The sequence below is a fragment of the Plesiocystis pacifica SIR-1 genome (genome assembly GCF_000170895.1).
GTDB lineage: Bacteria > Myxococcota_A > Polyangia > Nannocystales > Nannocystaceae > Plesiocystis > Plesiocystis pacifica.
Window position 1 is genome coordinate 1 of the sequence record NZ_ABCS01000002.1, and the last position, 115,343, is coordinate 115,343.

A 115,343-nucleotide genomic window follows, 5' to 3' on the forward strand; every position below is an offset into this window, starting at 1 on the left:
ACCCTCTGTCTACTTTAGCCGTCGTGGACGACGCCACGCCCTCCCTGCCCCACGTCCACGACTCAGGGACTGTGAAGTTTTCACAGTCCCTGTCTATTTTAGCCGTCGTGGACGACGCCACGCCCTCCCTGCCCCACGTCCACGACTCAGGGACTGTGAAGTTTTCACAGTCCCTGTCTATTTTAGCCGTCGTGGACGACGCCACGCCCTCCCTGCCCCACGTCCACGACTCAGCACTAGCTGGACTCGCCCGGTGAGCCCCAGCGCCGCGGCACGTCGACCTCGATGGCCTGGAGGCTGCGGCGACGCTCGGGCAGCACGGCCTCACCCACGACCCACTCCTCCTCGATCAGGGTGGGCACGTGCAAGTCGGCGAAGCGTCGGTGCTCGCCGAAGCGAACCCGCCACAGGGCCTCGCCCTTGGACTGGGCCGGGCTGCCGATGGCGGGGCGGTCATCGCTCTCGAAGGCGACGAGGTCACCGAGCTCATCGAATACGAACACCCCGGAGACCTCGAGCTCGCCGTCGCGGACTCGCGCCCGCGCGCGGACGTCGTCGATGGCCTCCCAGCGCAGGTGGTCGCCGGGCAAGAGCGCCGGCGGGAGCAGGGCGAGGTCGGCGAGGTAGGCGACGAGCACGGCCCGGCGCTGCACGGCCTCGGAGGAGTCCACGGTGCTCAGCGAGCTCATCAGCTTGGCGAGCACGTTGACCCGACCGCGCAGATAGAGCGTGCGCGCGTCGACCCACACCAAGGGGTAGGGGCGCAGGCGGGCGAAGCTCAGCAGCCCGGGGCGACCGGCGACGAGGTAGCTCTCGCCGGCGACCTCGGTCCACGGCTGCCCCGGCGCGTCGCAGACCGAGCCGATCTCGCGCACGCGCACGCACGAGGGGTGCGGCTGCCCCTCGCTGAGGTTGCGCTCGAGGTAGCGGCGCACGGGGCTGGGCAAGCCCTCGAGCTCGGACGCGACGAAGTAGGTCGGGAGGGTCTCGACCTCCGCGAACAGCTCGGCCACTTCGGCGTCGATCTGCCGCTCGAGGGCCGAGCGGTTGAGGACCACGCCCACGCCCAGGCCAGCCAGGAGCGCCGCGAAGGACAGGGTGATCAGCGCCAGCAGAGGCATCGCAGCCAGCGATAGCACCGATCGACCGCGGTCTACCAGGCTGGGCCGCTGCCCATCACTGAACACCAGGAGCGGTCGCTCGGAGCCGCTTGGGCTGGCGGGCGGCTCGGGCTATGTCCTCGGCGTGGGCACCCTCCGCCAGCTCGACCGCACCCTCGCCCAGCTCGACGGCAACAGCTACGGGGCCTACAAGCGCATCAAGGGCGCGTGGGTCGACGAGCAGGCCGGCCTGGAGCTCCACGTCGACCACGTCCAGGGTGACCCCTTCGCCAGCCCCTCGCGGCTCCGCGTGCGCCTCGAGGCCGACGCTCACGGCCTACCGGCGGCGCTGCGCTCGAACCCGACGCGGCGCAAGGCGGCGGCCGACTACATGCTGCGCCGCCTGGCCCGCCTGTTGGGTGGGGTCGGCTCCAAGCGAGGCAGCCAAGCCGCCCGTTCAGGCAGCGGCAAGTCGGGGCAGATGTGGGTCGACGCGGGCGGCGCGGAGGTGCTCGTGCGCTCGGCGGGGTGCTTTGACGGCGAGACCCTGCAGCTCGGCCTGCGCGTGGGCCTGCCCGCTCGGGGGCGGCGGGTCCTCGGTCGGGCCGCCGCCCTGCTGCTGACCCAGGCCCTGCCCGAGGCCCTCGCGGAGCTGGGCTGGTCGCGCTTCTCGTCGGCCCAGCGCGAGCGCGCCCAGGCCTTCGTCGACCTCGTCGAAGACCACGCCCACGTCCAAGCCCAGCTCGCCGAGCGCGGGCTCGTGGCTTTCGTCCGCGACGGCGCCGTGCTGCCCCGAGCTGCCGGCGACTCCGCGCGGCCGCTCCCCGGCGCCGTGCCCTTCGAGAGCCCCGCGAGCCTGCGCGTGTCCCTGCCGACCCTCCACCACGGCGCGGTCGAGGGCATGGGCCTGCCCGTCGGGGTCACGCTGATCACCGGGGCGGGCTTCCACGGCAAGACCACCTTGCTGTCCGCCATCGCCCGCGGCGTCGACCCGCACGTGCCCGGCGACGGCCGCGAGTGGGTCGTGAGCGCGCCGGGGGCCGTCAAGCTGCGCAGCGAGGACGGGCGCAGCGTGGTCGAGGTCGGGCTGAGCGGGCTCATCGACGACCTCCCCGGCGCGGCCGGAGCGGACACGCGGCGCTTTTCGACGACCAACGCCTCGGGCTCGACGAGCCTCGCCGCGGCCGTGGTCGAGTCCCTCGAGGCCAAGGCCACGGCCCTGCTCTTCGACGAGGACAGCTGCGCGACCAACCTGCTGATCCGCGACGCTCGCATGCAGGCGCTGATCGAGGCCGAGACCATCACCCCGCTCATCGACCACGTCCGCCCGCTCCACGCCGACGCTGGCGTGTCGACGGTGTTCGTGATCGGCGGCTGCGGCGACTACCTCGAGGTCGCGGACACGGTGATCCGCATGGACCGCTACCGGGCGACGGAGATCACCGCGCGAGCCCGCGAGATCGTCGCGCAGCACCCCACGGGTCGCGCCGTCCAGGAGCCCCGGCGCGCCCTCGCCCAGGCGCCCCACCCTCGCCGCCCCGCGCTGCGCTCCTTCGACCCCCGCCGAGGCCAACGCGAGCGCGTCCGCGCCCGGGGCCTGCGCGAGCTCCAGCTCGGCGAGTCGGTCCTCGATCTGGGTGCCCTCGAGCAGCTCGTCGACGACAGCCAAGCGCGGGCGATCGGGGCCATGCTCGCGTGGCTGCACGAGCGCGGGCGACCCGGGTCGAGCGTGGTCGAGCTCGCCGAGCAGGTGCTCGCGTTCGTGGATCGGCGAGGCCTCTACGCCCTCGCGCCGCTGCCCGAGCTCGCGGGCGTGCGCAGCTTCGAGCTCGTCGCCGCGATCAACCGACTGCGCAGCCTCAGCCTCGAGGCCGACGAAACAACTGACTAGGGCCGGCGCGGCCGCATGCGCAGCATGAAGTCCTTGGGCGCCGGCGGGAGCGTCCGCATGCGCAGCTTCTCGCCGCGTCGGGGCAGCTCGAAGTCCGTGGTGTGCAGCAGCACCGCCAGGTCGAGCATGGCCAGGCGCTCGCCCAGGCCCGCGCCAGGGCAAGTGTGCGGACCGACCCCGAAGGGCGCCAGGGTCCCGCCCGCCGCGCGCCCGCGCTCGACCTCGAAGTCGAGGGGCGCGTCGAAGTGCTCGGACAGAAAGTGGGTCAGGGTCTGGGCGATGAACACCTTGCGCCCGGCCTCGACGCGGTGCCCCGCGAACTCGAAGGTCTCCGCGGCCCGGCGGGTCAGCAGGGGCGCGACGGGGAAGCGGCGCAGGGTCTCGGCCACGATCCCGCGCAGGACCTTGGCGCCCTGGAGCTGCTTGGCGCTCGGCGTGCCCGCGGCGAACAGCGCGTCGGCCTCGGCCCGGGCGCGCTCGAGCAGCTGCGGCCGGGTCAGGACCGCGTGCAGCATGAAGGCCGTGGTCCCGGCGACGGTGTCCTGACCGGCGAGGAAGGGGCCGAGGGCCGCGGCATAGACCGCGTCCATGGGCATGGACTCGGGGTCCTTGGCGTGGGCGTCGAGGAAGTCGTCGATGAGGTCCCGGGCCCGGCCGTCCTCGCCCTCGACGCTCTCGTAGCTGTCCGTGGTCGGGGGGTTGTCCCGGTGGCCGTCGACGATCTCCTTGGCGAAGGCCAGCGCCCGCGCCTTGACCCGGCGAAAGCGCGGCATCCGGGTCACGGCCTTGGGCCACAGGCCGGCGAGGTAGACGAGCATCAGGGTGCGCATGAACACCACCAGGTCGTCGACGACCTCGTCGGCGGGGGTCTGGGTGGCGACCACGCCCAGCTGCAGGGACACCGCCCGCTGCAAGAACACGAAGGCGTCGACGCGCTGGCCGTTGGCGACCTCGGACAGCTCGCGCCGGAGGATGGCCACGGCCTCGCCGACGCTGCGGTTGAGCGCGCCCTTGGAGTAGCCCACGCGCCCCGCCCGGCGAAACAGCTCGTGCTGCTCGCCCTCGAGCACGATCATGTTGAGGTCCGAGCCCAGCTCGCGGACCAGCTCGAGGTAGGTCGAGCGGCTGGCGAACAGGGCCTTGCCCTCCTTGTTGGCGAAGCGGTTGGCCTCGACCCCGGCGAGCACGACCACCGGCTCCCCCGGCAAGCTGACCTCGAACACGGGCCCGTACTCGCGGTACTTCTCGACGAGGTAGGCCATGGGGTCGCGGCCAAAGGCGAGGCTGTCACCGAGCCAGGGCAGCCCGCCCGTCGACGGGGGCAGGGGGAGCTCGGCCAGATCGCGCGCCACGTCCATGGACGTGCAATGACCTCTCCCGACCCACTTGTCAACGCGGGCGAGCTACCATGAGCCGTGTTCTGCAGCCACGCACCCCGGCCCTGGCACGTCCTGACCCTCGCCGCTCTCGCGGTCGCCAGCGCGGCCTGTGCCGGACGCGAAGGCGAGCCCGAGCCTCGCGCGGCCGAACCCGCGAGCCGCAGCGACTCGGCGGACGCCCCCTCCCCCGCACGCGAAGACGGGCCCGACTACTTCCTGGCCGTCGTCGGACAAGCCGGCGTCGAGCACTGCCCGCCCGCGGCCGAGGGCGGCTTCGGTGGCGAGTCGAGCTGGCTGGCCGTGCACCCGACCCTCGGTTGGATCGGCAGCCACGGCGCGAACGAGGGCGTCGAAAACCAGCTCCTCGCCCTCGTCGACCAGCCCGTCCTCGCCCGCGGCGTGGCTGACGCTCCGCCCCCCGCCGAGCCCCTCGAGGTCGAGCCGCAGATGTGCCCGATGATGCAGATGCGCAGCGACTGGGTCTCGACCCCGGCGGGCATCCGCGTCGATCGAGGCACGCGGCCCGAGGGCGTCCAACACTTCACGGCGACCAGCGCCCGCGGCCTCGACACCCAGACCCTCGAGCTCGTTCTCGACGACGCCGGTGAGACCGTCGCGCTGCGCATGGTCAACCCCCTGCCCTTCGCCCTCCGCGACGTCGAGCTGCGCATGCACTACGAGGGCTGCTACGGCAAGCCGGGCTCGACCCGCGTCGACGGGCCCAAGCTCACCGAGCTCAAACCCGGCGAAGTGCTCGAGGCGACCTTCCCCGTCTACGCCGAGCACGACACCCCCGGGCCCCGCAAGGGCGGACCCGGGGCTCGAGACCACCTCGCCAACACCCTGGTGCTCGAGGTCGGCGGCGCCGATGCGCCCGAGGGCAGCCGAGTCTTCGTCGACTTCGCGCTGCGCCTGGGCTCCTCTGGGCTCGCCCTCGAGTGCTCCGAGGGCTGAGGGGTCAGTCGTCGGGCTCGGCGCCTGGGAACTCGAGCACCTCGGCCAACTTGGTCCCGCGCAGCAGCCTCGCCAGCACCTCGGACACGCTCTCGCCCCCGAGGATCGCCAGCGGGGCCATGGACTCGGCCATCTTCTCGGCCAGGGCTCGGTCGCCGAAGGCCTGCAGCGCCGCGATCAGCTCGGGGGAGACGGCCTTGGCCTTCTCGCGCACGGCCGCGACCTCGGCCTCGAGCTCGCGCAGGCGCTGGTTGAGCTCCTCGCTGGCGACGGCGAGGTGGTTGTCGCTGGTCTTGCGCGCCCGGGCCAGCTCGGCGCCGTGGACCGCGTCGAGGGTGGCCTGCTCGGCGCGCTTGCCCTCGAGGCGACGCGCGGCCTCGGCCAACCCAGCCTCGACCTTGGCGAGCTCGTAGGCGTGGACCACCGCGACCTCGGCCTGCTGCAGGGCCACGCGCTGGGTCCGGGTCTTGGACTCGATGGCCGCGATCTCCTGGCTGATGGCCTCGCGCTCGCGGGTCTGCTCGAGCCGGCGGCGCTCCCCCTCGAGGGTCAGGTTCTGCTCGACCACGGCGTGCTGCGCCCCGATCAGCAGGGACTCGATGGCCTGGTCGCCGATCTCGACGCCGAGCACCTCGACGTCGTAGATGCGCATGCCGTTCTCCTCGAAGCGCCGACCCGGGCGGCCGCCGTCCTCGCCCTGGGCCCCGAGCACGACGTCGCGCACGAAGCCGACGACCCGCGGGTGCAGGCGCTGGATCGGCTCGCCCTTGATCTTCCCGCGCAGCAGCGAGCGCAGGTGCTCGGTCAGGAATTTCACGTAGTTCTCGACGTTGAACCACGCCTGCGGGTCGCCCTCGAAGTTGACCCGATAGGACAGCCGGATGCGCACGGACACCAGGTCCCGGGTCTCGGCCTCGACCACGTCGGAGACCTTGTTGTAGAGCACGCGCAGGTAGGCGGTGCGCTCGATGGCGTCGTCGGTCTTGGGCGTGCCCGTGGACAGCTCGGCGGTCTGCAGCACCTCGTCGTACTCGAGCATGTAGGTCGAGGGGCCGACCACGACCTTGCGCTCCCCGGACTTCGAGACGACCTGGACGGCGTAGCCCGTCCACACGCCGATGCTCACCGCGCCGTCGTAGCGGGTGTCGAGCACGATGGTCCGCGGCGGCGTGTAGGTCTGCCCGCGGTTGAAGTCCTCGCCCGCGTAGGCCTCGCTGGTCGCCTCGGCCCGGGCCTCCTCGGCCTTGGGCTCCTTCGCCTTCTTGCGCTTGCGTTTTTTGGACTCGCCCTCCTCGACGGCCGCGTCCTCGATGAAGTCCCCGCGCCCGCCCGAGCCCTGCTCGCGCAGCGCCGCGAGCTTGCGGTTGTGCTCGAGGGCGTCTTGGTTGCCGGGGAACCACAGCCCGACCTGGCGCGGTTGGAGGATCCGGCGGACGATCACCTCCTTGCGCGGATCGGGCAGGAAGATGCACGGGCCCTGCTCCAGGCGGATCTGGCCGGTGTGGCGGTTGAGCACGTAGCGCGCCTCGCCGGCCGGGATCGCGATGGCGTAGTGGATGGTGTGGCCGCCGTACTTGATGATCGCGTGCTCGGTCCGCGGGAAGTAGATCATCTGCTCCTTCCCGGTGATGAACAGCTCGTCGCCGACCTGGTGCGCCTGCTCCCCGTCCGCTCCCTCACCTGGGCCGTCGCTGTAGGGCGCGATGACCTTGACGTAGATGCCGCTGTTCTCGTTGAGCTCGATGGCCCGGAACTTGCGCGCCCCGTCGCGCTCGACGAAGGTCTCGCTGGGCTTGGGGAACACGACCTGCGGCCCTTGCAGGTAGCTCTTGCGCCCGTCCTCGTCGAGGAGGATGCAGTACTCGAGGCGCTCGAGGGTCACGGCGTCGCGGACGTAGCCCCCGCTGCCCCGGCGGCTGCGATCGGGGACCACCTCGACGCCGGTGCTCGGGATGTAAAAGGACACGTCGGTCCCGCGGATGACCAGCTGCTGGCCCATGGTCAGGTCCGGCGGCGGCGCGCTGGCCTCCTCGCTCTCGCCCCCGTCCGTTCCCTGGCGCTTGATGACCGCGTTCTCCCAGTTGGCCTTGGCCGCCTCCTCGTCGTAGACGCGGACGATCAGGTACTGGTTGGAGCGCAGGTTGTGGCCCTGGATCACCCGGACCATCTGCCCCGGCCACAGCGCGAAGGCGGCCGGCCCTGGGATGTTGACCTTGCGCCCGACCTCGAGCTCGACGAGGTTGTTGATCGCCCCGGTCTTGGGGTGCGGGTTGAACTCCTTGAGCGCCGGGTTGTGCAGCGTGGGGTTCTTGAGCACCAGGTACCAGCCCACCGGCGCCACGGCGAAGCTGCGCGTCGCGTCCTCGAGCGAGCAGTTCTCGAAGCGCTTGGACTCTGCGTTGAAGGTGACCGGCTGATCGGTGTTGGCCAGGCTGGTCTTGTAGGGGCCGACGTAGGCGTTGATGTTGCCCTTGGTCTCGTCGGCGATGAAGGCGTACTCGTTGGGCGCGAGGATCAGGTCGCGCTCGCGGGATCGGTCGGGCATGGTCGACTCCTGGAGGGTGGGAGGACGCCGAGTATAGGCCACAACGCGGCAAGCCCGCGCCCTTCAGGGACTGTGAAGTTTCACAGTCCCTGTCCATTTTAGCCGTCGTGGACGACGCCACGCCCTCCCTGCCCCACGTCCACGACTCAACCCCTCAGCCGCGCTCGCGCACGGCCGTGACCAGCAAGTAGTGCTTGCCCGTGACCATGACCCGGCGGCGGTGCTGCTGCAGGTAGCGGCGATAAAAGGCCACGTCCTTGATCGACAGGCCGAGCTCGGCCTCGCGATAATTTCGCATCCGCGCCCCGTAGACCAGCTCGCCGTCGACGTAGCGGCAGTTGGGCACGCCGATGATCAGCACGCCGCGGTGGGCCAGGCGCTCGCGCACGAGGTGCTGCAGCAGGGGGCGGTCGGCGACGGTCGGGCTCTGCAGCGTCCCGATGATCACGACCAGATCGAAGGGCTCGGCGAGGACCCCGGCGGCCAGGTCGGGGTCGGTGCCCAGGGCGTCGAGGTCGGCGACGACGAAGTGCACGCCGGGCTCGGGGAAGCGCTCCCGCGCCAGGGCGATGGCCGAGGCCGAGTAGTCCACCCCGACGCAGGTCGCCGGCCGCTCGCCGCCGAACCACTGCGGCCGCAGGGCGCGGAGCAGCTCGAACTCGGCCCCGCTGTTGATGCCCAGCGCCAGCACGCGCAGGCCCTCGCCCCTGGCCGGCAAGCCGGCGCGATCGAGGGCCTCCTCGAGGTCGATGAGCAGGCCCGGCTGCTCGAGCTTGTGGATGCGCTGAAAGCCGCTATCGGCCCCGTAGCGCTCCCGCGCCCCGCCCTCGTCCTCGCTCAGCTCGCGCCGCCAGCCAGCCTCGGGGTTGATCCGCTCGAAGCTCAGCTCGACCACGGGCAGCGCCCCCGCGACGGGCCTGGGGGTCCGCAAGCGCGCGCCCAGGCGACCCGCGAGCTCCACCCAGGTCGCCATCGGTCGATGGACCCAGGCCCGACCGCCGTCCTCGGCCACGGCGACGCGCTCGCCTGCGTAGCGGCCCGCGCCCTGGTCCGGGTCGAGGACGCGGAGGCTGACCCGGCGCTGGCCAGCGGCCCAGCCCGCGCGCAGGTGGGCGACGATCGCCGGCATGGACTCGTCGACGAACACGCGCGCGCGCGCGTCTCCACTCACGATGCGCACCTCGGTCGGCTAGCGAGCGTCCTCGTCGAGGACCCGGTCGATGGCCTTGCGCAGGTCCGCGAGGCGGTAGGGCTTTTTGATGAAGCCCGCGGCGTCCTGGGGCGCCAGCCCCTTGCGCGAGAAGCCCGAGGAGAACAGCAGCCGGACCGCTGGATCGATGGACCGCAGCTCACGGGCGACATCGTGCCCGCTCATCTGCGGCATGACCAGGTCCAGGATCACCAGGTCGACGCTGGCGTGCGCCTCTCGGTAGCCCTCGATGGCGCTGCGCCCATCCTCGGCGAGGATCACCTCGTAGCCCAGCTTGGTCAGGAGCTGCTCGCCCACGGCGCGGACGATGGGCTCGTCGTCGACGAGCAAGATTCGACCCCGCCGCCGGGCCCCGACCTCGCTCTCCTTGCCCGCGTCGGCCCCCGCGACCGCGCCCTCGCTCAGCGGCAAGAGCAGGGCGAAGCGCGTGCCGACCCCGGGCTGGCTCTCGACCTCGATGCCGCCGCGGTGATCCGAGATGGCCCCGTGCACCGCCGCCAGCCCCAGCCCCGTGCCCTTGCCCTCGGCCTTGGTCGTGAAGAAGGGCTCGAAGATCTTGGTCGCGGTGTCCCCGTCCATGCCCTCGCCCGTGTCCTCGACGCTGATCTCGAGGTAGGCCCCGGCCGCGAGCATGCCCGTGCGCGTCGCCAGCCCGGCCTCGCCCACGACCACCGTGCGGGTCTGAAAGCGCAGCGTGCCGCCCTCGGGCATGGCGTCCCGGGAGTTGACGCCGAGGTTGAGCAGCGCGCTCTGGAGCTGGTGGGCGTCGCCGCGGACGGTGTGCGAGCTGGCCTCGAGCCGGCACTGGATCTCGACGCGGCGCTCCACGGCCCGCTCGAGCAGGCGCGCCGTGTCGCGGATCACCGCGTGGACGTCGACGGCCCGCTCGACCCGCTGGCCCTTGCGCGAGAAGTCGAGCAGGCGCTGGATCAGGCTCGCCGCCGTCTCGGCCCCCTCGACCACCGTCTCGGCCAGCTCCCGGGTGTTCCCCTCGCTCGTCGCGGTCAGCAAGTCCGCCGCGCCCATGATGCCCATCAAGATGTTGTTGAAGTCGTGGGCGACGCCGCTGGCGAGCAGGCCGACGGACTCCATCTTTTGGCTGTGGCGCAGCTGGACCTCGAGCTGGCGCTGGCGGGTCACGTCGCGCACGACCACGGTCACGCCTTCGAGGGTCCCCGAGGAGCCCGCGCGCACGGTCGAGCGCGCGTCGTAGTGGCGCTCGGTCCCGCACGCGACCGGGGCGATGGAGTGGAAGTCGACGCTGCGCGAGTTGTGCCCCTCGCCGGCCTCGAGCTGGGCCGCGACCACCTTGGCCAGGGTCACACCGAACACCGCCTCGATGGTCTGGCCGAGCACCGCCTGCGCGGGCGGGAAGGCGTCGCGCTGATCCGCGGGGACCTGGTAGTGACGGATGCGACCGCCGCGATCGGCCGTGAACACCAGATCGCCGATGGAGCCGAGCACGGCCCGCTGGCGCTCCTCGATCTCCCGCAGCGCCTCGGTCTTGCGCGCGATCTCGTCGGCCAGCGCCCGCTCCCGGACGCGCATCTGCTCGCGGCGCAGGGCCGACAGCTCGACCTCGATGGTCCGCGAGGAGGGGGTCACGGTGAACACCACCGCGCTGCGATCGCCGTCGCGCTCGATGGCCTCGTCCGCCCAGCAGTTGACCCCCAGGGCGTGGGTGAAGATGCCGATGAGCTTGCCCTGGAGGAAGGGGCAGCCCCAGCTCTCCCCGGGCCCTTGCATCTGCAGCTCCCACGGGTTGTCCACGCGGACTTGCGCGCGCTTGCTCTGGGGGTCGAACTCGACGAGCTCGAAGCGCCCCCAGCCGGCCGTGGACACCGCCCGACCCCAGGCCATGAACCCGCTGGGGAAGTCCGTGCCCAGCTCGGTGATCATCGCGTGGTAGTCCTCCTCGGTGCCCAGGCTGCTGTAGTGCGCGACCAGCAGGCGGTAGAGGGGGTCGCCCACCTCCCGGCGCAGCGGCCCGAGCAGGCGCTGGAGCGAGGGTCGGGTCCAAAACGCGACGGAGGGCAGGCCAAAGAGCTGGAGATCCCCCTGCTCCAGATCCCAAAACCAGGGCATGCCCGCGATGGTCTTCGCGTGCGTGGTGAGCTCTACAGTCTCGTCGTCAGCCATGGCGGCACGTCCACCCCTGCGAGCGCGCCTGGAACCGGCTTTAGTCCCGGGGCAGCGCGGCCTCGCCAGGCCACGAGTCTACCAGGCGATCCTCGCACTCGGGGCGCCGCGAGAGGCCCCGGTTAGCCCCCGATCCGCCCCGAATCGTCCAAACGGACACAAAAGCCGACCAGCCGCGAGCCCGCGAGGACGGCCTGACAGCCCTCGGATAGCCCGATCACGGTATCAATATAGTGATCACCACTGATGGCGACCTCGATCTGCCGGCCATCTGCGCTGGAGCGAACCACCACAGTCGGCGGTGAAATCCGCGCATTGATCGGGCCCCGACAAACCCGGAGGTCCCGCGCGCGGGCCCGCTCATCCCAGCTCCAGTGCAGCCCTCGCCGCCACGCGCTGCTCGGCACGAGCAGATCGACGCGCGCGATCAGCCCCCGCGCGTCGAGGTCCAAAACGATGCGCCGAGGCGCGTAAATGCTATTTGGGAGGACTTGAGCCGTCCCGGACTCCAGGCTCAAGACCCCGCTGCGCGGATCCTGGCGCGGAAACAAGCGGCCCCGAGCGGTCGCCGCTTCGGGCTCCACGAGGATGTCGCGGCGCGGCTGGATCAACCTTCCCACGCTAATGACCTACCAGACGCTTCGCGACGTCTCAATTCATTAATGCACGCAGTGACGAGCGAACTGCGCGCATTGCAATGACAGTGCAATCGTTTCAGTATCAGCAGAAATCGGCCCAGAGGCCGGCTCAGCTTGGACCCCAACACGCGAAAAAGGGCCCCACCTGGGGGCCCTTCTCCTGCGCAATCCCGCCCCGCTTCAAGCCGCCTTGGCCTTGGCGGCCTTGGCCGCGGCCTTCTCCGCCATGATCTTCTTTTGGTAGCGGCCCTGGACGATGTCCGTGATCACGAGGACCGCGATGACGAAGTAGAAGGTCGCCTTGCTCATGGCGTGAATCTCGCCTCCGAACAGGCTCATGTGGGCGAGGTGGCCGCCCTCGCTGAGCAGCATGACGCCGACGATGAGCAGGATGAACAGGCCGAGCACCTCGTACATCCGGTTCTTCTCGAGGAAGGTCGAGACCCGGTCGGCCATGAAGATCATCAGCAGGCCGCCGAGCACGATGGCCGAGGCCATGACCCAAAACACCTTGGTCAGCGCCATCGCCGAGAGGATCGAGTCGAAGCTGAACACCAGGTTCATGATCACGATCATCGCGATCACCGAGTTGACCGACTTGGGCTCGGCCTCCTCCTCGGCCTCGCTCTCGTCCTCGAAGCTGACCATGCGCCAGATCTCCTTGACCGCCGTGTACATGATGAACACGCCGCCGCCGAGGACGATGAGGCTGTGGACGTTGAAGTGCCCGGAGATGGGGTGGGTGTCGAAGCCGAAGATGGGCTCTTGGACGTACTCGATCAGCTTGACGAGGATGCCCAGCAGCGCGATGCGCATGAAGATGGCCAGGCCGATGCCGAGCTTGCGGACGCGCGCGCGCTGGTCCACGGGGGCGCGCTTGGACTCGAGCGAGATGTAGAGCAGGTTGTCGAAGCCGAGCACGACCTGCAGCAAGACCAGGAATCCAAGGGTGATGATGTTCTCGACCATGGGGGACCTCGGCCGGACGATAACAGCCCGGAGCACGCGGGGGCGAGCCAGGAGCGCAACGCAACACCCCTCGCTCGGCTCGAGCTCGGCTCGAGCTTGGGTCGAGTTCGCGCGCGGGCCTACTCGGCCGCGTCGTCCTTGGCGGCCTCGGGGTCGTCGGGGTGCTCCTCGAGGGCCAGGCCCCGGGTCTCGCGGGAGAACACGATCTCGCCCGAGCCCTCGATGACCAGCAGCTCGCCCTGGTGCTTCATGGCCAGGCGCGAGCCGTCGGCGGACCAGGCCATCTCCAGGCCCCAGCCCGCGGGAATCTCCCAGGCGAGCTCGTGGCTGTTGGGACCGATCTCCCAGACGCTCAGGGTCTTGGGCGGCGTATAATAGTAGTACTCGTAGCGGTAGTAGTCGTACTCGCTGGCCCGCTTGTGCTTGATGGCCACGCGCGCGCCGTTGGGTGAGGGCAGGAACTCGAGGAACTCGAGCTTGTCGTCCCCGACCCTGAGCTTGCGGACCGGCGGCTTGTCGTCCCCGACCTTGGGCCCCTGGATGTTGAACTGCCGGGTCTTGACGCGCGACAGGCTGTAGCGGTTGCCCAGGGCGTCGCGCCCGAGGGTCTTCTTGCTCGAGTCGAGGGCCGGCCAGTCCGCGCGCTGGGTCCGGGTCAGCTCCGCGAGCTCGTCCTCGGGCAGGGCGTTGCCCGTGAAGCTGAGCAGCTCGATGCTGACGGAGTCGTAGTCGTACTCCGTGCGCACGGCCAGCTCGCCCGCGCCCGGCCCGGAGATGCGGATGGTCTCGCCGTAGTGCTGGGGGAGCTCGCGCTGGCTGAGGGTCTTTTCTTCCCGCCACGCGCAGATGGCCGCCTCCTCCCGGGCGACCAGCAGCAGGTGCGCGTCGTCGGTGAAGGCCATCGCGTCCCACTTGCCCTCGCCCTCGGGCGCGCACCCGGTGATGACGTGGTGCGTGCCGCCGCCGATGTCCTCGACGATGACCTCGTCCTTGCTGACCGTCGCGACGAGCTCGCCATCGTTGGAGATGGCGACGGCTCGAGGAGCGAGGGACTGCTGGGTCAGGCGGTAGTGCTGGTCGGGCTCGGCCCCGGCCTCGATCACCGCGCCCCCCTCCCCGCCCTTGGTCGGCGCGCGCAGGGGGTCGAAGACCAGGGCGTTGCCGTTGGGCACGACGCGCAGCCCCTGGGTCACGCTCGCGCGCCGGCGCACGCTGCCCTCGGAGTCGGGCAGGTGCACGCGCAGGCCCTCGATGCGGGCCTCCGCCGGGAGCTCGGTCAGCTTCTTGGGCAGCTGGAAGCGGGCCTCGGGGCTGTCGGGCTCGGCCTCCGGGTCGGGCTCGAACTCGATCACCGCGCCCTGGTTGATGTCGATCCAGTCCCCGTTGCCGCCGCCGTACTCGAGCAGGATCCAGTCCTTGTCGACGACGTGCATGCGCGGGCGCAGCTTGATCTCGCCCTCGCCCCACATCACCCGGATCGCCCCGCTCTCGAGGTCGTGGATCTCCAGGCTCCACTCGACCCCGCGGGCCTTGGGGCGGCGCAGCACGGCGGCGTGGGTGCCCGTGGGCAGCAGCGCCAGATCGTTGTGGTTGGGGCCGCGGTCCAGGGTCACGGCGTACGGTTCGCCAATGAGCTCGACGCCGTCATCTTTGAGCGAAAAGCGCTGCAGCCGGGTCGGGCCGGCGAGCACCATGGCCATGTGCAGGTCCTCCGGCGGCCCACAAAAGCGCAGCTGCCAGGGCGCGAAGCCGTAGCGGCTGAAGCGGCTGAGCTCCTCGCCGTGGGCGTCGTAGATGCGCAGGCTGTGGTCCACGCCCAGGGCCAGCAGGCGCTCGCCCCCGTCGAGCACGTGGAGCTCGAGCATGGGGTCGTCCGGGGGCAGCACGAAGCGCTCGCGCATGCGGAAGCTGCCCGGCGCGTCGGGGTCGGCCTCGACGGCGATCACCCGGCTCGACTGGGCCGTGTCGACGCCCGCGACGATGAACTCGCCGTCGGCGGTCTTGGCCACGGACATCGACAGGGGCTCGAGGTAGGGCAGGCGCACGGGCTCGAGCTTGGCGAGCTCGCGCTGGGCCGGGGGCAGCTCGGGCCACAGGCGCACGCCGCCCACGGAGTCCAGGCTGACCGCCGCGCTCCCCCCGGGGTCGAGCCAGATCTCGATGATCCGGCCCCGGTGGACTTCGCCGCGGGGCAGCAGGGCGCCGCGCTCGACCGCCGCGGCCGTGGCCTCGCCGCCTTCGGCCCCTGCTTCGGCGCCTTCTTCCGTCGGCGCGTCCTCGCCCGCGCCCTCGCTGGTCGCCGAGCTGTCCTCGCCGTCGGTGCACCCCAGGGCGCAGCCGGCCGTGGCCGTCCACGCAGCCAGGGTCCGCAGCCAGGTCCAGGCCGCCGCCGATCCGGAGCCGCTCGGGGCCCACACGATCACGCCGTCTCGCTGTGTTCGCTTCGCAGTCATGGGCTCGTCCTCCTCCACGCTCACAGGGACCTCAGGTAGACGATCAGGTCGGCGCGCTGCTGGGCGCTCATGTCCGAGCTGTCGACCATGTCGTGGATGCTGCCGCGGTCGTCGAGCAGGGTCTGCAGATCGACGGCGCTGCCGTCGTGGTAGTAGGGGTTGGAGTGGGCCAGGCCGATGAGCGAGGGGGTGTCGACCTTGCGCATCGTCGTATCGAACTCGTGCTGGGACTGGTCCGTGGACTGCGCGCCCTCGTGGCACATCGAGCACGCGTCCTCGAACACGGCCTTGCCTCGGGCCAGGGCCTCGGCGTCGGTATTGTCCGGGGGCCGCGGCGGGGGCAAGCTGCGCAGGTAGGCCTCGATGGCCTCGAGCTCCGAGCGCTCGAGGTCCTCGGGCGCGCCGCCGATGCGCTCGATGGTGTGCATGAAGCTGGCGACGAGGTTCGGGTCCTCGCCGGTCCACTTGTAGGGTGAGGTCCCCTCGACGCGGCCGGCGAGCATGGGCGTCTGGAGGATCGAACGACCCAGGCGCCACGAGAGGCCGTCGTTGCGCCCCTCGGGGTGGCAGCTCGCGCAGGCCAGGGCGCCGCCCAGGGAGAAGTCCTCGCCGCGCCGGAACAGCTCCGCGCCCTCTTCGACCTTGGCGTCGCGCTTGGACTCGGCCAGCGCCGGGCCGCGGACCCACTTGCGCGAGGCGAGGGGCTTGGAGTGGATGCGCTCGGGGTTGGGGTCGAGGTCGATGCGCACGACGCTGCGGGTCAGCTCGCAGTGGGCCCACAGGGCCATGCCGGGCGCGCTGGGATCGACGACGGGGCCCTCGGGCTCGTCGGGCTCGCCGGCCTTCTCGTCCTTCGGATCTTTGCCGTCTTTCCCGTCTTTGCCGTCCTTGCCCGCCTCCTTCTCGCCTTCGGGGGCCTCGACCTCGTCCTCGAAGCGGACCTGCGCCGCCGTGCCCGGCTGGCCCTCGATGAGGGTCAAGCCGTCGATGCCACAGCCCGTGCCCAGGCCCAGGCTCGCGTGCCACAGCATGGTCGGGTGCTCCCGGGAGGCGTGGGCCAGCGCGACGATCTCGTCGTCCCCGTAGCCCCCGACGTAGAGCACGTCGCGGGTGCGGTCGTAGGCGAGGGAGCGGGGCTGGTGCAGGGTCAGGTGGTGCTGATCGATGGCCGCGTAGCCGTCCTCGCCCGGCTCGGCGATGCGGGCAAAGCGGTACTCGATGGGCGCGATCTCGGCCGCGCCGCCGCCGTAGGAGTCCTGGCGATCGGCGGTCGGGCGCAGCTCCATCTGCGAGGTCGCCACCTGGACGCCCGCGACCGCGGCCCCGTCGCCCACGAAGGTGATCGCAAACACCATCCGCGCCTGGCGACGGCCGGTGTCCTTGGGCACGTCGAAGCGGCTCTCGGCCTCGACCGGTCGGGCCGAGACCCCCTCGCCCCAGTGCTCCTCGAAGTCCTCCTCGATCTCGATGGGGTCCCGGGGCGAGAGCGCGTGCCAATGCACCGACTGGTCCTTCAGCGACACCCGGGCGATGGCCCCGCTGGTCAGGAAGCCGACCAGCACGGACTCGCCGTCGGGGGTCACGGCCACGGGCCGCGGCTCGGCGACCAGCTCCTTGCGCCACAGCATCTTCATGGTCGCGGTGTCCACGGCGACCAGCTCGTGGTTGGCGACGGAGGTCAAAAACAGCGTGCCGCCGTCGGGGCTCAGGGCCACGCCGTGGGGCTCGGTGACCTTCAGCTCGCCCGCGGGCGTGGCCGTGTCGCCGTCGACGGCGTAGCGCAGCAGGGTGTCGGCGCTGCGATCGGCGACGTAGAGGGAGCGCCCGCCCTCCCCCGCCGGCCCGAGCACGAGCTCGCCGAGGTTGGGGTGCAGCTCGATGGTCGCCTTGACCTCGCCCGCGTGGTCCGTGCGGATCAGGGCGCCGGCGGTGCGCTCGAGCACCCACAGCCCGGTCTCGTCGGCGGCCAGGGTCCCGCCGTGGGCGTGGCTCGAGCCGAAGCGCTTGGGCGCCGCGATGGCCCCGAGCTCCCCCTGTTCGCGGTCGAGGGTCGTCGGCTCGAACAGCGCGACCTTGGGCCGCTTGGCCTGGGCGGTCCACACCGAGCCGAGGCCAACGGCCAGTCCGAGGGCGAGCACCCCCGTGCCCACGAATACGCTGCGACTTCGCTGTACGCTCACCCGGCGATGATGCCAGAGCCTGCGCGCCGTGCGTGTTTCTTTTGCACCGCGCGCCAGGGCTAGCTTCGCCACACGTGGGCGGCGATGCCCAACACCAGGTTCGTCGCGTTGGCGAGGATCATGACCACGCCGACGCGCCAAAACAGAGCCTTGATCGCCGGTAGCTCCTCGGGCGTGGCGAAGGTCCGCCGGGGCCACAGCACCCAGGACACGTAGGCGAAGCAGCCCGCCGCGAGGCCAAACAGCGCCAGCTTCGCCGCGTAGATCCCCAGCCACAGCCCCGCGGTGGGGCCTTCGCTCACGATCCCGTGCCCCGGCCACAGGCTCAGCCCCACTCCCGAGGCCAGGATCCCCACCATCCCCGCGACCACCTTCCAGCGCGCGCCGTGGACCACCGTGAAGATGAAGTCCTCGAAGTCGGCGTCGCGCTTGAAATGCTGCTCGGCGCGGGGGTGGAGCACGAAGATCGAGAACACCATCACGCCCACCCAGATGCCGCCGCCGAGGACGTGCACGGCCAGCACGCTCGCCTCGCTCAGGCGCACGAGGTGGGTCTCGAGGGCGAGCACGTTCGGCGGCACGGAGCCACGCTAGCAGATCGGGCGAAGGCTCCGGGCGCTCCGGCCATGAAGGAGGGATGCGCCCCCAGCCCAGAGCCCTGCTCAGGGACTGTGAAGTTTTCACAGTCCCTGAGCACTTTAGCCGTCGTGGACGACGCCACGCCCGCCCTGCCCCACGTCCACGACTCAGCCTGAGCCTCGCGCTCGTTCCCGCCCTCGGCTGCGGCGATCGACTCGCCGCAGACTGCGAGCACGGCGAAGACGAGAGCGCGGCCGCCCTCGCCGAGCGGCCCTGGCTCCTCGCCATCGACGAGTCCGACCCGCCCGAAGGCGACGGCCAACCCGTCGACGCTCTGATCCGCGTCCGCCTCGACCCCGGGCACGAGGGCGAGCGCGAGGTCCTGTGCCCGAGCCTCGCCCTGCCCCCGGAGCTCCCGGCCGACACCAACTTCACCTCCCTCGTGGTCCAGGGCGAGCGCCTCTACGCCTCGGCCTTGCTCGAGACCTGGGGCGACACCCTGGTCGAGGTCGACCCCTGCACCTGCACGGCGAGCGTGGTCGGCAGCTACGGCTTCACGCAGGTCGCAGGGCTCGCGGCCGCCGACGAGCTCGGCGGTCTGTTTGGTCTGGCCGCCGAGGGCGACGCGCTGCTGACCATCGACGCCGCCAACGCCAACGCCGAGGCCCTCGTCGAGCTCGGGGCGGACTGGGGGTCCAACGCCTTGAGCCCCGCGCGAACTGACGGCGCGGTCGAGCTCTACGCCCTCGACGCGCGCTCCGACCGGCTCTACACCTTCCGCGCCAGCGACGGCCTGAGCATGGGCAGCGTGCCGCTGAGTCAGCCCCTGTTGACCGCGGGGCTCGAGCTGCACCCGGAGATCGAGCGGCTCTACGCGTGCGGGGTCGAGGGCCGCGAGACCGCGCTCTACGAGCTCACGCCGGACTCGGGGGCGCTGCGCATGATCGCCGACGGGGTGTTCGCCAGCGCCTGCGACAACCTGGCCGCGCCGAGCGGGCCGATCGCCTGCATTCCGGACGACTTCGAGTAGTCGAGGGCCTGATGAGCGCCGCGATCGCGCTCAGCACCCGGGCCGGTTCACGGCTCCAGCCGCTAGCTCCAGTGCGCTGCGATCTCGGCTTCCACGACGATCGGCACCGTGTGGACGAGCTCGCCCATGGCCGCGATCATGTGCGCCTCGACCATCGCCTTGCCCTCTTCGGCGCGCGCCTCCGGGACCTCCGCGAGGTACTCGTCGTGGACCACCAGCACGCCCCGCCCGCCGATGCTCGGGAGCTCGCGGTGCAGGCGGATCATCGCCGCCTTGAAGCCCTCGGCCGCGGTCCCCTGGACGGGGATGTTGAGGGCGGCGTTGAAGGAAAAGCGCCCGGCCGGGAAGGTCTTGCGCCGGCCCATGGCGGTGGTCACGGTGATCGCTTCGTGGTCGCCGCGCCGGGACAGGGCGCCGACGCGGCGGTGCCAGGCGGCGATGCCCGGGAAGGTGCGGAAGAAGGCCTCGCGGGCCTCGGCGGCCTGGCGCTCGTCGAGGTCGAGGCCGTAACCACTGGCGGCGTAGCTGCGAAAGCGGCGCGCGCCCATGCCAAACAAAAACCCAAAGTTGACGGCCTTGGCGAGCTTGCGCTCGTGGGACTCGACCTCGGGCTCGGGCTTGCCCGTCAAGGTCGCGGCGGTCGCCCGGTGCGGGTCGCGGCCCGCTCGAAACACGGCCCCCAGCGCGTCGCAGGGCGCGAGGTGGGCGGCCACGCGCAGCTCGATCTGGGCGTAGTCGGCGACGATCAAGCGGTGCCCCGGCGCGGGCACGAAGCAGGCCCGCAGGCCCGGGGCGGTGTACTCCGAGGGGACCTGCTGGAGGTTGGGCTCGGTGCACGAAAAGCGGCCCGAGTCGGCGGCCAGCGGGTGCAGGCGGCAGCGGATCCGGCGATCGGCGTCGACGAAGTCCCGGGCCCACCAGCGGTAGGTCGAGACGAGCTTGTCGAGGCGCGCGGCCCGGGCCGCGACCCGGGCCTCGAAGTCCTCCTCGCTCTCCCCGGGTTCGGCGCTCGCCGTGTCGAGGCTCCGACGCTCCCGCACCCAGCCCCCGGCGACGCGCTCGAAGCCCGGCGCGTCCAGGCCGATGCCCGCCCGCTCCATCGCGACCACGGGCGTGAGCAGGTCGCACTCGAACTGGTAGACCCCCGCGAGTCGACGCTCGCGCAGCTGGGGCGTGAACCGGCGCATCAGCGCCAAGATGGTCTCGGCCTCGGCGGCCAGGCGCTCGTGGAGGGTCTTGGCGCCCGCGCGTCCGAGCAGACCGGTCAGCGCCTGGTCCGGGAGCTCGTGGCCGAGGAACTCGCGCACGCTTCGCTCGAGGGGTCGGTGGTCGCGGTGGCGATCGGCCCCGGCGGCGAGCAGGGTCTCGGCGGTCTTGATGCAGCCGCGGCGTCGGGGCCAGGCGGCCTCGGGCAAGTGCTCGGCGAGGATGGTCAGGGCCCGCTGGGCGTCGTCGAAGACCACGTAGGGCGGGCGCGCGTCGGGCTCTCGGGCCTCGAAGAGCGGGCGCAGGGCCGCCACGCCCCCGAGCGCGCGCAGGGTCGCCGCGTCGAGGACGAGCACGTCGGGGCGCGCGGGTGACTCTTCCGCCTCGGCCTCGGCCGCGCCTTCGGGCCCCGGGTCTGCGGAGGCCGCAGCGGGCACGGCCACCGCGACCGCCTCGACGCAGGCGCCCCGAGCGTCGGCGCCGCTGCGCAGGCGCGAGCCCCGGGCGTCGCGGAGATCGAGGATCACGCCGAGCACCGCAGGCGCCCGGGCGGCGATGCGCTCGAGGGCCCTCCGGCCCCGCTCGACCTCGGACACGACGAAGACCCGCGGCGTCGGCCAGCGCGGCAAGGGCTCGGTCTGGGCGGGCGCGGCGATGGACCGAGTCTACCAGGCGCACCTTGGGCTCGACCCGTGCGCGGGCCCAGACCTCCGAGCCTGGCGCTCGCGGCTTTGATCGCCATGAGCGGCGCGAGCTCGTCCGCGGCCACGCCCTCGAGCTCGAAGCGCGGGTTGGTCGTAGACCGGACCCGCCGCGAACATCCACTTCGAGGCCGACGCCCTCGCCGTGTACGCCCACGCCATGGCGTGGCGTGACGCGACCGGCATGATTGAAGCGATTGGCAACGATTGATGGCTGCGCGGCGTCTGCGGGAGCTCCCGCGCGTCGGCCTCGCTTTGGCCCAACCCCTCGGGCGTGCGCGCGTGGATGAAGATTTCTGACCCGCCGAAGCAACCGGGCCCAGAACTTCGTTGCGTGCAACGGAGCGCACACCCCAAGGAGGGACCGCGCGCGAAAAATCACTCTGTCACCGCGCAGCCTTGCCGGCCGTTGCTGCGATTCGCTCCGCAGCCTGGAAAGTCCGAGCCGTGTTGCCTAATCAAGTTTCATGACTGACGCCGCGCCCACGAGCCTGCCGACGATCCAGCCCGCCAAGGCGCGAGCCCCGGAGCCGGAGCGCCGCGTCAAGCCGCCCGTCGACCCGGCGAGCCTGGTCCACCGCGACCTGCTCGGCGGCGAGTTTTGGCGCAAGATTCCCGCCTACAAAGACGTCGACGAGGCCACCTTCCTCGACTACCGCTGGCAGATGAAGCGCTCGGTCACCAAGGTCGACAAGCTGCTCGCGGGCCTCGCCGACCTGGCCAGCGAGGCGTTCGTCGCCGACCTGCGCGAGGGCTTCCGCCGGGCGCCCATGGCCGTGCGCGTCAGCCCCTACATGATCGCGCTGATCGACTGGTCCAAGCCCTACGCCGACCCGATCCGCCGCCAGTTCATCCCGACCGGCTCGGAGCTGCTCCCCGACCACCCCAAGCTCGACCTCGACTCCCTCCACGAGCAGGCCGACGCTCCGGTCCCCGGGCTGACCCACCGCTACCCCGACAAGGCCCTGTTCCTGGCCCTCGACACCTGCCCGGTCTACTGCCGGTTCTGCACGCGCAGCTACGCCGTCGGCCTCGACACCGAGGAGGTCGAGAAGGTCAGCCTCAAGCCGACCAACGACCGCTGGGAGGCCGCCTTCGAGTACATCGCCTCGCGCCCCGAGCTCGAGGACATCGTGATCTCGGGCGGCGACTCCTACAACCTGCGCGCCGATCACATCAAGACCATCGGCGAGCGCCTGCTCGCCATGCCCAACATCCGGCGCATGCGCTTTGCGACCAAGGGCCCGGCCGTGATGCCGCAGAAGATCCTGACCGACACGGCCTGGGTCGACGCGCTGACCAGCATCCACGAGCAGGGCCGCAAGCTTCACAAGGAAGTCTGCATCCACACCCACTTCAACCACCCCAACGAGATCACGCAGATCAGCCAGCGGGCCATGAACCTGCTGTTCGAGCGGGGCATCACCGTGCGCAACCAAAGCGTGCTGCAGCGCGGGGTCAACGACACGCCCGAGGCCATGGGTCAGCTAGTCAAGCGCCTGGCCCACGTCAACGTGCACCCCTACTACGTCTACGTGCACGACCTCGTGAGGGGCGTCGAGAACCTGCGCACCACGGTGCAGACGGCGACGGCGATCGAAAAGGAGATCCGCGGGATGACGGCGGGCTTCAACACGCCGGTGTTCGTGGTCGACGCCCCCGGGGGCGGCGGCAAGCGGGACGCCCACTCCTACGAGTGGTACGACCGGGTCACCGGCGTCAGCGTCTACCGCAGCCCCAACGTCGACGCCGACGCCTTCTACTGCTACTTCGACCCCGTCGACCTGCTGCCCGCCGAGGGCCAGGCGCGCTGGGCCGACCCCAGCCAGCACGAGGCGATCGTCGCCGAGGCGATCGACAACGCCAAGAACCGCCCGGCCTGAGCTCTGCTTTGCCCCCACAGCCGCCTGGGACCGGGGGCGCTTCGTCGCTGTCCGCTCCTCCGCTTTGGCTTGGTGGGCAATGGGGTTCGTGCCCTCGAGAGGGCATGTGGTCGCCCCCGCAAGCGGGGGCGTGGATTCCTTGACAGTCTCTGAGTCGTGGACGTGGGGCAGGGAGGGCGTGGCGTCGTCCACGACGGCTAAAATAGTCAGGGACTGTGAAAAGTTCACAGTCCCTCAGATCAGCCGTCACCGAAGCGAGGCTTCGGCCTACCAAGGATGAAACGGCGCCCCGCTGACTACTGATCGGTCAGTTTCGTATCAGAGGGGCAGGGAGGGCGTGGCGTCGTCCACGACGGCTAAAATAGACAGAGGGGCGGACAGGACTCGTTTTGGCCGACCCTCTGAGTCGTGGACGTGTCCAACTGGCTCGGGCTCCACTCCATCGCGGCCACGGATGGGGGCAGGCGCACAGACCGAGCATCATGTAGGGCCCCAACCAGACGCGAAGGGAAGCCATGCTCCAAACCATGGCCGCCCCCCGCGTTCCCGTCACCGGATTCACTCAGCCGGGGCTGGGCGCGCTCGGCTGCCACACGCCGAGCACGTTCCCGCTTGGATCGGCGAAGTGAAAGCGCCGACCCCCCGGGAAGCCGAAGATCGGCTCGACGATGGTCCCGCCCGCGCCTTCGACCGCCGCCAAGCTGGCCTCGAGGGCGCTCGAGCCGAGCACGACCAAGGGCGCGCCCGCGCTCGGGGCCGCGACCTCGCCCTGGGTCAGCCCGCCGATCTCGCCCTCGCCTCCGCTGCGCTGGATGCCCGAGTAGCCCGGCCCGTAGTCGTTGAAGGCCCAGCCGAAGGCGGCGGCGTAAAAGCGCTTGGACTCGGCCAGGTCGCGGACGGTGAATTCGATGTAGTCAATGGTGTGGTGGGTCGACATGGGTGCTTTCCTGAGTCTGAGCTCAGCTGGCGCCGACCAATTCGAAGTCGGCCATCGCCAGGCTCTTTCCGTTGATGAGTAGCTCGGCCCGGTGCGGGCCGTCGTGGTAGCGGCGGGTCGAGATCGGCCGAATGCCGTGCTGCTTGTCGAGGCGCAGGACCTCGCCCTTCTCGACGCGCCGGCGGGTCCACTTGAACACCTTGGCCCGGGTGCTGCCGTCGGCCTTGCGGTGGTGGATGGCGTAGTCGATGAGCAGGTCCTGGCTCGCCCGCGGGCGCAGCTCCACGCTCAGGCTCAGCGAGCCGCCAAACTGCAGGCGCTCGGGCCCGACCCGAAAGTGCGCCAGCCGGACCTTGGGCGGTCCGAAGCCCTGGAGCGCGAGGGCGCCGGGGTTGCCCGCCTTGACCAGCCCGCGCAGGGCGTGGCGGACCACCCACGCCAGCGCGTCCGAGTCGTCCTCGGCCTGCCAGCGCGTGGCGACCTCCACGGCGAGCTGAGGGTGGTCCTTGCTGATGTCGTTGAGGTGGTTGGCGACGGAGCGGCGCACGTAGAGCTCGGGGTCGCCGCGCAGCTGGTCGAGCAACGCCAACGAGGGCCCCGGGTCGGCCTGGAGCGCTCGCAAGCGGCGACCCCAGGGCAAGCGCGGCCGGGTCCCCTCGCTGACCAGCCGACGCACGTGCACGTTGGGGTCCGAGACCCAGCGCTCGAGCCGGGCCCAGACCCGCTCGGGCTCGGCCTCGATGTAGGGGCGGATCGCAAACTCGCAGCTGGCCAGCGCGGTCAGCCCGTGCATGGTGTCGAGGGCCAGCTCGGGGTGCTCGAGGCCCCAACCCTCGACGTAGGTGCACAGCGGCCAGAAGGTGAACATCGTGCCCTCGAGGTCCCCGGTGCCCGGCACGCCACGCCGCGCGTTGGCGCCGCGGATGCGCGCCGAAGCCTCGGGGAAGCCCTCCGGCAAGGTCGCCGCGAGGGCCTCGGCGATGTGTTGGATGCGCGCCTTGAGCTCGAGCGCCCCGAGACCCCTGCGAGCCCTCCGCACGAAGCGCTCGGCCGGAAAGCTCGGGTCCTCGGCGCGCAGATGCTCGGCGAGGGCGCGGATCGTCGCGGACGACACCCGGTGCTTGAACGGGGCGGGCTTGGGCTCGGTCATCGCAGGACCCAACCTACGACAGGGCTCCTGACAGCGTCCTGTCAGGAGTCGCGCACCAGCTCCGCCCGCTCGATGCGATGCATGCGGAACTGTCGCTTGGCGTCGAGCTCGAGGTCGCGGCAGTTGAGCAGGGTCATCGTGCGCTCGATCAGCACGGCCTCCAGGCGGACCTCTCGCTCGCTGACGCCCCGGGACCCGCGGTAGGTGATGCGCAGGGGCGTGTCGTGGAGCCAGGCCTGCTCCACGGCCGCGCGGACCTCGGGGGAGGCCGCCCGCGCCGGGACCCCGACCCACGCGAGCGTCGACACCAGGCGCCCGAGCTCCCGCTGACGCGCGGCCGGCAGCGCGCCCTGGACCTTGTCGATGGCCGAGCGCAGAGTCTCGACGAAGGGCATCTGCCGGGTCTGCTCGAGCCACCGACCGGTCGTCACCAAGATCACGGCCTCGCGGGCGCTGAAGTTGACCGGAGGCAGGGAGTAGGACCGGTCCAGGGCCAGGCCCCCGCCCCGTCCGCGCTCGCCGATCACGGGCAAGGCCGCGGCGCGCAGGCTGTCGAGGTCGCGGTAGATGGTCCGCACCGAGACCTCGAAGCGCTCCGCCAGGGCCTCGGCCGTGATCCCCGTCCGACGCGCGCGCAGCAGCTCGGTGATGGCAAACAAGCGCTCGGTCCGTCGCACGTCGACGAGCCTAGCAAAAAACCTGACATATAGATGACAGTCGGATCTGGCAGACACCCCCCATGCCGCACCTCGCGCTCAACCCCGCCGACCTCCACGACCCCACCGCCTTCGGCTACAGCCACACCGTCCGCATCCCCGCCGGCTCCGAGCTGGTGTTCGTCTCGGGCCAGTACGGCTCGAAGCGAGACGGCGCGGTGATCTCCGCCGCCTTCGCCGAGCAGGTCGACCGGGCCTTCGCCAACCTCGGCGTGGCCCTGGCCGCCCACGGCCTCGACTCGAGCCACGTCGTCCAGCTCCGCACCTACGTCGTGGGCCTCGACTTCGACAAGCTCGGCGTCATCGCCCGGACCATCGCCGCGCGCTGGCAGGCCGAGCCCCCGGCGCAGACCGTGCTCGGCGTGGCCAGCCTGGCGACCCCGGAGATCCACTTCGAGGTCGAGGCCATCGCCGCGCGCAGCTGAGGGCTACCCCCTGCGCCTCGCGCCGGCTTCACTCCGCCTGCAGGCGCATCGAGCCGTGGATCGTGCTCGCGCACGCGAAGCCGCCCTGGTTCATGGACACGAAGTCCAAACCGTCCGCCGCCGTCGGCTCGCGGTCGAGCTCGAGCTGCGCGACGATCGTAGCGAACCTTCGCCAGCGCGGCTGTTCGAAGCGGGGAAACACCTCGACATCATTCGGTTTTTGCAGAATTGCGTGGCGCCGAGACATTGGGTGATGAGTCGCCTGCGGGCCCGCTGCTCGTTCAGCCTTCCGGGCTCCGGCACGGGTCGTTACCCTCCCCCCCGATGCCGCGCACCCTCTCGAAACTTCGACTGCTGCCCGTGGTGGCCGCGCTGCTGATGCTCGTCAGCGTCGTTGCGAACCAGACCTGGGCCTCGCCCCCCCCCGAGCACGGCGACGACGCTCCCCCGCCCGCTGAAGGGGAGCACGGTGAGCCCGCCGCCGCGGCCAGGGGCGGTCACGAGGCCCCCGCAAAGGGAGGCTACGAGGCCAGCGCCGGGGGAGCCCACGCCGCCGGGGAGCACGGCTCCGGCCCGGTGTTCGTGACCCCGCCGCACACCCCGACCAAGGTCGAGGTCGGCATGTACCTCATCAGCCTCGTCGAGGTGTCCGCGCCCAGCGAGAGCTTCCCGACCTTCAAGGCCGAGATCTTCCTCGACCTCGAGTGGCACGACCCGCGCTTGGCCTTCTCCGAGGAGAGCATCGGCACCGAGCGCGAGGTCTTCCTCGAGCACGAGGCCGAGCTCGAGCTCGAGCGCATCTGGTGGCCCGACATCGAATTCGAGAACGAGCAGGGCGAGCGCCACACCGAGAGCCGCGAGCTGGTCATCCACCACGACGGCCACGTCGAGTACAGCGAGCGCTTCCAGGGCGTGTTCACCGTCGACATGGAGCTGATCAAGTTCCCCTTCGACCACCAGAACCTGACCATCCACGCCGAGTCCTTCTCCTGGGACGACCGCTACGTGGTGTTCGAGCCCCTGCCCGAGAAGACCGGCTTCAACGAAGACTTCAAGACCCTCGAGTGGACCCTCCACGACGTGCACACCGAGGTCCACGCGAAGAAGGAGGTCCGCTCGGACGAGGCCTTCTCCGAGTACGTCTACTCCGTCAACGTCGACCGCGACCCGGGCTACTACCTCTACAAGATCGTCATCCCCCTGCTGATCATCGTGGCCTTCAACTGGGCGACCTTCTGGATGCCCGGCGAGCCCGCCTCGGTCCGCATGGAGCGGACCGTCATCGCCCTGCTGACCGTCGTCGCCTTCCACCAGGTCGTCGCCACCAACCTCCCGCGCATCGGCTACCTGACCTTCATGGACGGCATCGTCTACGTGGCCTTCGCGTCCGTGGGCCTGACCATGCTGTCGACCATCTGGGCCCAGCGCCAGGAGTACCTCGGCAAGGAGGAGAACGTCGCCAAGCTCGACCAGATCGGCAAGGTCGCGTTCCCGGTCATCTTCCTGCTCGCGGTGCTGATCCTCTACCTCGTCTATCACACCTAGAGGCCCCCACGGGCGCCCTCTCACCGGGGGCGCTTCGTCGCTCCGCTCCTCCGCTTTGGCCGGTGGGCAATGGCGTTCGTGCCCGCGACAGGGCGTGTGGTCGCCCCCATTCTGGGGGCGTTTTGTTTGGTTGAGGCGTCCTTCGTCCGCGAGTATTCGCTGGTGGGTGAACGTCAGCGAGCGAGCGAACGGCGGTCCTCGCTCAGAGCAGGCCGTAGTCGTGGATGACGCGGTACACCGACTCGCACGGTCGGCACAGCGCCGAGGGTAGGCCCGAGTTGCGCCGGGTCCGGCCCGAGACCGCCTTGAACACCGGCCCGCTCTCGTCCTCGTCGCACTGGATGCACGCGTTGAGGGAGCCGTCGGGGAGGTGGTTGGGGCTCTCGAGGGCCTCGATGCACACGTCGAAGCAGGCCTCGCGGGTGTTGACGGTGTTGTAGTACCAGATCTGGGCGCAGGGCTCGTCGAAGCCCAGATCCATCAAGCACTGGATGTTCGCCTCCTCGCCCTGGACGATGCCGTCGAGGCCACACTGGCGCACCGGCTCGGTCAGGTCGGGCATGCGCATGTAGACGGCGAGGTTGGCCAGCGACGAGCACTGGCCGCAGGCGCCCCGGTGGGTCACGTGGGCCCCGTCCGCGGCCGCGCTGGCCTCGTCGGCGTAGGTCGCCATGGCGTAGCTGTCCGCGCCCAGGACCACGCCGCACACCGAGTCCGGGTCGGGGCTGGGCTGGGGGTCGAGGTCGTAGGGGTCGCCGTCGAGGAGCGCGGGCGTATTGGTCAGGGTCAGCGCGTCGAGCTGAGCGATGAAGGCCTCCTCGTAGCTCGGCGGCGCCCAGTCCCCGCCCGCGCAGGCGCAGCTGGGCTGGCACTGGTCCGAGCCCAGGCCGGTGTTGGCCGAGGGCGCGCCGAACAGCGGGGCCGAGTCGCCCGGCTCGCAGGGCGCAGGATCGGGGTTCGGCGCCCCGCCGTCTTCGGAGCCGTCCGAGCCTTCCGTCGCGTCCGCGCTTCCGGCCGTGTCCTCGGCGCTGCTCGTGCCCTCGCTGGTCGACTCCGCGGCCTCGTCACCGCCGCCGTCGTCCCCGGTGCAGGCGGCGACGCAGGTCAGCGCCGTCAGCACAGCCAGGGCGATCGTCGAGGTCTTCGAGGTCGGGGCGAAGGGGCGATTCAGGTCTCGCGGAGTCATTGATCAAACCAGTCCCCGCAGGGCCGCGGGGGCCCGATTAGCCCGGCTTTCGCCCCCTGTGTCAAGACGAGCGCCCTGAACCGACTTCGCGCGCAGACCCCCGCAGGAGCCAGTATGATGGCTCCGATGTCCACGGAGCTCGCCCGCCGCGCCCCGGCGCCCCTGGTGAACGCGCGCTCCAATCACCCGCAGATCAAGTCGCCGCGGCGCAAGTTCATGGAGACCTTCGGGATCGCGATCGGGGCCCAGGCCGTGCTCACCCTGCCGATCTTCCTCGGCGTCGAGCCCCTGGCCATCGTCGCCGTCACCTTCGGCGCGTTCGCGCTGTGGGCCCGCCTGAGCCGCAAGAACGTCCGCAAGCAGATCTCGGCCATCGATCGCGGACGCGAGCTGCTCGAGCAGGGCAGCCTCGGCCAAGCGGCGCAGGTCCTCGACGAGGCCCTCGAGCTGCGCCCCCGCCACGTCGGCGCGCGCTTGCAGCTGGCCCACCACCGCGCCCTCGTCAGCCTGCTCGCGGGCGACTTCCCCGACGCCCGGGCGCGCTACGCCGACATCCTCCGCTCCAACTGGCTGATCAAGCGCCGCATGCTCCACAACATGGCGCCGGTGGTCTACTCCGCCGCGTCCATGGCCGCGGCCCTCGACGGCGACCTCGGCGAGGCCGCCAAGCTCCAGGCCGAGGGCAAGGTCCAGAGCACCAACCTGGCCCGCTACTGGTACGTCACCGACGCGGTCATCCTCGCCCGGCGCGGCCACTTCGAGGGCCTGCTGCGCGAGCTCGAGCTCCACCGCGAGGCCGCCGAGGGCACGATCACCGGCGTGGCCCTGCGCCGCCTGCAGCTGCTCGAGGCCTACGCCACCCACGAGCTGGCCAAGGGCGAGGACGAGTACCGCGGGCTGCACTCGGGCACGGACATCGCCGCCATGCTCCACGGCATCCGCCCCGGTCGCCTCGACAGCCTGGCCACCAAATGGCCCGAGCTGCGCGAGTTCATGGCCGCCTACCGCCTGCTCGCCAGCGCGTGAGCTCGAGCCCTTCGACGCGGCGCCCGAGCTGCCCCATACTGATCGGCGGCGGGCGTAGCACAGCTGGAAGATGCGCCGAATTCCAAACTCGGAGGACGTCGGTTCGAATCCGACCCCCGCCACCTTCCGACGAGCGACATGTCCCGGCTCCACCCGCCCCTGGAATTCCCGCTCCCGACGCAGCACCTCGAGCTCGTCGACCGTCGGCGCGGTCCTCGGGTCGTCACGCTCGTCTTGTCGCGGGATGAGCTGACCCGGCGCTACGGGCCCGCCGACGGACCCTGGAAGACCCAGCGCCTGCTCCACGACAGCCCCGAGCAGGCCTACCGCGCTGCGTCGGCGCAGGCGAGTCGGCTGCGCAGCCGCGGATACACCCTGGGCGAGCGCGAGCCAAGGCTCGAGGCCGCGATCGCGGCCAAGCCCGACGACCCCGCGCCCTACCACGTCTACGCCGACTGGTTCGCCGCCCGCGGGGACCCCCTCGGCGAGTTCATCCAGGTGTCCACCGCCCTCGACGCCCGCCCCGACGACCCCCGGCTGACCGCCCGCGAGCGCCGGCTGGTCGCCGCCAACAGCCTCCGGCTGACCCGCCCCCACTGGATCCGCGGCTGCGTCGAGGACATCCACGTGACGCCGCTGCACTGGCGCTACGGCTTCATCGAGGGCGTGAGCACGCGGGAGACTGGCTACGACCAGAGCATGGCGGTCGGCGAGAGCCGGCAGCTCCCCTTCCGGCCCACGCCGCGGCAACCCGCCCGCTTTCCTCGGACCTGGCCCGTCGGCTACGAGCTCGTCGAGCTCCTCGACAACGTCCGCCGCCACCCCATGGGCATCTTCGTTCGCCGCCTGTATACGCGCGAGGGCTGCTACGCCCTTCGCCACGCCACGCCCGCGCCTTTGCGACCCGAGCCGACTCCCGAGCAGCCCTACCCCATCACGCCCTCGCCGTGGCGAGTGACGCGGCTGCGCTGACCGATCAGGGACTGTGAAGTTTTCACAGTCCCTGTCTATTTAGCCGTCGTGGACGACGCCACGCCCTCCCTGCCCCACGTCCACGACTCAGAGGGTCGGCCAAAACGAGTTTTGCCCGACCCTCTGTCTAGTTTAGCCGTCGTGGACGACGCCACGCCCTCCCTGCCCCACGTCCACGACTCAGGGACTGTGAACTTTTCACAGTCCCTGACTATTTGGCCGTCGTGGACGACGCCACGCCCTCCCTGCCCCACGTCCACGACTCAGGGCTTCAGGCGCAGGGTCTCGCGCTCGCGGGGGCTCAGGTCGAGCTCGAGCAGCCAGGGCTCCAGGAGCTCGAGCGTCCAGCCATGACGCTGCGCGGCGGACCCGACCCGCTCGGCGTGGTCGGGCCCGCAGCCTCGGCAGCCCGAGCGCAGGTCGACGAGCGCGAGGAGGAGGGCGTAGCTCACCTCCTGCTCGCCCAGGAGGGAGGCCCAGGGAGAGGGTTGGTCAGAGACTTGGGCGGTGGGCTGGGCAGAGCTCTGGACGAGCTCGGCGACGGCTCGGAGCTCTGCCCGGGCGCCGTCGAGCTCGCCCCTGCGCAGCTCGATCTCTGCGAGGCCGATGTGGGCCAAGGCGGCAGGGCCAGGGGCGTCGGCCGGGGCGTCGTCGAGGACGGCCCCGTACTCCCGAGCGGCAGAGTCGTAGGCGCCCAGTCCCAGCTCGTTGCCGGCCACGTCCAGGCGCAGGGCCAAGACCCGCGCGTCCCCGGGTCCGTCGGCTCGAGCGTAGGCCGCGAGGGCCTCCCGAGCGTGCGCCAGGGCCTGGCCCCGGTCCCCGCGCAGACCGTAGACCCGGGCCAGGAGCATGGGCGCGTCGCCGTGGCTGGCGTGATCGGGGGGGAGGCTGCGGGCGTGGATCGACGCGAGGGTGCGGGCGTGGGCCTCGGCCTCGTCGAGCTCCCCGGCGCGCAGTCGGGCGTCCGCGAGGAGCAGGTGCGCGCGGGCCAGATCCACGGCGTAGCCGTCATGGGCCGCGGTCCAGATCGCCACGGCCTCGTCGAGGTGAGGCTGGGCCTCGTCCACGTGGCCCTGGACGCGGAGCTCGGCGCCCAGGTTGAACAGGTAGCGCGCCGTCGTGGGGTGCGCGGGGCCGTGGGTGCGCTTCGCCGCCTCGAGGGCCCGGCGGCGAAGCGCCAAGGCTTCGTCGCCAGCGCTGCGCGAGGCCAAGGCCGTGAGGGCGGCCGGCGTGATCTCGCGGGTCGACCCCGGCTGCTCGCTGGCCGCAGCGTCGAGGGCGAGGGCCTCCTCGAAGGCCCGGCGCGCGCCCTCGTCGTCGTCGAGGGCGAGGCCGCGGGCGAAGGCCAGGCGGGCCAGGGTCGTGGGGCTCGGATCGAGCTCGGACCACGCCGCCTCGGCGAGCTCGAGGAGGGCGCCCCCGTCCTCGCCGGGGTAGTCGCTGAGGCGGTGGCTGGCCAGGCTGGTCCACGTCGCCGCGAGGAGGCGGCGGTGGTTGGTGGCGAGGGCGAGCTTGGCCGCGCGGTCGAGGCGCTCGAGGCCGTCCTTGGGCGAGCCGGCCTCGAGCTCGGCGCGCCCGAGCTCAGCCAGGGCCTCGGCCTCGAGGGGCCCGTGGCCCAGGGCCGCGGCGCGCTGGTGCACGGCCCGGGTGTCGGGGAGCCGCGTCTGGCCCAGGTGGCGATGGAGGGCGAGGAGCTCGAGCTCCGCGGCGAGGGCTCGGGCCTCGTCTCGCTGCTCGGGGCGAGGGGGAGCGGGGCCCTCCAAAAGGGCAGACGCGGAGCATCGCTGCGGGTCGGGCAGGGACCAGACGGCCTCGAGGCTGCGGTCGAGGGTGCGCAGCTCGGGCTGGCGCAGCTCCCTGGACAGCGCCCCCGCGGCGAGGCGTTGGCGCTCGAGGCAGGCCCGCCGCGCCCGGGCCACGGGGGCAGCGTCCCGGCGGGCCTGGGCCGCCTCGCACTGCTCGCTCCGGGCTCCGAGCCAGCGCGTGGACCAGCGGCGAAACTCGGCGTCGACGCGGGCGGCGCTGTCCGGGGCGTGGGGCGCTCCGAGGGCTGCAAAGGCCTCCGTGAGCTCGGCGGCCTGGCTCGGACCCCAGACCTCGGCGAGCTCGCGCTCGAGCTCGGCGCAGGCGCTGGGGGGCTGGGGGAGGCCCACGGCGAGGAGGGTCCCGGCCAGGGTCAGGCCCGCAACGCTCAGGCCACCGAGGACCCACCGGACTCGCTGGCGGCGGCGCCCGACGGCCACCACCGCGTCGAGCAGCGCGTCGAGATCGGGCCAGCGCGCCTCGGGGTCCCGCCGCATCCCCCGGCGCAGGGCGGACGCGAGGCCCCGGGGGATGGCCGGGGATGGCTCGAGGAAGGGGCGGTCGGCCTCGAGCTGGGCCACGCGCGCGCGGACGTCCCGGGCCTCGAAGGGGGAGCGCCCAGCGAGGGCCTCGTAGAAGGCGACGCAGAAGCTGAACTGGTCGCTGCGCTCGTCCACGGCCTGACCGCGCAGCTGCTCGAGGGACATGTATCGGATGGTCCCCGCGATCTCTGGGGCGGCGGAGCTGTCTCCCTCTTCGTCTCCCAGGAGCGCCGCGGGGGTCAGCGCGAGGCCAAAGTCGACGACCCGCGGCCGCCCGTCCTCGCCGATGAGCACGTTGTCCGGCTTGAAGTCGCGGTGCACGACCCGGGCCGAGTGCGCAGCGGACAGCCCGCGCCCCGCGGCGACGAACACCTCCACGATCTCGGGCCACGGGCGCGCCGGCTCGAGCCACTCGCGCAGGGTCTGGCCCTCGACGAACTCCATGGCCAGGTAGGTCTCGCCCCCGTCGTCACCGACCTCGTGGACCTGCACGACGTTGGGGTGGGACAGACGCGCGAGGGCCCGGGCCTCCCGGCGCAGGCGCTCGCGCTCGGCGGGGGAGGTGCGCGCGGCCCTGACCTGCTTGAGGGCCACGTGGCGGCCGAGCTCGGGGTCGTGGGCCAGGTAGACCTCGCCCATGCCCCCCGCGCCCAGGCGGCGCTCGATGACGTAGCGGGCCACGCGGACCGGGGGCGCCTCGCCAAAGAGCCTGGCCCGCACCGAGGCGAGGGCGCGGCGCTGCTCGAGGTTGGTCGGGGCGCGCTCGCTCGCGGGCAGGGGGAGGCCGGCCGGGAGCGCCAGGTCGTCGTGGGGGTCCGTCGAGGGCTGCGAGCCTGGCATCGATGGCGCGCCCATGGGCTCGGAGTCGTTCATCGCGGCCAGGGATGGGGGAGATCGGGGACTCAACCGGGGCAGGTGAGCACGGGCTTGAGCACGGCCGCGCGCCCCGAGGGCGGCAAGACCACGGGCTCGCTCTCCCCAAAGGGATAGTCCCAAGCCTCGCCGGCGCTGGGGGAGAGGATGGGGTCGAGCCAGTAGGGCTTCCCGACGTCGAGCTTGAAGGTGGCCGTGTGATCCTCGTCCGGGGCGAGGGTGTCGACGAGGACCCACTCGTCCCCCTCGCGGCTCCACACGTCGAGGAGGTCGGCGCTCCCGCGAAAGCCCACTTCGAAGCTCATCGTCGCCAGCGGCGTGGCGTCCCCGGCCAGCTGGGGGAAGTCCGTGCGGGAGCCAGCCTTGATCAGGTCCCAGGTGCTGAGGCTGCGCTCGAGCTCGACGGAGTAGACGGCGCCGTCCTCGGTGATCCACAGCCGGCCGTGGGTGCCCAGGACATCGCAGGAGGCGGCGAAGTCGACCAGATCACCGAAGTCGGCGGCGTCGAGATCAGCCGGGCCGCACGACGACGGGGCGGCCGAGAGGAGAGCGAAGAAGTGGATGAGCAGCTGTGCGGTCAACATGACAGGCCTGTGCGTTACGAGTGCCCTGAATCCGAGGATCGATCTCGCCGCGGATCGGGCTCCCCCTACCAGTCTGTCTCCGGGCCCGGGCGTCCACGGCTGGGGGCCCGAGCGCGCTTGGGGATGCTCACAGAATCTCGCGCACCCGGGCGGCCCAGGTCTCGAGGCCCGACAGGGTGCTGTCGCGCTCGGCCGCCGAGGCCGGGAGCTTGGTGATCGCGGCCTCGAGCAGCTGGCGGGCCTTGCCCAGGCGGCTGCGCATGGCCGAGGCCGAGACCCCAAACACGTCGGCGATGTCCTTGGCCTTGAGCCCCTCCCAATAAAACAGCTCGAGGGCCAGCTGGTGCTCCACGGGGATGCGCCGCAGGCCCTCGAGGAGCAGCTGGTGCTCGCGCTTGCGGGCGAGCACGCTGGACGGACCCGGCTCGACCTCGACCAGCGACTGCCGCTGGGAGTCAAAGGCGACCCCGCGGTTCCGGGCCCGGGCGTGGAGGTGGTCGATGAGCTTGAAGCGCGCGATGCCGAGGATGTAGGCGCGCAAGCTCGAGCCCTCGCGGATCCGGTCTTTGCTCTCGACCACCGCGAGGAAGGTCTGCTGCGTGAGCTCTTCCGCCTCCTGGGGCACCTTGGTCTGAAACAGGCGATAGACCGTGGGGCTGTGCTGGTCGTAGAGCGCAGCGCCTGCTCGGTTGTCGCCGCTTCGCCACTGACGCAGGAGCTCGGCATCCCGGAGCTGCTGTGGCGAGGGAGCGGGGCGTTCGTTCGAGCTCACGCGCACATGGTACCCGGCCTCGAAAAGGCCATGGACGCGCCGGGCTGGGGCCCCGACGACCTCGGGACCGGTCAGGGGCTGCGCCGCTCGAGGGCCCCGGAGTCGACCTCGCCCGCGAGCGAGGCCGACTCCGGGCAGCAGGTCATCCGCCTGGCGAGGCGGTCAACACAGGCCGCAGGGTCCCCACCAGCTGACCTGGCAGTTGATGCAGGTCTTGCTCTGGGTGAGCCCTCCCAAACAGCAGTAGCACAGCTCCTCGGTGGGACGCTTCGATGAGCCGCCGCAGCTGCGGCACTTCGAGCGCACCTCCCAGCCGCAGCCCGAGGTGCTCGCGTTCTCCGGTCGGGGCACGAAGGTCCCGCCTTCGCCCAGCTCCACGCCCTCGCCGTTGACCGAGAGAGCCAGGAGGCGGGCGCCCTGGTCGTCCGCTTCGAGGTAGTAGGCCTTGCTGGCGACGGCGGCACCCGCTCGCTCGTAGTAGACCACCTTGCCCCCAGAGCGGGTGGCGAACTCGACGACGCGCTCCTCGGTACCGTCGCTCAGGAGGGCGCGGTAGGCCGCGACGGGGGTCGCTGCGAACTCGGCCCGCTCGCCAACGTGAGCGAGATCGGCGCTCGCCAGGGCGCGGGCGACGTGGCCTTCGGTCTCGCCCGCAGACAGGGGGATCCTGTCGCCGGTGGCGCGGGCGACGTGGCTTGCCCGACCGCGAGCGAGGGCCTCGCGCGGCCACAGGGCGACCGCCGCGGCCAGACCGACGGCGCCCCGAAGCACCTGCCGACGGTCGGGGTCGACGCGGGCACGAGACACGATCTGGGCCACGCGCCAGGCTTTCTTGGGTCCGAGGCCGACGAGCAGGCGCCGACGCATGGCGAAGCCGGCGTAGCGGCGCACCTCGTCTCCGTCCACCTCCAAGAGCGCGGGCTCCCAGGGCCAATCCGGTTGGAGCAGGGCCTGGATATCGGGGTCGTCGAGAGAACGGGCCTCCAGCCAGCCTCCGCTTTCGCCCTCGACCTCCTCGGCCAGGCCCGTGCACAGCACACATTCACCATCGAATAGTAAGTAGCGTTTCATGGTGGTCTTCCCTTGCCTTGGAAGTCTGGGCAGGCCGCGTTTCGTCCAAGGGAGTCGACGAGTTTTTTTGCTTCACCGTCGCCTCGGGCGTGGGGGACACGGCGTGTCCCCAGCCCGGGAGCCGACTCGGGTGGCGCACCAAAGCAGGCGGCGATCAGCGTGCGCGCCACACCGTGGCGAGCCACGGCTGATCTTCGCGCCGTCGCCCCGTCGGTCGGTAGTAGTGCTCGATGCGCTCGAAGCCGGCCGCCATGGCGAACATGCTCCACGTCTTCAAGGTCAGGTAGGAGCCGTAGCGCAGCCCCTGCTGGCCCTCGACGTCGGGGCCCCGGGGGTTGCTGCAAAACAGCACGCCGCCCGTCACCAGGGCGCGGCGAAGGTCCCCGAGCACCCGGCCGAGCTCCTGCGTGGGCACGTGGAAGAGCACCGCGTTGGCGAAGATGCCGTCGAAGCGCTCGGCGGGCAGGTCGAGGGCGAGGAAGTCCTGATGCCAGACCTCGCACCCGGTCGCGGCCCGAGCCATGGTCACGAACGCGGCCGCGCCGTCGAGGCCGACCGGGTCGTGCCCGCGCGCGCGGAAGGTCGCGAGGTCGCGCCCCGGCCCGCAGCCCAGGTCGAGGATGCGCTGGGGCGCCGGCCCGGGCAGGTGGCGGAGCAGGGCGTCCACGTTCTGCGAGACGTCGTGGTCCTTGGTCCCCTCGCGGAAGTCCTCGGCGCGCTGCTGGTAGTGGGACACGGTCGAGCGCGCGGCGTCGGACAGCTCCTCAGGCGTGAGGCGAGCGAGCGGGCGGGGCGGCTGCAACTGCGTCATCTGCGTGGAGCCTAGCGCACGCCAGAGCTCCCTAGAACAGACCTTCGAGTGGGTAGCGGCCCGGCTCCAGGTAGCGGTGGGGGCCGACGTGGGCGCTGAACTGGGGCTCGTAATCGTCGAGCTCGGGGCCCGCGGCGACGAGCGCGTCGCCGTCGAGGATCACGCTCGCGTCGTAGCGCTGCTCGGGCAGCGGGTAGCGCCGCTCGCTGTAGATGGTGATGGTCCCCGAACACCGCGCCCAGGTCGGCTCGCGCATGCACACGACGACCTCGTGCGTGAGGACCTCGGTGCCATGCTCGGGGGCGACGCCGCCCTCGAAGTCGGTGAAGTGCGTGCGGTACTCGAGGACCAGCAGCGGATCGCCGTCAGGCAATTTCCAGGACCCGAGGCTCGCGCCGTCGAAGCGATAATTTTGCTCGGCCCCGCTGGTCCAGCTGTCGAGCAAGATGGCATCGAGGGTCCAGCCGCCTTCTGTCCGGACGACCAACGCGCGGTGCTCCATCATGCCCTCGGCCAGGAGCAGGCCCCAGTCCTCGGACTCGGCCATGCGCGCGTCTTCGGGGTCGCAGCTCAGGTCCTCGTCGTAGCGCGCCGCGGCGGCGACCAGCCGGGCACAGGCGGCGTCGAGATCCGCGAGGCCGTAGGCGGGCAGGTTCACCCCGTCGTCTTCCGGGCGCTCGAGCGGGGCGCGCTCGAGCGCCTGACTCGCAGGCTCGGCGGCGACAACCGGCAGCGGCGGTGTGGGCTCCTTCGCGAGCGGGGGCACGCTCTGGCGACAGGCCGCGAGCATGGCCGCGACGCCGACGAGCCCCGTGCAACGGCGCACCTAGCCCTCCTCCAACATCGCCGCGCGCACGGCCGGGAGCGGGGCGCAGGCGTAGCTCAGCAGCGCGTCGTGGAACTGCCCCAGGGTCCGCCCCTCCCCCGCCGCCAGCCACTGCTCGCGCAGATCGAGGATCATCAGCTTGCCCAGGGTGTAGGCGAGGTACATCGGGTCGAAGGTCCCGCGCTTGGCCTGCTGCTCGGCGTTGACCGGGTCTTGAAAGGCCCGCGTCCGGAACAGCTCGGCGGACTCGTCCACGGTCATCGCCCCGGTGTGCAGGCCCAGGGCCGAGAGGAAGCGGACGTTGCGGAGCAGGGCGTTTTGCAGCTGACCCAGGCGGACCTTCGGATCCGTCGACAGGCCCTCGTCCCACATCATCTCCTCGGTGTAGTGGGCCCAGCCCTCGCCGGTGGTGAAGTTCCACAGCGAGCGCAGCACCTCGGACGCGTTGACGTCGACGTGCAGGCCGTGGAGGAAGTGCCCGGGCCAGACCTCGTGGACGGTGATGAACAGCAGATCCGTGCGCCCGGGGATGTAGGCGACCTGCTGCGCCTCGGGCCAGCTCGGGTCCGGGGGCGAGATGTAATAAAAGCTCGGCAGCGGCGCGGTCTCGAAGGGCCCGGCGCCGTCGAGGAAGGCGCTGTTCCAGCGCATGAAGGTCGGGGTCTCGGTGACCTCGACGACGTCCTCCGTGGGGATGGTGACGATGGCCCGATCGAGGAGAAATTGGCGGGCGTCGACGGCCTGCTGCGCGGCCGTGGCCAGGACCTGATCCGCCTCGGGCTTGTCCGCCGCGACCTCGGCCATGACCGCCTCGATGTCTTTGTTGGGGTCGATCTGCCTGGCCGCCTCGATCGCCAGGGCCCAGTTGCGCTCGAGGTCCGCGTGGGCCATGGCGTGGAGCTCGTCGAGGCTCATGTCGATGCCCTGGGTCCGGCGCAGCATCTCGAGGAAGGTCGCCTCGCCCAGGCGAAAGTCCGCGTTGGCGCTGGCCTGGCGCTCGACCAAGAAGGCTTCGTAGCCTTCGAGCGCGCCCTGCATCGTCGCCAGGGCCTCGCCGAGCTCCTTGGCCCGCGCCTCGTCGAGGCCCGCGAGGGCCTTGGGCACGTCGTCGCGGACGAAGGCGATGGTGCCCCGGGTCTGGAGCAGGGCCGTGTCGACGAAGGGCGCGGGCAGCTCGGCCTCGAGGTTGCCCTTGGCGTGCTCGAAGTGGGCGACGCTGGCCTTGGCCACGGCGATGACCGCCTGCGCGCGGGCGTCGACGGGCCGGTAGTCGCGGCTGACGTAGGGCGTGAGCTCGACGTCGTTGACGTAGACCATGGGGTTGCGCCAGCGGCTGCGCCGGACCTGGAGCTCGAAGAGATCGCCGTCGAGGCGCACGCGCAAGGAGTCGAGCTCGACTCGCTCGATCGCCGAAAGGGATCGAGGATCCACGGCGTCGAGATCGGCGAGGGCGGCGACCATGGCCGACTCCGCCGCCGCCAGGCCGTCCGGCGAGACGTCGCGGAGCTTGCCGTCGTAGTCGTGCAGGCCGAGGCTGACCGAGCCCAGGGGGTCGAGGTCGCGGATGGTCTGCAGGGCGCCTGCTCGGGCTCGTGACCAGTCTCCCGAGCGCGGTGCCGGCGAGCTCGCCGTCGCAGCGTCGGCGCTCGAGGTCGCCGGGCTGGCTTTGGAACAGGCCCAAGATGCCCCAACCAATGAGACGGCGAGGGCGACTGCGAAGGCGTGGCGAGGAGGATGCGCGAACATGGCCGATCCCCCATAACACGCGCCTCAAAGCCCCAAAGCTGGCTTTGTTTTTTTGCGGGCCTGACGCACTTTTCCCTTGTCCTCGACCGGCGAAGCTGGTGAGCTCCATGCCACGGTCCAGGACGCCTCGCGCCGACCTCGAATCCCTCTCAATCGACCGCTTCGGTCCTCGACAAAGACTCGGAATCATCATGAACAAGCCCCTCGACATTGGCGAAACCCTCTCCGCCTCCTGGGAGACCTTCACCAAGAACGCTGCCGCCCTCATCGTCGGCTTCCTCCTCCTGGCCATCGTCGGTGGCATCTCCATGGGCATCTGCCTCGGCCCGCTGCTGGTCGGCTACTGCCGCATGTGCCTGCGCGCCAACCGGGGCGAAAAGGTCGAGATCGGCGACGTGTTCAAGGGCTTCGACACCTTCGGCCCCGCCTTCGTGCTCATGCTGCTCGTCGGCCTGTGCGTCATGATCGGCATGATGCTGCTGTTCATCCCCGGCCTGATCGCCGGCTACCTGCTGTTCTGGTCGTTCTGGTTCATGGCCGACGGCGAGACCTCGGCGACCGAGTGCATGAAGAAGTCCTCCGAGCTGGCCCGCGCCGACGTCGGCGCTGGCATCGTGTTCGTGCTGGTCAACGGCATCGTCAACGCCGTCGGCAACGCCATCCCCTTCGGCAGCCTGATCACCGGCCCCATCGCCATGGCCATGGCGGGCAGCGGCTTCGACCGCGCCGTCAACGGCGGCGCCCAGAGCCACGAGGTCGACAGCTACCAGCAGCCCATGCAGCCCGGCGCCTGAGCCCAATCGCTAGCTGAGCCATCGAGCCCGCCGAGCCTCAGCGCTCTGCGGGCTCGAGCTCTTCGAGCTCGTCATCGTCGCCGATGATCAACACCTTGCCGCGCTCCTCGGAGCGCGGCTTCGTCGTTTCGGGGCTCTGCTCGCCGCCTCCGCCCTCCCCCTCGTCGCCCCCCTCGAGGTCGCGCTCGATCATCTCGTCGGCGAAGCCGGCCGCGCCGCCCTCGGGGTCCCCCCTGCCCATCCACGGGCCCAGGGTCACGGGCACGCTCAGCTCCCCCTCGGTCCGCGGCATGAGCCAGGTGAAGGCCTCCGCGCGCAGGCAGTCGTCGACCCCGGGCGCCGTGACGCCCAAGGCCTCGACGGTGACCTCCCCGACCGAGCCGCCCGCGTCGACCTCGAGCGCGAGCTCCCAGCGCGCGCCCTCGGGCAGCGAGGTCGAGCCCATGGAGCCGTCGACGAGGGGTCGCAAGCACTCGCTGACCGAGGCGTGGCGACCGTTGAGGGTGATCCGCAGGGCCTGCTCGTCGAAGGGGCCCCCGGCCAGGACGCGGATCGGGCCGAGCTCCACCGAGCCCCCGAACACGACCTCGTCCTGGGCCCCGAAGGCCTCGGCCCCGCCGCTCCCCGGGTAGAGGGCCTGCACGGCCTCGGGCGCGACGCAGGCCACGGCCGGCGCGTCGACGGGGGCGAGCTCGTCCCCGAGCTCGAGGCCGAAGCAGCGCTGGTCGTTCCAGTTCTGACCCACGCTCGCGCCCACGCCCCAGTCGAGCAAGAGCTCGCCCGCGAGCTCGCCGTCGGGCCAGCGCAGGGGCGTGCCCGCGACCAGGCGCAGCTCGGCGCCGGTCTCGATGACCACGTCCGCGGGCCCGGCCTCGCCGCCCGACGCCGCGCTCGTGCCCTGGTCGTAGAACACCGCCGTCGCCAGGGCGCGCAGCTGCTCGGCCTCGGCGACCTCGTCCACGGCGCGCCAGTGATCGGCGCAGGCGTTGCGGGTGGTCAGCTCGAGGGGGCCGGACCCGCCCTCGAGCTGCGGGTCGAGCAGGTAGAGGGTCGAGCCCTCGGCGTCGCGGAGCAGGGCCTCCCCCAGCGCGCTGGCCCGCCGGCGCTCGGGCGCCCCGTCCTCGTCCGACGCCCGCGGGTCCCAGGCCGTGCCCACGGCCGCGTCGGGGACGGCGAGCAAGGCTCGAATCCCGTCGGCGTCGACCCAGCGCCAGCGCGAGCCCGCCGGCGGCGTGGGCATGCCCCCGGGGTCGAGGGCCTCACCCACGCGCGCGCCCGGGCCCACGCGCACGTGCTCGCCCGCCTCGTCTCGAGCCGGAAAGGGCGCGCCCTCGACGACCTGGGTGAGGAGGGGGGCCAGGTGCACCTCGGGGACGAACAGCACCATGCGCAGGTGGTCCAGATCCGCCAGCGCGCGGCCGCAGCCGTAGCGGCCCGAGCCGCCGGTGGCCTCGCCCTCCTCACCGACCAGGTCGTTGGTCAAGGCCACGAAGTTGCCCACGCGCCCCAGGTCGCCCGCGGGCGGGTGGACCACGCCGACGACGCGCAGGCTCCTCGCCCGCGCCGGCGTGGCCGGGTCCGCGTCCAGGGGCTGCTCGGGCAGGGTCAGCACGTAGCTCGGCCCCGCGAAGCTCGGCCGCGCATAGACCCGAGCGCCAGCGGGCAGCGCCACGCGGCCGCGCAGGTGCTCGGGCGCCGGCTCGATGAGCGCCAGCCCCACGCGCAGCTCGGTCGTGGACGCGGGCGCCTCGGGACCGGCCTCCGGCGCGCAACCAAGCAGCAGCGCGGCGGCGAGGAGAGCTCGAGCTTCTGCGCGCACCCCCGAGGGGATAGCAAAGCTCGGGCCAACGCGCCGCCTTGGCTCTGGCGGCTCTTCGCGGCGCTTTGCACCTCGAACGATCCCGCGGGTGTGACGAGATGTCACGCGCCTGGGCGCCGCGCTTGTCAACTCGTCGCGTCGCCTTCGCCGTCGTTGGCGCCCTCGCCGTCCTCGACCGCCGGAGGCTGGCTCTGGACGCTCACCTCCACGCCGTCGCCCGGCCCGTCGAAGACCTCCCCGGCCTGGGCGTAGCGGTGTCCCTTGGGCGGCGCGTCGCCCAGGCCGAACACCTCCTCGTGGTCGTCGTCGATGGTCCCCGCGAGGAAGGCCTCGAGGGCGTCGTAGCTGACGGCGTAGTAGCCCCGGATATCGCGGCACAGGTGCGAGCGGCCCGAGTGCTTGCAGTGCTCGCACCACGCGAAGGTGCTCGACTCCGTGCCGTCCGGGGCCTTCTCGACGAAGGTCTGAAAGCCGCGGGCGTCGCACACCGGACAGTCGACCTCGCCGACGCGCTCGCGGCTCTTGCGGGCCTCGACCTTGGCTTCCAGCTCGGCCTGCTCGGCGACGTGCTCGCGCACGGGGAAACCACAGTCAGGGCACGCCGCGGCGCGATCCGAGACCCGACGTCCGCACTCGGGGCAGTCGATGAGCATGGCCGGAGTGTAGAGACGGAGGCGCGGCCCTTACAAGCGCTCTGTCAGCGCAGGCCGTGGCGGGTGAGCTTGCGCTTGAGGGTGTTGCGGTCGATGCCCAGGGCGCGCGAGGTCGCCGAGAGGTTGCCGCCCAGGCGCTCCATGGCGTCGGCGAGCACCCGGGCCTCGAGCGCGCCGACCTGCTCGGCGAGGGGTCGCAGCGCGTCCTCGATCGCCTCCGTCGCGCCTCGCCGGACCACGGGGGCGCCCTCTCCTCGCCCCCGCCCCAGCCCCCGCCCGCTGGAGTGGGCGCCGAGAGGGCCGCCACAGATCTCCGGCGAGAGCTCCCCCAGCTCCACCGGCCCCTCCCCGAACACCGACCAGCGCACGACCTCGGCCCGGAGCTCGCGGACGTTGCCCGGCCAACCGTAGCGCCGCAGGGCCTCCCAGGCCGCCGCCGTCGGCCAGCGTCGCGCCCGCTTGCGGCGGCCCTTGCCCGAGCCCAGCTCGTCGAGGAAGTGCGCGACCAGCAGCTCGAGGTCCCCGCCGCGCTCGCGCAGGGGCGGCAGCTCGAGGGTCGCCCCGCGCAGCCGGTAGTAGAGGTCCTCGCGGAAGCTGCCCTCGGCGACCATCGCCCGCAGGTCCCGGTGCGTCGCCGCCAGCACGCGCACGTCCACGCGCACCTCGCCCTCGCCACCGACCCGGCGCAGCCGCCCCTCCTGGAGCACGCGCAGCAACATCACCTGGGTGCGCGGCGAGGTCTCGGCGATCTCGTCGAGGAACAAGGTCCCGCCGTGGGCGCGCTCGAACAGGCCGCGCCGCCGGCCCACCGCCCCCGTGAACGCGCCGCGCTCGTGGCCAAAGAGCTCGCTGGCCAGGACCCCCTCGGAAAAGGAGCCGCAGTTCTCGGCCACGAAGGGGCCCCTGGATCGCTCGCTCGCGGCGTGCACGGCGTGCGCCACGAGCTCCTTGCCCGTGCCCGTCTCCCCCTGGATCAGCACGGGCACCGGGGCCTGAGCCACGCGCCGCAGCCGACGGGCGAGCCGGACCATCGCCTCGCTCTCCCCGACCAGGCCCCCGCCGCGGCCCCGGACCACCTCCGCGCGCAGGCGGGTCAGCTCTTCGCGCAGCGCCCGGATCTCCGGGAAGCCCTCGATGTCGAGCTCGACCACGCGCACGGGCTCGGGGTGGGGCACGGGCACGAAGGCCGCCGGGATCACCTGAAGCATGCGCGCCGAGAGCAGCCCGGCCTGGACCAGGATCACCCACAAGGTCTGCATCTGCGGGGTGCCGGCGGACAGCAGCACGTCGCAGGCTCCCCGGCGCTCGAGGCCGTCGAGGGCCGGGCCCAAGCTGGCGAAGATCTGGGCGTAGTCCGAGGGGTCGTCGACCTCGACCTCGACCACCTCGACCCGGGGGCGCGGGTTGTCGGCGCGGCTCAGATCGCGGCGCAGCTCCTGGGCCAGATCTTCGGCGCCCGAGCGACCCGACGCGGTGCACAACACCCGCGCGCCGGCGTAGGTCGGACCCCAGTGCGCGACCAGGCGATGGACGGGGCCGCGGTCGCTCGTCGGCCGCGGGCCGTGGTGCCCGGGTCGTGGGCCGCGGACGCCTCGGTCCGACCAGGTCAGCAGGGTACGTGCGGGGTCAGCCACCTGGTGAAGAACATACCATCTGTGCAATTTGATTCTTTTTACACCGGTTACTCACGCATCATTCAAATTTCAAACCATTGATTTAGTTGGACTTTTCTCCTGTATCAGACCGGCCCAGAAGCTGCTTTGACAGCCAGCATCATGGGCACTCCCCACGACTTCCCCACCCCCGGCGCCTCGGCGCCGGCCATTCGTCAACCCTCTCCCCTGCCCGAGCACGCTCGGTTGATGGCCCTCGAGTCCGTGTGGATGGAGGGCGACGCCGTCGCGCAGCTGGCCCGCGTCGCGGGCATGGACGACTGCGTGTTCGCCGTGGGCATGCCCGACCTGCACTCCGGCCCGGGCATCCCGATCGGCGCGGCCCTGGCCTTCGGCCGGACCATCCACCCCCACCTCGTCGGCAGCGACGCAGGCTGTGGCGCCCGCGTCGTCAGCCTGGGCAAGAAGCTCAAGGTCCGCGGCGAGGCCCTCGAGCGCCGGACCCGAGCGGCCTTCGAGGCGCCCCTCGACGAGCACCTCGACCTCGACGGCGTCGACGACGAGGCCTTGCTGCGCGCCGTCTGGGAGCGCGGGGCCGAGGCCATCGCCGAGTACGCGCGCACCGAGGACCTCGCCGCCTTCGCCCGGGCCGAGGCCGAGCCCGCCTGGCTCCCGGCCAGCCGGCGCTTCGCCGACGGCGAGCTCCCCGAAGCGCTCCGCCTCGACGCCCGGGGCCGGTGCTTCGCCACCAGCCTCGGGACCATCGGCGGCGGCAACCACTTCGCCGAGCTCGGCGCGGTCGAGTCGATCACCGATCCCGCCGCCGCCGAAGCCCTGGGTCTGCAGCGACGCGGCCACGTGATCCTGGCCCACTCGGGCTCCCGCGGTCTGGGGCGCGCCCTGGCCCTGCGGTGGGGTCCCGGCGGCCTGGTCGAGACCGAGGACCAGGCCACCTACCTCGCCGAGCTCGCGGGCGCCGTGCGCTTCGCCATCGCCAACCGGGTGCTGCTGTGCTGGCGCATGCTCAGTGCCCGCGGCGCGGCCAAGTCCTCGCGGATCCGCGGGACCTTCGACCTGGTCCACAACTTCGTCAGCGACGAGGGCGAGCAGGGCTGGGTCCACCGCAAGGGCTGCGCCCCGGCCGAGCAGGGCGTGCCCCTGGTGGTGCTCGGCAGCCGCGGCGCGCCCTCGTGGATCATGCGCGGCGGCGGTCAGCCGGCCTGCCTGTGCTCCGTCGCCCACGGAGCCGGCCGCCGCATGACCCGGGGCGAGGCTCGAGACAAGCTCAAGCAGCGCCACACCCGGGCGTCGGTCAAGCAAAACGCCGTCGGCCGCCGCGTGCTATGCGACGACACCAAGCTGCTCTACGAGGAGCACCCCGACGCCTACAAGGCCATCGACCCCATCATCGAGACCCTCGAGCGCGCCGGCGCGGCCACGCGGGTGGCCGCGAGCTCCCCCCTACTCACGGTCAAGCTGCGCTGAGTCGTGGACGTGGGGCAGGGAGGGCGTGGCGTCGTCCACGACGGCTAAAATAGTCAGGGACGTGGGGCAGGGAGGGCGTGGCGTCGTCCACGACGGCTAAAATAGTCAGGGACGTGGGGCAGGGAGGGCGTGGCGTCGTCCACGACGGCTAAAATAGTCGTGGACGTGGGGCAGGGAGGGCGTGGCGTCGTCCACGACGGCTAAAATAGTCAGAGACTGTGATTTACTCACAGTCTCTGACTTGAGTTTCGCCCTTTTCCGCAGCAAGCGGGAATGGTTGGCGAGCACGCGAGTTGAAGGGCCCGACCCCGAGGCGGTGTACTTTTTGACGAGGTAACCGACCCGGGGCCGTGCAAAATGGCCCGCCGAAGTGTACTCGCTCTCCTCTCGTGGTTGAAAGTTCGGGGCTTCAGGATTTTGAGTGGGTCACCCCGCAGGGAACCCTGGTACGCCCCCTCCAGCCCAGGCATGCTGTAAGCCCGTGCGCGACCGAGACCTCTACGCCAAGCTCCTCGGAATCGAAGACCCCTGGTACGTCCGCGACGTCGACCCGCGCCTCGAGGCTGGGGAGGTCGAGATCTTCATCTCCCGAGACGAGCGCGCCGAGTTCCCGTGCCCAGTCTGCGGGGCCGCGGCCGGGCGCTACGACACGCGCACGCGCACTTGGAGGCACCTCGACACCATGCAGTACAAGACCCTGCTGACCGCTGAGGTCCCGCGGGTCAAGTGCGCCGAGCATGGCGTCAAGCAGCTGAAGGTGCCCTGGGCCGAGCCCGGCTCGAGGTTCACCGCGATGTTCGAGGCGCTCGTCATCGACTGGCTCAAAGAGGCCAGCGTGTCCGCCGTGGCGAGGATGCTGCGCATGACCTGGGACGAGGTCGACGGCGTCATGACCCGAGCCGTCGCGCGGGGCCTCGAGCGCCGGCAGTCCCAGCCGCTGCGCAACATCGGCATCGACGAGACCTCGTTCCAAAAGCGCCACGAGTACGTGACCGTGGTCTACGACTGCGACCGCAAACACGTCATCGACGTCCTCGACAACCGCCGCCAGTTCGACCTCGAGGAATTCTACTTTGGCACCCCCCTCGAACACCTCCAGAGCCTGGAGTCGGTGTCGATGGACATGTGGGGGCCCTACGTCCAGGCGACGCTGATCCACGTCCCTGACGCGGAGCGCAAGATCGCCTTCGACCGCTTCCACGTGGCCAAGCACATCAACGAAGGGGTCAACAAGGTGCGGGTCGATGAGCACGCCAAGCTGCGCGAACTCGGAGACCGGACCCTGACCGGGACCCGCTACCTGTGGCTGAAGAACCCCGAGAACATGACGGCCAAGAGCCGGCTTCGCTTCGAGGCCCTGCGCGGGAGCTCGCTGCGAGTAGCGAGGGCGTGGGCGATGAAGGAGGCCGCGCGCCAGCTGTGGAGCTACGAGCGGCGGGGCTGGGCGCGGCGGGCTTGGAAGCGGCTCATCGGCTGGATGGCGCGGTCTCGACTGCCGCCGATGGTCAAGGTCGGCCGGACCCTGCGGGCGCACCTGTGGGGCATCGTGAACGCGATCGTTCTCGGGGCTACGAACGCCTCACTCGAAGCGGTGAACTCGAAGATCCAGGCGCTGAAGAAACGGGCGTGCGGGTATCGGAGCCGGGCTCGGTTTCGGAGCGCGATCTTGTTTCACTGTGGGGGACTTGAGCTCTATCCGAGCGCTCATCTCGCCCACACGAATTCCTGAAGCGCCGAAAGTTCTTGGGCCTGGCCTGACCAAGCCCGGGCTCTGCAACGCGATCATCATTGCCTGTGGATGGTTCCTCACCCGTGGCAAGCACGCCGTTACCCAGGCGCTCGTTGAAACCGGGGTCTCGGGTCGGGTCCACCATGAGCGCTTCCATCGCTTCTTCTCTCGTGGAGCCTGGTCTCCCGACGACTTGGGCAAACTGGTATTCGCCAAGATCGTTGAGCTCCTGGTTGATCCTGATCAGCCGCTCGAGCTGATCCTCGACGACACTCTGTCCAAACACCGAGGCCCAAAGATCTTCGGGCTCGACGCTCATCTCGACGCAGTCCGCTCTACGAAGACCGTCCGGATGTTCGCGTTCGGTCACGTCTGGGTCGTGCTCGCCATCAGCGTCGAGCTCCCCTTCTCACAGCGGCACTGGGCCCTACCGATAGCCTTTCGGCTCTACCAGACCGTCAAGGGCTGCGAGAAGCGAGGGGTCCCCTACAAGAAGAAGACCGAGCTGGGCCGCGACATGGTCGACATGGTCGCTCGGTGGGCTCCAGATATCAGGTTCCGAGTCTTGGCTGACTCTGCCTACGCCAACGCGACGCTCATCAAGGGACGGCCGAGCAACGTCACGTTCATCGGTTCGATGCGGACGGACTCCGTGCTCACGGCGGTGCCAACCAAGTTCGTTCGGGAGCCGGGTCGACCCGGCCGCCCGCGTCTTCGTGGGGAGCGCTTGCCGAAGCCCTTCGAGCTCGCTGAGGACGACACGCACCGGTGGAAAAAGACCCGCGTGTTCATCTACGGCAAGCCGACCCTCGTCCACTTCAAGGAAGTCGTCGCGCAGTGGTATCGCGTCTCGGGTATCGAGCCGCTACGAGTGGTCATCGTCAGGACCGACGCCGGCAAGATTCCTTACCGCGTGTTCTTCTCGACCGACCCGAAGATGTCGACCTCGCGCATCCTCGAGGCCTACTCACGGCGGTGGGCGATCGAGGTTTGCTTTCGAGACCTCAAGCAAGAGTTTGGCTTCGAGGACTGTCAGGCTCGCAAACAGAACGCGGTCGAGCGCACCTGCCCCTTCCTCGGGTACTGCTACTCACTGCTCGTGCTGTGGTTCGCGTCGCTCACGGAGAGCGAGCGACGCGCAGCAGAAGTCGAGCGCCCCTGGTACCGAACTAAGCAGAACTACTCCTTCGCAGACGTGTTGCGTGCGGCTCGCTTGGTCCTGAGCCAGCCTGGGGTTTCTGATCTGCTGTGTGATCTTGCAGACTTAGGTGAAATCCCGAAACGTGGGCGTCGGAGTTCGTCTCGGCTCCGGGGGCCATCGGGGTAGGGCGAAACTCAAGTCTGAGTTCTGTTTTGCCCCCACAGCCGCCTGGGACCGGGGACGCTTCGTCGCTCCGCTCCTCCGCTTTGGCTTGGTGGGCAATGGGGTTCGTGCCTTTGAGAAGGCTGGTGGTCGCCCCCGCAAGCGGGGGGCGTGGATTCGTTGACGGTCTCTGAGTTTCCGCGCGGAAAGAGATGCGCAGCGTGGGAATTCGTTCATCGCCTGAGCCTCGCTGCCTCCCGGGCCTTCGCTATCATCGCGCTTCGGCGGAGTGACCATGGCGACGCAGGACGCGTCCGAGCACTTCGAGCACTTCGAGATCTACGACCGGGTCCGGCGCGAGTGCGAGGCCATGCTGCGCCGCTACCTCGGGCGCGGCATGACCTCGCCGCGCCTGCCCATCAGCGTGATCGAGACCGTGGCCGCGGCCAGCCCGGACACCGACGAGCCCGCGCCCTCCCTGCGCGAGCTCTACGCGGCGCACCGCAAGCTCGTCGAGGCCGTCGCGCCCGCGCAGCCGAACACCCTCTTGCTGATCGAGAGCAAGGCCGGCGGGCACCTCCAGGTCCCGCTGGTCCGCCACCTGCTCATCATCGCGGCCGCATCCCTGGCCGCGGTCTTGCTCATCGGCATCTCGCCGCTGGTCGACTCCGACCCCACCAGCGGCGACCCCCTGCTCAGCTCGGGCTGGCCGCTGCTCGTCAACCAGGCCTACTTCTTGTTCGCCGCCCTGCTCGGCGCCAGCTTCCACGCCCTGTTCACCGTCAAGAAGTACGTCACCGACGGCAACTACGACCCCACCTACCGCTCGACCTACTACATCCGCCTGTTCCTCGGCATGATGGCCGGCCTGATCATGTCCTCGCTCGTCGAGATCGACACGAGAACAGCATGCGCGGCGTCGGCCGGCCGCTCATCGCCCTGCTCGGCGGCTTCTCGAGCTCGGCGATCTACCGCATCCTCCAGCGCCTGGTCATGGTCCTCGAGACCGCCGTGGTCGGCTCCGAGGCGACCAAGAGCGACGCCAAGGGCAAGCCCCGCGACCCCGCCCTGGGGGCCGAGACCGACGCCGAGCGAGCCGCCGTGGCGAGCAACCTGGTCAAGCTCCAGCGCCTCGCTGCCTCGGGAGCCAGCGCGGCGCAGATGCAGGCCGCGCTCTCGCGGCTCGCGGCGGACGTGCTCCAGGGCGACGTCTCGACGCCGAGCACCAACGACGAGGCCGACGACGAGGCCGCAGACTCCGAAGCGGGCTAGTCGCCCTCACGCTCGGCGAGCCACGCCTCCACCTCCGCGAGCAGCTGCGCTCGCCCTGCCGTCGACGCGGCCGCGCGCAGCTGGTCCCGGGCCGAGTTCGCCCAGCGCATCGACTCCGCGGCGTTCACCCCCGGCTGCCCGTCCGCGCGCGCCCACAGCACCTCGGCCAAGAGCAGCTCGAGGCGCGGGCGCACGAGGTTGGCGTTGACGGTGAAGGGTCCGCCCAGGGCGAGGCCGGATCGAGCGTAGGCCTCGGCTTCGGCCAGCTGACCCCGGCGCCGGGCGAGCTCGCCGGCGTAGAGCTCGAAGCGCCCGTCCTCGGACACGCCCACGCCCGGCCCGGCGTCGCGCAGGGGGGCGTCGCGGATCATCGCCTCCTCGGCCGCCTCGAGCTCGCCGCGCTCGAGGGCGATGGCGACCTCGAGCAGGGCGAAGGTCTCCCCCTGGGGGAGCTCGCCCTCGTAGAGGGCCTCGGCCTCGGCGCGCGTCGACGCGAGGCGCCGCGCCGCGCCCTCGACGTCGCCCAGGGCCAGCGAGGCGTCCGCGACCAGCAGCTCGGCGCTCACCCACGACAGCTCGCCGCGCTTGTCGATCCCCGCGAAGGCAGCGGTCGCCCCGAGGGCGACGTCGAGGGCCTCGGCGTAGGCGCCCCGGCCCAGCTCGAGCTCGGCGAGGTTGGACTGGACCAGGGCGCGCTGGGAGGCGATGCCCATCTGCGCGATCGCGTCGGCCCGCTCCAACCACTCCCGCGAGGCCTCCGTGTCGACCTCGAGCTCGAGCAGCGCCAGGCCGACGTAGGGCGCGAACAAGCGGTGGTTCTGGGGCCCATAGATTTCGCGCTCGAGCCCGATCACGTCCAAATAGAGCGCGCGCGCCTCGTCCCGCCGGCCCAGGCGGCGCGTGGCCGTGGCGTAGTTCGACAGCGGACCCAGGCCCAGGGCCTCGCCCTCGGGCGTGGACGAAAAGCGCTCCCAGACCCCGCGGAAGGCCTCGGCGGCGGCCTCGTAGTCGCCCCGGTAAAAGGCCAGCGAGCCCCGGCGGTTGCCCCAGTCCCCGGACTCCTTGGGGTTGGTCGCGCCGCAGCGCGCGTCGAGGATCTCGCCCTGGCGCAGCACCCACGCCGCCTCGGCGAAGCGCCGCTGCTTGGCCAGGAGGTTCAAGATCCCGCCCAGGGCCCGGAGCGCCAGGGGCTCGTGGCTGCCGATCGACGCCCCCTCGTAGGCCCGGATCAGCGCCCGCTCGTGGGCCGCCTCGTCGCCCCGGGCCTCGTGGTGGCGCGCCTCGACCATGTCGAAGGCGGCCGTCAGCGGCGGGTGGTCAAAGCGAAGGATCTCGACGCGCAGCTCGGCGAGCTGGTCCTCGGACACCTTCCCGCGCAGGACCTCGAGCTGGGCCACGCGGGTGCGCAGCTCGAGGAACTCGCGGCGCTCGGCCGGATCCGCGGGCAGCACCGGGAGGAAGCTCGAGTCCGTGCACGGGCCCAGGGCGAGGGTGTCGTGGACCAGCTCGAAGCCGTCGACGTCGAGGCTCTCGCTGGGCGAGAGCAGCACCCCCACGGTCGCGTCGAGCTCGGCGCTGCGCAGGTCCAGGCAGGCGTAGATGCGCTGCTCCGTCGGGCTCAGGGGGCGCAGCGCCGCCTGCTCGCACAGGCCCGCGTACTCCTGCGCCCACACCCGCGTGCGCGCGTCGACAAAGCGGGTCACGGACTCCCCCTGGTGGCGCGCCTCGGGCCCGCCCGCGACCACGAAGGCGGCCTCGACGGCCTCGGAGCGCGCCTCGTTCCAGCGCGCGTCGAGGCGCGCCCGAGCGTCCTCGCAGGCGGCGAGGTCGGGGGTCTCCGGGCCACGCTCGCTCCGCCCCGCCGTCCACCACGAGCTCAACCCCGCGACGGCGATCAGCGCCGCGCCCAGGCCCGCAGCGAGGGCCCGCCGCCGCGGCCGTCGAGGGCCCTCGTCGAGCTCGCTAAGCAGCGCCTCCATGCTCGGGAAGCGGTCCTCGACCCGCTCCGACAGCCCGCGCCGCACGGCCCGATCGAGCCAGCGCGGGACCGTGACCACGCTCGCCCCGGGGCGCAGCAGGCCTCGCGCCGCGGCTCGCCGCAGCGAGTCCATGCTCTCGTAGTGCCAGGGCAAGGAGCCGTGCAGCGCCTCCCACAGGCACAGGCAAAAGGCGAACTGATCGCTCGCGGCGGTCACCGCCCGGCTCAGGATTTGCTCGGGCGCCATGTAGGCCGGCGTCCCGACCACGGCCCCGGCGCGGGTCAGCCGGAGCGAGCCCGGCTCCAAGTCCAGGCTCGAGTCGACGCCGCTGTCGAAGCTCTCGCCGTCCCCAGAGCCGTACCCAAGACCATCCCTAGAACCATCCCCAGACGAGGCGCTCGCGGACACGGCCCCGTCGCCGAGGAAGGCCAGGCCAAAGTCCGCGACCTTGACCCGCCCCGTGGCGCGCTCGATGAGCAAGTTGGCGGGCTTGAAGTCGCGGTGGATGAGGCCGACGCGGTGGGCCGCGGCCAGGCCCTCGCCCGCGTCGCGGAACATGCGAAGCACCGCGCGCCAGTCTCCCATCGCGCGGCCCGGGGCGCTGGCGCGGCGGGCCTCGTTCCAGTCCGCGATGGTCTCGCCGTCGACGAACTCGAGCACGATGTAGATCGGCTCGACGCCGGGGCCGTCGACGGGGATGCGGCCGACCTCGTAGATCGCCACGACGTTGGGGTGGACCAGGCGCGCGAGGGCCCGCGCCTCCCGGATCATCCGGTCCTGGGCCCGGGTGCCCCGCTTGTGCGGGAGCAGCAGCTTGATCGCCACGGGCCGCCCGAGCTTGCGATCGACCGCCCGCCACACCTCGCCCATGACCCCGGCCCCGAGGCGCTCGAGGATCTCGAAGTCGCCGATGCGATCGAGCAGCTCCCGCTCGCCCCGCGCCCCCGTCTCGCCCATGCTCCATCCTAGCAAGGACGCGGCGAGGGCTCGTCCAGGGTCCCCCCCCTCGGGATGACCGAAGGATCAGTCGACGACGTAGTGGACCAAGAGCGCCGTCTCGCCATCGACCTCCTCGCTCCCCCAGCTCGGCACCGCCGTCGTGGGCACCAGCTCCCCCTTGGGCACGCCCTGCTCGTCGACCTCGTGGGCGCCGACGCCGACGAGGCCCCCGCCCTCACCGACGAAGGCGATGCCCTCGACGCGGGTGTTGCCGCCCCCGACACCCTCGGCGTCGAAGCTGCCGACCACGAGGCTGCTGTAGATCAAGGTCGAGTAGTCCGCCGGGTACACGCGCAAGAAGCGATTCCACGCGCTGCTGCCGTCTTCGAACTTGGGCATCTGTTGCCAAGCTCCGGCCGTGGTGATCGTCCGTCGCCCGGTGCACGCCACCGCGACCTGCCCCTCGGGGCCAACTTCCAGGTCGTGGCAGCGGGTGGTGGTGAGGTTGGGCCACCCGCCGTTGGGATCGGGCCAGCCGTCGAGGTTGGGGTCCGACAGCGGCTCGCCGAGGCCCCCGGTGGTGTCGGCGTACTCGGCCACGAAGGTCGAGGCCGCGAGCTGACCGGCGTCGAGGGTGAAGGAGCCGAGCCAGCTGATGTGGATGTTCCCGCTGGTCCCGGAGAAGCCGTTCTTGAACGCCGAGGCCTCGGGCGTCGAGGCGATGTCGTTGCCGGGCCACAGGTTGATCACGTTGTTGCCGTGGGCCCGCGCGAGCACGACGACCCGATCGTTGGCGTAGTCGAGGGCGAGGCCGTCGACGTACTGGTCGGGGGTCGAGTTGTCGTCGGTCTCGCGGTACAGGCGGTTCCACCACAGGAGCTCGCCCTCGGCCGACATCGCCACGGCGACCGGCTCGAAGTCCGGCAGCCCGCCGGGCAGCACGGACTGCGTCGAGTAGCCGAAGAACATGCTCCCGTCCCGACGATCGATGACGATCGCGCCCAGGCGCTGGGTCGGCTTGGAGCTCGTCGAGTAGCCCGTGTAGCCCGGCGCGCCCGCGCAGTCGCCCCCGGGCACGCAGGGCCCCGAGAAGAAGTAGTCGTCGGGCCAGCTGCCCTGGCGCGTGCCCCCGTTGCCGTCGTCGGTGATCGCCGCGTAGCCCTCGGCGTCCTTCGAGCGCAGGCTCCCGAGCCGCCCGGCCTTGAGCACGACGGCGCTGTGGGTGATCTGACCGGGGTAGGTCGAGGCCTCGGCGTAGTGCTCCCCGCCGTCGCCCCAGTGCGCCGGCCAGTGCTCGACGGTCGCCGGCTCCCCGTCGGCGTCGAGCTTCTCGATCGCCGCCCAGCCAAAGTCGTACTCCGAGCCGCGCCCGTAGACGACCTCGCCCTCGGCGCCGACGTCCCAAGGCTGCAGGACCTCGTAGGCCGACTGGCCCTCGTAGCCGCCGGCCTCGCGGGGCTCGGCGACGATGTCCCGGGCCCACAGCGCCCCCGTCGGCGCCGCGTCGACGAAGTTCCCGTCGAGGCGCGCGATGTAGTAGCCGTCGTCTTGCCAGCTCGGCGTGGTCCGGCGCCCGGAGATGTAGAGGTCGCCGGTGATCGACCCGGGCACCTCGGTGGTCCGCATGCGATCGATGTCGGTGACCGTCCCGCCGGGGAAGTGCGCGGCCCGGAGCACCTCGCCGAGGTTGGCCGACAAGTGCAGGATGAAGCCGACCCGGCCGTCTTCGGCGGTGTAGAGCTCGCCGGCGCCGTCGAGCTCCACCCGCGGGACCGCGGCGTCGAGCCAGTCGAGGTCATCGGCCGCGCCGCTGACCAGGAAGGTCCCGTCGGACAGGCGCAGGACCTCGTTGAACTCGGCGTTCGCCCCGGCGTAGGTGACCAGATCGCCGTCGAGGGGCGGGTCCTGGCCGCCCCCGGTCTCGGTGCTGGCCTCGCCCTCCGAGCCGTCCTCGCCCTCCGAGCTGCCCGTGGTCCCCGTCTCGCCCTCCGAGGACGACTCGCCGGCCTCCGCCTCCGTGCCCACCTCGTCCGCGGCGTCGCTCGCCCCTCCAGCGTCGTCGGAGCAGGCCAGAGCAAAACACGGCAGAGCACAAAGAAAGAGGCTGCGACTGATCGAGATGTCCACGCGTGAGCTATAGTTGAGGATGCACAAACGAGAAAAGTGCACATTTTGTATGGGTGACAACAATCATCTCGAACGTTCACATTCGAAGGGCGCCCGCCCCATGCAGGCTCCCCCAGAGGCACCCGAGGACAGCAGCACACGCCTTGGTATCGAACAGCCGCTCAGCCGCCGACTGGCTGGGTATACGGCGCGCTCCCATCCTGTCCCGATCGCTCGAGTGTGCGCATGCCAGGTACGGTGACAGGTCTCAAATCACGGTCCACAACCGAGGACATGGGCCCAATAACATCGCTATACTCACAGCCAGAATCGATTTTAAAAACCGCTCAACGACGGTCAATTGGCAGCACGCAAATCACCCACGCGAGACCCGAAAAGCTGCCCGCGCTCTGATCAGAGGGTCGCGGACTCATCAGAACTGGAGCGCGAGCCCGACGCTGTAGCCCTCGAGACCCACGGAGACCTGCGGGCGCCAGCGCAGCGCCGCGTCCTCGCCCTGCCCGCGCCGGTGCAGCCCCAGGCGCAGCGCGGCGTAGCCCACGAGCAGCGAGCTCGCGCCCACGCCCAGGGTCGGCTGCAAGGTCGTGAGGGTTCGGTCACCGAGGAGGGCCTCGACGTCGAGGCCGGCGGGCTCGAGCTCGGCGTAGCCGTGGGTCGCCAGGGCCACCCCGCCCGCGAGCCCGACCAGCCCGCCCGCGATCCACCCGCCGCCCTTGGGGGCCTCGAGCACGTCGAGCGTGGTGTCGTGACCTGCAACGGCGGCCCACGGAGCCGGGGCGTCGGCGTCAGCCTGGCCAGACTCCTCGCCCTCCTCGACCTCCTCAACCTGGGGCACGGCCGCGGCCACGGCCTCCGGCGATCCAGCCAACCCGGGAACCTCGAACAGCAGATGCGTCTCGACCTCGCGGGGCTCGGGGTCCGCAGCCGGGGGCGCGTCGGAGGCCTCGGGCAGCGCAGCCTCGGCGCTCGCCCCCTCGGACAGCGCGGCCCGTGCAGCCTGGGGCCAGGCGGCCACCACGGCGGCCGCGATCACCAGGAGCCAGACCATCCAGCCCCGTCGTCCGAGCCCCCGGCGTGCTTCGTCGCTCCGCACGCCGGAGGTAGATGCAAGGATCGCCGCCAAGATCACGGCCGCGCCCAAAAAACTTCTGCAGGGCGAAAATCGGCGGGGTGCCCTACATCTGGGCGAGGCGGCGGAGCACGAAGGCCGTGAGCCGATCTGGAGCGAAGCCTCGCGCCTGATGCGCAAGCTTGCTCTGGAAGCCCACCGGCCAGTGCACCCGACGCGAGTCCGAGCGCGCCGCCGTGAGGACCACCGCGGCGACGTCCGCCGCGCTCAGGTGCACCCCCAAGATCCCCTCGCTGGTCAGCCGCGCCGTGTTCGTCAGCAAGCGCGTGCGCACGAACATCGGCATGACGTCGCAGACCCGCACGTCGTGGCGCGCCCACTCGATGGCCAGGGCCTCGGTCAGCCCGCGCACGGCGTGCTTGGTCGCGCTGTAGCTGGCCATCTCCGGGATCCCGTGGATCGCTGACGCCGAGGACATGTTGATGAGCCGCGCCCCGGGGGTCTGGGCGAGGTGCGGGAAGGCGGCGTGGCAGAGGTTGAGCAGGCCCTGGAAGTTGACGGCGATGGTCTGGTGGTGGGCCGCGAGGGGCACGGCCTCGAACGGCCCGACGTGCATGACGCCCGCGTTGTTGACGAGCACGTCGAGGCGACCCCGCCCCGGGCCGTCGACGAAGGCCGCGAGGGCTCGGGCCACGGACTCCGGCTCGCACACGTCGACGCGCTCGGCGTGCACGCCCGCGAGCTCCTTCGCCGCGGCGTCGAGGGCCTCGCCGTCGCGGTCGCAGACTCCGACGTGGGCGCCGGCCTCGACGAAGGCGCGCGCGCAGGCCAGGCCGATGCCACGCGCCGCTCCGGTGATGAACACCGCCGCTTGGTCGAGACCCCCGCTCCCCCGCGCTCGCTTCATGGCCGTGATTGTGACATCGCCGCGCGAACCGCGGAGCGCTCCCACACCACTCCCGCAGCGGGGGCCCGCGGAGATCGCCACGCGCGACCCCACCCCAGCGAGGCGATCTCCCCGACATTCCCCGTCTTCGAGCCTGGTCATTGATGGGCTGCGCCCTACAATGGCGCAATCCGATGGCTGGAGCCGATCAACGAGCACGCATCGTCGCGGCCCTCGTGCGCCACGGGGACTACGAACAACCCGAGCGCGTACCCAGCGCCCACTTGCCCCACCCGCTCACCGCCCGGGGTCGCGAGCAAGCCGCCAAGCTCGGCCACCAGTTGTGGGCCGCGGCGAGCGAGCTGGGCCTGCGCGTGAACCCCACCCTGCACACCTCGACCTTGCTGCGGGCGAGCGAGACCGCCGGCCTGGCCGCGGGCGTGCTGTCCACCCTCGCCGCGGGCGCGGACTTTGACGTGGCCGAGTTCCCCGACCTCGCCGAGCGCAGCACCGGCTCGGGCAACAACCTGACCGTCGACCAGATCGAAGCGATCATCCGCCGCGACCCGCGGCGCCCCGTGCTGCCCTCGGGCTGGAAGGCCCACCCGCGCTACCGCCTGCCGCTGCTCGGCGCGGAGTCCTTGATGCAAGCCGGGGCGCGGGTCGCCGCCCACGTCGAGGTCCGCTGCCACGAGCTGCGCGCCGCCGGCGAGGACACCCTCGCGGTGTTCGTCAGCCACGGAGGCGCCCTGCGCCACGCCGCCGTGTGCATGGGCGCCCTCGAGCTCGCCGCCGTGCCCGGCCTGTCCATGCACCACTGCGGCTTCGTCCTGCTCGAGCTCCAGCGCAGCGCCGAGCAGATCGAAGACGGGCTGCCCGGCGCCTGGACGAAGGTCGGGGGGGCGTGGAAAGTTCGCCCCCCCAAGCGCGCCCGCGACTGACCTCCCCATCGATTTCGGCCCACTGACCTCGGACTGACCCCACCCCTGACATGTCCCGCTCTGCCCTCGCCGTGTCCCGACCCTCCCGCGACCCCCACGTGCCCCGCTACCAGGGCGCCGAGTTTTGCGAGCTCCCGCTGCCGCAGACCACGGAGCCGTGGCCCAAACACAAGCGCCTGCGCGACGCGGCCATCGAGGACTACGACGCGAGCTTGCGAGAGCTCCGCTACCGCATCGGCGAGCGGCCCTTCGTGTGGCCCAACCGCACGATGTACTTCTTCGCCGACATCCACGCCGACGCCGACGCGTGGCGGCGCTCGCTGATCGCCTCGGGCGGGGTGCGCTGGCTCGGCCACGCCGACGACGCCTACGAGCTGACGCGCGAGGGTAAGCGCGCGCTGTTCGTGATCGCCGGCGACTGCTTCGACAAGGGGCCCAGCAACCTGCGCCTGCTCCGGGCCATCAAGATCCTCATCGACAAGGGCGCCGACGTCGAGATCCTCGCCGGCAACCACGACCTGCGCACCCTCGTGGGCCTGGCCTACATGGGCCGCAAGGAGCCGCGCTTCGCCCACCTGTTCGTGCGCATGGGCAAGAAGACCATGCCCCTGTTCGAGGAGCTTCGCCGCGAGTACCTCGAGCCCGACGACGCCAGCGAGCTGAGCGAGGCCGAGCTCCACGAGCTGCTGTTCCCCGACGAGCGGTGGTTCGCGGAGTTCCCCGGCGAGGCCGAGGGCCTCGTGCCCGACAAGAAGATCGCCAAGGAGCTCAAGCGCATCCGCGAGAAGATGGTCGAGCTGCCGCAAAAGTGCGAGGAGCTCGGCCTGAGCCTCGCCCACATCCACCGCGCCGCCGAGAAGGCCCGCGAGCTCTTCTTGCACCCCGGCGGCGAGTTCCACTGGTTCTTCGAGCGCATGGACGTCGCCCGGCGCTGGGGCTCCTTCCTGCTCGCCCACGCGGGCGTCGACGACGTGACGGCCAAGCTCATGGCCCGCGACGGCGTGTTCGGCCTCAACACCTGGTTCCACCGCCTGCTCGCCGACGATCCCTTCGAGCTCTATCACGGCTCCGTCGGCAACACCTTCCGGACCAAGTACCGCGAGATCGATCATCCCTTCACCGAGGCCGGCGTCCGCGACATGTACGAGGCCGGGATCTACGGCATCGTCCACGGCCACAAGAACATCCGCCGCGGCCATCGCGTGCTGATGCGTGAAGGCTTGCTCAACTTCGAAGCGGACTGCTCAGTCGATGTCAACACCCGCCGCGTCGAGGACATCGGCGGCCTCGGCTACGCGACCATGGTGTTTCGGCCGGACGGCGTGGCTCTAGGGATCAGCGCCGACTATCCCCACGTCAAAGTGTTCGAAGCCGAGCGCGTGTTCCCCTTGCTGACCATCGCCTGAGCCCGCGGGCCCGGGCTACGGCGCGGCAACGCACGGGTGCCGAGTCCACCACCACAGAATCGCCGCCACGAAAGCGGCAAACTGTGGCAAATTTCCGCTATTGCCACCGGGCCTCGACGGTCCGCAGACAACGACCATTCGCACCATGTCCACGACGAGCCACGGCGGAATCCTGCGCAGCGATGCCACCTCTGAAGCGAACGGCCGCGTCCGCGTCGCATCGCCCGAGCGCCCCTGGGATCAACTCGCCCGCGCTCGCCTGAGCCGCGAGGCGGAGCTGATGTGGTCGCTCAACGCGGCCAAGCTCCCGGGCATCCCCTCGCTGGTCTCCTGGGACCCGGACAGCGCGACGCTGACCTACGCCCCCTCGACCACGGCGCCCCTGCTGCGCGGCCTCGGCCCGGGCCTGTCCTTGACCCGCGCCATCGAGCTCGCCGCCGGCATGGCCTCGTGGCTGGCCCGGATGCACGCCCAGGGCGTCCTCTACCTCAGCGTGACCCCGGCCGCCCTCGCCTGGGACCCGGCCACGCGCCAGCTCGAGGCCCGCACCCTCGGCTCGGCCCGCCGCATCGGCGAGATCAACCACCCCAAGCTCAACGACTGGCAGCTGGGCAACTTCCCCTACCTCGCCCCCGAGCAGAGCGGGCGCATGCCGGGCTGCCGCCCCGACGGTCGCTCCGACCTCTACGGCCTCGGCGTGACCTTGTTCGAGCTCATGGCCGGGCGCCTGCCCCTGCTCGGCCGCGACCAGGACGACTGGATCGAGGCCCACCTCAACCGCCCGCCGCGGCGCCTCGCCGGCGAGGGCCTCGACATCCCCGACGCCCTCGACGCCTTCGTCTCCCAGCTCCTGGCCAAGGACCCCAACGAGCGCCCGCCCAGCGCCCAGGCCTGCGCCGACCGCCTCGCGGCCTTCCAAGAGCAGTTCGAGATCGGCATGCCCCTGGTCAGCAGCGCCAAGCTCAGCGCCGCGCCGACGCGGCTGTCGTGGGCCGGCGCGCCGCTCGAGCGCGAGGAGACCACCGCCGCGCTGCGGGCCTGCTTCGAGACCTGCGTGAAGGAGAAGCGGCCGACCCTCGGCACCATCCACGGCGCGATGGGCTCGGGCAAGACCGCCGCCGTCGAGTACCTGCGCGTGGCCGTCAGCGAGAACGGCGGCGCCTTCGCCCGCGCCAAGTTCGACGCCATCCCCTCGGCCATCCCCTACGCCGCGCTGCTCCGGGCCTTCGACGCCCTGCTCGACGACCACCTCCCCGAGCTCGACGAGGCCGAGCTGGAGACCTGGCGCGTGCTGCTCGACGCCGGCTTGGGCCTGGGCGACCACGCCGACCTGCTCATGGCCATGTCCCCCGCCCTGGCCAACCTGCTCCCCGACCGGCCCACGCTGACCGAGCTCGGCCCGGACCTGGCCAAGGCCCGGCTGCGCGAGGCCGTCGAGCGCCTCGTCGACACCATCCCGCGCGAGCGCCCCCTGCTGCTCTTCCTCGACGATCTCCAGTGGGCCGACGGCCCCAGCCTCGAGTTCCTCGCCGAGCTCCTGAGCCCCAACGCCAAGGCGCGCCCGGTGTGCTGCATCGCCGCCTACGAGGACGACGAGCTCGACGCCGACCACCCCGTGTCGGCCTTCCTCGCCAAGGTCCGCGCCGACCACCAGGACGCGCCGGAGCTCACCCTCGCGCCCCTGAGCCGCGAGTCCGTCGACACCCTGCTCGCCTACGGGCTCGAGCTCGAGGTCCCCGAGGTCGCCGAGCTCGGCGCGGTCGTCTACGCCGAGAGCGGGGGCAACCCGCGGCGGGCCGTCGAGTTCCTCGATCGGCTCGAGCGCGAGCGCCTCATCCACCACACCGACGGTCGGTGGCGGTGGGAGCTCGACCAGATCTCCTAGGCCGTGAGACCCCCTGCGCGGGACAAACGTCGCTAGCCCGCTACTAGCCCGCTAGCCCGCGCCGTCGAGCTTGTCGGCGGTCTTGGTCTCGAAGTCCGAGGCGTCGTGGCGCTCGCGGAGCTGGCTGGCGGGGTCCCCCCAGCTGCGGTTGACCATGGCCCCTCGCTTGGCTCCGGGGCGCTCGGCGATCTGTCCAGCCCAGCGCCTGACGTGCTCGTACTCGTGCACCTGGAGGAAGGTGGCGCTGTCATAGAGCAGGCCCTTGCTCAGGGCGCCGTACCACGGCCAGATCGCCATGTCGGCGATGGTGTAGGCCTCGCCGGCCATGTACTCGTGGTCAGCGAGGTGACGCTCGAGGACATCGAGCTGGCGCTTGACCTCCATGGCGAAGCGGTTGATCGGATACTCGAGCTTGACCGGCGCGTAGGCGTAAAAGTGGCCGAAGCCGCCGCCGAGGTAGGGGGCGGCGCCCATCTGCCAAAACAGCCAGTTGAGGGTCTCGGTCCGGGCGGGGCCCTCGGTGGGCAAGAAGGCGCCGAAGCGCTCGGCGAGGTAGAGCAAGATGGCCCCAGACTCAAATACGCGCCGCGGCGGATCCTGGCTGCGGTCGAGCAGCGCCGGGATCTTGGAGTTGGGGTTGATGTCCACGAAGCCGCTGCCGAACTGATCGCCCTCGAGGATGTTGACGAGCCAGGCGTCGTACTCGGCCTCGCGGTGGCCGGCGGCGAGGAGCTCCTCGAGCATCACCGTGACCTTGACGCCGTTGGGCGTGGCCAGCGAGTAGAGCTGGAGGGGGTGCTCGCCCACAGGCAGCTCGCGCTCGTGGGTGGGGCCCGCGACGGGGCGATTGATCGCCGCGAAGCGCCCGCCCCCATCTTCGTCCCAGGTCCAGATCTCAGGGGGGGTATACGCGTCGCCTTCGGCCATCTCAGCCCCTCCATACGCGGGCCCTCGTCGACATGCTACGCGGACGGGAAAAACTCACCCCTGAGGTCGAATTCGGCGGATGAGGATCCATGATGTCGCCCCTCCCCGCGCCCCGAAGCTGCGCGTTTGTACATCTGCGCGGCCAGGCTCCCGAGCGCCGCTTCGAACGCTACAATCACCGCCAGCCATGACCGACGAGACCGAGACGAGCACCGAGACCCCCGCGACCACCGACGCTCCGCCCGCCGACGGGGCCAGCGACGCCGAGCCCTCGCCCGAGCCGGTCGCCGACGATGACACCGCCGTCATCGAGGTCCGGCCCGACGTCAGCGACGAGGACGGCGAGGGCGACGACGACTCGGACGCGGAAGAAGCAGACTCGGACGACGACGACGAGAAGTCCAAGAAGGCGGACAAGCCCAAGAAGGTCAAGATCAACTTCGAGGCCTCCATGCCCCGGGGCGAGGCCGTGTCCTACTTCGACGCCATCGTCGGCGGGCTCAAGTCGGGTCGCCTCGAGTTCCGCCAAGACGGCGACGTGCTCGTGCTCAACCCGCCCGAGCAGCTCGAGATCGAGGTCAAGGCCTCGCGCAAGAGCGACAAGGGCAAGGTCGTGTTCGAGATCGAGTGGAGCGACGAGAACCGCCCGCTCGAGATCCTGAACTGAGCGCGTCGCCCTGGCGCCCATGATCCGCCTCGCTTGCCAGCACTGCGGCGCGCCCATGACCGAGGTCGCGGCCCGCGACCGGCCGACCCTCGATTGCGAGCGCTGCGGCGCCGCGGACCCGCTCCCCGCCGACCTCCGGCTCGAGCTGCTGCGCTACCGCGGCCGCCTCGTCCGCGAGGTCGAGCGGCTGCGCGCCAGCGCCCTGCTCGGCGAGCTGAGCAAGGAGCTGAGCGCGGGGGGCTGCGTGCAGGTGCTGATCACCGGCGGCCTCGGCCTGGTCGCCCTCGTCTTCCTCGGGCGATGGGGCGCGGGGCAGCTGCCGTGGGCGACCTGGAACGAGAGCACGAGCGGCAAGCTCGCCGCGACCGCCGTGATCTTCGGCGGCCTGCTCCTCGCCATGGTCGCCCTCGTGCTGCTCGCGGCGATCCCCATGATCTTCGCCACACGCCGCGCCAACGCCCGCGCCCGGGCCAAGGCCGACGCCCTCGACTACGACACGCCCACGACCTGCAGCTCCTGCGGCGCGCCCGCTCGCATCCCGCTGTGGGCCGAGCCGGGCGCCCTCCCCTGTCCCTTTTGTCGCACCCCCTTGCTGCCTCCCAGCGCTGCGGCCGAGGGCCTGTCCCAGGCCCGCGGGGAGGCGCGCGCGGCCGTGATCGCGGGGGGCGAGCGGGCCCTCGCTGCGATGGTGGGCGTTCGCCCCGAAGAGCTCCAGGCCAAGGACAATCCCCCAGACATCGCCGGTCCTTTCCAGGCCAGCGCGGGCTCGGGCCACGTCTACCAGTGCGAGCGCCCGGGCCTCCGCGCCTTCGCGTCGACGCAGGTCGTCCCCCAGGGGACCTTGCTGCTCGTCGAGTGCACCGTCGATCTGCCCGTCATGGGCACGCTGTGGCTCCTCCCCCCGGGTGGAGCCCACGAGGCGGTGGCGGCCCTGCTCGGCCCCAGCGTCCCGGAGCCCCGCCCCGTCGAGGGCCGCAAACACCGGCTGCGCGCCGAGCCCTGGGTCGACGTTGCGTCCGTCCTGGCGCACCCCGACCTCGCCGAGACGCTCGCCGAGCTCCACCCCCGGGAGAGCCTGCGCCTCGATCCCGCCGGGCTGTCCTGGTGGCGGCTCAACGGTTCGGGCCCTTCCCTCGCCAACGCCCGCTCGAAGGCCTGGATCGCCCGCCGGGGTGCCGACGCCCTCGCGCTGGCCGAGTCCCTCCGCGCCAAGGGCTGACCCCACCCTCGGTCTTGCGGCGTTCTCGCCGATCGCTCGCGTGATCGCGCGCCCCGTCCGCGCGCCTTCGCCCCTTATGATGGGCGTCATGCGTACCTTGCCCATGGACTCGAACCTCCTGGCTGCTTCTCTCCTCGTGTCCGCGGTGACCCTCGCTACGGCGTGCACGGACGACGCGGGCACCGACGAAAACGGCGACGAGATCGGCGCGACCGAGACGACCGCCGGCGACAGCACCACCGCCGGCGAGGCCGGCGAGACCGAGACGGAGTCGGGCAGCGGCACGGCGGAGAGCTCCACGGACGCGGACACCACCGCCGACGAGACCACCACCGCCGACACCACCGCCGACGAGTCCACCACCGCCGACGACACGACCACCGACGACACCACCGAGACCACCACCGAGGAAGAGGAGAGCACGGACACCACCGAGACCGGCGATCCTTGCGGCCCCGAGTGCTGCCCCGGCGAGACCCAGTGCGTCGACGACGTCGCGCAGGAGTGCAACGAGGACGGCACGGCCTGGGAGGACGCGGAGCTGTGCGACGACATCCAGGGCGTCGTGTGCGACACGGACCTGGGCGAGTGCGTCGGCGACTGCTCCGAGTCGGCCATCGGCCTGAGCTACATCGGCTGCGACTACTACCCCACGGTCACGCTCCAGTACGACAGCTACAACACCTCGCCCAAGGACGACTTCGCCGTCGCCGTCGCCAACACCGGCGACGAGGACGCGATGGTCACCGTCACCCAGGGCGACGCCATCGTCTACGACACCGTCGTCAGCCCGGCGGACGTCGCCGTCATCACCCTCCCGTGGGTCAACGAGCTGACCAAGGGCAACGCCCCGACCAAGCTGACCGTCGACGGCGCCTACCGCCTGCGCAGCGACAAGCCCATCGTCGTCTACCAGTACAACCCGCTGGACTCGACGACCACCAACGACGCCTCCTTGATGCTCCCGACCAACGCCTGGGGCAACGACTACATGGTGGCCTCGTGGGCGCACTGGAACAGCATCCCCGGCTTCTACACCGTCGTCGCCCACGAGGACGACACGACCGTGACCGTGTCCGGCCCGCCCAACGCCGTCGGCGTCAGCGCGGGCGCCAACATCGACGGCAGCGGCAACGGCCAGGTCACCCTCGACAACTCCGACGTCCTCCAGGTCGTGACCACCTCGGGCGACCTGACCGGCTCCTACGTCAGCGCCGACAAGCCCGTGCAGGTCATCGGCGGCCACAAGTGCACCAACGTCCCGGCCAACATCAGCGCCTGCGACCACCTCGAGGAGAGCCTGTTCCCGATCCAGACCCTGTCCGACGAGTACATCGTCGTGCCCCCGGTGCAGGTGCCCAACAACGACCTCGACAAGGCCCAGATGGTCCGCGTGATCGCGACCGAGGACGACACCCAGGTCACCTTCGACCCCGATCAGAGCGCCGACGCGACCCTGGACACCGGCGAGTTCATCCAGCTCAGCCTGACCACCGCCGCCTTCCAGGTCAACGCCTCCAAGCCCGTCCTCGTCGTCCAGTACATGGTCGGCCAAAGTGGCGGCTACGGGACCTCGGACCCGGCCATGGTCCAGGCCGTGACCCCCGCCCAGTTCCGGACCAGCTACCTGTTCCACGCCGCCCCGACCTGGACGGCCAACTTCGTCGACATCATCGCCCCCGACGGCGCCAACGTGACCGTCGACGGCGTCGCCGTGACCGACTGGAGCGCCGTGGGCACCTCGGGCTTCAACGTCGGCCACGTCGCCCTGAGCAACGCCGGCAACGGCAACCACACCGTCGAGTCGAACCTCAAGGTCGGCATCTCGGTCTACGGGGTCCAGAGCGCCGGGTCCTACTGGTACCCGGGCGGCCTCGACCTGGTCATCAACCCGCAGTGATGCGCTGAGCGGGGCGTCCGCCCTGCTTGCCGTCCCGTTCACGCCGCCACGGTCTTCCCGTGGCGGCGTCGTCGTGGTTTCGGCTCAAAGCGTGAGCGCACCACGCGCAACCCGTGCTAGCGTCCGCCCATGTCCGTCACCCTCACCGGATTTCAACAGAGCAGCTACGTCTGGACCGCCCGCGCCGCCCTCGCCCACAAGGGCGTCGACTACGAGTTCAAGCCGATCGTGCCGCCCGCGAACAGGAGCCCCGAGCACCTCGAGCAGCACCCCTGGGGCAAGGTCCCGATCTTCAGCCACGGCGACTTCAAGCTCTACGAGACCACCGCGATCTGCACCTACGTCAACGAGGCCTTCGAGGGCCCGGCGCTGCTGCCCGGCGGCGCCAAGGAGCACGCCCGCGCCCAGCTGGTGATCAGCGTGGCCAACTCCTACCTCTACCCCGAGGCCGTGGTCCGCTACGCCCTGCAGTACATCTTCCCCCGGGGCGAGGGCGGCCAGCCTGACCGCGCGACCATCGACGCCGCGGTCCCGGAGGTCGCCAAGGCCCTCGACGTGCTCGAGCGCGAGCTCGGCGAGAAGCAGTGGTTCGTCGGCGACGGCCCGACCCTCGCCGACTACTTCGTGGGCCCCCTCGTCGCCGTGGTCGGCATGTTCCCCGAGGGCAAGCAGCTCATGAGCGAGCGCCCGCAGCTGGGTCGGCACCTCGGCCAGCTCATGGCGCTCGACAGCTTCCGCGCCGGCGCCCCTCAGGGCTGAACCAGGCTCAGCCGGGCCTCGACGACTGCGCGGCTCAGAGCGCGCGGCGCAGTCGCGTCGTGGTCCGGGTGTCGTCGCCATCCAGCAGGCGTCGCCGAGCTCGAGGCCCCTCGACCATGAGCGCTCGGAGCTCGTCCCGGAGCCCACGCTCGTAGCGGGCGGCCGGCTCGACCAGCAAGCGCTCGAGGGCCGGGCTGATGAACAGGTCGTCGGGGTCGAGCGCATGCTCGGCGCGCAGCTCGAACAAGCGGACCAGCTCCGGTCCAAAGTTGCGCGCGAGGGCCTCGTCGAGGCCGGGCACGCCGCGCAGCTGCTTGCCCCAGTGCGGCCGGGCCCGGGGCAGCTCGGCCAGCCACGCGCCCATGACCTCGGCCAGGTAGGGCTGCCAGTCCTCGGTGCGGTGGCCCCCGAGGATCTCGATGTAGCAGGTCAGCTGGTTGCCGCCGGCGGTCGAGAGCAGGCCCTCGCTCGGGCCGACGAAGCGGAGGTTGAGGGTCATGTTCATGGGGTAGCGGCCGCGCGCGGCCCACCGCGCGTTCGCGTCCTGGACGATGGCCCAGGCCCGCTGCACGCTCTCGAAGTCGTCGTCGACGGCGAACCCGACCTCGCCGCAGCCCATGGTGTAGGTCTCGATGCCGGCGTGGAAGTGGGTCGCGCGCTCGATCGGGCAGACCAGCGTTCGAGGCAGGAAGAACACCGAGAACACCCAGCCAAAGAGCGGAGCCAGGCGCGGGCTCCAGTCCTGGGGGCGGTGCAGCAAGCCGGTCCCGAGCAGGTGCTGGAGGGTGCTGATCCACAGGCCCCAGGTGTTGCGATCGGAGTGCTGCTCCCAGGGCATCTGCGGGAGCCGCCGAGTCGGCGCCTCCGCGCTGCGGTTGAAGGCCCGAAACCACACCTGGTCGCTGTGCCCCATCAGGTAGACGTCGAGGTAGTCGTTGCCCAGGACCCGCTCGCGGATGTCCGCCATCGCGCCCTCGAGGGGGACCCACTCTTCTTCCAGGCGCACGTTGAAGGCCGGCTGGACCCGGAGGGTGAGGTGGGTGATGACGCCGCAGGTCCCGAGGCTGACGGCGACGGCCTCGAACAGATCGTCGGGCTCGCGGCCCCGGACGAAGCGGCGGACTTGCCCGGTCCCGTCGACGAGCTCGATGGCCTCGACCAGGTCGCTCAGCGTGCCCTGGAGGCGCCCCGAGCCGTGGGCCCCGACGGCGATCTGCCCGCCCCAGCTCACCGTCTCCATGACCACGCCCGTGGGCATGCAGTAGCCCGCGCGCTCGAGCACGCGGTTGAGGGCGCGGCCGTCGGCTCCGGCCTCGACGTGGGCCAGGGGCCGCTCGGGGTCGGAGGTGTCGAGGCTGACCTCGCGCATGAGACACAGGCACACGAGCAGCTCGTCGCAGGTCGCGATGGCGCTCCAGGCGTAGGCCGTGCCGACGGCCCGGACCTTGCGGCCGGCCCCGCGCGCCTCGGCAATCAGCGAGGCCAGCTCGGCGCTGCTGGTCGGGTAGTGGACCTCGGCGGGGAGCCAGCGCTCGGTGCTCGCCCAGTTGGTCCACGCGCGCCGGCGGCCGGACACGAAGCGGAGCCCTCGCAGAGCGTGGAGCCGAGCGAGGAGCTCGGGACGCTCGCCCCGGCGGGCCGCGATCAGCACGGCCTCGAGGGCGCCGGCGCAGACCAGCGCGGCCAGGGCTTCGGCGAGCGGGCGACGCTCCCGGGGGCCGAGGCGTCCCGGTAGATCAACGTAGACCGTGCGCGCGAAGCCGGCGACGAAGGCCCCCAGACCGACCAAGCTCGCCCCGATCGCGCCGATCCCCAGCGGGAGCTCGGCGAGGCCGAGGGCTGCGGACAGACCCAGCAGCCCGGCGGTCCGCAGCCCGACGCGGCGGTCGAGGCTCAGCGCGGCCACGATCCACAGCCCCGCGAGCGACACGGCCGCGACGCTCGGCAGCGCCGCCACGATCCCGATCTGGATCATTCGAGCGCCCAGACGGTGCGCGCCCAGGGTCTCGTCCTGGCTCGTGCCCGCGTGCTTCCAGGCCAGCAGGCGCTCCCCAAAGCGCGCCTCGACGGTCATCGACGCAGCCCTCCCCGGCGCAGCTCCACGCGCGCGTCTCGGCCGTCCAAGAGCGCCCCGATCACGCCCAGCATGAAGGTCCCGAACACGCCAAAGTCCGCCCCCGCGATGCCCACGACCAGCGCTTCGTGGTGGGGCAGCGGATTGGGGCCGCCCGCCCACAGCATGATCAGGTGCGCCGCGACGTGGCAGGCCCACACGGCCGCTGGCGCCCACGCGACGAGGGTCCGGGACAGCGAGGGGCGCCAGTCCCGGACCAGCACGGCCAGGCCCGCGGCGCAGCCCAAGGTGACGAGCATGGCCTTCCACAGCAGGTGAAAGCGCGCGTGCACGTGCCAGCTGGGGGCGCCGTAGTGGTGGCCGTCGAACCACACCAGCGCCGGGACGACGAGCAGGCTGACGAGGCCGAGGCCTACGAGGATACGACCGACGCCCAGCGAGCTGGCGTCGTCCGCGACGGCTAAACTGGACCAAGGGTGGATTCGTGGCATGACTGGGGCTCCCCAGCCTTGCTAGAGACACCCAAAGCCAGGGCGTTGCGTTTTTCTGTGAACTGCTGAACAGCCCGCTTCCAAACGGGCGCTCCCCGTGCGCTTCGAAGCGAGGGTCACCAGCCCGGCGAAGGCCGGCGCGGGGTGGGCCCGCGGTACTCTCCGGGCATGCCGCCCACCTCCCGCCGCGCCCGTCCTCTCCCGGGGGCCGCCCTCGCCCTCGCTCTCGCTCTGTCGCTGACCGCCTGCCCGAGCGAAGGCGGCGAGGACGAGGCCGAGGCCGGGGCCGAGGACGACGTGGGGACCGACTCGGCCGCAGACGAGGGCGGCGGCGCCGAGAATTGCACGGTCGAAGGGGCCGAGATCGTCGCCCTCGTCAACGCCTACCGCGAGGCCAACGGCAAGCCCGCCGTGCCCCTGTCGCCCTCGCTGTGCACCGTCGCCCAGCTCCACGTCGAGGACCTCGACGCCAACGGCCCCCACACCGTCGAGGGCTGCAACCTGCACAGCTGGTCCGACCAGGGCGAGTGGAGCGCGTGCTGCTACACCTCCGACCACGCCCAGGCCCAGTGCATGTGGGACAAGCCCAAGGAGCTGACGACCTACCCCGGCTCGGGCTACGAGAACGCGGCCGGCGGGGGCGGCTCGATCACCCCGAGCGGCGCCGTCGATCTGTGGAAGGGCAGCGCGGGCCACAACGCCGTGATGCTCAACGAGGGCACCTGGGAGAGCTTCCCCTGGGGGGCCATGGGCGCCGGCGTCCAGGGCGGCTACGCGGTGGTGTGGTTCGGCGAACAGGCCGACCCCGCCCGCTGACGCTGGTAGAGTGCCCGACCGTGCTCCCCCTCGCCCACCCCACGCCGCCCGAGTGGCTCGAGGTCGTGCTCGCTAGCTTCGACGACTTCCTCGTCGACCACGCGGCGTGCGAGCGCAAGGCCTCGGCCACGGGCATGGCCTTCGTGGTCCGCTACCCCGACCGCCCCGACCTGCTCGAGCCGATGATCGCCTTCGCCCGCGAGGAGCTCGAGCACTTCCACGAGGTCTACCGCCTCGTCGCCGCCCGCGGCCTGCGCCTGCGCCCCGACGAGAAGGACCCCTACGTCGAGCCGCTGATGCGCTGGATCCGGACCGGCCGCGACGCCCGGCTCCTCGATCGCCTGGTGCTCGGCGGCGTGGTCGAGGCCCGGGGCTGCGAGCGCTTTGGCCTCGTCGCCGAGGGGCTGCCCGCGGGCGAGCTCAAGGACTTCTACACCCGGCTGTGGCAGGCCGAGGCCCGGCACGTCGGCCTGTTCCTCCGCCTCGCTCGCGCCCTCTTCCCCGTCGAGCGCGTGGACGCCCGGGTCGCCGAGCTCCTCGCCCTCGAGGCCGACCTCGTCCGCACCCTGCCCCTGCGCCCGGCGCTGCACTGAGAGTTTGAGCCATGCCGATCCCCGCCGCCGTCCTCCAAGCCTGGGCCATCGCCGTCGGCGGGATGTCTTCCCTCGCGACGGCGCTCATCGTGCTCATCTTGCTCAACCGCAAGCGAGGACCCGGCGCGGCCTTTGCCTTCGGCCTGGCCTACTTCGGCGGCTACGTGGTCATCGGCCTGACCGGCGTGTTCGTGGGCGCGAGCGTGCTCGAGCTCGACCTGAGCACCGGCCCCTCGCCGACCACCGCGGGCGTGACCCTGGCCCTGGGCCTGCTGCTCAGCGCCGCCAGCGTCCGCGTGTGGCGAAGGCCCCCGGCCAGCCTGGGCGGCGAGGACGACGACTCCTTCCTCGGCCAGGTGTTCGCCACCCTCGACGAGCTCCCCCTCGCCCGGGCCCTCGGCTTCGGGGCGGCCCTGCCCCTGCTCAACGTCAAGAACCTGGCCATCTACCTCCCGGCCGTGGCCCTGCTCGCCAGCGCCGAGCTCACCCCGACCGGGCGGGCGCTGGCCGTGGTCTCGAGCGCCGCGATCTTCAGCGGCGGCCTGCTGATCCCCCTGCTGATCCGCGTGCTGTTTCCACGCCGGTGCGCGGACTGGCTGGCCGCCATGCGCCGGTGGATCGAGGCCCACGCCACCCGCGTCGCCCAGGTCATCCTGCCCTGCATCGCCGTGGCCCTGCTGGCCCGCGGCGGGTGGAGCTTCTGGCAGCTCTACGCGTGAGCGCGAGGTGCTAACCTGTCGAGGTGGTCGAGCTGGTCCTGCCCTTCACCAGCATCGGGCCCGCCGACTTGCCGCGCGTCGGGGGCAAGGGGGCGAAGCTCGGTGAGCTGCACCGGGCGGGCATGGCCGTCCCGCCGGGCTTTTGCGTGACCACGGCTGCGTTCGCGCAGTTCTTCACCGCCGCCAACGCCCAGGCGCTGACCGAGGCCCTCGACGCCATCGACCCGCGAGCGGCCGACGAGCTCGACCAGGTCCGCACCCTGGGCGCCCAGCTCCGCGCCCACCTCGAGGCCGCGCCCATCCCCGAGCCCGTCGAGGCGGCGATCCGCGAGGGCCTGGCCGCGGCCACCTCCGCCGACACCCTCGGCCCTGGGCCCGCCTGGGCCGTGCGCTCCTCGGCGACCCTCGAGGACCTCGCCGAGGCCTCCTTCGCCGGCCAACACGACACCTACCTGGGCGTCCGCGGCGTCGAGGAGCTGCTCGACCGGGTGCGCGCGTGCTGGGCCAGCGCGTTCACGGACCGGGCCATCACCTACCGACGCCAGCACGGCTTTCGCTCGGCCCAGGTCGAGCTTTGCGTGGTCATCCAGCGCATGGTCGCGGCCGAGGTGTCCGGCGTGGCGTTCAGCGCCGACCCCCTCGGCGGCCACCGCCGCGTCGCCTCGATCGACGCGACCTGGGGCCTGGGCGAGGCCCTCGTGTCCGGCCTCGTCGAGCCCGACAACTACCGCCTCGACCGCGACGCAGGCGCGCTGCTCGAGCACCGCGTGGGCGCCAAGGCCATGGCGATCACGATGACCGCGACGGGCACGGCGACCCACGACCTGCCCGAGGCGCGCCGGCAACAGCGAGCCCTCGACGACGCCCAGCTCGCCCTCCTGCTCGCGCTCCTCGACGCCGTCGAGGCCCACTACGGCGAGCCCCAGGACATCGAGTGGTGCTTCGAGGCCGGCGCCCTCTACCTCGTCCAGGCCCGGCCCATCACCACGCTCTACCCCATCCCCGAGGTGTTCGGCGCTGACGCTCCGCCCCCCGACGTGGGCGAGCGCCTCTACATCAGCTTCAACCACCTCCAGGTCATGACCGACACCATCCGGCCGCTGGGCATGGACACGTTGCGCTACCTCTTTCCCCTCGGCAAGGCCCGGGACGAGGACCCCTCCACCGTCTTTCGCCGCGCGGGCGGTCGCCTGTTCATCGACCTGACCCCCGCGCTGCTGCGCCCGGCCATGGGCGCGCGCTTGCTCCGGGGCCTGACCCTCGCCGACCCCAAGATGGCCGCCATCGCCCAGGAGGTGGCCGGGCGCGGGGGCTTCGAGCGCCCCGCCGGCCGGACCAAGCGCCCGATTCGTCCCCTGCTGCGGCGCATCGTGTTGCCCGTGCTGCGCCAGCTCGTCCCCAACCTGCTGTGGCGCGACCCCGTGCGCCTGCGGGCCTGGTTCGAGGACTCCGTCGAGGCCCTCGCCCAGCAGTGGCAGCGCGAGCTGTCCGCCCCCGGCGACGCCCAAGCCCGGCTCGCGGCCATCCGCGCCTTCCTCCAGCGCGGCCTCGCCCACGCCCTGCGCAACTACTTCCCCGTGCTCATCACCGGCGTGCTCTCGTGGAAGCTGATCCAGCGCCTGACGGGCGGCGACCCCCGAGCCGAGGCCCTCAGCCGCGGCCTCGAGGGCAACGTGACCACGCAGATGGACCTCGAGCTCGCCGACCTCGCCGACCTCGCCCGCGAGCACCCCGAGCTGCGCGCCCGGATCCATGACCAGCCCGAGCTGCTCCTCGACCCCGGGGCCCTCGCCGAGCTCTCTGGCGGCCCGGGCCTCGCCGAGGCGTGGGCGCGGTTCATCGAGCGCTACGGCCACCGGGCGATCGGCGAGATCGACATCACCCGCCAGCGCTGGTCCGAGACCCCCGACAGCCTGCTCGCCTCGCTCTCGGGCATGCTCCTCGACACGTCCACCGAGTCGCCCGGCCAACACCGTCGGCAGCACGAGCTCGCCGCGCGCTCGGCCGAGGAGGCCGCCGCCGGGCTGCTCGCCGACAGCCGCGGGCTCCGGCGGCGGCTCATTCGCCACCTGCTCCCCCGCGCGCGCATGGGCCTGGCCGTCCGCGAGCACCCCAAGTTCCTGCTCATGCGCGGGCTCGGGGCCGCGCGCGAGGGCCTGGTCGAGATCGCCGCGGAGCTCGTCGCCCGCGGGCAGCTCGACGCGCCCGAGGACCTGTGGTGGCTCGAGTACGGCGAGATCGAGGCCGGCCTCGGGGCGGGCGTCCAGACCCCTCCCCTTCGCCAGCGCGTCGCCGAGCGCCGCACCGCCTACGCCGCCCACGCGCATCTTCGCCCGCCGCGGGTCATCCTCAGCACCGGCGAGGTCCCCCGCCTGCAACCCCGCGGCGACCTGCCGCCCAACACCCTCGAGGGCGTGTCCGCCTCCCTCGGCGTCATCGAGGGCACCGCCCGCGTCGTCCTCGACCCCACCCGCGAGCGCCTCGAGCCCGGGGAGATTCTCGTCGCACCGTTCACCGATCCGGGCTGGACCCCGCTCTTTGTCCACGCCGCGGGGCTCGTCATGGAGGTCGGCGGCCTCATGACCCACGGCTCCGTCGTCGCCCGGGAGTACGGCTTGCCGGCCGTCGTCGGTGTCGACGACTGCACGACCAAGATACGCAGCGGTCAACGCCTGCGCCTCGACGGAGACCAGGGCCTCGTCACCATTCTCGACGATCCCGGCCCGCCAACTTCGGTAGGATGACGCATGACCTTCGTCGTCACCTCCAACTGCCAACGTTGCCGCTTCACCGACTGTGTCGCCGTCTGTCCCGTGGAGTGCTTCCACGGCGACAAGGAGATGCTCTACATCGATCCCGACGAGTGCATCGACTGCGGCGCGTGCGTGCCCGAGTGCCCCGTCGAGGCGATCTACGACGAGACGGAGGTCCCCCCAGAGCAGATCGAGTGGATCGAGATCAACGCCGCGCGGGCTTCCGAGCTCCCGGTGGTCGCCGAGACCGAGACGCCGCTACCCACGGCCGAGGAACGCCGCAAGCAGCTCGGCTTTGGTTAGCTCGGCCCGCTCGGAGGGCGCTCTCGCTCCCGCGACGGTGGTAGCGTGAAGGCCATGAAGCGCTCGCTGTGGCTGTTGTCCCTCGCCTTTGGCCTCGGCCTCGCTGCGTCCTGTGGAGACAGCGGCGGCGACGGTGCGGACGGTACAGATGAGGCCGAGGGGGAGTGCGTGGTCGGCTCGGCCGGGTGCCCGTGCACGCCCGGGGGCGGCTGCGATCCGGGGCTCGAGTGCTGGATGGACCTGTGCATCCCCGAGGGTACGGGCGGCGAGACGACCACCGGCGACGGTGACACCACCACCGGCGACGGCGACACGACCACCACCGGCGACACCACGACCGGCGACGGCGATACGACCACCGGCGACGGCGATACGACCACGACTACGGGCGACGGCGACACCACGACTACGGGCGACGGCGACACCACCACCGGCGACGGCGACGACACCACCACGACCACCGGCGGCGGCACGCCCGACGAGGTCGTCGAGGTGAGCTCGGGCCGCTTCCACACCTGCGCGCGCATGGGCGACGGGGCCGTGCGCTGCTGGGGCCAGGGCAGCAACGGCGCCACGGGCTACGCCAGCACCGACAGCATCGGCGACAACGAGCCCGCCAGCGCCGCGGGCGAGGTCGACATCGGCGGCGACGCCATCGACATCGACGCGGGCTACACCCACACCTGCGCCGTGCTCGAGGGCGGCGACGTGGTCTGCTGGGGCGCGAACGGCTCGGGCCAGCTCGGCTACGGCAACACCGACACCATCGGCGACAACGAGACCCCGGCCTCGGCGGGCACCGTCGACCTCGGCGGCCCGGCGATCAGCGTGGGGGCGGGCAACGAGTACACCTGCGCCGTGCTCGAGGGCGGGGCCGTGCGCTGCTGGGGCCTGGGCACCCTGGGCCGGCTGGGCTACGCCAACACCGACACCATCGGCGACGACGAGAGCCCGGCGTCCGCGGGCGACGTCGACGTTGGCGGCAACGCGCTCACCTTCTCGGCCGGCTTCGACCACGGCTGCGCCATGCTCGAGGGTGGCGGCGTGCGCTGCTGGGGCCGGGGCGAGGACGGGCGCCTGGGCTACGCCAACCAAGACAACATCGGCGACGACGAGACCCCCGCCTCCGCCGGCGACGTCGACGTGGGCGGCAGCGCACAGGTCGTCAGCGTGGGCGCCTTCCACAGCTGCGCCCTGCTCCAAGGTGGCGACGTCCGCTGCTGGGGCAACGCCGGCTTCGGCAAGCTCGGCTACGCCAACGCCAACGACATCGGCGACAACGAGGCCCCCGCCTCCGCCGGGCCCGTCAACCTCGGCGGCGACGCCGTCCACCTCGACCTGGGCGGCCAGCACACCTGCGCCGTGCTCCAAGGCGGCGGCGCGCGCTGCTGGGGCATCGGCTCCAACGGTCGCCTCGGCTACGCCAACACCCAGGTGGTGGGCGACAACGAGACCCCCGCGGACGTCGGCGACATCGTCGTGGGCGCGGACGTGTTCCAGATCTCCGGGGGCTACGAGCACACCTGCGCCGTCACGACCATGGGCACGGTGCGCTGCTGGGGCAAGGGCGCGAGCGGGCGCCTGGGCTACGGCGAGATCACCGACGTGGGCGACGGCGAGAACCCAGCGGTCAAGGGCGACGTGCCCCTGCTGTGATCGAGGGGCTCTCGAGAGCGCGATGCGGCGCGACGAATTGTGTGGTCGTCACTCGATGACCTAAGCTCGCATCATGCGCATGATTTGGACTCGGAGCCTCCCCCTGGCCGCGGCTTTGGCCCTGACCTTCGCCTGCGGCGACGACGGGGGTGAAGACGGCAGCAACGATGACTTTGGCACGCCCGACACGGGTGATACTGGCGGCGACGAAGCCGAAGCCGGAACCACCGAGGGCGGCACGGACGCGGGCACCGACGACGGTACGGGCGACACCACCGACGCCGAGGCGGACACGCAGGCTGACGCCGAAGCCGAAGCCGAAGCCGACGCCGAGGAGGGCGAGACCGCCGGCGGAGGCTGTGCCGACCTCGACAGCGAGGAGGCTTGCAACGCCGACGCCAACTGCCAGTCCGTGCTCGGCTCGAAGCTCAAGACCAACGGCGCGAACGCGCCCTGCCTCCAGGAGGTCGACTTCATCGGCTGCATCGACGCCCAAGGCTGCGGCGACGCCCTCACCTGGTTTTGCAACGGCAACCAGATCTACGAGGTCCTCGACACCTGCGGACCCGAGGGCTTCGAGATGTGCGAGCCGCCACGAGAGCTCAACGGCGCCTGTCCCTGAGCCACCACTCACGTAGTCCAGGCCACGCTTTGTTCTGTACGAACCGTGGTCTGGATCATGGCTCTTCGCCGACGCTCAGCGAAGCATGGCACCGAACGACAATCAGACTATCTTCGGTGCATGTCCCCCCACTCCCCTAGCCTACGTTCTCGCTCCAGCGTCGCCCTCGCTCTCACCCTCACCCTCGGATTTGGCCCGGGCTGCGCCGAGGAGGAAGAGCCCAGCGGCGCCTTGGGGGACGCCTGCGATCCGGGGCCCGACGCGTGCGGAGACGGGCTGAGCTGTGAGCCCCTGTCCAGCGGCGAAGGCCACGTGTGCGCGGGCTCCGTCGAGCTGCGCGGGCAGGTCATCGACGCCCTCGATCAGAGCGCCATCGAAGGCGCCCGGGTCCTCGCCCTCGACGAGACCGGCTCGCCCGTGAGCGACGTGGCGCTGTCTGACGCCGACGGTCGCTACAGCCTGCCGATCTCCGTGCCCCGCGACCCCGACGGCAACCCGGCCACCGCCGTGACCTTCACCCTCTCGGCCTCCGCCGCCGACTACCAGCTCTACCCCAGCGGCCTCCAGCCCGCCTTCCCCGTCAGCACCGCGGACATCACCAGCGTCGAGGACGACCCCGAGGTCGAGGGCGACGAGAACCTCTCGGCGATCGAGAACGCGTCCACGACCATCGGCCTGCTCCCCCTCGAGGGCGGCGGCGGGTTCACGATCACCGGGCGCGTGGCCACGGAGGCGGACGAGGTCGGCGGCACCTTGGTGGTCGCCGACGGCGGCGCGGGCAGCTACACCATCGCCGACCGCAGCGGCGCCTTCACCCTGTTCAACGTCGCCTCCGGGGCCAACACCATCCGGGGCTACCGCGGCGGCCTCCAGGTCCTGCCCGAGATGCTCGAGGTCAGCGCCGACGTCGACGGGGTCGTCCTCGGCCTCGCCGACGGTGGCCTGTCCGCGGTCAGCGGCAGCGTCAACATCGTCAACGCCGCGGGCGGAAGCGAGACCTCGGTGGTGCTCATCCCCAGCGCGCTATTCGACGAGGTGTTCGAGTTTGGCCCCGTGCCCTTTGGGCTGCGCGCGCCGGAGCCCGGCGTGGCCGCCAACATCAGCTCCAGCTGGACCATCCCCGCGGTCCCCGAGGGGACCTACAAGGTCATCGCCTCCCTCGAGAACGACGACCTGGTCCGCGACCCCGACACCAGCATCGCGGGCACCGAGATCCTCGAGATCGAGGTCGTCGCGGGGGAGGACATCGAGATCCAGGACAGCTTCAAGGTCACCGAGGCCCTGGCCGTCATCAGCCCGGGCGCCGACGGCCCCGAGGAGGTCAGCGGCACCCCGGTGTTCGAGTTCGCCGACGACAGCTCGGAAGACCGCTACGAGGTCATCGTCCACGACGCCCTGGGCAACGAGGTCTGGCGCGACGACCAGGTCCCCGGCGTGAACGGGAATGGCACCGTGACCGTCGACTACGGCGGCCCCGCCCTCGAGCCGGGCATGTTCTACCGCTTCCAGGCGACCTCGTGGAAAGACGGCAACCCCGAGGCCACGGCCCTGAGCCGGACCGAGGACCTGCGCGGCGTGTTCATCTACGTCGAATAGCTCGAGTCGCCGCTCACGGCAGCCCGAGCGCCTGGGCGTCAGCGACCGCCTCACCGCCGATTGACCCCACGGCGGGCCTTGGCGATGCTCGACGCATGCGCGCTTGGCTCTCCTTCACCACGGTCTGTGCCGCGGGGCTCTTGGCCCTCGCCTGCGCCGACGACGAAGCCTCCCCCACCGGCGACGAGCAGGGGTCGGGCTCGGACAGCTCGAGCGACGGCACCACGGAGGAGGACGAGGAGTCGAGCACCTTCTCGAGCGAGACGATGAGCGAGTCCTCCGAGGACGGCTCCGAGTCGACGACGCAAGAGGAGGACAGCTCCGAGTCCACCGACGACAGCTCGACCGACGACAGCTCCACGGGCGACACCTCGACCGAAGACACCGCCGAGGCGTCCGACACCAACTGTCCGCCCGGGACCTTCGGCTGCCCCTGCGACCAAGGCCTGTGCGAGGACCCCTTCGTGTGCGCCGACGGCATCTGCCAGCTCCCCACCGAGGACAACTGCGGCGACATCCAGACCCAGTACGACGCGCTGATCGAGGCGTCGAACAGCTGCACCGACGACGCCGACTGCCAGTGGCTCTACGGGCACTGCGGGGTGGGCCTGGGCGAGTGCTACACCCTCGTCAACCTCGGCGTGGACCAGGGAGACTTCGACGCCCTCGCCGCGCTGTGGGAGGGCGCGAGCTGCTCGGGCCCGGTGTGCGACTGCCCCCCGCCTCCCGCGAGCGTGCCCTGCGTGGACAACGTGTGCGCCTGGCCGTAGATCGGCCTCCCTAGCCGAGCAGCCTCGCCCAGCCTTTCCCGGTAGCCGCGCGCTTTTTTATGGCGCTCAGGGCCCTATCATCCGGCGATGGCCGCCCTCGAGGTCGACTCCCTCACCGCCGAGCTCGCCGAGCTCTCCCCCCGTCGGATCCTGCGCCGCGCCTTCGAGCTGTTCGAGCCCGAGGACATCGCGATCAGCTTCTCGGGCGCCGAGGACGTGATGCTCGTCGACTTCGTCTGCGAGCTCCTCGACCCCGTCAAGCCCCGGGTGTTCAGCCTCGACACCGGCCGCCTGCACCCCGAGACCTACCGCTTCTTCGCCACCGTCGAGGAGCGCTACGGGCTGCGCATCGAGTACTGCTTCCCCGAGGCCGAGGCGGTCCAGACCCTGGTCCGCAAAAAGGGCCTGTTCTCGTTCATCGAGGACGGCCACGGCGAGTGCTGCGGCGTCCGCAAGGTCGCGCCCCTGCGCCGCCAGCTCTCGGGGCTGCGCGCGTGGATCACCGGCCAGCGCCGCGACCAGAGCCCGGGGACCCGCAAGGGCGTCCCGGTGTTCGAGCTCGACGGGGCCTTCACCGGGCGAGGCGGCGGGCCGCTGTACAAGTTCAACCCCCTCGCGGCGATGACCTCGACCGAGGTCTGGGACACCATCCGCGCCTTCGAGATCCCCTACAACCCCCTCCACGCCCGCGGCATGGTCAGCATCGGCTGCGAGCCCTGCACCCGCGCGACCTTGCCGGGCGAGCACGAGCGCGCCGGTCGGTGGTGGTGGGAAGAGGCGACCAAGAAAGAGTGCGGGCTGCACGTGGGCAACCTCGACGGCCCCAGCGAGGGATGAGCGACGCCGAGCCCGATGCGGAGAAGCCCGACGCCGAGCCTGAAGTCGGGACCGCGCTGACGATCCTCCACCGAGACGACCGCCTGCTCGCCGTCGCCAAGCCCAGCGGGATGCTCGTGCACCGGGGCTGGGCCGCCGACGAGGCCGTGCTCGTCGACCTGCTCCGCGCCCAGCTCGACGGCGCGGACGTGTTCCCCCTGCACCGCCTCGATCGCGGGACCTCGGGGGTGCTGTGCCTGGCCCTCGACAAGGAGGCCGCGGCCTTCGTCGGACAGCAGTTCGAGGCCCACGCGCCGCCGCTGACCAAGACCTACCTGGCCCTGGTTCGCGGCCTGGCCCCGGAGGCCGTCGACGTCGACCACGGGCTGCGGCCCCACGACAGCAAGACCGGCAAGCGGCGCAAGGCCGCCGACGCCCTCCCCCGGATCCCCGCTCAGACTCGCTTCGAGCGCATCGAGGCCCGGCAAATCGGCGAGCGCAGCTACTCCCTCGTGAAGGCCCTGCCGCGCACGGGTCGGACCCACCAGATCCGCCGCCACCTCAAGCACCTCGCGCACCCCATCATCGGCGACGTGCGCTACGGCAAGGGCAATCAGAACCGCTACTTCCGGGCGCACTTCGACTTCCACCGCATGGCCTTGCACGCCGCCGCGCTGACCCTCGAGCACCCCGACGGCGGCGCCCTCGAGCTCCGCGCCCCGGTGCCGGCGGACCTGCGCGAGCCGCTGCGCGCGATGGGCTTCGAGACCCTGCGCACCTGGTAGAGCGGACGCTCGGTGAGCTCCGCAGAACAGCAAGCGGTGCACATCGGGTATGGTCCGCTCCCTGCCCACCAGCCGCTCTGCGAGACCCACGATGATCGTCATGAAATTCGGCGGCAGCTCCGTCGCCAACCACACCCAGATTGAGAAAGTCCGCGCCATCGTCGAGGCCAAGCGCGAGCGCGCGCCGGTCGTGGTCAGCTCCGCGCACAAGGGCATCACCGACGCCCTCGTCGACGCGGCCAAGGCCGCGGCCAAGGGCGAGCTGACCCGCATCGATCCGGCGGGCCTCGAGCCCGGCCCGGGGGCCGCGGCGCTGAGCAAGCGCGGGGTGTTCGTCGATCCCATCGGCCGCCAGCGCACCATCCTCGCCGAGCTCGGCTGCCCGGCCGACCTCCTCGACGCCTTCTTCGCCGAGCTGTGCGACCTGCTCCGCGGCGTGTCCCTGGTCCGCGAGCTGAGCCCGCGCAGCCTCGACTACGTGTCGAGCTTCGGCGAGCGCATGTCCGTCCGCGCCCTGGCCGACTACTTCACCCGCAACGGGCTCCCGGCCCGGGCCCACGACGTGTGGGATCTGGGCTTCATCACCGACGACAACTTCAACCGCGCCCGCCCGCTCGCCGGCTGGGAGGCTGACTGCCGCGAGGCCTTCGCCAAGCTCGACGACGCGCTGCCCGTGGTCACCGGCTTCGTCGGCAAGAACCGCGCGGGCGACATCACCACCGTGGGCCGCAACGGCAGCGACCTGACCGCGGCCCTGCTCGGCGGCGCCCTCGGGGCCGAGGAGGTCCAGATCTGGACCGACACCGACGGGGTCATGACCGCCGATCCGAGCCTCGTCGACGGCGCCCGCAACATCCCCGCGATGCGCTTCGACGAGGCCGCCGAGCTCGCCTACTTCGGCAGCCGCGTGCTCCACCCCTCGACCCTGCTGCCGGCCATGGCCAGCGACATCCCGGTCCGGGTGCTCAACACCAACCGCCCCGGGCACCACGGCACGGTCATCGAGCAAAAGGCCGTCGAGAACCCCAGCGTCGCGACCAGCATCGCCTACAAGGAGGGCCAGTCCGTGGTCGTCCTGCGGACCACGCGAATGTTTGGCCAGGCGGGCTTTTTGGCCAAGGTGTTCGCCATCCTCGGCGAGCGGGGAGTCGACGTCGACATGGTGTCGACGTCGGAGGTGAGCGTGTCCCTGACGACCGCAGACCGCGCGGGGATCACCGCGGCCATGCCCGAGCTCGAGCGCCTCGGCGAGTGCGAGCTCCACCACGATCGCACCATCCTCGCCGTCGTCGGCCAGCACCTCCCGCAGCGCCCGGGCATCGGCGCGCGCATCCTCGGCGGCGTGGCCGATGCTGGAGTCAACGTCGAAATGATCAGCTACGGAGTCGACAGCATCAACTTGACCATGTTGATCGCCGACGCCGACATCGATCGAGCGGTCTCCGTCCTCCACGGGATGCTGTTCGAAGCGCGCTGATTGACCTGGGGGCTGCGCCCCCAACACAACCCCGATCTGGAGCGGCCGCCAGGCCCGCGAGCGCGAGCCTTCAATCGTCGCCGCGGCCTCTTGTAGAATCGTCGCGGTGATTTGGTTCCACCGCTTCGGTTGCACGGACGCATGAAGCTCAAGCAATTCCTCGACTCGCTCAACAACGAGCAACTCATCGACCGCCTCAACCTCGCCCTCGACGGGGCCGAGCTGGGCATCTGGGACTGGGATCTGCGCGACGACTCCGTGCAGTTCGACCGTCGGTGGTGCCAGATGTTGGGCCTCGACGCCGAGCAGACCGCCATGGAGCTCGGCACCTGGGAGTCGCGGGTTCACCCCGACGACATCGCGCAGTGCTACGCCGACATCCAGGCCCACCTGGCCGGCGAGACCCACAGCTACGAGAACATCCACCGCATGCGCCACGAGAACGGCGAGTGGATCTACATCCTCGATCGCGGGCGCATCTCCGGCTGGGACGAGGACGGCAAGGCCATCCGCTTCACCGGCACGCACTTCGACTGCACCGCGACCGAGCGGGCCAAGCGGGTCATCGACCAACAGCGCGAGCTGCTCGCGGACATGGTCCGCAACCTGCCCACCGGGGTCGCCATGTTCGACACCCGCGGCACCTACCTCGCGGCCTCCGACGCGTGGCTGCGCCTGTTCGACCTCGGCCCCGATCCGACCGAGCTCACCGGGCGCACCCCGGCGGCCCTGGGTGCTGCGCTGCCGCCCCAGTGGTTCGAGGCGCAGGTCCAGGCGCTGCGTGGGGAGTCGCTATCAGGCGATGAAGATCTCATCACCCTGCCCGACGGCTCCCGTCGCTACTTTCGCTGGTCGATGCGGCCGTGGCAGGCGAGCTCCGAAGACATCGGCGGAATTCTCGTAACTTGCGAAGACGTCACGGCGCATACGGAGGCGCGGCGCTCGAGCGAGAGCGAGGCTCGCCTGGCGGCCCTCGGGCTCATGGCTGGCGGAGTCGCTCACGAACTCAACACCCCCCTGCAAACGCTGATGGTCCACGCCGAGATGATCGCCGACGAGCTCGACGCCTTGGGCGACCGCGAGGTCGACGCAGAGCTCGCCGTCATCGAGCGCTACAACGACGCCGTCATTCAGACCACCGATCGCATCGCCAGCATCGTCGAGGCCCTGCGCACGGTGAGTCGCCATCACCCTGGCGATCCCTTGATGCCCGTCGACCCGCGGGAGCTCGCCAACCAGCAGCTCGACCTGTGCGGCGCCCGCTTTCGAGCCGAGCGCGTCCGCCTGACCATCGACGGCATCGGTGTCGGGGATGCAACGATCCTCGCCCGGCCGGCGGATGTCAGCCAGGTGCTCATCAATCTGCTCAATAACGCGCTCGATGCCGTGCACGGGCGAGCCGACGCCTGGGTCCAGCTCAGCGTTTCGCGCGAAGGCGACACCTGCACCTTCTGCGTGGTCGACTCGGGCACGGGCATCCCGAGTGAGCACATCGACCAGCTCATGACTCCCTTTTTCACGACCAAGAAACTCGGGGAGGGTTCGGGGCTCGGGCTGAGCCTGGCCAAGTCCCTCGCCGAGCGAATGGGGGGCGAATTGGCCTATGTTGCGTCCGCGCCAAACACCACCTTTGAGCTACGCTTATCGTGTAGTTCGGGGGACTCACCGCAATGATGCAGGCCGCCAAAAAGAAGCTCCTCATCGTCGACGACGACAGCATGCTGCGCGACGCGTTGGTTCACATGCTCGAGCGGGCGGGTCACCAGTGCGAGGGGGCGGCCGACGGCGACGAGGGCCTCGAGCGCATCCTCGACCGCGGCTACGACCTGGTGATCACCGACATGCGCATGCCGAGCATGAGCGGCATCGAGATGATCCGCGCCGTGCGTCGAGCCCTGGGCCCGAACCCGCCCTTCATCTTGCTCTCGGGCTACCACGACTTCGAAGAGGACGAGCTGCGCGCCGCCGGGGCCTCGCTGGTGCTGCAAAAGCCCCTGCGCCCCCGCACCATCCGCGAGTCCGTCGCGTCCCTACTCGCCGGCTAGCCCTGAGCCCGACACCGCGTAGCTCGGCGCGTCGGGGTTGCCCTTGAACCTGGCCGCGAGCAGGTCGAAGCCCTTTTGGCTGAAGGGGCAGACGTCGGCACACACGGCGCACCCAAAGTTGCGATCGAAGTAGTCGAGGCACGCGGCCGAGTCGATGCACTGCACGCGGCCCGAGTCGAGCACCACGGGCTCGGGGTGGATCGCGTCGACCGGGCACTGGCGCACGCACTTGCGGCACATCGCGCAAAAGTCCCGGATCCACCCGGGGGGTTCGGGCGGCGCCGGGATGTTCTCGATCGAGGTGTAGATGGCGTTGATGCGCAGCAGCGCGCCGTCCGTGGGGGAGATCAGCAGTCCGTGGTAGCCGATCGTGCCCAGGCCCGCGAGCTCGGCGAGCTGCGTGTAGTCGCTCAGCCCGCCGAGCGCGGTGCCCGGGTAGGCCGCGTGGCCCCGGCCGCGCAGCATCTTGGTCAGCGCGTTGCCGATCTGCGCGAGCTTCAGGTAGCAGCCGGCGACCTCCCGGAAGGCCTCGAAGCTCGGCGCGGTGTCCAGGATCGCCTTGGACATGGGGACGGTGTAGAGGATGGCCTGGCGGTGCGGGATGGCCTTGCCCCCGAAGATCGCGTGGTCCGGGACGTGCACGTAGCCGACCGCCGTCGCGCCCTGCTCCTTGGCGACGGCCTCGATGCCCGCGAAGTCCTCGGCGCTCGCCTCGACCTGGGTCGGCTCGAAGGTCTGCGAGTAGTAGCGAGAGCTCCCGTTCATCTCGCGCATCAGCTTCAACATCGTCGGGCCGACCGACAGACGCTGGCGCACGCTCATGCGCATGATCGAGTGCTCGGCCTGCGGGACCTCGGAGGTGAAGGTATTGCGCGGCGCCGCATCGGCGGCGGGATGGATGAGCTTCTCGAGCTCGAAGACCTCGCTGTCAAAAGCCTCGAGCATCGAATCGAGCATCGCGTTGCGCGCTCCACCCGCGAGCAGCGTGAGCATGAAGGTCTTCATCGGCACTCGATGATACGCCCTTCGACGCTGCGCGCGGCCCGGAATGAACCCTCAGCCCGCGAGCACCGAGACCTCGGCGCCGGCGATCACCAACACCTGCGTCGGCCCGCCGTAGTGCGCGGCCATGCCCACGTCGACCATCCACACCTTCTCGTCGCAGGCCGACTGGATGCCCTCGGTGTGCACGGTGTGGCCGACGACCATGCGCTTGACCTCGAGCTTGGCGAGGGCCTGGTCGAGCAGGGCGCAGTCGCTCGCGTCGGGCTCGTCGGAGTAGTGGCGGCTCCACACCGGGCCGTCGGGGTCGACGATCGCCTTGGGCGGCTCGCTGCGCTCGCCGTTGAGGAAGGCCCGGGCCTCGCGGTTGAGCGTGGTGATGTCGCCGGCGTAGGCCGGGAGCACGCCGCCGTGGACGAAGGCGGTGTCGCCGACGACGACCACGGTGTTGCGCTTGCCCAGCTCCTTGGCCCAGGGGCGCCCGGGCAAGAAGGCCGCGACCCGGGACATGGCCCCCTTGGGCACCTTCCCGCGCAGCGGATCGAGGGCCCTGTCGGCGACGTCGACCCCGGGCGCGTCGGCGAAGTCGACCAGGCCTCCCGGGGTCACGTAGCGCAGGTCGCCCATGGCGTTCATGAACTCGTGGTTGCCGTTGAGGATGTGGATGGCGCCGCCGGCCGCCTTGGCCTCGTGCTGGAGCCGCGCCAGGAGCTCGAGGATGGCCTGCTCGCCGTCGCCGCGGTCGAGCTGATCGCCGGTCTGCACGATCACCAGGGAGCCGCCGATCCACTTGCCCGACTCGTCCATGGCGCCCGCGAGCCGCAAGGCCCGCTCGGTCGCCCCCAGATCGCCGTGCAGGTCGCCGATCGCGACGAGGCGCTCGGGCTCGGGGTAGCGGGTCTGCCGGGCCGGAATCTCACCAGGGTCGATCGCCCGCAGCAGCGACTCCCTCGGCTCCGTGGGCTGCCTGGGCTCCTCGGGCTCGGGCGCGGGGGTCGGCTCGGACAGCCGCTGGCCGACCCCTTGCTGGTCTTGCTCGTGGGCGGGTGGTGGCGCGCCGAGGCAAGCGCTGGCTGCCAGGCGAGGAGAAAGAGGGCGGCGGGGCGGAGCGGGGAACGAAGAAGGGCGCGCACGTCAGTATCCGATCGGTTCGTCGGCGTGGGGATCGGCGACGCCGCCCTCGGCCTCGAGGGCCTCCTGGGCGGCGACGGTGTAGCGGGTGGTCGGCTCGAGCTCGAGGCGACGAAAGGGGATGGGCTCGTCGCTCTCTTCGCAGATCCCGTACTCGCCCTCGGCCACGCGCGAGAGCGCGGCCTCGACCTCGGCCAGGCGCGCGCGGTCTCGGGTCAGCAGCTGCTTGGCCTGGAAGCGCCCGGCCTCCTCGGCCGCCTGGTCCTCGACGTCGCCGCGCCCCGGGTCGAGGTTGTCGGCGACGACGGAGGTGCTGCTGGCGATGCGCTCGCTCAGCTCGGCCTGCTCCGTCTCGAGCTTGGTCCGCAAGCCGGCGAGTTGCTGTTCGCTGAGGTGGTCCACCGGCGCTACCGTATCAGGCCCCCGCGACGCGTCGACCTCTAGCCAGCAGCTAGCGCTCCGCGACGCTGAGGGTCAGCGGCACGGTGACCTCGCCCGCGCTCGCCCCCGCGATGGTCCACGTCTTTGCGACCGAGCCCAGGCAGGCCTTGAGCGGGTCCAGGAGCGTCGGCGCCTGCTCGACGCTGGCCTTCGAGACCGCCCCGTCCGCGCCCACGCTCAGGCGCAGGCGAGCCCCCCCGAGCTGGCTGTCGTCCTTGCGCAGGCCCATGCCCAGGCAGGCCTCGAGCTGGCCCCGGTCGGCCTTGGCGACGGCGGCCACGGCCTCGGCGTCGACCTTGCCCGCGTCCACGGACGCGGCCCCGACGGCGACCGTCGGCTTGCCCCGGGTGCGCCCGCCGGGCCCGAACACGAAGGCGTCGCCGTCGAGCTTGGGGCCGCCGGCCTCGAAGGCCGCGTCGAATTCATCCTGGGTGATCGTCGACTCGTCGAGCAGCGCCGCCAGCTCGGCGTCGGCCTCGGGGCTCCCGGGCTCGGGGCCCTTGGGCAGCTCGGGGGTCAGCTCTCCCTCGCTCCCGGCCTGCGCCGCCTCGCCGCTCTCTCCCGCCGTCTCGCCGGTCTCGCCGGTCTCGTCGCTGCCCGTGTCCTCCGAGCCCGACTCCTCCGTCCCCGTCTGCCCCGCCTCGATCTCGGCCATGGCCCGGGCGACGAGCTCCTCGTCGGTGGGCGGCAGCTCGGCCTCGGAGGCCGGCGCGGGCGCGCGCTTGGCCGGCTCGGCCTGGGGCTCCGCGCTCGCCTTCGCGTCGCTCCCCTGCTGCTCCGTCGCCTTGGGCGATCCACAAGCCGAGAGGGTCAGGCAGCTGCACAGAAGTCCCAAGCCGAGGCCGCGCACCCGCCAATGGTGCGCGCCGAGGCGCTCAGGTCAAGTCCGCGGGCCAGACATGCGCTCACCATGCGCCGAGCATGCGCCGAACATGAGATAGATCCGGCATGTCCACTCCCACACCCTCCGCGCAGTGGCGCGACCGCGTCGCCCTGGTGACCGGGGCCAGCAGCGGCATCGGCCGCGCCATCGCCCGCAGCCTCGCCCTCGAGCTCGGCATGCGCGTGGTCCTCTCGGCCCGCCGGGTCGAGCGCCTCGAGGCCCTCGCCGCCGAGCTGCGCGACGCTGGCGCGGCGGTGTTCGTGGCCCCCTGCGACCTGCGCGACGAGGGCTCGATCCTCGCCCTGTTCGCGGCCATCGCCGACGCCCCCGGCTTTGGCCCCGTCGACGTGCTGATCAACAACGCCGGCCTGGGCCGCGAGGCCCCGCTGAGCTCGGGCGCGACGGAGCACTGGCGGGAGATGCTCGAGGTCAACGTCCTCGGCCTGTGCATCTGCACCCGCGAGGCCGTGCGCGGCATGCTCGAGCGCGAGCGAGACGCGGGGCCCGACGCCCCGGCGATCCCCGGCCACGTCATCCACGTCGCGTCCATGGCCTCGCACCGCGTCCCCGCCGGCAGCGGGGTCTACTCGGCGACCAAGTTCGCCGTCCGCTCGCTGACCGAGGGCCTGCGCCTCGAGCTGCGCGCGGCCGACAGCAAGATCCGCGTGGGCGCCGTCAGCCCGGGCTACGTCGAGACCGAGTTCGCCGCGGTCTACGGCCACGGCGACGAGGAGCGGGCCCGCGCGACCTACTCGCGCTTCCCCGTGCTCCAGCCCGAGGACGTGGCCGCGACCGTCGCCCACATGCTCGCGGCCCCGCCGCGCGTCCAGATCCACGACGTGCTCATGCGCGGCACCCAGCAGCCCGGGTGACACCTCCGCGCCCCGGCGGTGTTCGAGGTCCGTGCGCCCCCCACCTCGACGCACCCGAGCCTACGGCCTCGCGCTCGTCCTCCAGGGCACATGCGCGCTGTTCGCGTGCGACCTCGAGCGCGCGCCCGTCCACGAGCGCGCCCCCGAGCTGACCATCCACGTCGACGAGCGCCCGGTGCTCGTCGGCGTCATCGACGAGCGCCTCGACGCCGCGCCCTACCTCTACCTGCGCCTCGACCTCCTCGACGACAGCGGCAATACCGAGGGCTCCGAGCCGGGGCCGCGCTGGGTCGCCCTGCCCAAGGACACCCACGCGAGCGCGGCGGCGCAGCCCGGCGCGGTCCTGCGCGTGCGCAGCCTCGGCCGGCGCCACGGCGTGTGGGTGCCCGAGCTCGAGGCTCAGTTCGACGCCCTCGAGTACGTGGCTCTCTTGCCTCAACCAGCGTCCGAGCCCGGCCCGGAGTCCCCAGGGCCGTAGGGCCCGCGGAAGCCCGGCCGCGGCGGGACCCAGGTCCCGAACAGGCGATCCCACAGGGTCAGGCAGTCCGCCAGGTTCTCGAGGCGGTCGCGCTGGACCACGCTGTGGTGGCGCAGGTGGGCGTCGGGCCCCTGGAAGATCTGGCCCATGATCGGCCCGCTGGTCCACCCCGAGCCCACGTGCTGCGTCGCCGTGATCAGCAAAAAGAGGGTGAACAGGAACAGGAGCTCCCAGGTCGCAAAGCCCAGCGCCGAGAGCAGCAGGCAGGGCGGACCAAACACCAACAGCGCCTCGAGCCAGTGGACCTGCATGCCCGCCCACAGATCCATGACCTCCGGCTCGTGGTGGTAGCGGTGCACCCGTCGCCACATCCAGCTGCGCTCGCCGCCCGCGTGCTCGAGGCGATGGCGGAAGTAGGAGTGCACGTCCGTGAGCAGGAAGGCCACGAGCAGGCGCAGCAGCGGCGGCCAGCCATCGAGCAGCGCGGGCACGGAGGCCGCCTCGGCGAGGGCGTGGCCGAGCAGGCTCGAGCCGACGATGGTCGTCACCCCGGCGACGAACCAGCACAGCGTCGCGTCGAACAACCAGCGCGTGCGCCGAGCCCAGGAGTAGCCCCGCAGCCGCGGGCCGAAGTCCCCGAGCAGGTGCGCGCCCAGGTCCGGATCGGCCGGCGCCAGCACCCGCGGCCCGACGCCCTCGAGCACGAACAGGCTGCCCATGCCCAGGCCCACGCCGCCGAGCCAGGGGAGCAGCCGCAGGAGCTCCGGAGACCACGCCAGCGCGGGCGGGTGGGCGGACAGGAAGGGAAAGGTCAGCACCTGGACGCCGACGAAGGTCGTGAACCACACCGTCAGGCCCCAGCGCCGCAGCCACTGCGCGCGCCGCTGACCCGAGCTCTCGACCCGCGCTCCCACCCCGCGAGCCTACCAGCGTCAGCTCAGCGCCGCGACCTGGCCGCGGCTGCGCACGAACAGCCACAGCGTTTGGCAAGCCCGCGCCACGCTCAGGGCCGCGAACGCGACGTAGAGCCCCGGCCAGCGCTGGGTCAGGATGCCCACGCCCATCACCACGCCCAGGACGAGCAGGAACACCACCACGGCCTCGCCGATCGCTCGGGTCTCGCGGGCGTGGACGAGCACCGCCGAGAGCCAGCTCTGGACCACGCGCAGCATCGGGATCGGGGTCGCAAACAGGAGGCCGGTGGTCGCCAGCGCGCCGAGCTCGGGCTCGAGCCCGGACACGTCCACGAACCACAGCTCCGACAGCCCCGAGCCGGCGATCACCAACAGCACCACGGCCAGCGCCGCGCACAGCCGGGCGACGAACTGGACCAGGGACCGGCGCGCGCCGGGGCGCTCGAGGGCCGCGACCGCGACCTCCGTGAGCGCGAGGCCCTGGGACTGGAACATGAAGATGAAGCCCATGACCACGGGCAAGACCGCGAGCGAGGGGATGACCTCGGGCATGCGCGACACCCCCGCGGTGCCGAGGGGCTGACCGATGAGCGCGAGCAGGGTGGTCACCGCCAGGGGCACATAGAAGTTGGCGAAGGCGCGGCCGCGGAGCCCCTCGTTGCCCTCGGGGTCCCGGTCCGGGAGCTCGTCGCGGACCACCGGGCGCAGCCGCAGCCCCGAGTAGATCGCCTCGGTCGTCACCCCGCAGGCGATCGCCGACGCGGCCAGGGTCGCCCCCGTGATCCCGCCCTCCCCCGCGCGGAATACGAACCATCCGACGGCCAGCACCGACAACAGCGCGCCCAGCCGCAGCATCGTCCCGACCGTCACCGCCTCGTTGTGACCGAAGCGAATCAGCACGCCCTGGTTGAAGCGTCGATAGGCGATCGCCCAGGTCCAGGGTGTCATGATCAGCAAGCCCAGGCGCGCCGCCTCGCTGACCTCGGGCGGCGCTCCGAGCCAGCCGTCGACGACCACGGCATACAGAGGCGTGAGCGCGAGCAACAAATGAAGAGCTGTGAGAATGGCCGAGGTGACGTGGGTGAAACGGGCGAGCCACGCGTAGCTGGGGCGATCGCGCGAGAGCGTCGTCGAGGCCGAGAGCAGCATGATGATCGGCGCCTCGATGACCAGCGCGATCGGCATGATCACGCTGCCATAGGCCGCCAGCTCGACTTCGGGGTTGGCCATGCGCGCCGTCACGGCGCTGACGATGGGCAGCTCGAGGGCCATCAACAGCCAGCTCGCCGCCAGGGGGAGCCACGCGCGGGTCACGGTCGCCACGCTCGGTCCGGCGTCGACCCCCGCGGGCTTCGTCCTCATCGAGAGCATGTACGGCGCCAGCGGTGCCGGGTCAACGCCGGTTCGGGTGGGCGCCTCGCCACGCCCCGCGCTGCCGTGACGCGACAACGCCGCGACCGTCCAAGGCAGTCCGCGATTGTCCAGCGCACGCCGACCGTGCGACCATCGAGGCGTGCCTCCTGCTGCCCTCGCGCTGGTCGACGCCGTGTTCCAGCTGGCCCTGCACCACGATCGCAGGGCCCGAAAAGCGCACGCCGCCGACCCCGGTCACGCCCCCCGGCGAGTCCAGGCCCACGTCCTCGGCCCCCTCGAGGACGAGTTCAACTACATCCGCGTCGACATCCAATTCGAGGGCGCCGCGTCCTCGAACCTGAGCGTGACCATCGACCTCGACAACCAGCGCCTGCTCGCGCCGCAGGTCGGCCTCGGCGAGCTCAGCCTCGGACGCAGCGGCATCGCCCGGCTCATCGGCGAGCTCGAGGCCTGGTGCTACCGCGCCCTCCCCGTCGAAGAGCCCGAGGCCAAAGCCAGCACCAACACCGACGTCGAGACCACCTTGAAACCCTGAGCCCCACCCGGCCCACAAACGCAAAGCGGGCACGCTCCCTCCGGAGACGTGCCCGCTCGTGTTTGCGGACCCAGAGGCGGAGAGTGGAAGTCCACCAAGCCCCCCAGTTCGAAGTGCTACCACCCCCAACTCGAGGCCCTGCTCCTAGCAACAGGCGCTCTCACCCCCGCCAGATGACGCCCCCTCCAAGGCACGAGCCCCATTGCCCCACGACCACAGCGGAGGAGCGGAGCGACGAAGCGCCCCCGGTCCTCAAACCCCTGCGGGGGCATTCAGGAAGCGCCCCCGGTCCTCAAACCCCTGCGGGGGCATTCAAGAAGCGTCGGCGACCACGAGCATGCTGAGCTCGTGGAGGCCCTCGCCGACCGTGCTCAGGTCCAAGCCCGTGCCCTCGGCGTTGACCGTGCCCTCGGCGACCGGGAGCAGCACGATGTTGTTCTTCTCCATCTCGTAGACGGCCACGGGCGTGCCGGGGGCCAGGTCGAGGGACGCGTCGACGCTGAACTCGAAGGCGCCCTCCTTGGCTTTGACGCCAGCGGGGTAGAAGGTCCACATGCCCACGACGGGGCCCGCGGGGGTGTCGGCGAACATCCAGTCCTCGGACGAGAGCTGGCGACCGCCGGCCTCGGTGGGCGCGGAGAAGTCGGTCTTTTGCGCCGTCGAGGCGTCGATGGTCACGGTCAGGCCGCCCTCGATGGGCACGTCGGTGGCCCCGGACTCGGGCAGCGTCGTCAAGGCGTCGGCGATGGGCACCCGGACGACCTTCTCGAGCTCGAGGGCGTCGCCCTCGGCCACCTCGACGGTGAAGTAGTTGCCGGTGTGCGTGCCCCCGCTCGAGTCGAGGAACTTCAGGCCCCACACGCCGGTCTGGGGGAAGTCGACGGTGAACAGGCCCTCGGCGTCGGCCTGGAAGGAGATGCAGCTCTGGGCGATGTCGTCGACGATCGGGCCGCAGCGCTGGAAAAAGGGCGTGGGCAGGGCCGCGCTCGCGTCGTCGAGGGCCTGGCCGCTCGCCGTCGCCAGGGGCTCGACGCCAGTCGTCGACTCGCCGTCGGTCGTGGTGTCGTCGCCCACGTCGTCGTCCGTCGACGACTCACCATCGTCTTCGCTCTCCGTGGCCTCGTCGTCGGCCGCGTCGTCCTCACCGTCGTCGCTCGACGTGCAGCCGAGGGCGGGGGTCAAGAGCAGAGTCAGGAAAGAAAAAGAAGCGAGGAGCCTCGATGCTCGAGTCATGGGCTCAGACTCGCCTATTTTGGACCGGATTTCCCGTGAGAAATGACGGGTAACTGCGGCAAAATTGCTGTGGTCTTCACAGCCCGAAATTCATGGATGGGCCCCGACATCGACAGTTGGGATTTCCGTACGGGAATTGCACCCGCGCCGTTCGGTTGACTATCCGAATGCTCTACTGCTGAGCTAACGAAACGACGTCCACGCCCGCGTGGACCCATCCGCGACCAGGTCTAGCAATCCCCTTCGAGCGCGCAAGGATTTTTCCACTGCGTATACTCTCGACGATGTGCAGCCAATCGCGCGCGTTTGGCTCCGGCGTGGTCCTGATCTGGCTCTGGGTGTTTTTCGCGTCCGTCACCGTGAGCGAAGCGCACGCCGCCCCGCCCACGCCCGCGCCGCCGCCCCAGGCAGATCAGCCGAGCGCCGCCTCGGACTTCACCGAGACCTGCGAGCAGGCGCTGCCCAAGGCCGAAGTCGACGCCCTCGTCGAGGCCATGCGCGAAGTCGACCGAGCGAGCCCCTGCGCCCTCGAGCGCGTCGACACCCAGCTCCACCGCACCGACATCGCGTGGGCCCGCGAGGGCGTCGACGGCGAATTCGGGGCGCGCCTGGGCCCCAAGGCCTGCGTCCTCGAGCCGACCCACCGCGGGACCGACCTGGCCTACACAGCGGACCCCGAGCTCGGCGAGCGCTGCCCCGCCGTCGTCGATCGCCTGCGCGCCTTCGTGGGCGAACCCGTCGAGCACCTCGCCGTCGTCGTCGAGGCCCAGGCGGTCGAGTACAGCAGCGCCGTCGACGAGGATCCTGGCGAGGCGCCCTGGAGCGTCGCCGCGCTGGCCTGGCTCGCGGCCCTCGGCCTGAGCGTCGCCGTGGCCGTGGACCACCGCCGACGCAGCCAGCTAGCGGACGCCGACGCCCGAGCCCAGGCCCGCGCGTGGCGGATCGCCCTCGGCCTCGGCTTTGTCTTCGCCCTGGCCGTGCGCCTCGCCCTGCCGGCGACCCTGGCCAACTGGTACGGCGCCTTCTTGCCGGCGCAGGGCTGGGGGGACCAGCGCTTTGGCGCGAGCTCGGCGGTGCTCCAGGCTGCCGTGCGCGCCGTCTTGCCGTGGACGCCGAGCGTCGCCTTTGGCCTGGTCCGCGTGGCCGGCTCCCTCGCCGTGGTCCTGGTCATGATCCTCGTCCGGCGCCTGGGCGGCGGGCCGCGGGCTGCGTGCGTGGCCGGGGTGTTGCTCGCCCTGTCTCCGGCGGCCGCCCGCTTGTCGGCCTCGAGCTCCGAGCACGTGCTCGCCGGGACCCTCGCCCTGGGCGCGTGGGTGTGCTGGCTGCGGGTCTGCTCCGACGAGCCCGAGACCCTCCGCGAGCGCGCGCTGCCGGGGGCCCTCGCCGGTGTGCTCATGCTCCTCGCCGTGCTCGCGCGGGTCGACTGCTGGCCGCAGCTGAGCCTCATCGGGCTGTGGGGGCTCGCCCACCGCCCCCTCGGAGAGCCGGGCGCAGCTGCGCCTCGAGGGCGGTGGCGGGCGGCCGCGGGCTCGCTCCTCGCCTTCGCCCTGATCTGGTCGCTCATCGGCGCCTACGCCTACCGAGCCGTCGTGCTCCCCAGCGACCACCCCCCGCCGAGCCTCGCCGATTGGCGCATGACCGCGGGCGTGCTGTTTGAACAGCTGTGGATCGCCGCGACCGCAGATCCGGCCTGGCTGTCCCCGCTGACGGCGGCCCTGGCCGCGCTCGGCTGCGCCGCCGCCCTGGTCGAGCGTCGCTTCGCCCTCGTCGGCCTCGCCCTGGTCTCGTGGGCCCTCGTGTTCGTCCCCCTCGGCCGCAACCTCACCCACGACGGCCTCACCGGCACGCGCTACTTCGTGCTCGCGTGGCCCGTGCTGTTGGTCCTCGTCGCCGCCGGAGCCCAGGCCGTCGCGACTCGACTGGTCCCGGACGAGGCGCGCTGGCGCTGGCCGGACGCCCTCGCCGGGGCTGCGCTCCTCGCCCTCGCTGGCTTCGCCGCGCGGCCCGGGCTGACCCACGAGTACACCTTCCAGGCCGAGTACCGCGCCCTCGCCGAGGGACTCGCCGCCCTCGAGCGCGAGCGCGGCGAAGACCGGGGCCTCGGCGACTGCACCCTCTACTACGTCGCCCCGCGCCAGCACACCGGCGAGGTCGACTTCGACTGCTGCCTCGACCCCGAGCGCACGCCCCTGGCCCTCGCCAGCCCCAGCCTGCGCTTTCGTCGGGTGCCCAAGAACGACGAGCTGCCGCGCCTCGAGGAGGAAACCTGCGCCCTCTACTACCGCGGGACCCTGTGCGAGATCCTCACCGAGCACGCGCCCCGGACCCAGCGCGCCCTCGCCCAGATCCGCGAGCAGTGTGCCCGCGCCGACGCGTGGATGGAGGGCGGCGAGGCCCTGGTCTCGACCCCCGTGACCCGTCACAGCCTCAACGAGCGCTGGGCCGAGGACCCGGTGATCGAGCTGCGCTACTGGTCGCAGCCCCCACAGCCGGAGCCCGGCGACCATTAAAAAAGCCGGCGCCCTCCCGAGGGAGAGCGCCGACTCGGCGGCTACCTCAGTCTGACGTAGCCCGACCCTTGGGCTCGGCCTCGTTTCCGTCACCGCCCGGTCCCTCCGAAGAAGGGGTCGGAGAGGGGCTCGGGCGACCCGCCGCCCGGTCCTTCATGGACCAGACCGTGCGCGCGAGGGGGCTCCCCTCGAGCAGGCGGGTGAACAGCTCGACGGGGCTCTTGCCCCCGAGCAGGGAGACGAGGTTCATGTTCTCCGCCGCGGCCTTCATGACCTCGGCGTCGGCGGCCGCGTGCAGAGCTCCGACGAGCTCGGGCTGCACCGCCTCGAGGCGGCGGCTGTCCGCCTCGGCCAGGGCCGCGGCGGTCGCCCGGTCGATCTCGGCCTGGGCGCGGTGGGTGTCGAGGACGACGGCGTCGACCAGCTTGCGGGCCTCAGCCTCGATCTCGGCGTCACGCAGCTTGCGCTTGGCGCGGGCCTCGGTCTCGGCCTGGGCGAGGCTCAGGCGAGCCTCCACGGCGATGCGCTCCTTCTCGGCGCGCCCCGACGCGTCAGCCTGCTCGCGGGCAGACTCGAGCTCGAGCTTGCGCAGCTCGATGCGGTGCTGGTCCTCCAGCTCCGCCCGGGCGGTGTTCGCCATGCGCTCGTGCGACTGACGCTGGACCGCGTGCTCCTCGACGTCGACGGCGTCGCGCAGCTTGACCGAGATCAGGCGGCGCTCGGCCTGGCGATCCTGGAGCTCGAGCTCCACCGCGCCCTTGTGGGCGGCGGCGAAGGCTGCGGCGAGCTTTTGGTCCGCCAGCTCGATGCCCAGGAGATCCACGCCGTCGAGGATGGCCCCGATCTCCGGGAAGCTCAGGGCCTCACCCTCGGCGAACACCGAGGCCTTGACCTTGGGCGCGAGCTCCGAGAACAGCGCGGTGGCCGGGAGCTCGCGGATCCGACCCCGGAGGGTCATGGCCACGAGCTTGACCGGGTCCTCGCTGGCGAACCAGCGCTCGGGGTCGCCCTCGAAGTGGGCGCTGATCCCAACCGACACGGCGAAGCGCGTCAGGTCCTTGGACACGACCTCGAAGCGGTCGCGGAAGCGTCCGCCGCGGACGCGCAGGTAGGCCGTCGACTTGGTCTGGCGACCGTCCTTGTGCGCGCCCTTGCTCAGCTCGATCTTGGTCAGCTGCTCCTCGTACTCGAGCAGCTCCACCGCCGGGCCCACGATGACCCGCCGACCGGCGCGCGAGCGCACCTGCGCGGCGTGGTTGGTGGGCACGATGACCGACAGGGCCCAGGGGGTCGAGACCTCGGCCGCGACCTGGAGCTCCGGAGCGCTGCGGGCGATCCACAGGTTCCAGTCCTTGGCCGGGACGCGGCGCTTGACCGGCTCCTCCTTGCGCGGGTCGACGAGGATGCTGACCTCGCCGCGGACCAGCCGGACCTTGCCGGTGGCCTTGTCGCGCACGTACACGCCGGACTTGGGCTCGACGCCGATGGCGTCGATGATCACCGCGTCGTGGTCGTTGCCCACGTGCGGCTCGCCCGTCTCCGGATGCAGGACCTCCGCCTCGATGAAGGGGAAGAACACCGTCGGCTCACCGCGGACCAGCAGCTCCGCGCCGGCGGGGTAGTGGTCCTGCTCGAGGGTGTGCCCCGCCGGCAGGCGCGAGCTCAGCTCGGCCTTGGAGATCGGCGAGATGATCCGCAGCCACAGCGCCTGGTTGGTGCCCAGCTCGTAGGCGTCGTAGACACGGCGCCGAGAGCCACGCTGGAGGAAGGTGTCGTGAGGACCGGGGAACACCCGCGCGGGCCCCTTGACGATCCGCGGGTTGCCGTCGGCGTCGAAGAGGATGCAGAAGTTCTTGGGCCCGAGCACGACGGCCTTGCGCGCGTAGGGATCCATGGGCGGCTGGTGTGGGTGGCGGCGGTGGTCGCGACGGCTCGACTTGTGCGAGGTGGTGGCGCGGGCGCCCCAGGCCTCGTCGAGGGCCGTGAGCATCACCGCCCGCTCGCCCAGGCTGAGCGAGCTGCGGTGGCGCAGCTCGTTCTTCATGGTGCTGAACTGCTTGCTCGTCATGCCGCCCTCGACCCGCGCGACCAGGGCCGTGAGCTCCTCGCGGATGGCCACCGACAGCCCGGCGATGGCGTCGTCGGAGCTGACCTCGGCGTCGGCCGGGCCGTCCTCGACGGCCGGGACCACGGCGATGCCGGTGGGCGGGATGAACAGCGAGGTGTGGCGACCCTGGATCACGATGCGCTGACCGATGCGCAGGGTCATCGCCGGCGAGCGCTCGAGCTCCGCGGCGTCCTCGCTCGCGGACGAGCTCGTGTTGCCCGCGCTGTCCGGGGCGTCGATGACCACCGAGGACAGCCGCGCCGACTTCATCACCAGCTCGGTGTAGGGCGCGTCCTCGTCGATGGGGCCGACGACCTCGACGAGCAGGTAGTGGTTCGCGCCGAGCTTGTGCGCCGGGCGGACCTCAGCGGACTGACCCGGCCACAGCGGGAAGGCGCAGGGCCCCGGGATGATCTTGGTCGTTCCGAGGCTCAGGTCGCGCTCCTTGTTGCCGCCGGGCACGTACTCGCCGTTGAGCCGCGAGGTGTCGGCGGTCGGGTTGGCGAGCAGCACGTAGGCGCCCTCGCGCGCGAGCACGAAGGGACGAGCCTCCATCGCGGCCTGCTCGTAGCCGCCGCGATCGTTCGCCCGCACGATGCGGTCGTTCGCCGAGGGAGTGAACTCCGTCGGACCAATGTGGGTGTGAATCTCGCCCGAGGTCTCGTTGAGAGACCACAGGAAAGAGCGACGGGGGACCGGGATCTTTTGACGGTTCTCCATGATGCACCTCCCCATCTGCGCCGGCCCAATGCCGTCGCGAGGAGTCGCTAGCGATGCCAACTAGTGGACTGCCTCATCCATCTACGCGAGGCAGGACTTCAACAACGAAGGCTCGTCCCGGCGACCTCTCGCTAGCCAGCGAGGCCCCCCAAACGAGCGCGCGCAACATGACACGCCCCCTCCCACCACGCAAGGCGAGAACAAAAACCACCAGCCCCAGCTCCCACCCGAGCCGCAACTTCGCGCGTCAATTCAACCCCGAGCCTCGCGGGCGAGCGAGGGTCAAATAGCCCCGAGGGCTGCGTTGACGCTGGCGCGCAGCTGCTCGGGGGGGACGCCGCCGCGGGCCATGATGCCGATCCCGTGGATCGTCGTCGTCAACAACCGCGCCAGGTCGCGCGGCTCTCGATCCGCCGTGAGCTCTCCCCGAGCCTGGGCCTGCTCGAGGGCGCCGTGCATCAGCCCCTCGACCCGGCTCAGGTGCGCCCCGACGCGCTCGCGCACCTCGGGGTCGCGCTGGCCGAGCTCGAGGGCCGAGTTGGCCATGAAGCACGAGCGGTACTCCGGGCGGTCGATGACCTCGCGAAGAACCCGGTCAAAGCACGCACGGATGCCGCTCAGCGGCGTCTCGGCCTCGGCGAGCATGGCCTCGATGCCGTCGCCGGTGCGCTCGCGGTAGCGATCGATGGCCAGCAAGAAGAGCGTGTGCTTGTCGCCAAAGGTGTCGTAGAGGCTCTGGCGGCTGATCTTCATCGCGGCCAAGAGCTTGGCCATGGACGCGCCGTCGTAGCCCAGCTGCCAGAACAGCTCGACCGCACGTTCGAGGACGACGTCGGGATCGAAAGCCTTGGCGCGCGGCATGGTCGGACCAGAATCGGTGAGCGCCCCGCCGTGGTCAAGCGGGGACCCACTGGGATCGGATTCAGACTCAAACTCGCGCCTGACCGACGGCCCCCGTCTGCTCAGCCCTCCTCGGGGCGGGTACGCAATGCAGGGTTCAGCGTATAGGTACCCGTCCACGACGCCTTCGCGAGGACGTGGCCGGCCATCGCCTCGAGCGCCCGCGCCCCGCCAAAATCGCCAGAAAGGCCGAGGGAGGCAGTATCGAGGGCGTAGAGGGTGAAGTGATAATGGTGCAAGCGCTCGTCGTTCCACGGCGGGCAGGGGCCGTCGTAGCCGCCGTAGCTGCCCTCCATATCGGCATCCCCCGCGAACCAATTCGTATAGTCATTGACGCCTTGGACGCCCGCTCCGCCGGGCGCCGACCCGGGCGCCTTGCCGCGCGCTGTTACTGCGTCACTGTGCGACCCGGCGTCGATGTGGGTCAGCGCGGGCGGCAGGTCGACGAGCACCCAGTGGTAGAAGTCGACCCGGGGCAGATCCGCCGGCACGCTGCGGCCCTCTTGGTTGACGTCGTCGGGCTTCGAAGGGACGTCCGGGTCGTGGCAGATCAGCACGAAGGACTGGGTGCCCTCGGGCGCGCCCGCCCAGGCGAGCTGGGGGTTGCGGTTGGGGGCCATGGCCACGTGGCCCTCGTCCGCGGGCACGCAAAACGCGAACTCGCCAGGGATCGGGCCGCCGTTGGGGAAAGACTCGCTGCGCAATTCCATGTCCCGCGACCATACACCCTCACCAACAAAAACAGGGCCCTCGCCGCGCACTGGACGAGGACCCCGAGTCGTGGAGTCTACAACCGAAACTGGTTGCGGAAGTGGCTGCGGGCCTTGGCGTTGATCGCCTTGGCGACCCGCTTCCACTCGAGCCCGTTGGCCTCGAGCTCGTCGGCGCACTCGCGCTTGATGTCGCGGCCGATCCACTCGAGGTAGGGCCCCATGCTGCGCATCTCCAGCTCGAGGCCGCGCTCGCGCAGGACCTCCAGGCCCTGGGCCAGGCGCGCGTCGGTGACCGAGTAGGCCACGAAGGCCTGGATCGAGCTGAGCTCCTCGGGATCCACCGCCGCGGCCGTCTTCTTCTTGCGACGCACGATCTGGTGGCGCTCGCCCTTGGACTTGAAGAACAGCTCGCTGTCGCCAAAGTGGCGGCCCAAGGGCACCCAGACCAGGCCCTCGCCAACGCCCTCGACGCCAAAGCGCGCGGCCCACGGGCAGCGCTCGTCGACGGCCCGGGTCCACTCGTCGATCTGCTCGGCCGCGCCGGACAGCGCGATCCGGCTGCCGAAGTCGAGCTCGATCTCCCGGCTCGCGACGTCGCGGATCGAGTGGATGCCGCGGGCGGTGAAGCGATCGCCGAAGCGCTCGGCGAAGGCCGGCAGCTCGAACCAGCGCTTGCTCTCCTCGCCCTCGTCGCGGGTCGCCAGGGCGAACAGGACCCACTGCTTGACGGGCAGCTGGGCCACGCCCACGCCCTTTTGCACGCCCGGGCCGATCCACTCGCCGTAGAGCACCAGGGGACGATCCTCGCCCAGATCGATCTCGGGGCGCAGGGCGGACTCGAGCTCGCGGATCGCCGCGCCGACCTCGGGCTGGGCGACGAAGCGGGCGAAGCCCAGGTTGTCGTCGTCCAGGCTCAGCTCGCGGTTGCGCGACTGGGGCTGGAGACCGGCAGGGCTGCACACCACGGAGGCGTTGCTGCCGTGGAGCTTGACGGTGCCGCGGAAGCGAACCTTCTCGATCGCCTCGCCGGCGCTCCGACGCCGCTCCACGCTCCGGACCACGTTGTGCAGCTGACTGATGTGGCTGAACTTGATCATCGCGGGACTACTCTCTCGCTCACGCCCGATCGAGGACTCGCCCTCCACCCACGCGCGCGCGGCCGCGCCCATGTGCGCGGTCTTCCATTGTCTACGGCCCTGGTCTAGCGCGCTCGAATCGAGAGTCAAGCAGACTCCGACCTCGGCCCAGCTCACGTCGCGCCGGGCTCCTCGAAGGCGCCCTCGTCCCAGCCCTCCCAGTCGTCCCAGTCGGGCTCTTCGCCCAGGCCGAACGCTTCCTCCTCGAGGATCTCGAGCGGCGCCCAATCCCCGGGCGGCTCCTCGGGCGGGCCGGGCTCGGAGGCCTCTTCGGCCTTGGCATCCTGGCGCGTTGCGACCTCGGCCCGCTCGTCCTCCCGCTCGAGGGTCCAGCAGCGCGCGGTGTGAATGCACGGGCCGCACGCCGACAGGTGCGGGAGCTTGGGCCAGGGCTCCTCGCCGCTGGCGTCCTGGCCGAGCGCGACGGCGAGCAAGCGCCCGGCGCTGCGCCGCAGTCGCTGCTCGACGAGCGCGGGCTCCGAGTCCCCCGTCAGCGCGCCAAACACCGGGTCCGCCTGCTCCTCGCGCAAGAACACCGCGCCCACGCGCAGCGGCACCTCGGCGCCCCACAGCCGGCGCAGGGCGAGGGCTTGGGTCATGCGCCGCAGCCCCGCCACGGACCGGGGATCGAGGACGGGCACCGCCGGCTTCAGGGCGTACTGCCAGTCGATCAGGTTCAGCCGACCCTCGCCGTCAATCCACACCAGATCCATGCGCCCGCGGACGATCACCACGCCCTCGGGCCGGGCCGCGCTGCCCTCGACCAGAGGCAGAGAGAAGAGCTCGAGCTGTCCGCCGCCTGCAGAAAAAGGCTTCGGCGCGGGCGCGGCCGCGGCCTCGGCCTCGAGCTGGACGGCGAAGGGCAGCGAGCGCAGCACCCGGCGAGGGTCCTGGCGCGCGACCGCGATGAGCTCAGCCATCCACGGGCGCGCGCACAGGCGCAGCAGGTCCGCGCGGAGCTCCTGCCACAGGCGCTCGGGGAGCTCGGCCCCCGCCGCGAAGCCGTCGAGGGCCCGGGCGGGATCGCGGCCCAGGCGATCGAGGTCGACGCGAGCGAGGATGTAGTGCAGCAGGCGGCCCCGGTCCCGCGCCTCGGTCAGCGAGGGCGGGCGGCGGTCCCCCGCGTCGAGCTCGTCGGCGCGCTTGCGGGGCACGAAGGGCAGGAGCTGAAGCCCGCGCATGGCCTGCTTCTCCTCGCTCGCCGGGGTGTCGAGGCCGACGACGTGGGTCAGCAGGTAGCGGCGCGCGCACTTGTCGAACTCGGCGAAGGCCGAGAGCGAAATCTCGAGCTCGCAGTCGCGCAGGTCGATGGCCTCGCTCCGATCCAGCGCTGCACGCAGCGCGTCGGGGCCGGGCTCATCAAGACCGCCTCGGCTCTGTTCGGCCGAAGGGAGCTCGGCTCCGTCCGCGGCCTCGAGCCAGTCCGGCTCCGCCCCGGCCTCGTCCGCGACCGGCTCCCCTCCCCCGCTGCTCGCGGCCTCGCGCAGCGCCGCCACGCGCTGGAGCAGCCAGGCCATCGCGCCGTCTTCGGCGGCCTCGCCCGTGTCCGCGTCGAGGGTCGCGCCCGCGTCGATGAGCTCGAGCTCGCCCGCGCTGCAGCGCCGCTCGAGCTCGGGCAAGGCCGCGTCGATGAGCCCCCGCCAGTTGCCCGCGCCGGCCCGCCCCTGGGGCGCTTCACCCAAGAGCACCAAGAGGTCCCGGGCCCGGGTCGCGGCGACGTAGAGCAGGCGCCGACTCTCGGCGTCGCGGCGGGCCGCGAGGCGCTCGCGGATCGCCTGGGCGTGGGGGCTGGGTCGACGCCGACCCACGAAGTCGGGCTGATCACGGCGAGCCCGAGCTCGCGCTCGAACACCACCGGGCCCTCCTGCCCGCGGGGCTCCGCGCCGAGCTCCGGCAGCACGACCACCGGGAACTCGAGGCCCTTGGACGCGTGCACGGTCATGATGCGCACCGCGTTGGGGTCGGCCGCGGCCGCGACCTCGGCCGGCGCCTCGCGGTCGAGCAGGTCCTCGCCGCGCTCGAGCAAGCGCCGCGCCGCCGCCTGGGCGCCGACCCCCGCGAACTCCCGGGAGCCGAGCAGATCGAGGAGCTTGTCGACGTTCGCGATGCGCTGCTCGCCGGCGTCGTCCCAGGCCAACACCTCGCGCACGCCGAGGCGATCGACGGCGAAGCGCAGCACCCGGGCGGGGCCGAGGCGATCGAGCTCGTGGTGCAGGCGATCGACCAGTCGGCCCATGTGGGTGACCGCGGCGGCGTCGCGGGTGGGCAGGCCCTCGACGCCGCAGCCCTCGACGTGGTGGCGCATGGCCACGGCGTCTGCGACCGCCAGCGCGACCAGGCTGTCGTCGTCGATGCCCCACACCGGCGAGCGCCATACGGCCGCCGAGGCCAGGGCGTCGCCCGGGTCGGCGATCGCCAGCATCAAAGCAACCAGCTCGCGGACCTCCCGAGCGGCGAAGAAGCCCCGACCGCCGACGACCACCGAGGCGATGCCGCGCTCGCTGAGCGCCCGCCGGTAGCGGGCGACGTGGCCGTGGGTGCGCATCAAGATCGCCACGTCGGCGCCCCGCAAGGGCTGGGGCGTCCCCTCCCGATCCGCCCGACCCAGGGGCGGGCGCGCGGCGATCAACCGCTCCACGTGCTCGGCCAGGCGCGCCGCCTCGTGACCGCGACGCACCCGCGCGTCCTGGCTCGGATCCCCAATGAGCAGCTGGACCGCGGGGATGCCCGCCTGGAGCTCGTGATCCTCGCGCACGGGCGACAGCGCGTCGACCTCTTCGATCCAGTCGACGGCGAAGCCCGCCGGGTCGTCGCTGATGAGCAATTGATCGAAGAGCGCGTTGGCGAAGCGCACCAAGCCCGGCCGCGAGCGCCACGAGCGACGCAGGGCCGCCAGGCGCAAGCCTTCTTCGCCCGCGCGAGCCCGGGCCGCCAGGCTCTGGAACAGGGCCACGTCCGCGCCTCGGAACTCGTAGATGGACTGCTTGCGATCGCCCACCGCCGCGAAGGTGCGGGCCGCCAGGGGCAGGCACGCGCTCGCTCGCGCGCCCCGGGGCACGGCCCGCTGCTGGCTGCGCTCTTCGGCGAGCAGGTGCACCAGGTCGAGCTGCAGGCCGTTGGTGTCCTGGAACTCGTCGACCAAGAGCGCGCCCACCCGGCGCTGGAGCTGAGCCCGGACCACGCGATCGTCCCGCAGCAGGTCGTGGGCCCCCCGGACCAGGTCGGCGAAGTCCATGGCCCCGACCCGGGCCTTCTCGGCGGCGTAGGCCCGGCTGAGGGTCTCGAGCAGGGCGACCACGCGCTGCGCCAGGTCGATCTCGCCGAGGCTCGCCACGGCGTCTTGGACCCGCTCCCAGGCGGCGGCGAAGGGCTCCCAGACCCGCTTGGCGCGCTTGGGCAGCGTGCCCTTGCCGCGGCGCTGGCTGGCCACGCGGACCAGCGCCGGATACCAGCGCGCGACCGCGTGGGCTTCGCAGCCGCCGATGCGATCGTCCTCGATCGCCAGCGCGCGCAGGGTCGGGCGCAGGCGGTCCTCCTTGGACTCGCGCAGCAAGGCCAGGGCCTCGCCCAGCTCCTCGCAGGCGTCTCCCAGCTCGGCCCGGGCCATGGCGCGGTCAAAGCCCCGCTGCGCTCGACCGTCGGCGTCGACGAGCAGCGAGCGCGGGTCTCGACCCTCCTCGCCGAGCTTGGCGTGCAGCCGCCGCAGCGCCGTGCGCAGCTGCTCGGGCCCGCCCAGCGCCCGCGCGGCCGCCCGGGTGTGCGAGTCCGGGTCTTCGAGCTCGCGCAGCAAGACCTCGTCGAGGACGCCGTCGAGGAGCTCGGCGGCGCCGTTTTCTTCGAGCACCTCGAAGCTCGGATCGACCCCGGCCTCGACAGCGTAGCTGCGCAGGACCTGGGCGCACAGCGAGTGGAAGGTGCCGATCGGCGCGAGCGGGAGCTGCTCGAGGATCGCCCGCCAACGGCCCGCCGAGGGCCTCGCGTCGCCGAGCATCGCTACCAGCTCGGGTTCGTCGGCGAGCGCCCCCTCGGGGTCCCGGGCCAGCGCCGAGGCCCGGGCGACGATCCGCTGGCGCAGCTCCCGGGCGGCCTTCTCCGTGAAGGTCACCGCCCACACCTCGGTCGGCTCGAGGGGCGCTCGACCGCCCGCCTCCCCCGGCGTCCCGGCGTACAGACCCAGCGCCACGGTCACCAGCGCGTGGGTCTTGCCGGCACCGGCCCCGGCCGCCAGCACGAGGTTGGCGTCGAGCTCGAGGGAGGGGCTCTCGACCTCGACCTCGCCCTGCCCCTGCCCAGGAATCTCCGCCTCGCTCACCCGCCCGCCTCCTCGTCCCCGCGCTCGACCCGACACACGGGCCCGTAGGGGCAGTAGCGGCACGACAGCCCCGGGTCGTGGGGGCGCACGTCGAAGCGCCCCGCGGCCACGCCCCCGAGCAAGGCCCACAGGTTGTCCGCGAGGTTGCGCGGGCCCGTCTCGGGCAGATCGAGGGCGCCCACGGCCAGCTCCGGGGCCCCTCGACCCTGGCCCTCGCCGCCGCCCGCCTCGAGCCCGCTCAGGTCACGCGCGCGCAGCTCGGCCCGCGCCGTGGGGTCGAGCTCGAGCAGGCCGTCGAGCTCCATGCTCGACAGCGAGAGGTCGAGCAAGCTGGCCCGCGAGCGCTCGCCGTCCCGGAGCGACACGTAGGCCGCGTCGGTGTAGCTCAGGTCCATGCGAACGCTCGCCAGCCAAGTCGCGTACACGGCCAGCTGCAGCTGGGTCCGACCGAGCTTGTCGTAGCGCAGGCGCTCGCCCACGCGGCCCGACTTGTAGTCGATGATCAGGCCCTCGGCGTCGCGCCCGTCGCCGCGGTAGTCGACCCGATCGACCCGCCCGACGAGCTCGAGCCGACGCGTCCCGCTGCGATCGGGGATCGCCAGGGGCACGCCCTCCATGCGCACCGGCGCCCCGGCGGCCAGCTCCTCGGGGGACTGCGTCGGATCCGGGAGGCCAAAGCCGACCTCGAACTCGCCGGGCTCCCAGCCCTCGACGGCCACGCGCCGCTCGCCCTCGAGCAGGCGCCCGAGGTCGCGGTGGACCAGGTCGCGGTGGAGCAGCCAAAAGGGTCCGGGCCCGGTCCGTCGGCGCTCCTCCCAGGTATCGAGCACGCCGTCGCACAGCTCCCGGGCGCGCCGGCTCTCTCGCCCCGCCTGCCCGCCGCCGCGCAGGGGCGTCAGGCCCTCGCGGCGCAGCACCTCCATGACCTCCGCGAGCACCCAGTGGCGGATGTCGCCCTGCTCCGAGGCGTCGAGTTCGTCGCGGCTCGACGGCCGCGGGCGCAGCCGGAGCACGCGGGCGGCGAAGAAGCGAAAGGGGCACGCGGCGTAGTCCTCGAGGGCGGTCACGGAGCCGCTCCAGACCCGCCCGGGCGCCCTCGGTGGAGTCTCGCGCTCCCGGGCCCGCCCCTCCCAGTCGAAGTCGAGGCGATCGTGGGCCTGCGCGAGGGCGCCCGCCCCGAGGGCCACCCGAGCGCGGCCCGGGTCCTCCGAGCGGGCGCGCGTCCAGTCCACGGCGCGGCGCAGCTGGGGCAGCTCGATCGAGCCCCGCGTCGCCCCGAGTACGGCGCTCAGGGGATCGAGCGGCGCGCGCTCGGCAGCGCCCGCGTCGGCCTCCCGCGTCCGCGCGCTGCCCAGCTTGGCGACCTCGCGGGCGACGAGCTTGGTCAACACCTGCCCGCGGGTGCTGCACTGCGCGAGGCTGGGGACGACCTGGGCCTCGTGGCGCTCGAAGGTCTGCCCCTCTTCGCCAACGGCGTCGGCGAGGGCGGCGAAGTAGCGCGAGCGCCCGACCTCGCGCCCGCCGTGATCCTGGCGATGGCAGCTGATCACCAGCGACGATCGGGTCCGCGCGCACGCCAGCGCGAAGCTCCCCGCGTCGGCCCCGGTCGCCCGGGCCCCCGCGAGCACCGAGCGGCCCGCGGCGCGGTCGAGGGCCGCCCGGTCGTCGTCATCGAGGAAGGGGATGGCTCGGCCCGCGCCCGGCAAGCTGCCCTCGACGGCGTGGAGGATGAAGGTGTGCGCGCTCGAGGAGCGAGCCAGCTCGCCGAGATCGAGCAGGCGCACCCCCGCCCCGCGCACCCCGGGCGGTCGCTCCCGGACCCCCGAGAGCGCGGCCTCGAGGTGGGCCCGAAAGTCCGTGAGCGAGACGGCGTCCTCGGCCACGCCCACGGCCTCGGCGGCGTCGTCGAGGCCGTGCCCCGCGATCTGCAGGGCCTCGAGGGCCGCCCGGTCCCGAGCCAGGGCCGCGATCGCGTCGCGCTCGAGCCGGCGCTCCCGCGCGCCCTGGCCCAGCGCCGGCAAGGACAGGCTCCGACGCGGGACCCCGAGGGCGCGCAGCGCCGCGAACACGGCGTCGAGGTGCGCGCGCAAGCTCGCGTGGGCGGGCAGGCGCAGGCGCTCGAACAACCACTCCCAGCGATCGGCGAGGGCGATGAAGCGCCGGGACTGCTCCAGCCGACGCTCGAGGATGGTCGCCGGCACGTCGGGCGGCGGCAGGGTCAGCTTGTGCGCGTAGGCCCGCAGCCGGCCCAGGTGGCCGATGCCCCGGTCGTCCCGCGAGCCCGCCTCGCGCAGGGCAGCGAGCAGCGCGGCCGAGTCTCGGCGCGCGACGTAGGCCGACTCGAGCACCCCGGCCAGGCCCTCCCGCGGCAGGTCTCGCTCGGCCGCCTCGACCAGCGCCAGCGCCAGGCGCAGCGGCGCCGCGTGGAGCACGGGTTGCCCCCGGGCCTCCTCCACGGGCAGCTGCGCCGCGTCGAAGGCCGCGAGGATGCGCGCCCGCGCGAGGCCCAGGCGCGGCGCCGCGACGCAGACTTCGTGGGGCGGGACGCCCTCGTGGAGCAGCTCGCGGATCCTCGCGCACACCAGGCGCAGCTCGGCCCGCTCGTTGCCCGCCTCGATCAATCGAAGGCGCGACCGAAGCTCGGGGTTGACCAGGGTCTTGGCTCGGGCCGCGTCCATGAAGGGCATGCGCGCGACTCGGGCGAGCACCCCATCGTCCGCGCCGAGGACCTCCGCGAGGAGCTCGACGCTCGGCGCCTCGTCGACGAGGTTGCGGCGGGCGAGCTCGAAGGCCGCGGCCAGCTCGCTGGTCTGACTTTCGCTCTGGCTCTCGTTCTGGCTTTCGTTCTGGCTTTCGCTTTCGGCGTTGGTCTCGGCGCCGGGAAGCTCGGGCACCCCGACGACGACGGCGACGCCTCGACGCGCGAGCGCCTCCCACAACCGCGCCCGCAACACGGACACGTCCGCGCTCGCCTCGACCTCGATCCGCCGCGCCCCGTCGAGCAGCGCGAGCAGCCGCCCCTCACCCAGCTCGCCGAGGCGCTCGGGCAAGCGCGCCCGAGCCCCGACGCCATCGACGACCCTGCGCCGACGCAGCTGATCTTCATAGGCCGACGCGATCCGGGCCAGGGCGGCGAAGCGGCGGGCGCTCAGCTGCGTCCGACCGCCCGCGCCCCCTGCCAGGCGTTGAGCCAGGCGCTCGAGATCCCGGGGCCCGAGCCCCGCCCGGCGCAAGGTGTCCCACAGGATCAGGAAGGACTCGGCGAAGCCCGGCTCCCGCGAAAGCTCCGCCAAGCTCGTGCCCCGGGCCGCCCGCGGCGCGACGGCGGCGACGGCCAGCCGCGCTTGGGTCGTTCCGATCGGCTCCAGCTCACAGGCCCGGAGCAGGCGATCTTCGAGGGAGCGCAGATCGATGAGGCCCAGCGCCAACGCGACCCCGTTCGCCCGCACCTGCTCGCGCAGCAGCTCTGCGACGCGTTCACGCGTCGCGAGCACCCGCAAGCTGCGGTCCAGGGCTGGGCTCCCCCTCATCGCGGCAAAGGTAGCCCCAGGCCGCGATCCGGGCTATAGGTGGGAGGTCGCATGACACCGAACGAGCCCAACCCCGAGCCCGCGAGCGCGCTCGACGACGACGAGACCACCTGCGAGCCAGGGGATCACGGCGACGATGCGCCGGCTCGTCCGCGCTACGACGATCGGGCCCGCGAGCGCGCCGTCCGCTTGTTCAAGGCCCTCGGCGACGAGGCCCGCCTGCGCACCCTCGAGATGCTCGTCAACCGCGAAGCTTGCGTCAGCGAGATCGCCGAGGCCAGCAAAGAGCAAATCTCGACGGTCTCCCACCGCCTCAAGCTGCTGCGCGCCGAAGGCCTCGTCAACCGGCGCCGCGAGGGTCGGCACATCTATTACTCGCTCGCGGATGAGCACGTCATGGAGCTCATCCACAACGCCTTCGAGCACGCGGCCCACTGAGCTCACCCGCCCCGTGCTGCCGTGATCATGTTCGGCACCGACCCTCGGAACCGCTCGAGCCGGGCGCCCACCCGCGGAGACGCCCTGACCGCCGAGGTCGCCAAGGACCGCGGCCGCGTCATCGAGGTCGAAGGCGTCGACATGGCCTTCGAGGACAAGCTGATCTTCGACGCCCTCGACCTGAGCGTGATCGAGGGCGAGGTCCTGGTCATCCTCGGCTTCTCGGGCTGCGGCAAGAGCGTGCTGCTCAAGCTCATGAGCGGCCTGATGTATCCGGACGAGGGCAGCATCCGCTACCGCGGCGACGAGATCGCCGACATGCGCGAGGCGACCCTCGTCGAGATGCGCAAGTCGCTGTCCTACGTGTTCCAAAACAACGCCCTGTTCGACTCGCAGAACGTGCTCGAGAACGTGGCCTTTGGCCTGCTCGAGCACACCAAGATGGGCGACGAGGAGATCCGCGCGCGGGTCGTCGAGTGCCTGGAGATGGTCGGCCTCGGGGCGGAGATCCTCGACCGCATGCCCGCCGAGCTGTCCGGCGGCATGCGCAAGCGCGTGGGCCTGGCCCGGGCCGTCGCGACCCGCCCCCGCGTGATCCTCTACGACGATCCCACCGGCGGCCTCGACCCCCAGAGCGTCACCCGCATCGGCGACATGATCGAGCGGCTCCAGAGCGAGCTCAAGCTGACCTCGGTCATCGTCACCGGTGACATGAAGATCGCCTTCCGCGTCGCCGACCGCATGGCGCTGATCCACGACTACCACGTGGCCCACCTCGGCACGCCCGACTACTTCCGCGAGTGCGATGCGCCGGAGGTCGTCGAGTTCGTCCGCGGCCCCGAGGGCCAAACGATTCGTTATTAGGCGGTGAACAAACGCCGTACGCTCTCGCTGCAGCGCGCATGGTTGGCCCCTCGGCCCCCGCGAGGTGTTACATAGGCTCCATGGTCGGCACAAAGCGCGGTGGAGACGATGCTCAGGTCGACGCTCAGGTCCTCATCCAATCGGCCCTGTACACCGGCGACGACCGCCTCGATCGCAGCTTCGGCGAGATCGCCCGGGGCGGCATGGCGACCATCGAGCTCGCCGTCGATCAGACCCTCGGGCGGCGCATCGCCTTGAAGCTGCTCCACGGCGACCACCAACAATCGGGGCTGGCCGTGCGCAGCTTCATCCGCGAGGCGCAGATCACCGGGCAGCTCGACCACCCGAACATCGTCCCCGTCCACGAGCTCGCCCGCGACGAGGACGGCAAGCTGTTCTTCAGCATGAAGCTGGTCGAGGGGCGGACCTTGCTCGAGCGGATCCGCGACCTGCGGCTGCTCCCCGGTCAGGCTCCGCCCCGGGACGCCCGCGGTCGCCTGGTCGCCTCGACCATCGAACACGAGGACCTGCTCCGGCTCATCGGCGTGTTCCTCAAGGTCCTCGACGCCGTCGCCTTCGCCCACGCCCGCGGCGTGGTCCACTGCGACATCAAGCCCGAGAACATCATGGTCGGCGACTTCGGCCAAGTCTACCTGATGGACTGGGGCATCGCCCGGCTGATCGGCGAGCAGCCCCAGCGAGCCCCCCACGTGGGCTCGCGGGTCGTCCGCGTGCGCAACAACCTGCGCTCGACCGCCGCCTTCGCCAACATGATCATCGGCACGCCCAGCTACATGAGCCCCGAGCAAGCCCGGGGCGACCGCGCGAGCATCGACCAGCGCTCGGACATCTTCAGCCTCGGCGCCGTGCTGTTCGAGATCCTCACCGGGCACCCGCCCTACCAGGGCAGCACCGCCCACGAGGTGGTCGAGGAGGCCGTGGCCTGCCGCTCGATGCTGCTCCCGCACCTGCCCATCACCCAGGAGATGCGGCGCATCGTCAGCCTCGCCATGCACCCCGACCCCGCCCAGCGCTACGGCGACGTCGCCGAGCTGCGCGCGGACCTCGAGAGCTTCATGCGCGGCGGGGACAACTTCCCGCGCCGGCGCTTCGCCAAGGGCGAGTGGCTGATCCGCGAGGGCGAGGTCGGCGACGCGGCCTACATCTTGGTCCACGGGCGCTGCGAGGTCAGCCGGCTGATCCACACCGAGGGCAAGGTCGAAGACAAGCGCGACACCCTGCGGATGCTCGGGCCCGGCGACGTGTTCGGCGAGACGGCGATCCTCGCCTCGAGCCCGCGCACCGCCAGCGTCCGCGCGCTGACCGAGGTCGTCGCCGTGGTCGTCACCGCCGACGCCCTCGAGCGAGAGGTCGACGCCATGAAGCCGTGGATGGGCTCGTTCATCCGCGCCCTCGCCCGCCGCTTCACCGACGTCGACAACCTCGCCCTCGCCCGCTCGATCAACCCCGCCCAGGACCCCGTGCAGATCGCCCACTTGGGGCTGATGACCCTCGGGACCTGGGGCACCCGCGACGCCGAGGGCACCCTGACCATGAGCGTGCTCGAGCTGTGCGGCCACGTCGCGACCATCTCCGATCAAAACGAGGACCAGGTCCTCAAGGCCCTGCGCCAGTACGCGCAGTTCGACATCGACCTGACCCTCGACGAGATCAGCCTCGCCCGCGACGCTCGCCGCGGGCTCGTCCGCGAGCTGCGGCCCTACCTCCAGCGCCGCTGACCCGCCCCGCGGCCTGACCCACGTGTGTCGATCAAGGCACACGAAACCCATTGACCAGCGGCCCCAGCGAAGGAGCGGACAGCGACGAAGCGCCCCCGGTCCGAGGCGGCCGTGGGTGGAGCCGAGGGGAGCGCGCTTCATCCCCGCCAGACAACGCCCCCTCTGGGGGCGACCGCACGCCCCCTCGAAGGCACGAACACCATTGCCCACCAAGCCAAAGCGGAGGAGCGGACAGCGACGAAGCGCCCCCGGTCCGAGGCGCCTGCGGGGGTATAAAACTAAAGCTCGTCGATGACGCGGTAGAGGGCGGCCAGGCAGCCCTCCCCGAGCTTGCGGCAGCGCTCCGGCGACCAGCCCTCCTCGAGATCCGGCGCGTCGGCGTTGTCCTTGAACGGCTGCTCGAGGGTCATCGACAGGCAGCCGAAGTTCTCGCCGATCCAGTTGGTCGCCATGGTCATGTTGGCCTTACCCGGCGCGGGCACGGGGTAGCCGTGCTCGGTCTGAAAGTCCGGGTTCGCGGCGACCAGCTCGGCCTCATAGCGGGCCTGTCGCGCGCTCTCCTCGTCGCCGTAAGACGGCGTGCCCTCGGCCCCGGCGATGAAGTTGTAGGGCAGCGCCTCGTCGCCGTGCACGTCGAGGGCGAAGTCGACGCCCGTGGCCCGCATCTTCTCGCGGACCAGGAAGACCTCCGGGCTGCGCTCCATCGTCGGCTCGAGCCACTCACGGTTGAGGTTGGCCCCCGACGCGTTGGTGCGCAGGTGGCCGCGGCGGCTGCCGTCGGGGTTCATGTTGGGCACCACCCAAAACTCCGCCTTGGCCAGCAGCGCCCGCGCCACGGGGTCGTCGGGATCGAGCAGGCGACCGAGCAAGCCCTCCATCAAGTACTCGGCCATGGTCTCGCCGGGGTGCTGCCGGGCGAACACCCAGCACTGCTTGCGCCCGCCCGCGGGCGCGTCGCCCTCGCTGATGTGCAGCAGATCCATGTCCTGACCGTCGAGGGTCGCGCCCAGGCGCGAGTACTCGACCCGCGGCGAAGCGATGCAGTCCGCGATCAGATCGTGGTGCCGCTCCATCGAGTAGGGCGCAAAATAGGCGTAATAAACGCTGTTCACATCGGGTTCATGGGCAATTTCCAAAACACCGTCTTCAAACTTGGTGTTCGGTGCTCGCAGCCAAGTCTCGCGGTCGTAGGAGAAACAGGCCCGGTAGTTCTCCCAGCCCTTGGGGTAGCTGGCCTCGCCCGCGTTGAGCACTCGCAGACGCAGCGGCACCCCGGCCGCACCGGTCACGCGAAAGTAGAACCACTGGAAGTGGTCAGCCTTCTCGTCCTTGACGATCTTCAGCTGGAGGTCTTGGGGATCGCTGGCGTCGACGACCTCGATGTTCCCGCCGTCGAAGTTGGTGCTGATGTGGGGCATGCGTCTTCCTCTCTGGCTCTCGCGTCTGGCCCTCGCGTGGACCGGCCCGTCGGGGCCGGTCGGGGGCTCGCTGAGCGCGCGCACGGTAGCGCGAAAGGGGGGATCTCCGCCCAGCCGAACCGCCGGGGTCGCCCTCTCGAGAGCCTTTCCGCGCCCGGAGCAGCGGGTCTGGCACGGCCCTAGCTCAGCAAATTCAGCGTTTTGGTTCGGAGATCGACCTAGCCCCCTTGCACGCCCCGCGCTCCAGGCCGCACTATCTCGGCCCACGGAGGTATGGGCCCTTCGAACACCGACAGCGGTCGCCTCGACGACCTCGACGACGACGCCGCGAGCCTCGAGCATGAGGACGCGGAGATCGTGGGCGAGTTCGACGAGGACGACGCCGCCGAGCACGCCGACGAGGCGAGCGCTCCCGGCCGCAGCCCCTCGGTGCTCTCCCTGCTCCTCCTCGTGGCCGGGGCGATCTGGATCGTCGTCGCGCTCCTCAAGCTCGGCGACTCCGACACCCTGAGCGACGTGCCGCCCGCGGCCGTCAGCGCTGACGCGGCTGACGCGGGCGCGGACGCTGGGGTCGGGAAGCTCGACCCCACAGAAGATCAAGCCTACGGCGAGCTACCGCGCGTGGACGAGGGGGGCACCCAACCCCCACCTCCAGGCCAGGCTGCCGACGAACCAACGCCACCACAGGCCCCTCCCCAAGCCGACCAGGACGCGCCGCCAGACGACCCAGAGCGCGCCGTGGTTGATGACGAGGGCAACCCCGAGAGCGAGCGCGGGCCCCCCGAGGGTTCGCTCCTGGCCGGCAAGGTCTGGCCGCGGGACTACGCCGCTCCCGAGATCGTCCACTACACGATCAAGCGCGGTGGTTCGATGAAGGTCGTCGCCAATCTCTACAAGATCTATCACCACGAGATCGAAGCGCTGAACCCGGGCGTGCCCATCGACCGCGAGCTCCCGCCCGCGACGCGGATCGTGGTCTACAAACGCAAGCCTGGACAACGCAGCGAATCTGTGGGTTTCCCCGGATCTGGCACCCTTTCGGGCGCGATGCCGATGATCGACGGGCCTGGCCGCGAGCTCAAGCACACCCCCTGGAAGGGCTGGGGGACCACGATCACCGTCGCCACCCTCGACGTGATCCTGCGCGAGTGGGCCCGCCGCTTCCCCGATCGTCAACCCATTCTGGTCGGAAACATGAGCAGTCGCGAGGGCGGCCGACTCAAGCCTCATAGTTCACACCAGTCCGGCAGGGATGTTGATTTGAGCTATCCGCAGATCTGGGATCGCAAGGAAGAGCTCAACTGGCGGAAGATGGACTCGCGCAACCTCGACCGCGAGCTGACCTGGTCGCTTCTCGAAATCT

General features: G+C 71.5%; 92 protein-coding genes and 2 tRNA genes (1 of these 94 running past the window's edge). 44 read left to right on the top strand and 50 right to left on the bottom strand.

The genetic code is table 11. The features are described 5' to 3' along the window. A partial coding sequence (locus PPSIR1_RS49915; RefSeq protein WP_232296412.1) for a hypothetical protein occupies positions 1–257 on the top strand: 257 nt, incomplete at its 5' end. Here the strand turns inward: PPSIR1_RS49915 and PPSIR1_RS01220 are convergent. Then, a complete protein-coding gene (locus tag PPSIR1_RS01220; RefSeq protein WP_006969137.1) occupies positions 237–1,121 on the bottom strand; it encodes a DUF6544 family protein in 885 nt (294 codons plus the stop codon). The genes PPSIR1_RS49915 and PPSIR1_RS01220 overlap by 21 nt on opposite strands. Positions 1,122–1,245: 124 nt before the next feature. On the opposite strand from PPSIR1_RS01220, the gene PPSIR1_RS01225 reads away from it, so the two are divergent. Beyond that, the gene (locus PPSIR1_RS01225) at positions 1,246–2,991 is read left to right on the top strand and encodes an ABC-ATPase domain-containing protein (RefSeq protein WP_006969138.1); all 1,746 of its coding nucleotides are present in this window, start codon (positions 1,246–1,248) and stop codon (positions 2,989–2,991) included. Here the strand turns inward: PPSIR1_RS01225 and PPSIR1_RS01230 are convergent. Continuing rightward, entirely contained in the window at positions 2,988–4,349 is a 1,362-nt protein-coding gene (locus PPSIR1_RS01230; protein WP_006969139.1) for a cytochrome P450, read from the bottom strand. The genes PPSIR1_RS01225 and PPSIR1_RS01230 overlap by 4 nt on opposite strands. Before the next feature lie 57 nt (positions 4,350–4,406). Between PPSIR1_RS01230 and PPSIR1_RS01235 the strand changes: the two genes are divergently transcribed. Beyond that, the gene (locus PPSIR1_RS01235) at positions 4,407–5,324 is read left to right on the top strand and encodes a hypothetical protein (protein WP_006969140.1); all 918 of its coding nucleotides are present in this window, start codon (positions 4,407–4,409) and stop codon (positions 5,322–5,324) included. A 4-nt stretch (positions 5,325–5,328) separates the two neighbouring features. Here the strand turns inward: PPSIR1_RS01235 and PPSIR1_RS01240 are convergent, their stop codons facing one another. The 8 genes from PPSIR1_RS01240 to PPSIR1_RS01275 form a co-directional block, all read right to left on the bottom strand. Continuing rightward, complete coding sequence (locus PPSIR1_RS01240) at positions 5,329–7,869, bottom strand: hypothetical protein (RefSeq protein WP_006969141.1); 2,541 nt, start codon at positions 7,867–7,869, stop codon at positions 5,329–5,331. Positions 7,870–8,023: 154 nt separating this feature from the next. Further along, positions 8,024–9,040 (bottom strand): class I SAM-dependent methyltransferase, encoded by a 1,017-nt coding sequence (locus PPSIR1_RS01245; RefSeq protein WP_232296413.1) that lies wholly within the window; start codon positions 9,038–9,040, stop codon positions 8,024–8,026. A gap of 18 nt (positions 9,041–9,058) precedes the next feature. Beyond that, complete coding sequence (locus PPSIR1_RS41535; RefSeq protein ID WP_006969143.1) at positions 9,059–11,218, bottom strand: hybrid sensor histidine kinase/response regulator; 2,160 nt, start codon at positions 11,216–11,218, stop codon at positions 9,059–9,061. A 122-nt stretch (positions 11,219–11,340) separates the two neighbouring features. Next, positions 11,341–11,829: a hypothetical protein gene (locus tag PPSIR1_RS01255; RefSeq protein WP_006969144.1), complete on the bottom strand. Its 489-nt coding sequence runs from the start codon at positions 11,827–11,829 to the stop codon at positions 11,341–11,343. Positions 11,830–12,036: 207 nt separating this feature from the next. After that, on the bottom strand, positions 12,037–12,825 hold the full coding sequence (locus PPSIR1_RS01260; protein WP_006969145.1) for a TerC family protein: 789 nt from the start codon (positions 12,823–12,825) through the stop codon (positions 12,037–12,039). 119 nt (positions 12,826–12,944) lie between these two features. Further along, positions 12,945–15,278: a hypothetical protein gene (locus PPSIR1_RS01265; RefSeq protein WP_157595099.1), complete on the bottom strand. Its 2,334-nt coding sequence runs from the start codon at positions 15,276–15,278 to the stop codon at positions 12,945–12,947. 20 nt (positions 15,279–15,298) lie between these two features. Then, positions 15,299–17,458, bottom strand: coding sequence for a c-type cytochrome (locus PPSIR1_RS01270; RefSeq protein WP_157595100.1), 2,160 nt, complete (start codon positions 17,456–17,458; stop codon positions 15,299–15,301). A gap of 59 nt (positions 17,459–17,517) precedes the next feature. Further along, positions 17,518–18,039, bottom strand: coding sequence for a hypothetical protein (locus PPSIR1_RS01275; protein ID WP_006969148.1), 522 nt, complete (start codon positions 18,037–18,039; stop codon positions 17,518–17,520). A gap of 56 nt (positions 18,040–18,095) precedes the next feature. Between PPSIR1_RS01275 and PPSIR1_RS01280 the strand changes: the two genes are divergently transcribed. Then, the gene (locus PPSIR1_RS01280; RefSeq protein ID WP_006969149.1) at positions 18,096–19,067 is read left to right on the top strand and encodes a hypothetical protein; all 972 of its coding nucleotides are present in this window, start codon (positions 18,096–18,098) and stop codon (positions 19,065–19,067) included. A gap of 62 nt (positions 19,068–19,129) precedes the next feature. On the opposite strand, the gene PPSIR1_RS41540 is transcribed toward PPSIR1_RS01280, so the two are convergent. Beyond that, positions 19,130–20,902: a DNA polymerase gene (locus PPSIR1_RS41540; protein WP_006969150.1), complete on the bottom strand. Its 1,773-nt coding sequence runs from the start codon at positions 20,900–20,902 to the stop codon at positions 19,130–19,132. A 539-nt stretch (positions 20,903–21,441) separates the two neighbouring features. Here PPSIR1_RS41540 and PPSIR1_RS01290 point away from each other — a divergent pair. Then, positions 21,442–22,857: a KamA family radical SAM protein gene (locus PPSIR1_RS01290; RefSeq protein ID WP_006969151.1), complete on the top strand. Its 1,416-nt coding sequence runs from the start codon at positions 21,442–21,444 to the stop codon at positions 22,855–22,857. 562 nt (positions 22,858–23,419) lie between these two features. On the opposite strand, the gene PPSIR1_RS01295 is transcribed toward PPSIR1_RS01290, so the two are convergent. From PPSIR1_RS01295 to PPSIR1_RS01305, 3 genes are read right to left on the bottom strand one after another with little or no spacing between them, the layout of a single operon-like run. Further along, positions 23,420–23,794 carry a VOC family protein gene (locus PPSIR1_RS01295; protein WP_006969152.1) on the bottom strand — a complete coding sequence of 125 codons (375 nt, stop codon included), beginning with the start codon at positions 23,792–23,794 and terminating at the stop codon, positions 23,420–23,422. A 22-nt stretch (positions 23,795–23,816) separates the two neighbouring features. Beyond that, entirely contained in the window at positions 23,817–24,944 is a 1,128-nt protein-coding gene (locus PPSIR1_RS01300) for a DNA alkylation repair protein (RefSeq protein ID WP_006969153.1), read from the bottom strand. 41 nt (positions 24,945–24,985) lie between these two features. Next, the gene (locus PPSIR1_RS01305) at positions 24,986–25,621 is read right to left on the bottom strand and encodes a helix-turn-helix transcriptional regulator (protein WP_006969154.1); all 636 of its coding nucleotides are present in this window, start codon (positions 25,619–25,621) and stop codon (positions 24,986–24,988) included. A 62-nt stretch (positions 25,622–25,683) separates the two neighbouring features. Here PPSIR1_RS01305 and PPSIR1_RS01310 point away from each other — a divergent pair, with 62 nt between their 5' ends. Further along, a complete protein-coding gene (locus PPSIR1_RS01310) occupies positions 25,684–26,085 on the top strand; it encodes a RidA family protein (protein WP_006969155.1) in 402 nt (133 codons plus the stop codon). Positions 26,086–26,113: 28 nt separating this feature from the next. Here PPSIR1_RS01310 and PPSIR1_RS47270 read toward each other — a convergent pair whose 3' ends face one another. Continuing rightward, positions 26,114–26,287 (bottom strand): hypothetical protein, encoded by a 174-nt coding sequence (locus PPSIR1_RS47270; protein WP_006969156.1) that lies wholly within the window; start codon positions 26,285–26,287, stop codon positions 26,114–26,116. A gap of 122 nt (positions 26,288–26,409) precedes the next feature. Here PPSIR1_RS47270 and PPSIR1_RS01315 point away from each other — a divergent pair, with 122 nt between their 5' ends. Continuing rightward, positions 26,410–27,630 carry a ligand-gated ion channel gene (locus tag PPSIR1_RS01315; RefSeq protein WP_086000903.1) on the top strand — a complete coding sequence of 407 codons (1,221 nt, stop codon included), beginning with the start codon at positions 26,410–26,412 and terminating at the stop codon, positions 27,628–27,630. 202 nt (positions 27,631–27,832) lie between these two features. Here the strand turns inward: PPSIR1_RS01315 and PPSIR1_RS01320 are convergent, their stop codons facing one another. After that, positions 27,833–28,816 carry a UBA domain-containing protein gene (locus PPSIR1_RS01320; RefSeq protein WP_006969158.1) on the bottom strand — a complete coding sequence of 328 codons (984 nt, stop codon included), beginning with the start codon at positions 28,814–28,816 and terminating at the stop codon, positions 27,833–27,835. Positions 28,817–28,942: 126 nt separating this feature from the next. Here PPSIR1_RS01320 and PPSIR1_RS01325 point away from each other — a divergent pair, with 126 nt between their 5' ends. From PPSIR1_RS01325 to PPSIR1_RS01335, 3 genes are all read left to right on the top strand, one after another. Continuing rightward, positions 28,943–29,842: a hypothetical protein gene (locus PPSIR1_RS01325; RefSeq protein WP_006969159.1), complete on the top strand. Its 900-nt coding sequence runs from the start codon at positions 28,943–28,945 to the stop codon at positions 29,840–29,842. 47 nt (positions 29,843–29,889) lie between these two features. Continuing rightward, positions 29,890–29,964: transfer RNA gene (locus tag PPSIR1_RS01330), tRNA-Trp, on the top strand. Positions 29,965–29,980: 16 nt separating this feature from the next. Beyond that, positions 29,981–30,814 carry a TIGR02996 domain-containing protein gene (locus PPSIR1_RS01335; protein WP_006969160.1) on the top strand — a complete coding sequence of 278 codons (834 nt, stop codon included), beginning with the start codon at positions 29,981–29,983 and terminating at the stop codon, positions 30,812–30,814. 263 nt (positions 30,815–31,077) lie between these two features. Here PPSIR1_RS01335 and PPSIR1_RS50690 read toward each other — a convergent pair whose 3' ends face one another. From PPSIR1_RS50690 to PPSIR1_RS01370, 7 genes are all read right to left on the bottom strand, one after another. Continuing rightward, the gene (locus PPSIR1_RS50690; RefSeq protein WP_006969161.1) at positions 31,078–34,032 is read right to left on the bottom strand and encodes a protein kinase domain-containing protein; all 2,955 of its coding nucleotides are present in this window, start codon (positions 34,030–34,032) and stop codon (positions 31,078–31,080) included. 29 nt (positions 34,033–34,061) lie between these two features. Further along, on the bottom strand, positions 34,062–34,616 hold the full coding sequence (locus tag PPSIR1_RS01345; RefSeq protein WP_006969162.1) for a hypothetical protein: 555 nt from the start codon (positions 34,614–34,616) through the stop codon (positions 34,062–34,064). A gap of 127 nt (positions 34,617–34,743) precedes the next feature. Further along, positions 34,744–35,388 (bottom strand): RNA polymerase sigma factor, encoded by a 645-nt coding sequence (locus tag PPSIR1_RS01350; protein ID WP_006969163.1) that lies wholly within the window; start codon positions 35,386–35,388, stop codon positions 34,744–34,746. A gap of 162 nt (positions 35,389–35,550) precedes the next feature. After that, positions 35,551–36,459: a hypothetical protein gene (locus PPSIR1_RS01355; protein ID WP_157595101.1), complete on the bottom strand. Its 909-nt coding sequence runs from the start codon at positions 36,457–36,459 to the stop codon at positions 35,551–35,553. A 154-nt stretch (positions 36,460–36,613) separates the two neighbouring features. Then, on the bottom strand, positions 36,614–37,270 hold the full coding sequence (locus tag PPSIR1_RS01360; RefSeq protein WP_006969166.1) for a class I SAM-dependent methyltransferase: 657 nt from the start codon (positions 37,268–37,270) through the stop codon (positions 36,614–36,616). A gap of 31 nt (positions 37,271–37,301) precedes the next feature. After that, complete coding sequence (locus PPSIR1_RS01365) at positions 37,302–38,096, bottom strand: hypothetical protein (protein ID WP_006969168.1); 795 nt, start codon at positions 38,094–38,096, stop codon at positions 37,302–37,304. Continuing rightward, a complete protein-coding gene (locus PPSIR1_RS01370; RefSeq protein ID WP_086000904.1) occupies positions 38,097–39,842 on the bottom strand; it encodes a DUF885 domain-containing protein in 1,746 nt (581 codons plus the stop codon). A gap of 191 nt (positions 39,843–40,033) precedes the next feature. Here PPSIR1_RS01370 and PPSIR1_RS01375 point away from each other — a divergent pair, with 191 nt between their 5' ends. Next, positions 40,034–40,636: a hypothetical protein gene (locus PPSIR1_RS01375; RefSeq protein ID WP_006969170.1), complete on the top strand. Its 603-nt coding sequence runs from the start codon at positions 40,034–40,036 to the stop codon at positions 40,634–40,636. 37 nt (positions 40,637–40,673) lie between these two features. On the opposite strand, the gene PPSIR1_RS01380 is transcribed toward PPSIR1_RS01375, so the two are convergent. The 3 genes from PPSIR1_RS01380 to PPSIR1_RS01390 form a co-directional block, all read right to left on the bottom strand. Beyond that, complete coding sequence (locus PPSIR1_RS01380) at positions 40,674–42,455, bottom strand: hypothetical protein (protein WP_006969171.1); 1,782 nt, start codon at positions 42,453–42,455, stop codon at positions 40,674–40,676. A gap of 125 nt (positions 42,456–42,580) precedes the next feature. Further along, positions 42,581–43,108 carry a zinc-ribbon domain-containing protein gene (locus PPSIR1_RS49040; protein WP_198154429.1) on the bottom strand — a complete coding sequence of 176 codons (528 nt, stop codon included), beginning with the start codon at positions 43,106–43,108 and terminating at the stop codon, positions 42,581–42,583. Positions 43,109–43,152: 44 nt separating this feature from the next. After that, entirely contained in the window at positions 43,153–44,742 is a 1,590-nt protein-coding gene (locus tag PPSIR1_RS01390; RefSeq protein WP_157595102.1) for a sigma-54 interaction domain-containing protein, read from the bottom strand. A gap of 141 nt (positions 44,743–44,883) precedes the next feature. Here PPSIR1_RS01390 and PPSIR1_RS01395 point away from each other — a divergent pair, with 141 nt between their 5' ends. From PPSIR1_RS01395 to PPSIR1_RS01405, 3 genes are all read left to right on the top strand, one after another. After that, positions 44,884–46,206 carry an RtcB family protein gene (locus PPSIR1_RS01395; protein WP_086000905.1) on the top strand — a complete coding sequence of 441 codons (1,323 nt, stop codon included), beginning with the start codon at positions 44,884–44,886 and terminating at the stop codon, positions 46,204–46,206. 481 nt (positions 46,207–46,687) lie between these two features. After that, positions 46,688–47,935 (top strand): ISL3 family transposase, encoded by a 1,248-nt coding sequence (locus PPSIR1_RS01400; protein ID WP_006969175.1) that lies wholly within the window; start codon positions 46,688–46,690, stop codon positions 47,933–47,935. Continuing rightward, positions 47,892–49,262 (top strand): IS701 family transposase, encoded by a 1,371-nt coding sequence (locus tag PPSIR1_RS01405; protein ID WP_157595103.1) that lies wholly within the window; start codon positions 47,892–47,894, stop codon positions 49,260–49,262. The genes PPSIR1_RS01400 and PPSIR1_RS01405 overlap by 44 nt, the downstream gene beginning before the upstream one ends. Before the next feature lie 247 nt (positions 49,263–49,509). Here PPSIR1_RS01405 and PPSIR1_RS47280 read toward each other — a convergent pair whose 3' ends face one another. After that, on the bottom strand, positions 49,510–50,007 hold the full coding sequence (locus PPSIR1_RS47280; RefSeq protein WP_157595104.1) for a hypothetical protein: 498 nt from the start codon (positions 50,005–50,007) through the stop codon (positions 49,510–49,512). A gap of 140 nt (positions 50,008–50,147) precedes the next feature. On the opposite strand from PPSIR1_RS47280, the gene PPSIR1_RS01415 reads away from it, so the two are divergent. Continuing rightward, the gene (locus tag PPSIR1_RS01415) at positions 50,148–50,510 is read left to right on the top strand and encodes a hypothetical protein (RefSeq protein WP_006969179.1); all 363 of its coding nucleotides are present in this window, start codon (positions 50,148–50,150) and stop codon (positions 50,508–50,510) included. On the opposite strand, the gene PPSIR1_RS01420 is transcribed toward PPSIR1_RS01415, so the two are convergent. The 4 genes from PPSIR1_RS01420 to PPSIR1_RS01435 form a co-directional block, all read right to left on the bottom strand. Further along, positions 50,507–53,446: a serine/threonine-protein kinase gene (locus PPSIR1_RS01420; protein ID WP_006969180.1), complete on the bottom strand. Its 2,940-nt coding sequence runs from the start codon at positions 53,444–53,446 to the stop codon at positions 50,507–50,509. The genes PPSIR1_RS01415 and PPSIR1_RS01420 overlap by 4 nt on opposite strands. 66 nt (positions 53,447–53,512) lie before the next feature. Continuing rightward, entirely contained in the window at positions 53,513–55,555 is a 2,043-nt protein-coding gene (locus PPSIR1_RS01425) for a hypothetical protein (protein WP_006969181.1), read from the bottom strand. A 412-nt stretch (positions 55,556–55,967) separates the two neighbouring features. After that, positions 55,968–56,603, bottom strand: a complete 636-nt coding sequence (locus PPSIR1_RS01430; protein ID WP_006969182.1) for a hypothetical protein — start codon at positions 56,601–56,603, stop codon at positions 55,968–55,970. 127 nt (positions 56,604–56,730) lie between these two features. After that, positions 56,731–57,531 (bottom strand): SDR family oxidoreductase, encoded by an 801-nt coding sequence (locus PPSIR1_RS01435; RefSeq protein ID WP_006969183.1) that lies wholly within the window; start codon positions 57,529–57,531, stop codon positions 56,731–56,733. 173 nt (positions 57,532–57,704) lie between these two features. Here PPSIR1_RS01435 and PPSIR1_RS01440 point away from each other — a divergent pair, with 173 nt between their 5' ends. The 3 genes from PPSIR1_RS01440 to PPSIR1_RS01450 all read left to right on the top strand — a co-directional run bounded on the left by PPSIR1_RS01440 (position 57,705) and on the right by PPSIR1_RS01450 (position 61,742). After that, on the top strand, positions 57,705–58,451 hold the full coding sequence (locus tag PPSIR1_RS01440; RefSeq protein WP_006969184.1) for a histidine phosphatase family protein: 747 nt from the start codon (positions 57,705–57,707) through the stop codon (positions 58,449–58,451). 50 nt (positions 58,452–58,501) lie between these two features. Further along, the gene (locus PPSIR1_RS01445; RefSeq protein ID WP_006969185.1) at positions 58,502–59,857 is read left to right on the top strand and encodes a metallophosphoesterase family protein; all 1,356 of its coding nucleotides are present in this window, start codon (positions 58,502–58,504) and stop codon (positions 59,855–59,857) included. Between the two features lie 145 nt (positions 59,858–60,002). Then, entirely contained in the window at positions 60,003–61,742 is a 1,740-nt protein-coding gene (locus tag PPSIR1_RS01450; RefSeq protein WP_006969186.1) for an ATP-binding protein, read from the top strand. Between the two features lie 51 nt (positions 61,743–61,793). On the opposite strand, the gene yghU is transcribed toward PPSIR1_RS01450, so the two are convergent. After that, positions 61,794–62,669: a glutathione-dependent disulfide-bond oxidoreductase gene (yghU, locus tag PPSIR1_RS01455; RefSeq protein WP_006969187.1), complete on the bottom strand. Its 876-nt coding sequence runs from the start codon at positions 62,667–62,669 to the stop codon at positions 61,794–61,796. Positions 62,670–62,856: 187 nt separating this feature from the next. Here yghU and PPSIR1_RS01460 point away from each other — a divergent pair, with 187 nt between their 5' ends. The 4 genes from PPSIR1_RS01460 (at position 62,857) to PPSIR1_RS01475 (ending at position 67,214) form a co-directional block, all read left to right on the top strand. Then, complete coding sequence (locus PPSIR1_RS01460; protein WP_006969188.1) at positions 62,857–63,336, top strand: amphi-Trp domain-containing protein; 480 nt, start codon at positions 62,857–62,859, stop codon at positions 63,334–63,336. Positions 63,337–63,355: 19 nt separating this feature from the next. Beyond that, entirely contained in the window at positions 63,356–64,555 is a 1,200-nt protein-coding gene (locus tag PPSIR1_RS01465; RefSeq protein ID WP_006969189.1) for a hypothetical protein, read from the top strand. An 88-nt stretch (positions 64,556–64,643) separates the two neighbouring features. Next, a complete protein-coding gene (locus PPSIR1_RS01470) occupies positions 64,644–66,455 on the top strand; it encodes an IgGFc-binding protein (RefSeq protein WP_157595105.1) in 1,812 nt (603 codons plus the stop codon). A gap of 129 nt (positions 66,456–66,584) precedes the next feature. Then, positions 66,585–67,214, top strand: coding sequence for a glutathione S-transferase family protein (locus tag PPSIR1_RS01475; protein ID WP_006969191.1), 630 nt, complete (start codon positions 66,585–66,587; stop codon positions 67,212–67,214). Positions 67,215–67,248: 34 nt separating this feature from the next. Here the strand turns inward: PPSIR1_RS01475 and PPSIR1_RS01480 are convergent, their stop codons facing one another. Continuing rightward, on the bottom strand, positions 67,249–69,288 hold the full coding sequence (locus tag PPSIR1_RS01480) for an FAD-binding protein (RefSeq protein ID WP_006969192.1): 2,040 nt from the start codon (positions 69,286–69,288) through the stop codon (positions 67,249–67,251). Continuing rightward, on the bottom strand, positions 69,285–69,779 hold the full coding sequence (locus PPSIR1_RS01485) for a hypothetical protein (RefSeq protein WP_157595106.1): 495 nt from the start codon (positions 69,777–69,779) through the stop codon (positions 69,285–69,287). Before PPSIR1_RS01485 ends, PPSIR1_RS01480 begins: the two co-directional genes overlap by 4 nt. A 168-nt stretch (positions 69,780–69,947) precedes the next feature. Here PPSIR1_RS01485 and PPSIR1_RS01490 point away from each other — a divergent pair, with 168 nt between their 5' ends. From PPSIR1_RS01490 to PPSIR1_RS01555, 14 genes are all read left to right on the top strand, one after another. After that, positions 69,948–70,595 carry a CAP domain-containing protein gene (locus tag PPSIR1_RS01490; RefSeq protein ID WP_006969195.1) on the top strand — a complete coding sequence of 216 codons (648 nt, stop codon included), beginning with the start codon at positions 69,948–69,950 and terminating at the stop codon, positions 70,593–70,595. A gap of 20 nt (positions 70,596–70,615) precedes the next feature. Then, positions 70,616–71,188: a tRNA-(ms[2]io[6]A)-hydroxylase gene (locus PPSIR1_RS01495; RefSeq protein WP_006969196.1), complete on the top strand. Its 573-nt coding sequence runs from the start codon at positions 70,616–70,618 to the stop codon at positions 71,186–71,188. A gap of 11 nt (positions 71,189–71,199) precedes the next feature. Continuing rightward, a complete protein-coding gene (locus PPSIR1_RS01500; protein WP_006969197.1) occupies positions 71,200–71,907 on the top strand; it encodes a GAP family protein in 708 nt (235 codons plus the stop codon). 23 nt (positions 71,908–71,930) lie between these two features. Next, positions 71,931–74,651 (top strand): PEP/pyruvate-binding domain-containing protein, encoded by a 2,721-nt coding sequence (locus tag PPSIR1_RS01505; RefSeq protein ID WP_006969198.1) that lies wholly within the window; start codon positions 71,931–71,933, stop codon positions 74,649–74,651. 3 nt (positions 74,652–74,654) lie between these two features. Then, positions 74,655–74,963 (top strand): ferredoxin family protein, encoded by a 309-nt coding sequence (locus PPSIR1_RS01510; RefSeq protein ID WP_006969199.1) that lies wholly within the window; start codon positions 74,655–74,657, stop codon positions 74,961–74,963. Between the two features lie 54 nt (positions 74,964–75,017). Further along, entirely contained in the window at positions 75,018–76,619 is a 1,602-nt protein-coding gene (locus PPSIR1_RS01515; protein ID WP_006969200.1) for an RCC1 domain-containing protein, read from the top strand. 73 nt (positions 76,620–76,692) lie between these two features. Beyond that, entirely contained in the window at positions 76,693–77,241 is a 549-nt protein-coding gene (locus tag PPSIR1_RS01520) for a hypothetical protein (RefSeq protein WP_006969201.1), read from the top strand. A gap of 120 nt (positions 77,242–77,361) precedes the next feature. Then, positions 77,362–78,837 (top strand): carboxypeptidase regulatory-like domain-containing protein, encoded by a 1,476-nt coding sequence (locus PPSIR1_RS01525; RefSeq protein WP_053335294.1) that lies wholly within the window; start codon positions 77,362–77,364, stop codon positions 78,835–78,837. 95 nt (positions 78,838–78,932) lie between these two features. Beyond that, positions 78,933–79,607: a hypothetical protein gene (locus PPSIR1_RS01530; protein ID WP_006969203.1), complete on the top strand. Its 675-nt coding sequence runs from the start codon at positions 78,933–78,935 to the stop codon at positions 79,605–79,607. An 87-nt stretch (positions 79,608–79,694) separates the two neighbouring features. Then, on the top strand, positions 79,695–80,444 hold the full coding sequence (locus PPSIR1_RS01535) for a phosphoadenylyl-sulfate reductase (protein ID WP_006969204.1): 750 nt from the start codon (positions 79,695–79,697) through the stop codon (positions 80,442–80,444). Next, positions 80,441–81,208 (top strand): RluA family pseudouridine synthase, encoded by a 768-nt coding sequence (locus PPSIR1_RS01540; protein ID WP_006969205.1) that lies wholly within the window; start codon positions 80,441–80,443, stop codon positions 81,206–81,208. Before PPSIR1_RS01535 ends, PPSIR1_RS01540 begins: the two co-directional genes overlap by 4 nt. Positions 81,209–81,299: 91 nt before the next feature. Further along, the gene (locus PPSIR1_RS01545) at positions 81,300–82,685 is read left to right on the top strand and encodes an aspartate kinase (RefSeq protein WP_006969206.1); all 1,386 of its coding nucleotides are present in this window, start codon (positions 81,300–81,302) and stop codon (positions 82,683–82,685) included. A 141-nt stretch (positions 82,686–82,826) separates the two neighbouring features. After that, complete coding sequence (locus tag PPSIR1_RS01550; protein WP_006969207.1) at positions 82,827–84,359, top strand: PAS domain-containing sensor histidine kinase; 1,533 nt, start codon at positions 82,827–82,829, stop codon at positions 84,357–84,359. Beyond that, positions 84,356–84,730: a response regulator gene (locus PPSIR1_RS01555; protein ID WP_053335295.1), complete on the top strand. Its 375-nt coding sequence runs from the start codon at positions 84,356–84,358 to the stop codon at positions 84,728–84,730. Before PPSIR1_RS01550 ends, PPSIR1_RS01555 begins: the two co-directional genes overlap by 4 nt. On the opposite strand, the gene PPSIR1_RS01560 is transcribed toward PPSIR1_RS01555, so the two are convergent. The 4 genes from PPSIR1_RS01560 to PPSIR1_RS01575 are packed head-to-tail and all read right to left on the bottom strand — an operon-like array spanning position 84,716 to position 88,154. After that, entirely contained in the window at positions 84,716–85,735 is a 1,020-nt protein-coding gene (locus tag PPSIR1_RS01560; protein ID WP_006969209.1) for a 4Fe-4S binding protein, read from the bottom strand. The genes PPSIR1_RS01555 and PPSIR1_RS01560 overlap by 15 nt on opposite strands. Positions 85,736–85,786: 51 nt before the next feature. After that, positions 85,787–86,812 carry a metallophosphoesterase gene (locus PPSIR1_RS01565; protein WP_086000909.1) on the bottom strand — a complete coding sequence of 342 codons (1,026 nt, stop codon included), beginning with the start codon at positions 86,810–86,812 and terminating at the stop codon, positions 85,787–85,789. 54 nt (positions 86,813–86,866) lie between these two features. Beyond that, positions 86,867–87,265 (bottom strand): TraR/DksA family transcriptional regulator, encoded by a 399-nt coding sequence (locus PPSIR1_RS01570; protein WP_006969211.1) that lies wholly within the window; start codon positions 87,263–87,265, stop codon positions 86,867–86,869. 49 nt (positions 87,266–87,314) lie between these two features. Continuing rightward, entirely contained in the window at positions 87,315–88,154 is an 840-nt protein-coding gene (locus tag PPSIR1_RS01575; protein WP_006969212.1) for a hypothetical protein, read from the bottom strand. Between the two features lie 98 nt (positions 88,155–88,252). Between PPSIR1_RS01575 and PPSIR1_RS01580 the strand changes: the two genes are divergently transcribed. Both PPSIR1_RS01580 and PPSIR1_RS01585 read left to right on the top strand, forming a co-directional pair. Then, on the top strand, positions 88,253–89,059 hold the full coding sequence (locus PPSIR1_RS01580) for an SDR family NAD(P)-dependent oxidoreductase (protein ID WP_045115187.1): 807 nt from the start codon (positions 88,253–88,255) through the stop codon (positions 89,057–89,059). Positions 89,060–89,090: 31 nt separating this feature from the next. Continuing rightward, a complete protein-coding gene (locus tag PPSIR1_RS01585; RefSeq protein WP_006969214.1) occupies positions 89,091–89,537 on the top strand; it encodes a hypothetical protein in 447 nt (148 codons plus the stop codon). Here PPSIR1_RS01585 and PPSIR1_RS01590 read toward each other — a convergent pair. Then, the gene (locus PPSIR1_RS01590) at positions 89,495–90,451 is read right to left on the bottom strand and encodes a sterol desaturase family protein (protein WP_006969215.1); all 957 of its coding nucleotides are present in this window, start codon (positions 90,449–90,451) and stop codon (positions 89,495–89,497) included. The genes PPSIR1_RS01585 and PPSIR1_RS01590 overlap by 43 nt on opposite strands. An 18-nt stretch (positions 90,452–90,469) precedes the next feature. After that, positions 90,470–91,813 carry a hypothetical protein gene (locus PPSIR1_RS01595; RefSeq protein ID WP_157595107.1) on the bottom strand — a complete coding sequence of 448 codons (1,344 nt, stop codon included), beginning with the start codon at positions 91,811–91,813 and terminating at the stop codon, positions 90,470–90,472. A gap of 151 nt (positions 91,814–91,964) precedes the next feature. Between PPSIR1_RS01595 and PPSIR1_RS01600 the strand changes: the two genes are divergently transcribed. Then, entirely contained in the window at positions 91,965–92,360 is a 396-nt protein-coding gene (locus tag PPSIR1_RS01600; RefSeq protein ID WP_006969217.1) for a hypothetical protein, read from the top strand. 312 nt (positions 92,361–92,672) lie between these two features. On the opposite strand, the gene PPSIR1_RS01605 is transcribed toward PPSIR1_RS01600, so the two are convergent. Beyond that, positions 92,673–93,593, bottom strand: coding sequence for a hypothetical protein (locus PPSIR1_RS01605; RefSeq protein ID WP_157595108.1), 921 nt, complete (start codon positions 93,591–93,593; stop codon positions 92,673–92,675). Between the two features lie 117 nt (positions 93,594–93,710). Further along, positions 93,711–93,786 (bottom strand) — tRNA-Thr (locus PPSIR1_RS01610). Positions 93,787–93,952: 166 nt separating this feature from the next. Here PPSIR1_RS01610 and PPSIR1_RS01615 point away from each other — a divergent pair. Further along, on the top strand, positions 93,953–96,103 hold the full coding sequence (locus PPSIR1_RS01615; RefSeq protein WP_157595109.1) for a hypothetical protein: 2,151 nt from the start codon (positions 93,953–93,955) through the stop codon (positions 96,101–96,103). Positions 96,104–96,149: 46 nt separating this feature from the next. Here the strand turns inward: PPSIR1_RS01615 and PPSIR1_RS01620 are convergent, their stop codons facing one another. From PPSIR1_RS01620 to PPSIR1_RS01645, 7 genes are all read right to left on the bottom strand, one after another. Then, complete coding sequence (locus tag PPSIR1_RS01620) at positions 96,150–98,930, bottom strand: hypothetical protein (RefSeq protein ID WP_006969220.1); 2,781 nt, start codon at positions 98,928–98,930, stop codon at positions 96,150–96,152. Between the two features lie 282 nt (positions 98,931–99,212). Next, positions 99,213–99,791 (bottom strand): TetR/AcrR family transcriptional regulator, encoded by a 579-nt coding sequence (locus tag PPSIR1_RS01625; RefSeq protein ID WP_006969221.1) that lies wholly within the window; start codon positions 99,789–99,791, stop codon positions 99,213–99,215. 101 nt (positions 99,792–99,892) lie between these two features. After that, on the bottom strand, positions 99,893–100,540 hold the full coding sequence (locus PPSIR1_RS01630) for a YbhB/YbcL family Raf kinase inhibitor-like protein (RefSeq protein WP_006969222.1): 648 nt from the start codon (positions 100,538–100,540) through the stop codon (positions 99,893–99,895). A gap of 77 nt (positions 100,541–100,617) precedes the next feature. Next, complete coding sequence (locus PPSIR1_RS01635; protein ID WP_006969223.1) at positions 100,618–101,640, bottom strand: RNA ligase family protein; 1,023 nt, start codon at positions 101,638–101,640, stop codon at positions 100,618–100,620. 152 nt (positions 101,641–101,792) lie between these two features. After that, positions 101,793–102,860: a PD-(D/E)XK nuclease family protein gene (locus tag PPSIR1_RS49930; RefSeq protein ID WP_420813341.1), complete on the bottom strand. Its 1,068-nt coding sequence runs from the start codon at positions 102,858–102,860 to the stop codon at positions 101,793–101,795. A gap of 47 nt (positions 102,861–102,907) precedes the next feature. Continuing rightward, on the bottom strand, positions 102,908–105,991 hold the full coding sequence (locus tag PPSIR1_RS01640; protein WP_006969225.1) for a UvrD-helicase domain-containing protein: 3,084 nt from the start codon (positions 105,989–105,991) through the stop codon (positions 102,908–102,910). Further along, positions 105,988–109,521, bottom strand: a complete 3,534-nt coding sequence (locus PPSIR1_RS01645) for a PD-(D/E)XK nuclease family protein (RefSeq protein WP_157595111.1) — start codon at positions 109,519–109,521, stop codon at positions 105,988–105,990. Before PPSIR1_RS01645 ends, PPSIR1_RS01640 begins: the two co-directional genes overlap by 4 nt. Before the next feature lie 51 nt (positions 109,522–109,572). On the opposite strand from PPSIR1_RS01645, the gene PPSIR1_RS49045 reads away from it, so the two are divergent. From PPSIR1_RS49045 to PPSIR1_RS01660, 3 genes are all read left to right on the top strand, one after another. Next, positions 109,573–109,959 carry an ArsR/SmtB family transcription factor gene (locus PPSIR1_RS49045; RefSeq protein WP_006969227.1) on the top strand — a complete coding sequence of 129 codons (387 nt, stop codon included), beginning with the start codon at positions 109,573–109,575 and terminating at the stop codon, positions 109,957–109,959. A gap of 27 nt (positions 109,960–109,986) precedes the next feature. After that, the gene (locus tag PPSIR1_RS01655) at positions 109,987–110,823 is read left to right on the top strand and encodes an ABC transporter ATP-binding protein (protein ID WP_157595112.1); all 837 of its coding nucleotides are present in this window, start codon (positions 109,987–109,989) and stop codon (positions 110,821–110,823) included. 80 nt (positions 110,824–110,903) lie between these two features. Beyond that, positions 110,904–112,562 (top strand): protein kinase domain-containing protein, encoded by a 1,659-nt coding sequence (locus PPSIR1_RS01660; protein WP_006969229.1) that lies wholly within the window; start codon positions 110,904–110,906, stop codon positions 112,560–112,562. Positions 112,563–112,840: 278 nt separating this feature from the next. On the opposite strand, the gene PPSIR1_RS01665 is transcribed toward PPSIR1_RS01660, so the two are convergent. Further along, positions 112,841–113,980 carry a M14 family metallopeptidase gene (locus tag PPSIR1_RS01665; RefSeq protein WP_006969230.1) on the bottom strand — a complete coding sequence of 380 codons (1,140 nt, stop codon included), beginning with the start codon at positions 113,978–113,980 and terminating at the stop codon, positions 112,841–112,843. Positions 113,981–114,253: 273 nt separating this feature from the next. Between PPSIR1_RS01665 and PPSIR1_RS41545 the strand changes: the two genes are divergently transcribed. Continuing rightward, positions 114,254–115,343 carry the 5' portion of a penicillin-insensitive murein endopeptidase gene (locus tag PPSIR1_RS41545; protein WP_006969231.1) on the top strand. The gene runs 242 nt beyond the window's last position, so 1,090 of the gene's 1,332 nt are visible here — the first part of the coding sequence; it begins with the start codon at positions 114,254–114,256; the stop codon falls past the right edge of the window.

Excerpts from the sequence above, each read along its gene's own strand:
- PPSIR1_RS01220 (WP_006969137.1), bottom strand. The coding sequence starts at position 1,121 with ATGCCTCTGCTGGCGCTGATCACCCTGTCCTTCGCGGCGCTCCTGGCT.
- PPSIR1_RS01230 (WP_006969139.1), bottom strand. The coding sequence starts at position 4,349 with ATGGACGTGGCGCGCGATCTGGCCGAGCTCCCCCTGCCCCCGTCGACG.
- PPSIR1_RS01240 (WP_006969141.1), bottom strand. The coding sequence starts at position 7,869 with ATGCCCGACCGATCCCGCGAGCGCGACCTGATCCTCGCGCCCAACGAG.
- PPSIR1_RS41535 (WP_006969143.1), bottom strand. The coding sequence starts at position 11,218 with ATGGCTGACGACGAGACTGTAGAGCTCACCACGCACGCGAAGACCATC.
- PPSIR1_RS01260 (WP_006969145.1), bottom strand. The coding sequence starts at position 12,825 with ATGGTCGAGAACATCATCACCCTTGGATTCCTGGTCTTGCTGCAGGTC.
- PPSIR1_RS01265 (WP_157595099.1), bottom strand. The coding sequence starts at position 15,278 with ATGACTGCGAAGCGAACACAGCGAGACGGCGTGATCGTGTGGGCCCCG.
- PPSIR1_RS01280 (WP_006969149.1), top strand. The coding sequence starts at position 18,096 with ATGCGCCCCCAGCCCAGAGCCCTGCTCAGGGACTGTGAAGTTTTCACA.
- PPSIR1_RS01290 (WP_006969151.1), top strand. The coding sequence starts at position 21,442 with ATGACTGACGCCGCGCCCACGAGCCTGCCGACGATCCAGCCCGCCAAG.
- PPSIR1_RS01295 (WP_006969152.1), bottom strand. The coding sequence starts at position 23,794 with ATGTCGACCCACCACACCATTGACTACATCGAATTCACCGTCCGCGAC.
- PPSIR1_RS01300 (WP_006969153.1), bottom strand. The coding sequence starts at position 24,944 with ATGACCGAGCCCAAGCCCGCCCCGTTCAAGCACCGGGTGTCGTCCGCG.
- PPSIR1_RS01310 (WP_006969155.1), top strand. The coding sequence starts at position 25,684 with ATGCCGCACCTCGCGCTCAACCCCGCCGACCTCCACGACCCCACCGCC.
- PPSIR1_RS01315 (WP_086000903.1), top strand. The coding sequence starts at position 26,410 with ATGCCGCGCACCCTCTCGAAACTTCGACTGCTGCCCGTGGTGGCCGCG.
- PPSIR1_RS01320 (WP_006969158.1), bottom strand. The coding sequence starts at position 28,816 with ATGACTCCGCGAGACCTGAATCGCCCCTTCGCCCCGACCTCGAAGACC.
- PPSIR1_RS01325 (WP_006969159.1), top strand. The coding sequence starts at position 28,943 with ATGTCCACGGAGCTCGCCCGCCGCGCCCCGGCGCCCCTGGTGAACGCG.
- PPSIR1_RS01335 (WP_006969160.1), top strand. The coding sequence starts at position 29,981 with ATGTCCCGGCTCCACCCGCCCCTGGAATTCCCGCTCCCGACGCAGCAC.
- PPSIR1_RS50690 (WP_006969161.1), bottom strand. The coding sequence starts at position 34,032 with ATGAACGACTCCGAGCCCATGGGCGCGCCATCGATGCCAGGCTCGCAG.
- PPSIR1_RS01345 (WP_006969162.1), bottom strand. The coding sequence starts at position 34,616 with ATGTTGACCGCACAGCTGCTCATCCACTTCTTCGCTCTCCTCTCGGCC.
- PPSIR1_RS01355 (WP_157595101.1), bottom strand. The coding sequence starts at position 36,459 with ATGAAACGCTACTTACTATTCGATGGTGAATGTGTGCTGTGCACGGGC.
- PPSIR1_RS01360 (WP_006969166.1), bottom strand. The coding sequence starts at position 37,270 with ATGACGCAGTTGCAGCCGCCCCGCCCGCTCGCTCGCCTCACGCCTGAG.
- PPSIR1_RS01370 (WP_086000904.1), bottom strand. The coding sequence starts at position 39,842 with ATGTTCGCGCATCCTCCTCGCCACGCCTTCGCAGTCGCCCTCGCCGTC.
- PPSIR1_RS01375 (WP_006969170.1), top strand. The coding sequence starts at position 40,034 with ATGAACAAGCCCCTCGACATTGGCGAAACCCTCTCCGCCTCCTGGGAG.
- PPSIR1_RS49040 (WP_198154429.1), bottom strand. The coding sequence starts at position 43,108 with ATGCTCATCGACTGCCCCGAGTGCGGACGTCGGGTCTCGGATCGCGCC.
- PPSIR1_RS01395 (WP_086000905.1), top strand. The coding sequence starts at position 44,884 with ATGGGCACTCCCCACGACTTCCCCACCCCCGGCGCCTCGGCGCCGGCC.
- PPSIR1_RS01415 (WP_006969179.1), top strand. The coding sequence starts at position 50,148 with ATGCGCGGCGTCGGCCGGCCGCTCATCGCCCTGCTCGGCGGCTTCTCG.
- PPSIR1_RS01420 (WP_006969180.1), bottom strand. The coding sequence starts at position 53,446 with ATGGGCGAGACGGGGGCGCGGGGCGAGCGGGAGCTGCTCGATCGCATC.
- PPSIR1_RS01430 (WP_006969182.1), bottom strand. The coding sequence starts at position 56,603 with ATGGTCTGGCTCCTGGTGATCGCGGCCGCCGTGGTGGCCGCCTGGCCC.
- PPSIR1_RS01435 (WP_006969183.1), bottom strand. The coding sequence starts at position 57,531 with ATGAAGCGAGCGCGGGGGAGCGGGGGTCTCGACCAAGCGGCGGTGTTC.
- PPSIR1_RS01440 (WP_006969184.1), top strand. The coding sequence starts at position 57,705 with ATGGCTGGAGCCGATCAACGAGCACGCATCGTCGCGGCCCTCGTGCGC.
- PPSIR1_RS01445 (WP_006969185.1), top strand. The coding sequence starts at position 58,502 with ATGTCCCGCTCTGCCCTCGCCGTGTCCCGACCCTCCCGCGACCCCCAC.
- PPSIR1_RS01450 (WP_006969186.1), top strand. The coding sequence starts at position 60,003 with ATGTCCACGACGAGCCACGGCGGAATCCTGCGCAGCGATGCCACCTCT.
- yghU (WP_006969187.1), bottom strand. The coding sequence starts at position 62,669 with ATGGCCGAAGGCGACGCGTATACCCCCCCTGAGATCTGGACCTGGGAC.
- PPSIR1_RS01460 (WP_006969188.1), top strand. The coding sequence starts at position 62,857 with ATGACCGACGAGACCGAGACGAGCACCGAGACCCCCGCGACCACCGAC.
- PPSIR1_RS01465 (WP_006969189.1), top strand. The coding sequence starts at position 63,356 with ATGATCCGCCTCGCTTGCCAGCACTGCGGCGCGCCCATGACCGAGGTC.
- PPSIR1_RS01470 (WP_157595105.1), top strand. The coding sequence starts at position 64,644 with ATGCGTACCTTGCCCATGGACTCGAACCTCCTGGCTGCTTCTCTCCTC.
- PPSIR1_RS01475 (WP_006969191.1), top strand. The coding sequence starts at position 66,585 with ATGTCCGTCACCCTCACCGGATTTCAACAGAGCAGCTACGTCTGGACC.
- PPSIR1_RS01480 (WP_006969192.1), bottom strand. The coding sequence starts at position 69,288 with ATGACCGTCGAGGCGCGCTTTGGGGAGCGCCTGCTGGCCTGGAAGCAC.
- PPSIR1_RS01485 (WP_157595106.1), bottom strand. The coding sequence starts at position 69,779 with ATGCCACGAATCCACCCTTGGTCCAGTTTAGCCGTCGCGGACGACGCC.
- PPSIR1_RS01490 (WP_006969195.1), top strand. The coding sequence starts at position 69,948 with ATGCCGCCCACCTCCCGCCGCGCCCGTCCTCTCCCGGGGGCCGCCCTC.
- PPSIR1_RS01500 (WP_006969197.1), top strand. The coding sequence starts at position 71,200 with ATGCCGATCCCCGCCGCCGTCCTCCAAGCCTGGGCCATCGCCGTCGGC.
- PPSIR1_RS01510 (WP_006969199.1), top strand. The coding sequence starts at position 74,655 with ATGACCTTCGTCGTCACCTCCAACTGCCAACGTTGCCGCTTCACCGAC.
- PPSIR1_RS01515 (WP_006969200.1), top strand. The coding sequence starts at position 75,018 with ATGAAGCGCTCGCTGTGGCTGTTGTCCCTCGCCTTTGGCCTCGGCCTC.
- PPSIR1_RS01520 (WP_006969201.1), top strand. The coding sequence starts at position 76,693 with ATGCGCATGATTTGGACTCGGAGCCTCCCCCTGGCCGCGGCTTTGGCC.
- PPSIR1_RS01525 (WP_053335294.1), top strand. The coding sequence starts at position 77,362 with ATGTCCCCCCACTCCCCTAGCCTACGTTCTCGCTCCAGCGTCGCCCTC.
- PPSIR1_RS01530 (WP_006969203.1), top strand. The coding sequence starts at position 78,933 with ATGCGCGCTTGGCTCTCCTTCACCACGGTCTGTGCCGCGGGGCTCTTG.
- PPSIR1_RS01535 (WP_006969204.1), top strand. The coding sequence starts at position 79,695 with ATGGCCGCCCTCGAGGTCGACTCCCTCACCGCCGAGCTCGCCGAGCTC.
- PPSIR1_RS01540 (WP_006969205.1), top strand. The coding sequence starts at position 80,441 with ATGAGCGACGCCGAGCCCGATGCGGAGAAGCCCGACGCCGAGCCTGAA.
- PPSIR1_RS01545 (WP_006969206.1), top strand. The coding sequence starts at position 81,300 with ATGATCGTCATGAAATTCGGCGGCAGCTCCGTCGCCAACCACACCCAG.
- PPSIR1_RS01550 (WP_006969207.1), top strand. The coding sequence starts at position 82,827 with ATGAAGCTCAAGCAATTCCTCGACTCGCTCAACAACGAGCAACTCATC.
- PPSIR1_RS01555 (WP_053335295.1), top strand. The coding sequence starts at position 84,356 with ATGATGCAGGCCGCCAAAAAGAAGCTCCTCATCGTCGACGACGACAGC.
- PPSIR1_RS01560 (WP_006969209.1), bottom strand. The coding sequence starts at position 85,735 with ATGAAGACCTTCATGCTCACGCTGCTCGCGGGTGGAGCGCGCAACGCG.
- PPSIR1_RS01580 (WP_045115187.1), top strand. The coding sequence starts at position 88,253 with ATGTCCACTCCCACACCCTCCGCGCAGTGGCGCGACCGCGTCGCCCTG.
- PPSIR1_RS01595 (WP_157595107.1), bottom strand. The coding sequence starts at position 91,813 with ATGAGGACGAAGCCCGCGGGGGTCGACGCCGGACCGAGCGTGGCGACC.
- PPSIR1_RS01605 (WP_157595108.1), bottom strand. The coding sequence starts at position 93,593 with ATGACTCGAGCATCGAGGCTCCTCGCTTCTTTTTCTTTCCTGACTCTG.
- PPSIR1_RS01620 (WP_006969220.1), bottom strand. The coding sequence starts at position 98,930 with ATGGAGAACCGTCAAAAGATCCCGGTCCCCCGTCGCTCTTTCCTGTGG.
- PPSIR1_RS01625 (WP_006969221.1), bottom strand. The coding sequence starts at position 99,791 with ATGCCGCGCGCCAAGGCTTTCGATCCCGACGTCGTCCTCGAACGTGCG.
- PPSIR1_RS01630 (WP_006969222.1), bottom strand. The coding sequence starts at position 100,540 with ATGGAATTGCGCAGCGAGTCTTTCCCCAACGGCGGCCCGATCCCTGGC.
- PPSIR1_RS01635 (WP_006969223.1), bottom strand. The coding sequence starts at position 101,640 with ATGATCAAGTTCAGCCACATCAGTCAGCTGCACAACGTGGTCCGGAGC.
- PPSIR1_RS49930 (WP_420813341.1), bottom strand. The coding sequence starts at position 102,860 with ATGCGCGGGCTTCAGCTCCTGCCCTTCGTGCCCCGCAAGCGCGCCGAC.
- PPSIR1_RS01645 (WP_157595111.1), bottom strand. The coding sequence starts at position 109,521 with ATGAGGGGGAGCCCAGCCCTGGACCGCAGCTTGCGGGTGCTCGCGACG.
- PPSIR1_RS49045 (WP_006969227.1), top strand. The coding sequence starts at position 109,573 with ATGACACCGAACGAGCCCAACCCCGAGCCCGCGAGCGCGCTCGACGAC.
- PPSIR1_RS01655 (WP_157595112.1), top strand. The coding sequence starts at position 109,987 with ATGTTCGGCACCGACCCTCGGAACCGCTCGAGCCGGGCGCCCACCCGC.
- PPSIR1_RS01660 (WP_006969229.1), top strand. The coding sequence starts at position 110,904 with ATGGTCGGCACAAAGCGCGGTGGAGACGATGCTCAGGTCGACGCTCAG.
- PPSIR1_RS01665 (WP_006969230.1), bottom strand. The coding sequence starts at position 113,980 with ATGCCCCACATCAGCACCAACTTCGACGGCGGGAACATCGAGGTCGTC.